At 65.2% G+C, this 113,775-nt stretch carries 103 protein-coding genes and 1 pseudogene (2 of these 104 running past the window's edge); 49 read left to right on the forward strand and 55 right to left on the reverse strand.

All coding sequences use genetic code 11. From position 1 onward, the window contains the following. On the forward strand, positions 1–1,326 hold the 3' portion of the coding sequence (locus JNK84_RS22815; RefSeq protein WP_293428517.1) for a hypothetical protein. It extends 216 nt beyond the left edge of the window; only the last 1,326 of its 1,542 coding nucleotides appear in the window; its start codon lies off the left edge, out of view; it ends in the stop codon at positions 1,324–1,326. Positions 1,327–1,332: 6 nt separating this feature from the next. Here the strand turns inward: JNK84_RS22815 and JNK84_RS22820 are convergent, their stop codons facing one another. From JNK84_RS22820 to JNK84_RS22830, 3 genes are all read right to left on the reverse strand, one after another. Beyond that, positions 1,333–2,793 (reverse strand): hypothetical protein, encoded by a 1,461-nt coding sequence (locus JNK84_RS22820; RefSeq protein ID WP_293428518.1) that lies wholly within the window; start codon positions 2,791–2,793, stop codon positions 1,333–1,335. A 6-nt stretch (positions 2,794–2,799) separates the two neighbouring features. Further along, entirely contained in the window at positions 2,800–4,764 is a 1,965-nt protein-coding gene (locus JNK84_RS22825) for a potassium transporter Kup (protein WP_293428519.1), read from the reverse strand. 205 nt (positions 4,765–4,969) lie between these two features. Then, the gene (locus JNK84_RS22830; RefSeq protein WP_293428520.1) at positions 4,970–5,893 is read right to left on the reverse strand and encodes a DUF2865 domain-containing protein; all 924 of its coding nucleotides are present in this window, start codon (positions 5,891–5,893) and stop codon (positions 4,970–4,972) included. A gap of 624 nt (positions 5,894–6,517) precedes the next feature. Here JNK84_RS22830 and JNK84_RS22835 point away from each other — a divergent pair. Further along, positions 6,518–7,189, forward strand: coding sequence for a TetR/AcrR family transcriptional regulator (locus JNK84_RS22835; RefSeq protein WP_293428521.1), 672 nt, complete (start codon positions 6,518–6,520; stop codon positions 7,187–7,189). Positions 7,190–7,403: 214 nt separating this feature from the next. Further along, entirely contained in the window at positions 7,404–7,736 is a 333-nt protein-coding gene (locus JNK84_RS22840; RefSeq protein ID WP_293428522.1) for a DUF2852 domain-containing protein, read from the forward strand. 53 nt (positions 7,737–7,789) lie between these two features. Here the strand turns inward: JNK84_RS22840 and JNK84_RS22845 are convergent, their stop codons facing one another. The 5 genes from JNK84_RS22845 to JNK84_RS22865 form a co-directional block, all read right to left on the reverse strand. Beyond that, a complete protein-coding gene (locus JNK84_RS22845) occupies positions 7,790–8,344 on the reverse strand; it encodes a hypothetical protein (protein WP_293428523.1) in 555 nt (184 codons plus the stop codon). A gap of 2 nt (positions 8,345–8,346) precedes the next feature. Then, entirely contained in the window at positions 8,347–8,583 is a 237-nt protein-coding gene (locus JNK84_RS22850; protein ID WP_293428524.1) for a DUF2798 domain-containing protein, read from the reverse strand. Between the two features lie 78 nt (positions 8,584–8,661). Next, entirely contained in the window at positions 8,662–9,021 is a 360-nt protein-coding gene (locus JNK84_RS22855) for a PilZ domain-containing protein (protein WP_293428525.1), read from the reverse strand. A 51-nt stretch (positions 9,022–9,072) separates the two neighbouring features. Then, entirely contained in the window at positions 9,073–9,810 is a 738-nt protein-coding gene (locus tag JNK84_RS22860) for an aspartate/glutamate racemase family protein (protein ID WP_293428526.1), read from the reverse strand. A 32-nt stretch (positions 9,811–9,842) separates the two neighbouring features. After that, the gene (locus JNK84_RS22865; protein WP_293428527.1) at positions 9,843–10,319 is read right to left on the reverse strand and encodes a DUF2867 domain-containing protein; all 477 of its coding nucleotides are present in this window, start codon (positions 10,317–10,319) and stop codon (positions 9,843–9,845) included. A 184-nt stretch (positions 10,320–10,503) separates the two neighbouring features. Between JNK84_RS22865 and JNK84_RS22870 the strand changes: the two genes are divergently transcribed. Then, positions 10,504–11,223 carry a hypothetical protein gene (locus JNK84_RS22870; RefSeq protein ID WP_293428528.1) on the forward strand — a complete coding sequence of 240 codons (720 nt, stop codon included), beginning with the start codon at positions 10,504–10,506 and terminating at the stop codon, positions 11,221–11,223. Between the two features lie 4 nt (positions 11,224–11,227). On the opposite strand, the gene JNK84_RS22875 is transcribed toward JNK84_RS22870, so the two are convergent. From JNK84_RS22875 to JNK84_RS22915, 9 genes are all read right to left on the reverse strand, one after another. Continuing rightward, positions 11,228–12,232 carry an ABC transporter ATP-binding protein gene (locus JNK84_RS22875; RefSeq protein WP_293428529.1) on the reverse strand — a complete coding sequence of 335 codons (1,005 nt, stop codon included), beginning with the start codon at positions 12,230–12,232 and terminating at the stop codon, positions 11,228–11,230. A 10-nt stretch (positions 12,233–12,242) separates the two neighbouring features. Continuing rightward, a complete protein-coding gene (locus tag JNK84_RS22880; RefSeq protein ID WP_293428530.1) occupies positions 12,243–13,250 on the reverse strand; it encodes an ABC transporter ATP-binding protein in 1,008 nt (335 codons plus the stop codon). After that, entirely contained in the window at positions 13,247–14,149 is a 903-nt protein-coding gene (locus JNK84_RS22885) for an ABC transporter permease (protein ID WP_293428531.1), read from the reverse strand. The genes JNK84_RS22880 and JNK84_RS22885 overlap by 4 nt, the downstream gene beginning before the upstream one ends. Positions 14,150–14,153: 4 nt before the next feature. Next, positions 14,154–15,107: an ABC transporter permease gene (locus JNK84_RS22890; protein WP_293428532.1), complete on the reverse strand. Its 954-nt coding sequence runs from the start codon at positions 15,105–15,107 to the stop codon at positions 14,154–14,156. 136 nt (positions 15,108–15,243) lie between these two features. Then, positions 15,244–16,911, reverse strand: coding sequence for an ABC transporter substrate-binding protein (locus JNK84_RS22895; RefSeq protein ID WP_293428533.1), 1,668 nt, complete (start codon positions 16,909–16,911; stop codon positions 15,244–15,246). Between the two features lie 400 nt (positions 16,912–17,311). Continuing rightward, positions 17,312–18,715 (reverse strand): amidase, encoded by a 1,404-nt coding sequence (locus JNK84_RS22900; RefSeq protein WP_293428534.1) that lies wholly within the window; start codon positions 18,713–18,715, stop codon positions 17,312–17,314. Continuing rightward, positions 18,715–19,845: an NAD(P)/FAD-dependent oxidoreductase gene (locus tag JNK84_RS22905; RefSeq protein WP_293428535.1), complete on the reverse strand. Its 1,131-nt coding sequence runs from the start codon at positions 19,843–19,845 to the stop codon at positions 18,715–18,717. Before JNK84_RS22905 ends, JNK84_RS22900 begins: the two co-directional genes overlap by 1 nt. A 128-nt stretch (positions 19,846–19,973) precedes the next feature. Beyond that, entirely contained in the window at positions 19,974–21,020 is a 1,047-nt protein-coding gene (locus JNK84_RS22910) for a pilus assembly protein TadG-related protein (protein ID WP_293428536.1), read from the reverse strand. A gap of 149 nt (positions 21,021–21,169) precedes the next feature. Beyond that, positions 21,170–21,322, reverse strand: a complete 153-nt coding sequence (locus JNK84_RS22915; RefSeq protein WP_293428537.1) for a hypothetical protein — start codon at positions 21,320–21,322, stop codon at positions 21,170–21,172. A gap of 224 nt (positions 21,323–21,546) precedes the next feature. Between JNK84_RS22915 and JNK84_RS22920 the strand changes: the two genes are divergently transcribed. Then, positions 21,547–23,178, forward strand: coding sequence for a hypothetical protein (locus JNK84_RS22920; protein WP_293428538.1), 1,632 nt, complete (start codon positions 21,547–21,549; stop codon positions 23,176–23,178). A gap of 7 nt (positions 23,179–23,185) precedes the next feature. Here JNK84_RS22920 and JNK84_RS22925 read toward each other — a convergent pair whose 3' ends face one another. After that, entirely contained in the window at positions 23,186–24,100 is a 915-nt protein-coding gene (locus JNK84_RS22925; protein WP_293428539.1) for a lipid A biosynthesis lauroyl acyltransferase, read from the reverse strand. Positions 24,101–24,111: 11 nt separating this feature from the next. Continuing rightward, positions 24,112–25,134: a zinc-binding dehydrogenase gene (locus tag JNK84_RS22930; RefSeq protein ID WP_293428540.1), complete on the reverse strand. Its 1,023-nt coding sequence runs from the start codon at positions 25,132–25,134 to the stop codon at positions 24,112–24,114. 203 nt (positions 25,135–25,337) lie between these two features. Between JNK84_RS22930 and JNK84_RS22935 the strand changes: the two genes are divergently transcribed. The 8 genes from JNK84_RS22935 (at position 25,338) to JNK84_RS22970 (ending at position 33,602) form a co-directional block, all read left to right on the forward strand. Continuing rightward, on the forward strand, positions 25,338–26,201 hold the full coding sequence (locus JNK84_RS22935) for a hypothetical protein (protein WP_293428541.1): 864 nt from the start codon (positions 25,338–25,340) through the stop codon (positions 26,199–26,201). A 153-nt stretch (positions 26,202–26,354) separates the two neighbouring features. Then, a complete protein-coding gene (locus JNK84_RS22940; RefSeq protein WP_293428542.1) occupies positions 26,355–26,639 on the forward strand; it encodes an acyl carrier protein in 285 nt (94 codons plus the stop codon). Between the two features lie 122 nt (positions 26,640–26,761). Then, positions 26,762–27,235 carry a 3-hydroxyacyl-ACP dehydratase FabZ family protein gene (locus JNK84_RS22945; RefSeq protein WP_293428543.1) on the forward strand — a complete coding sequence of 158 codons (474 nt, stop codon included), beginning with the start codon at positions 26,762–26,764 and terminating at the stop codon, positions 27,233–27,235. A gap of 204 nt (positions 27,236–27,439) precedes the next feature. After that, a complete protein-coding gene (locus tag JNK84_RS22950; protein ID WP_293428544.1) occupies positions 27,440–28,651 on the forward strand; it encodes a beta-ketoacyl-ACP synthase in 1,212 nt (403 codons plus the stop codon). A gap of 20 nt (positions 28,652–28,671) precedes the next feature. Beyond that, positions 28,672–29,937, forward strand: a complete 1,266-nt coding sequence (locus JNK84_RS22955) for a beta-ketoacyl-ACP synthase (RefSeq protein WP_293428642.1) — start codon at positions 28,672–28,674, stop codon at positions 29,935–29,937. Continuing rightward, positions 29,937–30,686, forward strand: a complete 750-nt coding sequence (locus JNK84_RS22960) for an SDR family oxidoreductase (protein ID WP_293428545.1) — start codon at positions 29,937–29,939, stop codon at positions 30,684–30,686. The genes JNK84_RS22955 and JNK84_RS22960 overlap by 1 nt, the downstream gene beginning before the upstream one ends. 20 nt (positions 30,687–30,706) lie before the next feature. Beyond that, a complete protein-coding gene (locus JNK84_RS22965) occupies positions 30,707–32,053 on the forward strand; it encodes an O-antigen ligase family protein (protein ID WP_293428546.1) in 1,347 nt (448 codons plus the stop codon). Positions 32,054–32,165: 112 nt separating this feature from the next. Continuing rightward, positions 32,166–33,602 (forward strand): mannose-1-phosphate guanylyltransferase/mannose-6-phosphate isomerase, encoded by a 1,437-nt coding sequence (locus JNK84_RS22970; RefSeq protein WP_293428547.1) that lies wholly within the window; start codon positions 32,166–32,168, stop codon positions 33,600–33,602. Between the two features lie 62 nt (positions 33,603–33,664). Here JNK84_RS22970 and JNK84_RS22975 read toward each other — a convergent pair whose 3' ends face one another. The 7 genes from JNK84_RS22975 to rfbB form a co-directional block, all read right to left on the reverse strand. Further along, on the reverse strand, positions 33,665–34,564 hold the full coding sequence (locus JNK84_RS22975) for an NAD-dependent epimerase/dehydratase family protein (protein ID WP_293428548.1): 900 nt from the start codon (positions 34,562–34,564) through the stop codon (positions 33,665–33,667). After that, positions 34,561–35,496, reverse strand: coding sequence for a glycosyl transferase (locus tag JNK84_RS22980; protein WP_293428549.1), 936 nt, complete (start codon positions 35,494–35,496; stop codon positions 34,561–34,563). Before JNK84_RS22980 ends, JNK84_RS22975 begins: the two co-directional genes overlap by 4 nt. A 133-nt stretch (positions 35,497–35,629) precedes the next feature. After that, positions 35,630–36,778 carry a DegT/DnrJ/EryC1/StrS family aminotransferase gene (locus JNK84_RS22985; protein WP_293428550.1) on the reverse strand — a complete coding sequence of 383 codons (1,149 nt, stop codon included), beginning with the start codon at positions 36,776–36,778 and terminating at the stop codon, positions 35,630–35,632. Between the two features lie 150 nt (positions 36,779–36,928). After that, complete coding sequence (gene rfbC / locus JNK84_RS22990; RefSeq protein ID WP_293428551.1) at positions 36,929–37,483, reverse strand: dTDP-4-dehydrorhamnose 3,5-epimerase; 555 nt, start codon at positions 37,481–37,483, stop codon at positions 36,929–36,931. Beyond that, positions 37,480–38,382: a glucose-1-phosphate thymidylyltransferase RfbA gene (rfbA, locus tag JNK84_RS22995; RefSeq protein WP_293428552.1), complete on the reverse strand. Its 903-nt coding sequence runs from the start codon at positions 38,380–38,382 to the stop codon at positions 37,480–37,482. The genes rfbC and rfbA overlap by 4 nt, the downstream gene beginning before the upstream one ends. Continuing rightward, complete coding sequence (gene rfbD / locus JNK84_RS23000) at positions 38,379–39,281, reverse strand: dTDP-4-dehydrorhamnose reductase (RefSeq protein ID WP_293428553.1); 903 nt, start codon at positions 39,279–39,281, stop codon at positions 38,379–38,381. Before rfbD ends, rfbA begins: the two co-directional genes overlap by 4 nt. Position 39,282: 1 nt before the next feature. Further along, positions 39,283–40,371, reverse strand: a complete 1,089-nt coding sequence (rfbB, locus tag JNK84_RS23005; protein WP_293428554.1) for a dTDP-glucose 4,6-dehydratase — start codon at positions 40,369–40,371, stop codon at positions 39,283–39,285. A 355-nt stretch (positions 40,372–40,726) separates the two neighbouring features. On the opposite strand from rfbB, the gene JNK84_RS23010 reads away from it, so the two are divergent. The 5 genes and pseudogenes from JNK84_RS23010 (at position 40,727) to JNK84_RS23030 (ending at position 45,562) form a co-directional block, all read left to right on the forward strand. Then, positions 40,727–42,064, forward strand: coding sequence for an O-antigen ligase family protein (locus tag JNK84_RS23010; protein ID WP_293428555.1), 1,338 nt, complete (start codon positions 40,727–40,729; stop codon positions 42,062–42,064). 115 nt (positions 42,065–42,179) lie between these two features. Continuing rightward, positions 42,180–42,401, forward strand: a pseudogene (locus JNK84_RS23015) (sugar phosphate nucleotidyltransferase); the annotation flags it as partial. Between the two features lie 147 nt (positions 42,402–42,548). Continuing rightward, complete coding sequence (gmd, locus tag JNK84_RS23020) at positions 42,549–43,625, forward strand: GDP-mannose 4,6-dehydratase (protein ID WP_293428556.1); 1,077 nt, start codon at positions 42,549–42,551, stop codon at positions 43,623–43,625. Further along, the gene (fcl, locus tag JNK84_RS23025; RefSeq protein WP_293428557.1) at positions 43,615–44,577 is read left to right on the forward strand and encodes a GDP-L-fucose synthase; all 963 of its coding nucleotides are present in this window, start codon (positions 43,615–43,617) and stop codon (positions 44,575–44,577) included. Before gmd ends, fcl begins: the two co-directional genes overlap by 11 nt. A 112-nt stretch (positions 44,578–44,689) precedes the next feature. Further along, positions 44,690–45,562: a glycosyltransferase family 2 protein gene (locus JNK84_RS23030; RefSeq protein ID WP_293428558.1), complete on the forward strand. Its 873-nt coding sequence runs from the start codon at positions 44,690–44,692 to the stop codon at positions 45,560–45,562. On the opposite strand, the gene JNK84_RS23035 is transcribed toward JNK84_RS23030, so the two are convergent. Beyond that, positions 45,559–46,419 carry a glycosyltransferase gene (locus JNK84_RS23035; RefSeq protein WP_293428559.1) on the reverse strand — a complete coding sequence of 287 codons (861 nt, stop codon included), beginning with the start codon at positions 46,417–46,419 and terminating at the stop codon, positions 45,559–45,561. The two genes, JNK84_RS23030 and JNK84_RS23035, sit on opposite strands and share 4 nt — an antisense overlap. A gap of 243 nt (positions 46,420–46,662) precedes the next feature. Here JNK84_RS23035 and JNK84_RS23040 point away from each other — a divergent pair, with 243 nt between their 5' ends. Then, positions 46,663–47,754: an IS3 family transposase gene (locus JNK84_RS23040; protein ID WP_293428560.1), complete on the forward strand. Its 1,092-nt coding sequence runs from the start codon at positions 46,663–46,665 to the stop codon at positions 47,752–47,754. A 522-nt stretch (positions 47,755–48,276) separates the two neighbouring features. Here JNK84_RS23040 and JNK84_RS23045 read toward each other — a convergent pair. Continuing rightward, the gene (locus JNK84_RS23045; protein ID WP_293428561.1) at positions 48,277–48,960 is read right to left on the reverse strand and encodes an FkbM family methyltransferase; all 684 of its coding nucleotides are present in this window, start codon (positions 48,958–48,960) and stop codon (positions 48,277–48,279) included. Positions 48,961–49,846: 886 nt separating this feature from the next. Here JNK84_RS23045 and JNK84_RS23050 point away from each other — a divergent pair. The 8 genes from JNK84_RS23050 (at position 49,847) to JNK84_RS23085 (ending at position 62,211) form a co-directional block, all read left to right on the forward strand. Continuing rightward, on the forward strand, positions 49,847–50,710 hold the full coding sequence (locus JNK84_RS23050) for an ABC transporter permease (protein ID WP_293428562.1): 864 nt from the start codon (positions 49,847–49,849) through the stop codon (positions 50,708–50,710). A 534-nt stretch (positions 50,711–51,244) separates the two neighbouring features. Then, positions 51,245–52,648, forward strand: coding sequence for an ABC transporter ATP-binding protein (locus JNK84_RS23055; protein ID WP_293428563.1), 1,404 nt, complete (start codon positions 51,245–51,247; stop codon positions 52,646–52,648). Then, positions 52,641–54,782 carry a polysaccharide pyruvyl transferase family protein gene (locus tag JNK84_RS23060; RefSeq protein ID WP_293428564.1) on the forward strand — a complete coding sequence of 714 codons (2,142 nt, stop codon included), beginning with the start codon at positions 52,641–52,643 and terminating at the stop codon, positions 54,780–54,782. Before JNK84_RS23055 ends, JNK84_RS23060 begins: the two co-directional genes overlap by 8 nt. Before the next feature lies 1 nt (position 54,783). Further along, positions 54,784–57,033, forward strand: coding sequence for a glycosyltransferase (locus JNK84_RS23065; RefSeq protein ID WP_293428565.1), 2,250 nt, complete (start codon positions 54,784–54,786; stop codon positions 57,031–57,033). Then, the gene (locus JNK84_RS23070; protein ID WP_293428566.1) at positions 57,014–57,958 is read left to right on the forward strand and encodes a glycosyltransferase; all 945 of its coding nucleotides are present in this window, start codon (positions 57,014–57,016) and stop codon (positions 57,956–57,958) included. The genes JNK84_RS23065 and JNK84_RS23070 overlap by 20 nt, the downstream gene beginning before the upstream one ends. Then, on the forward strand, positions 57,955–58,854 hold the full coding sequence (locus JNK84_RS23075) for a glycosyltransferase family 2 protein (RefSeq protein WP_293428567.1): 900 nt from the start codon (positions 57,955–57,957) through the stop codon (positions 58,852–58,854). Before JNK84_RS23070 ends, JNK84_RS23075 begins: the two co-directional genes overlap by 4 nt. A 636-nt stretch (positions 58,855–59,490) precedes the next feature. Beyond that, entirely contained in the window at positions 59,491–60,375 is an 885-nt protein-coding gene (locus JNK84_RS23080) for a glycosyltransferase family 2 protein (RefSeq protein ID WP_293428568.1), read from the forward strand. A 708-nt stretch (positions 60,376–61,083) separates the two neighbouring features. Next, the gene (locus JNK84_RS23085) at positions 61,084–62,211 is read left to right on the forward strand and encodes a glycosyltransferase (RefSeq protein WP_293428569.1); all 1,128 of its coding nucleotides are present in this window, start codon (positions 61,084–61,086) and stop codon (positions 62,209–62,211) included. 27 nt (positions 62,212–62,238) lie between these two features. Here JNK84_RS23085 and JNK84_RS23090 read toward each other — a convergent pair whose 3' ends face one another. From JNK84_RS23090 to JNK84_RS23105, 5 genes are all read right to left on the reverse strand, one after another. After that, positions 62,239–64,206 carry a polysaccharide biosynthesis protein gene (locus JNK84_RS23090; RefSeq protein ID WP_293428570.1) on the reverse strand — a complete coding sequence of 656 codons (1,968 nt, stop codon included), beginning with the start codon at positions 64,204–64,206 and terminating at the stop codon, positions 62,239–62,241. Between the two features lie 170 nt (positions 64,207–64,376). Continuing rightward, complete coding sequence (locus JNK84_RS23535; protein ID WP_367272390.1) at positions 64,377–64,784, reverse strand: HNH endonuclease; 408 nt, start codon at positions 64,782–64,784, stop codon at positions 64,377–64,379. Continuing rightward, positions 64,784–65,800 carry an ERF family protein gene (locus tag JNK84_RS23095; protein ID WP_293428571.1) on the reverse strand — a complete coding sequence of 339 codons (1,017 nt, stop codon included), beginning with the start codon at positions 65,798–65,800 and terminating at the stop codon, positions 64,784–64,786. Before JNK84_RS23095 ends, JNK84_RS23535 begins: the two co-directional genes overlap by 1 nt. 10 nt (positions 65,801–65,810) lie before the next feature. Further along, a complete protein-coding gene (locus JNK84_RS23100) occupies positions 65,811–66,662 on the reverse strand; it encodes a YqaJ viral recombinase family protein (RefSeq protein WP_293428572.1) in 852 nt (283 codons plus the stop codon). 709 nt (positions 66,663–67,371) lie between these two features. Further along, entirely contained in the window at positions 67,372–67,659 is a 288-nt protein-coding gene (locus tag JNK84_RS23105) for a helix-turn-helix domain-containing protein (RefSeq protein ID WP_293428573.1), read from the reverse strand. 122 nt (positions 67,660–67,781) lie between these two features. On the opposite strand from JNK84_RS23105, the gene JNK84_RS23110 reads away from it, so the two are divergent. The 3 genes from JNK84_RS23110 (at position 67,782) to JNK84_RS23120 (ending at position 69,424) form a co-directional block, all read left to right on the forward strand. Beyond that, positions 67,782–68,423, forward strand: coding sequence for a hypothetical protein (locus JNK84_RS23110; RefSeq protein ID WP_293428574.1), 642 nt, complete (start codon positions 67,782–67,784; stop codon positions 68,421–68,423). Positions 68,424–68,495: 72 nt separating this feature from the next. Then, on the forward strand, positions 68,496–68,912 hold the full coding sequence (locus JNK84_RS23115; protein WP_293428575.1) for a hypothetical protein: 417 nt from the start codon (positions 68,496–68,498) through the stop codon (positions 68,910–68,912). Continuing rightward, a complete protein-coding gene (locus tag JNK84_RS23120) occupies positions 68,909–69,424 on the forward strand; it encodes a hypothetical protein (RefSeq protein WP_293428576.1) in 516 nt (171 codons plus the stop codon). Before JNK84_RS23115 ends, JNK84_RS23120 begins: the two co-directional genes overlap by 4 nt. 569 nt (positions 69,425–69,993) lie before the next feature. Here JNK84_RS23120 and JNK84_RS23125 read toward each other — a convergent pair. From JNK84_RS23125 to JNK84_RS23135, 3 genes are read right to left on the reverse strand one after another with little or no spacing between them, the layout of a single operon-like run. Beyond that, positions 69,994–72,069, reverse strand: coding sequence for a hypothetical protein (locus JNK84_RS23125; RefSeq protein WP_293428577.1), 2,076 nt, complete (start codon positions 72,067–72,069; stop codon positions 69,994–69,996). Further along, positions 72,066–73,007, reverse strand: a complete 942-nt coding sequence (locus JNK84_RS23130; protein ID WP_293428578.1) for a hypothetical protein — start codon at positions 73,005–73,007, stop codon at positions 72,066–72,068. Before JNK84_RS23130 ends, JNK84_RS23125 begins: the two co-directional genes overlap by 4 nt. After that, positions 73,004–73,846 (reverse strand): hypothetical protein, encoded by an 843-nt coding sequence (locus JNK84_RS23135; RefSeq protein ID WP_293428579.1) that lies wholly within the window; start codon positions 73,844–73,846, stop codon positions 73,004–73,006. The genes JNK84_RS23130 and JNK84_RS23135 overlap by 4 nt, the downstream gene beginning before the upstream one ends. A gap of 796 nt (positions 73,847–74,642) precedes the next feature. Here JNK84_RS23135 and JNK84_RS23140 point away from each other — a divergent pair. Both JNK84_RS23140 and JNK84_RS23145 read left to right on the forward strand, forming a co-directional pair. Further along, positions 74,643–75,113, forward strand: coding sequence for a hypothetical protein (locus JNK84_RS23140; protein ID WP_293428580.1), 471 nt, complete (start codon positions 74,643–74,645; stop codon positions 75,111–75,113). Positions 75,114–75,428: 315 nt separating this feature from the next. Further along, positions 75,429–75,950, forward strand: a complete 522-nt coding sequence (locus JNK84_RS23145) for a helix-turn-helix domain-containing protein (protein WP_293428581.1) — start codon at positions 75,429–75,431, stop codon at positions 75,948–75,950. Positions 75,951–76,920: 970 nt separating this feature from the next. Here JNK84_RS23145 and terL read toward each other — a convergent pair. The 7 genes from terL to cobD all read right to left on the reverse strand — a co-directional run bounded on the left by terL (position 76,921) and on the right by cobD (position 86,298). Next, entirely contained in the window at positions 76,921–78,393 is a 1,473-nt protein-coding gene (terL, locus tag JNK84_RS23150) for a phage terminase large subunit (RefSeq protein WP_293428582.1), read from the reverse strand. Beyond that, positions 78,390–79,127: a DUF5681 domain-containing protein gene (locus tag JNK84_RS23155; RefSeq protein ID WP_293428583.1), complete on the reverse strand. Its 738-nt coding sequence runs from the start codon at positions 79,125–79,127 to the stop codon at positions 78,390–78,392. Before JNK84_RS23155 ends, terL begins: the two co-directional genes overlap by 4 nt. A 41-nt stretch (positions 79,128–79,168) precedes the next feature. After that, a complete protein-coding gene (locus tag JNK84_RS23160) occupies positions 79,169–80,701 on the reverse strand; it encodes a site-specific DNA-methyltransferase (protein WP_293428584.1) in 1,533 nt (510 codons plus the stop codon). Positions 80,702–81,243: 542 nt separating this feature from the next. Continuing rightward, the gene (locus tag JNK84_RS23165) at positions 81,244–82,527 is read right to left on the reverse strand and encodes a cystathionine gamma-synthase family protein (RefSeq protein WP_293428585.1); all 1,284 of its coding nucleotides are present in this window, start codon (positions 82,525–82,527) and stop codon (positions 81,244–81,246) included. A 118-nt stretch (positions 82,528–82,645) separates the two neighbouring features. Next, the gene (locus tag JNK84_RS23170; RefSeq protein ID WP_293428586.1) at positions 82,646–83,890 is read right to left on the reverse strand and encodes an aminotransferase-like domain-containing protein; all 1,245 of its coding nucleotides are present in this window, start codon (positions 83,888–83,890) and stop codon (positions 82,646–82,648) included. 143 nt (positions 83,891–84,033) lie between these two features. Further along, positions 84,034–85,134, reverse strand: coding sequence for an alkene reductase (locus tag JNK84_RS23175; RefSeq protein WP_293428587.1), 1,101 nt, complete (start codon positions 85,132–85,134; stop codon positions 84,034–84,036). Positions 85,135–85,284: 150 nt separating this feature from the next. Further along, positions 85,285–86,298 (reverse strand): threonine-phosphate decarboxylase CobD, encoded by a 1,014-nt coding sequence (gene cobD / locus JNK84_RS23180; protein WP_293428588.1) that lies wholly within the window; start codon positions 86,296–86,298, stop codon positions 85,285–85,287. 2 nt (positions 86,299–86,300) lie between these two features. On the opposite strand from cobD, the gene cbiB reads away from it, so the two are divergent. From cbiB to JNK84_RS23225, 9 genes are all read left to right on the forward strand, one after another. After that, positions 86,301–87,281 (forward strand): adenosylcobinamide-phosphate synthase CbiB, encoded by a 981-nt coding sequence (cbiB, locus tag JNK84_RS23185; protein WP_293428589.1) that lies wholly within the window; start codon positions 86,301–86,303, stop codon positions 87,279–87,281. A 130-nt stretch (positions 87,282–87,411) separates the two neighbouring features. Continuing rightward, positions 87,412–88,227: an ABC transporter permease gene (locus tag JNK84_RS23190; RefSeq protein ID WP_293428590.1), complete on the forward strand. Its 816-nt coding sequence runs from the start codon at positions 87,412–87,414 to the stop codon at positions 88,225–88,227. A 49-nt stretch (positions 88,228–88,276) separates the two neighbouring features. After that, on the forward strand, positions 88,277–89,278 hold the full coding sequence (locus JNK84_RS23195) for an ABC transporter substrate-binding protein (RefSeq protein ID WP_293428591.1): 1,002 nt from the start codon (positions 88,277–88,279) through the stop codon (positions 89,276–89,278). A 71-nt stretch (positions 89,279–89,349) separates the two neighbouring features. Then, complete coding sequence (locus tag JNK84_RS23200; protein WP_293428592.1) at positions 89,350–90,177, forward strand: ABC transporter ATP-binding protein; 828 nt, start codon at positions 89,350–89,352, stop codon at positions 90,175–90,177. Then, positions 90,177–91,583 (forward strand): hypothetical protein, encoded by a 1,407-nt coding sequence (locus JNK84_RS23205; RefSeq protein WP_293428593.1) that lies wholly within the window; start codon positions 90,177–90,179, stop codon positions 91,581–91,583. The genes JNK84_RS23200 and JNK84_RS23205 overlap by 1 nt, the downstream gene beginning before the upstream one ends. After that, positions 91,580–92,731, forward strand: a complete 1,152-nt coding sequence (locus JNK84_RS23210) for a Gfo/Idh/MocA family protein (protein WP_293428594.1) — start codon at positions 91,580–91,582, stop codon at positions 92,729–92,731. Before JNK84_RS23205 ends, JNK84_RS23210 begins: the two co-directional genes overlap by 4 nt. Positions 92,732–92,741: 10 nt before the next feature. Next, on the forward strand, positions 92,742–93,083 hold the full coding sequence (locus tag JNK84_RS23215) for a cupin domain-containing protein (protein WP_293428595.1): 342 nt from the start codon (positions 92,742–92,744) through the stop codon (positions 93,081–93,083). A 25-nt stretch (positions 93,084–93,108) separates the two neighbouring features. Next, on the forward strand, positions 93,109–94,296 hold the full coding sequence (locus JNK84_RS23220; RefSeq protein ID WP_293428596.1) for a dihydrodipicolinate synthase family protein: 1,188 nt from the start codon (positions 93,109–93,111) through the stop codon (positions 94,294–94,296). Positions 94,297–94,463: 167 nt separating this feature from the next. Next, positions 94,464–95,330: a sugar phosphate isomerase/epimerase family protein gene (locus JNK84_RS23225; RefSeq protein WP_293428597.1), complete on the forward strand. Its 867-nt coding sequence runs from the start codon at positions 94,464–94,466 to the stop codon at positions 95,328–95,330. Positions 95,331–95,376: 46 nt separating this feature from the next. On the opposite strand, the gene JNK84_RS23230 is transcribed toward JNK84_RS23225, so the two are convergent. From JNK84_RS23230 to JNK84_RS23240, 3 genes are all read right to left on the reverse strand, one after another. Continuing rightward, positions 95,377–96,021, reverse strand: coding sequence for a TetR/AcrR family transcriptional regulator (locus JNK84_RS23230; protein WP_293428598.1), 645 nt, complete (start codon positions 96,019–96,021; stop codon positions 95,377–95,379). A 73-nt stretch (positions 96,022–96,094) separates the two neighbouring features. Next, positions 96,095–96,940: a sugar phosphate isomerase/epimerase family protein gene (locus JNK84_RS23235; RefSeq protein WP_293428599.1), complete on the reverse strand. Its 846-nt coding sequence runs from the start codon at positions 96,938–96,940 to the stop codon at positions 96,095–96,097. A 60-nt stretch (positions 96,941–97,000) separates the two neighbouring features. Further along, on the reverse strand, positions 97,001–97,978 hold the full coding sequence (locus JNK84_RS23240) for a Bug family tripartite tricarboxylate transporter substrate binding protein (protein ID WP_293428600.1): 978 nt from the start codon (positions 97,976–97,978) through the stop codon (positions 97,001–97,003). Between the two features lie 241 nt (positions 97,979–98,219). Between JNK84_RS23240 and JNK84_RS23245 the strand changes: the two genes are divergently transcribed. Beyond that, the gene (locus JNK84_RS23245) at positions 98,220–98,519 is read left to right on the forward strand and encodes a GlsB/YeaQ/YmgE family stress response membrane protein (protein WP_293428601.1); all 300 of its coding nucleotides are present in this window, start codon (positions 98,220–98,222) and stop codon (positions 98,517–98,519) included. Positions 98,520–98,546: 27 nt separating this feature from the next. On the opposite strand, the gene galE is transcribed toward JNK84_RS23245, so the two are convergent. Both galE and JNK84_RS23255 read right to left on the reverse strand, forming a co-directional pair. After that, positions 98,547–99,539: a UDP-glucose 4-epimerase GalE gene (gene galE / locus JNK84_RS23250; RefSeq protein WP_293428602.1), complete on the reverse strand. Its 993-nt coding sequence runs from the start codon at positions 99,537–99,539 to the stop codon at positions 98,547–98,549. A 173-nt stretch (positions 99,540–99,712) separates the two neighbouring features. After that, complete coding sequence (locus JNK84_RS23255) at positions 99,713–101,092, reverse strand: UDP-glucose dehydrogenase family protein (protein WP_293428603.1); 1,380 nt, start codon at positions 101,090–101,092, stop codon at positions 99,713–99,715. A 117-nt stretch (positions 101,093–101,209) separates the two neighbouring features. Between JNK84_RS23255 and JNK84_RS23260 the strand changes: the two genes are divergently transcribed. Then, on the forward strand, positions 101,210–101,527 hold the full coding sequence (locus JNK84_RS23260) for a helix-turn-helix domain-containing protein (RefSeq protein WP_293428604.1): 318 nt from the start codon (positions 101,210–101,212) through the stop codon (positions 101,525–101,527). A 73-nt stretch (positions 101,528–101,600) separates the two neighbouring features. Here JNK84_RS23260 and JNK84_RS23265 read toward each other — a convergent pair whose 3' ends face one another. The 3 genes from JNK84_RS23265 to JNK84_RS23275 all read right to left on the reverse strand — a co-directional run bounded on the left by JNK84_RS23265 (position 101,601) and on the right by JNK84_RS23275 (position 104,471). Further along, entirely contained in the window at positions 101,601–102,626 is a 1,026-nt protein-coding gene (locus JNK84_RS23265) for an aldo/keto reductase (RefSeq protein WP_293428605.1), read from the reverse strand. A 115-nt stretch (positions 102,627–102,741) separates the two neighbouring features. After that, positions 102,742–103,731, reverse strand: coding sequence for a Gfo/Idh/MocA family protein (locus tag JNK84_RS23270; RefSeq protein ID WP_293428606.1), 990 nt, complete (start codon positions 103,729–103,731; stop codon positions 102,742–102,744). Between the two features lie 116 nt (positions 103,732–103,847). Beyond that, positions 103,848–104,471, reverse strand: coding sequence for a YccF domain-containing protein (locus JNK84_RS23275; RefSeq protein ID WP_293428607.1), 624 nt, complete (start codon positions 104,469–104,471; stop codon positions 103,848–103,850). Between JNK84_RS23275 and JNK84_RS23280 the strand changes: the two genes are divergently transcribed. The 3 genes from JNK84_RS23280 (at position 104,461) to murJ (ending at position 107,411) form a co-directional block, all read left to right on the forward strand. Continuing rightward, positions 104,461–105,183 carry a transaldolase gene (locus JNK84_RS23280; RefSeq protein WP_293428608.1) on the forward strand — a complete coding sequence of 241 codons (723 nt, stop codon included), beginning with the start codon at positions 104,461–104,463 and terminating at the stop codon, positions 105,181–105,183. The two genes, JNK84_RS23275 and JNK84_RS23280, sit on opposite strands and share 11 nt — an antisense overlap. Before the next feature lie 75 nt (positions 105,184–105,258). Further along, the gene (locus tag JNK84_RS23285; RefSeq protein WP_293428609.1) at positions 105,259–105,732 is read left to right on the forward strand and encodes a PaaI family thioesterase; all 474 of its coding nucleotides are present in this window, start codon (positions 105,259–105,261) and stop codon (positions 105,730–105,732) included. Positions 105,733–105,872: 140 nt separating this feature from the next. After that, on the forward strand, positions 105,873–107,411 hold the full coding sequence (gene murJ, locus JNK84_RS23290) for a murein biosynthesis integral membrane protein MurJ (protein WP_293428610.1): 1,539 nt from the start codon (positions 105,873–105,875) through the stop codon (positions 107,409–107,411). Positions 107,412–107,447: 36 nt separating this feature from the next. Here the strand turns inward: murJ and JNK84_RS23295 are convergent, their stop codons facing one another. The 3 genes from JNK84_RS23295 to JNK84_RS23305 all read right to left on the reverse strand — a co-directional run bounded on the left by JNK84_RS23295 (position 107,448) and on the right by JNK84_RS23305 (position 109,349). Further along, positions 107,448–107,726 carry a hypothetical protein gene (locus tag JNK84_RS23295; protein ID WP_293428611.1) on the reverse strand — a complete coding sequence of 93 codons (279 nt, stop codon included), beginning with the start codon at positions 107,724–107,726 and terminating at the stop codon, positions 107,448–107,450. A gap of 131 nt (positions 107,727–107,857) precedes the next feature. Then, positions 107,858–108,895 (reverse strand): S1C family serine protease, encoded by a 1,038-nt coding sequence (locus JNK84_RS23300; protein ID WP_293428612.1) that lies wholly within the window; start codon positions 108,893–108,895, stop codon positions 107,858–107,860. A 172-nt stretch (positions 108,896–109,067) separates the two neighbouring features. Next, the gene (locus tag JNK84_RS23305) at positions 109,068–109,349 is read right to left on the reverse strand and encodes a hypothetical protein (RefSeq protein WP_293428613.1); all 282 of its coding nucleotides are present in this window, start codon (positions 109,347–109,349) and stop codon (positions 109,068–109,070) included. A gap of 175 nt (positions 109,350–109,524) precedes the next feature. Between JNK84_RS23305 and JNK84_RS23310 the strand changes: the two genes are divergently transcribed. Beyond that, positions 109,525–109,728 (forward strand): hypothetical protein, encoded by a 204-nt coding sequence (locus JNK84_RS23310; RefSeq protein ID WP_293428614.1) that lies wholly within the window; start codon positions 109,525–109,527, stop codon positions 109,726–109,728. Positions 109,729–109,825: 97 nt separating this feature from the next. Then, positions 109,826–112,135: a xanthine dehydrogenase family protein molybdopterin-binding subunit gene (locus JNK84_RS23315; protein WP_293428615.1), complete on the forward strand. Its 2,310-nt coding sequence runs from the start codon at positions 109,826–109,828 to the stop codon at positions 112,133–112,135. Between the two features lie 361 nt (positions 112,136–112,496). Here the strand turns inward: JNK84_RS23315 and JNK84_RS23320 are convergent, their stop codons facing one another. Beyond that, positions 112,497–112,901, reverse strand: a complete 405-nt coding sequence (locus JNK84_RS23320) for a DoxX family protein (protein WP_293428616.1) — start codon at positions 112,899–112,901, stop codon at positions 112,497–112,499. Positions 112,902–113,183: 282 nt separating this feature from the next. Here JNK84_RS23320 and JNK84_RS23325 point away from each other — a divergent pair, with 282 nt between their 5' ends. Beyond that, positions 113,184–113,775 carry the 5' portion of a DMT family transporter gene (locus tag JNK84_RS23325; RefSeq protein WP_293428617.1) on the forward strand. It continues 365 nt past the right edge of the window, so only the first 592 of its 957 coding nucleotides appear in the window; it begins with the start codon at positions 113,184–113,186; the stop codon falls past the right edge of the window.

The following is a 113,775-nucleotide window of genomic DNA, read 5'->3' on the forward strand; positions in this document are numbered from 1 at the left end:
GGCTTCATCGCGGGGCTCATGCGGGCGAGCCGCTTCCTGGGCGAGGGGCCGCAGATCTATCTGCCGGTCGTCGGCTCCGCTCTGGGGGCGATCGGGGCCACGGCCGTCACCTGCGTCTTCCTCTGGGCCCACCGGCTGTTCGGCCTGCGTCTCGCGCTGGCGGCGGCAGCTGTGCCGGCCTTCGCGCCGGAACTGGTCTTCTTCGGCGGCAAGGCGCTGACGGAAGTCGTCGGTGGCCACCTGCTCGTCATCGCGCTCTACCTCGCCTTTCCGGGCAGGGTGGTCGAGAATCGCGGGCGGCTTGTGCTGGCCGGAATCCTTGCGGCGCTGGCGGTGGCCGTCCGCCTGCAGATCGCCCCCGCCGTCGCTCTTGTCGGGCTGTTCGCCCTGATCCGCTGGCCGCTGCACAGGGCGATCTGGCTGGCTGTCGGCGCGGCGCTGGCGGTGGCCTTTGCCGGCGCGCTCGACTGGGTGACGTGGGGCACGCCGTTCCTCTCCTACTGGCACAACTTCACCTACAACCTGACCTATGGGGTCTCCTCGCATTTCGGCGAGCATCCCTGGTTCGACTATCCCGCCCAGTTGCTGGTCGTCTGGGGCGGCGCGCTCGTCGCCATCCTTGTTTTCGCTGCCATCGGCGCGCGCTTCCTGCCGTTGGCGGCCGGCATTGCTCTCGTGGTTCTGGCGACCCATCTGCCCATCGCCCACAAGGAGCTCCGCTTCCTCTACCCGCTGATGTTCATCGTGCAGGCGCTGGTCGGGCTGGGGATCGCGGCCTCGGCGCATTGGTTCGTCCGCTCCGGCATTCTTGCCAGCTTGCCTTCGAGGGCGTCTGCCCCGCTGTGGCAGGCGGCGGCCGGAACGGCGCTGCTCGCGCTGTTCATCGTCGGTCGACTGCCGGGATTCATGATGACGCCGGCAGCGGGCTCGGCGTGGATCGAGAAGAAGGACGATGTCGAGGCCTCGCTCGCCATTTCCCGGCTTGGCGCTGTCTGCGGGATCGGCGGCTATGGCGTGCGGTGGGCGCAAACCGGCGGCTACTCGCAGATGCATCAGCCGGCGCCGTTCTTCGAGATTGCCGGACCTGACGATTTCGCGGCCAGGCTCCCGGCATTCAACACCGTCATATTCGACCGGGTGCTGCTGCCTCACGTCGGCCTCCCCGACGCCCGCTGTTTCGGTTCGCGCTGCGTGGCGCAGCGACCGGGGGTCTGCGAGGCGCGCCCGGCCGATCCGCTGCCATTGCCGCCGCAGTTGCAGGGCGTCCGGCGCGTCAGGGAGCTATGGCCGCCGCCCGCCGGCCAGTGGCGCGCCGCCCGGCCTTGACGCCGTTCAGGGGGCCCGGGAAGCCGTGGTCCGGGCCGCCGCCTCGATGCGGCAGATGTTCCGCCTCAGCAAATCCACCCGCGCGCGGGGCGCGAGGCTGCGTTCGGCATCCATGGCGCCGATGGTGGCGCACGTGATCGGCGTGAAGCCTGCCGCCGGCATCACCACGATGAAGTCGCGCCCGGCCTCGCCGAGATTGACCGCCGACTGATAGGGCAGCGACCAGTCCCAGGCGACGGGCCAGCCCCGCTGCGGGGCAATGGCGGTTCCGTCCGTGCGCGAACCATCCGAAAAGACCAGCGACACACCCTTCGGCAGCGCTGCGGCCGGGGGCGCAGGTCCGGCGACCACAGCCTCGAGAGCCTGCCAGTGAAAGAGGAAGCGGGCGGCCTCGAACGCATGGCCGAAGGCCGACACGGCGACGACGATGGCGAGGTTGAGCGCCAGCGTTTTCTGGTGGCGGCGGAACAGGGCCCCGGCCCTTCCGGCGAGTTCGGGCCGCAATGTCTCGGCGAGGCGGAACAGCAGCATCAGCCCGAGAAAGGCGGCGAGACCACAAAAGACGATGGTTCGCGCGATGTAGCGGCGCAGCACATGCGGCTCGCCCGGCCAGACGACCATGATCACGGCTGCGACGGCCACGATCGAAGCGACCATGACGAGCGTCGCCGCACGCGTCTTCGGCGTCCTGAACAGCAGCAGGGCCTGCAGCAGGACGAGGCCGATCACCACGGTCAGCGAGATGTTGTTGAGCAGATTGTCGGGGCTGAGGAAGTTCAGCGCGTTCTCGTGGACGGTCCGCTGGATTTCAGCGTTGGGGATGCGGACTGCCACCTTGACGATGAGCGCCGGCAGGACCGTGGCCGTCAGCACGGCGAGAAAGCGTGGCTCGCGGTTCACCAGATAGCCGTTGAGCAGCACCAGTGCGACCAGCGGCGCTGCCGCCTCGTGGACGAAGGCTGTGACCAGCGCAAAGATCGCCAGCGGAAGCGTGCGGACATTGGCCCTGCGCGTCGCATAGGCGAGCAGTGGCCAGACCAGCGCATGGGCAAGCCACATCTCGGTCGGAAAGAAGGCGACGCTGAGGGCCAGTACGATGGTGGAAACCGCACACCAGAACGACAGGCTGGAACCCCTGTCCTCGAGCAGGCGCGTCGCGAGCAGGCCGGCGAGCGGCAGGGACGCCATGATCACGCCGTAGAGGCCGACCGCGAACGACGCGCTGCCGGTGAGGCGTCCAGCCAGGAAGGGCGGCAGGATGGTGAGGACGAATGCGCTGAGGCGGTTCGGGTAGCTCGCCCAGGCCAGCGTCCAGGGGTCCGGTGACAGGATCGACAGGACGAAGAAGCTGCCGTCGGCAAAGCTGACGACGCCGAACAACGGGTAGATGACGATGAGGGCTGCCGACAGTCCGGCCGCGACGACGAACGTCGCCGACCGGAACAGGCGGAGGTCAGCTTCGCTCATGCCGGATCAGATCGTCACCTGCGTACCGACCTCGACCACGCGGCCGGTCGGCAGGTGGAAATAGTCCGAGGCCGCATTGGCGTTCACCGCCATGCCGATGAAGATGTAGTCCTGCCAGAGCGGCATGCCGAGCTTGCCGGAGGCTTTCAGGTGCCGCCGCGACAGGAAGAACGAGGTCGACATCATGTCGAACTTCAGCCCCACCTTCTTGCAGGCGATCAGCGACTTGGGGATGTTCGGCGTCTCCATGTAGCCGAACCGGATGATCAGCTTCGAGAAGCGGTCGTTGATCTTCTCGTAGGTGATCCGCTCGCCCTCCGGCACGCGCGGCGTGTCGGCGCTCTTCACCGCCAGGAACACGTTGTGCTCGTGCAGCACCTTGTTGTGCTTGAGGTTGTGGAGCAGCGAGGCCGGCGCATAGCCGTGGTCGGAGGTCAGGAAGATGGCCGTGCCGGGAACCTGATGCGGCGGACGCTTCTCGAAGCTCTTGAGCAGATCGACGAGCGGCACCTCGATGCGGCGCGTCTTGTCGGCGAGAATCCGCGTGCCGGTCCGCCAGGTGATCATCAGGAACAGGATGACCGCGCCGATCGCCAGCGGCACCCAGCCGCCATCGACCAGCTTCAGCAGATTGGCGCCGAAGAAGATGAAGTGGATGACGATCAGCGGCACCATGACGATCAGCGACACGGCGAGGTTCCACTGCCACAGGCGGCGGACGACGAAATAGGCGAGGACCGCGGTGATCAGCATGGTCGCGGTGACCGCGATGCCATAGGCGGAGGCGAGGTTCGAAGACGACCGGAACATGAGCACGAGCGCCAGGACGGCGACAAGCAGTCCCCAGTTGACGGCCGGCAGGTAGATCTGGCCGGAATGCTCCTCGGAGGTGTGGCGGATCGCCATGCGCGGCAGCAGGCCGAGCTGGATCGCCTGCCGCGACAGCGAGAAGGCGCCGGTGATCACTGCCTGGCTCGCGATGATGGTCGCCAGTGTCGCCAGGATCACCATCGGCAGCAGCGCCCAGGACGGCGCGAGCAGGAAGAACGGATTGGACAGCGTCTCCGGATGCGCGAGGACCATGGCGCCCTGACCGAGATAGTTCAGCGTCAGCGCCGGGAACACCAGCATGAACCACGCCCACTGGATCGGCTTGCGGCCGAAATGGCCGAGATCGGTATAGAGCGCCTCGCCACCGGTGACCGCCAGGAAGACGGCGCCGAGCGCCAGCAGGCCGACGGTGCCGTTGTTCGCCACGAACACCAGCCCGTAATAGGGGTTGAAGGCATAGAAGATGGTCAGGTCGTCCCAGATGTGCAGCAGGCCGGCAATGCCCATCGCCAGGAACCAGACAATGCAGATCGGGCCGAAGAAGCGGGCCACCCGCGCCGTGCCGTGGCTCTGCACGGCGAACAGGCCGACGATGATGACCACGGTGATCGGCACGATGTAGGGCTCGAAGACCGGGGTCACGAGCTTCAGACCTTCGACGGCCGACAGGACCGAGATGGCCGGCGTGATCGCCGCGTCACCGTAGAACAGCGCCGCGCCCGCCATGCCGAGGAGCGCCACGACATAGCTCGGCTTGCCGAGCGCGCGGTTCGCGAGAGCGACCAGCGTGAGGATGCCGCCTTCGCCCTTGTCGTCGGCGCGCAGCAGCAGCAGCACATATTTGCCGGTGATGATCAGGATCAGCGACCAGAGGATCAGCGAGATGACGCCCAGCACGAGGTCGCGGCTGGGCACGACGCCGGGGACATGGCCGGTCGCCGCCGCGACCGCCTCGCGAAACGCGTAGAGCGGACTGGTTCCGATATCGCCGTAGACGACGCCGATGGAGCCGATCAGGAGACCCCAGAAGCTCGCCTGCGAGTGCCCGGCGCCGGTGGTGGCGTCGTGCGGAAGCTCGCTGGCCGCGGCGCTTGCTTCGGAAGGCGCGGCGGCAGCTGCCGCAGCGGGTTCATTGGTCATCTGTTCGGAACCTTCGGCTCGCCCGGACGTGTCAGCCTCTAGGGACGCAAGCTCATGCCATTCCGGCATTGCCGCCGGACCGCCGGCGGCGGGCAGGATGGCTCGCCATGTCCGATCGTGGCGCGCCTCATAGCGCAACCGGGCATCGCTGATCAACCGTCGCGCAAATCGGCGCGGGCCGCGTCGCCCGCGCCGGACGCTTCATTTACTGGAGGACGGAAGCCGCCGGCCGGCGCGTGATGTCCAGAACGCGAACGGTTGCGTTGGCAGTCGAGGCAGCGACGGGCGCGGGCTGCTGCGCGGGCGTGATCGCGCCCAGCCGGCCAGTGCGGGCGACGGGAGCGGCCGTGCCGCTGTCGCGGGCCTGAATGCCGGCCTGGATCTCCGCGACGCGGCGCTGGATGTCGGCCGGCAGCCGGCCATAGGCGCGGGCCTCGACGAAATCCTGGTTGCGGTAGGGGAACCGCGCGGCGCCCCGGAACACCCGCACGCCCTGCTCCGTCACGACGACGTCGCCCGCGCGCAGGGTGAAATCCCGGTTGATCGGCAGCCGTGCGAGACCGTTGGTCGCGACACTCTGGCAGGTGCATGCGCGATCCATGGTCTGGCGGAAGCGGAAGGCGGTGCGCAGCGCCGAATAGGTCTGGCCGCGCGGCCCGACCGCGTCCTCGATGCTGCCCTGGCGCGCAACGGTGTAGAGCGTGACTTCGGCGCCCGGGCACATGCTGCTGCAACTGGTCTGCTGGGCCGCCCGGCCCTCGCCCGACATGGCGGGGCCGGCCGGGAAGAAGAAGCCGTCGCAGGTGCGCACGCAGAAGGCGCGCGGACCGCCGACATTCTCGCCGGATGCGGTGCGGCCCTGGCTCTCGTTCGACCGCGGCGGGCCGTTCGGGCGGACGGTGACCTCCGGCAGTTCGCGCCGGTTGCCGCCGAACAGGGGGAGGCCGGGAAAGCTGAAGCCGCGGCTCTGCTGGGAAGCGGCCGGGCGCCGGCCGTAATCGCCGCGCGCGATCGCATAGAATTCGTCGGAATCCTGCGCTGCGGCCGTTCCGATACCGGATCCGAGAAGCGCAAGGGCGACGACGAGCGCGCGGCCGTGGATCGGCCTTCTCATGATCAGTTTGGTCATGGCTGCCCTGCCGGACTGGAGACGCGGAACGTGATGCTCGGAACGAGGCGGGAGGCGGATGGAAGGCGGCCCTTGTCGCAGGGCAATGTTGCGGCGAGATGTCGGAGGATGCCGCGCCGGGAGCGAGGAGCCCACGCCCGCGCAACAAACCGCGCCGGGACAGCGCATGCGACAGGGTAGAAGCGGCCCCCGGAAAAGACAACGCCGGACCTCGGGTCCGGCGTCGTTAGCGTTAAGGGCGAGACGTTGATCGTCTCCGCATTCGATCGATTGCGCCGGAGCCGCAGGCCCGGCCGTCCGCGGCGGGGATGGCTTAGAACGCGCCGAACAGGATGGCCCCCAGGAACGCGAAGGCCGCACAGGCGGCAACCACGTTGGTGTGTCGCACAAGCTCCACGGCTGACCTCCCTTTTCAGGAACCGGGCTCGCAAAGCTAAGGCGGCTTGGCGAAGCCCGCAAAGCGGATTCTGGCAATCCACAGGGGGAAACGGACATTGTCGTCGAACCCTCCCGGCGCCTTCATTGACATGATTGGGGAATTTCGACGCGTTCAACGCGTGGCGATAGGTGAGGGTTCCTGTCCCATGCGATGTTTTATCGAGCGACGTCGCATGGAGCCGGCGCTTGACCTCCGTTGCCGGCGATGTCAATGCTCTTAACTTCATGGTGAAGCTACCCGATTCCGAACTGGCCGAGCGACGCGGCTACCATCACGGCAACCTGCGTGGCTCGCTGGTCGAGGCGGCGCGCCGGCTGATTGCCGAACGTGGGCCGGCGGGCTTCACACTGTCGGACGCGGCCAAGCTGGCCGGTGTCTCGCCCGCCGCACCCTACCGGCATTTCAAGGACCGGCAGGCGCTGTTGCGCGAGGTGGCGCGCCAGGGTTTCGAGGAGCTTGGTGGGCGGCTCGGCGCGGCTGCGCGCGGTGGTGGAGAAGACGGCTTCCTCTCCATGGGGCGCGCCTATCTCGCCTTTGCGCGCGAGGAGCCGGCCTTCTACGCGGCGATGTTCAATACCGGCTCCGCCGACGGTCCGGCGCGGCCGGATGACGATCCCGGCCTCGCGCTGCTGCGCGAGGCGGTCGGCCGAAAACTCGGCACGTCCGATCCGGAAACGACGCGGCTTGCCGCGCTGCTGGTGTTCGGCCTGACGCACGGTCTCGCGTCGCTGGCCGCGCCCGGATCCGTGGCCATGCCGGAGGGTCTCGTCGATCCGGAAAGGGCGCTGGAGATCGGCGTCGAGGCCCTGCTGCGCGGCCTCATGCCCGCCCTGAAGGACCGCGGCCAGCCGGTCTGAACGCATCGGACTGTCAGGAGCGAGGCTTCTCGCCTTGACATCTCGCATCGAAATGATAATGTAATTTACATTCTCAATATGCAGCGCGTGTGAGGAGAATGTCATGACCCAGATGCAGCTTGAGATGAACAGATGGTCCGGCATGGCGCGTAGCGGCCGGCTTCCGCCCTTTGCGGGCTCGTGGCGCGGCGCCGCCGCCCGCCGCTAGCATCCGTTGGAACTGGTTGCGATGATCGTCGGCTTCGCGCTGTTCTGGCCGGTCGGCCTTGCCGTTCTGGCGTGGAAAAAATGGAGCGGCGCGACGCGGGGCGAGCCCTCGGCTCAGGAGCCGATGCGCCTCGGCGGCGGCCTCGATCACGATACCGGCAACAGCGCTTTCGAGGACTTCAAACGCGCCGAGCTGGCCCGGCTGGAGGACGAGCGGCGCAAGCTGGTCGATGCGCAGGCCGAGTTCGGCGACTTCCTCGATCGCCTGAAGCGGGCGCGCGACCGCGAGGAGTTCGAGCGGTTCATGGCTGATCGCAACGCGCCCAGGCCCGCCGTCTGACCGGGGCGGCACTCGAAGACACTGCGGGCGCCTTCGGGGGCGCCCGTTGCCGTTCAGTTCTGGACGGCGCGGGCCAGCCCGAGAACGATGCTCAGCAGCGCGCTCGCGACCAGCAGGCCGAATTTCAGCGCCGATATCCAGGGCAGGACCCCGGCCGGGTCGGCGAGGGCGGAATAGGCGGCCGCGAGCAGGATATCCTCGGCAAGGTCGGTGGCCGCGAAGGCCAGAGGCAGCAGGATGAGGATGCGGCTGTTGCGGTCCGAAAGCGGCAGGCCGCGTGTCGCAAGCCCGGCGGCCGTCAGGAGCGCCGTGGTGATGGCGGCGATCAGCGGCAGATCGGCGACGAGCGCCCACAGCGCCTGCCGACGCAACGGGCCGATGGCCGCGAGGAACTCACGGAACTCGGCCGCGGAGTAGCCGGCATGGCGGGCCTCGGGACGCTGCGGCCGGAGGCAGTCGAGCAACTGGCAGTCGCCGGTGCGCAGGGCCTGTTCGACCGGCAGGTTGGCATAGGCATTGAGCAGGAAGGCGGCGGCGACCGCGCCCAGCGCGAGGGCGAGGCGCGCTGGCGTCGCCGCGCCCGCAAGGCGCTCGGCCGCCGTCGGCACCGTCAGTATCCCTTGGCTTCGAGCCAGCCGACGATGCGGCCGGTGGCGCGCCGGGCAACGGGGATGGCGATATAGGCCGCGATCGCCGCGGCCGGCCAGGCAATGACGAAGGCCTTCATCCAGCGTGCGAGATAATCCGGGGGAACCCCGAGATTGAGATAGGTGATCAGCGCGGTCATCAGGAAGGCCATGACGCCGGCCATGAGGATGGGCTGGATGATGGCGGCTTTCGGGGGCATGCGGGCTCCGGGTCGCGATGCCCGATAGCCGCCAGATTATGCTGCGCCGCGCAAGAGGGCTGGCGCGCGTCAGTCCTGTCAGCTCTCGCGTTCGTGAATGCGGCGCATCAGCCGGCGGTTCTGGTCGGCCAGTTCCCTGACCTGGCGCGTCAGCGCGTCTTCGGACTGGGCTTCGGCGGCAGCGAAGCTCACGCCGATCTCGGGGGCGCGGCGCCAGATGACCCGGCAGGCGAAGGTCTCGCCCTTCTGCGGGATCTTGAGGTCGAAATGATCGGGAATGTCGATGACGCCGCCGCAGTCGAGGCGCGCGCCCTTCGCCGTGAAGTTCCGCACCGTGCATTCGCTCGAGCGCAGGCCCCCGGGGAACAGGATCGTTCCCTTCCAGAAAGTGCGGTTGCGCGGCAGGGTACGGCGCTCGGCGACGGGTTCGGCGGACACGGGATGCCTGACCTGATACAAAATCTGCGAAATTGTCCTATCAGAGCTTCTTTAATCTTCCGTTGAGACGGCGGCCGAGGCGAAGACGCCTGAATAGGTCTTCGGTCGCGGCGGGGCGTAGCCGCCGACCTTGGACGTCCTCAGCCCGAGGCCGTGCAGGCTTTCCGCGAGTTTCACCGCGGCGGCGACCCCGTCGATGACCGGCAGGCCGTGCTCGGCCGACAGCGCCGCCGCGAGGTCCGCCATGCCGGCGCAGCCGAGCACGACGGCCTCGGCGCGGTCATCGGCCTTGGCGCGGGCGATTTCGGCGGAGATGCGGGAGCGCGCGTCGGAGGCCGGGTTTTCCAGTTCGAGCACGGGCACCTCGCAGGCGCGCACGCGCGCGCAGTGGTGTGCGAACCCGTATTTGTGGACGTTGTGCTCCAGCGCCGGCACCGAGACTGCGAGCGTCGTGACGACCGAGAATTTCGTCGCGAGCAGCGTCGCCATGTGCATCGCGGCTTCGCCGATGCCGATGACGGGCACTTTCACCAGCGAGCGCGCGGCGTCGAGGCCGGTATCGTCGAAACAGGCGATGACGAAGGCGTCTGCGTGCGGGCGCGCGCGCATTTCGGCGAGCATGCCCGGAATCGAGAAAACCTCGTCGTAATAACCCTCGATCGAGGCGGGGCCGCTGTCGGGATTGACCGCCTCGATCCGCGTGCCCGGCGCGGCGACGGCGCGGGCGGCCTCGCCGATGGCGCGGGTCATGGAGGCCGTGGTGTTCGGATTGACGATGGTCAGATGCATGACTGTCCGGATCGGCTGAGGGGGCCGCGGTTTCAGGGGCGAGCGACCCGTCGCAGCATGGCAGGGACGATCATCCGATGGAACGGCAATACCGCCTTGAGGTAGCCGCGGCCGAACAGATTGTGGGTGCGCACCAGTGTCGTTGCCATGACGCGGCGGGTCGCGCCGTCGCCCATCACGTCGACGACCACGCGGAAGTCGAGATGGCGGTCGTCGAAGCCGAGCACGACGCGTTCGGGCGTCTGCGAGATCACCGGAAAGAAGCCCATCCGCTCGGGCGTGGAGGTGCGCTCCGGCGGGGCGCCCCTGAGGCCGAAAGGTGCGACGGCGAGGTTGCGGACGACGAGGAGCCCCGCCACCCAGCGCGGCGTGCGCGCCATCATGTGGCGTGCAGCCGCGATGGCGTCCAGATCAGGCTCCTCGACCGCGATCCCATAGGTGTCCGAGAAGTCAGCGCCCTCAAGGAGATGACCGGTATCGGATGCCGGTCCGGTTGCCTGAGCCTGCATGGCTGTTTCCTGCTGCAATTCCCGCCCCCCGCAGATGGCGGCGCGGGCGGCGTTACGAAAGCCGTCGCGGCGCTCTGCCGCAGCTTGGCCGGGCCGCACTCTCGCGGGTCCGGCTTCGCGACGCAATGAAGCGGAAACGCAGCGGCGGGAAGACTGGGATGACCGATCTTCCGGAGTGCATGTCATGAAGCGCTTGGCGACAGTTCTGGCCGCCGCCGTCGCACTGGCAGCGGGCGAGGCCGCCGCCGGGCCGGGGGACTGCTACGGCGACAGTTTCCGCGCCAGCGCCGAATTGCGCGCGGCGGTGGTCCGGAATGATGCGCCACGGGTCAATTTCGTGAAGAACGTCACGGCCCGCACCGGCTGCCCGGCCGCGACGGAAGCCTGTCGCGAGCGCGCCTATCTCATTCCCGGCAACGGCGTAGTGGTCGGCGAGGAGGTCGGCGGCTTCCGCTGTGCGGTCTATCTCGCCGGCAACGGGCAGGCGCGCGCGGGGTGGCTGCCGGCGGCGGCGCTGATGCTCATCCCGCCGGCCAATACGCCCGACTGGACCGGGCGATGGACGGCAGGTCCCGAACAGACCATCACGATCACGCAGAACGACAATCGCGAGTGGGTTCTGGAAGGCGAGGCCACCTACGGCGCGAGCGATCCCGAGCGTGTCCGGCGCGGCGGCGTCAACATGGGCAATTTCAACGCGGCGGTGCCGCGCGGCGATGTGCAGGCCGGCACGTTCATGGCCTTCGCCGAAGGTCCGAACGGGACGCTGGCCTTCGACACGGGCGGCGAGGGGCTCTGCCGTGTCTCCCTCAGGCTGGTGGGACCGTGGATGATCGTCACCGACAATGGCGGCTGCGGCGGCCATAATGTCAGCTTTTCCGGGATTTATCGGCAGTCGCGCTGACCCATCAGGCAGCAGCCGTCTCGTCCGTGCGGAAGCACCGCGCCTCGTGGCCGGCGCCGACGGCGACCGGTTCCGGCACCGCCTCGGTGCAAGCGGGCGTTCCGAGCTTGCAGCGCGGCGCGAACGAGCATCCCGGCGGCAGGTTGGCAAGATCGGGCGGCGAACCGGGAATGGCGTCGAGGCGAGTGCCCTTGGCCATCGCGGACGTCTTGTGATCCCCTTGGGCGCGGCTCCTGAGGAGGCCGATCGTGTAGGGGTGGCGCGGCCTGCGGATGATGTCGCGGATCGGCCCGGTTTCGACGATGCGGCCGCCATACATGACCGCGACCCGGTCGGCGACCTCAACCGCGACGCCGATATCGTGGGTGACGAAGATGACGGCGATGCCGAACTCGCGCTGCAACTCGCGGATCAGCAGCAGGATCTGGATCTGCACGGTCGCGTCGAGGGCGGTGGTCGGTTCGTCGGCCAGCAGGACCTTGGGATTGCAGGCGAGCGCCAGCGCGATCATGGCTCGCTGGCGCATGCCGCCGGACATTTCGTGGGGGTAGTTTTCCAGCCGCCGCTCGGGCGAGGGGATGCGCACGCGCTCGAACAGGTCCAGCGCCTTGGCCTTGGCGTCGGCGTAGGAGCCGCCATTGTGCTTGACGATGGTCTCGGCGATCTGGTGGCCGAGCGTATAGACCGGGTCCAGTGCCAGCGCCGGCTCCTGGAAGATCATCGACACCGTGCGGCCCCGGAATGCCTGGAGTTCGCGGGACTTCAGCGCCAGCACGTCCTCGCCGCCGACCGCGATGCGGCCATCGACCTTCGTGCGCTTCTCCGGGTTGAGGCGCAGCAGTGCGCGCAGCGTCACCGACTTGCCGGAGCCGGATTCGCCGAGGATCGCCAGCGTCTCGCCGCGCTCCAGCGCGAGGTCGACGCCATTGACGGCGCAGATCGGCTTCGGCCCGCCGGTGAAGGTGACCTTGAGGTTCTGGACGTCGACAAGGGGAGGCGCGGTCAGCATGGTCTCGTCCTCACGCCGCGATTGCCGCAGACGGCGCCATCGTGTGACCGGAACCCGGTTCGGAGCGCAGGCACGCGACGTGGTGGAAGGCTCCGCCCGCCGTCAGCACGGGTTCGCGCTGCGAGCAGACCCCTTCGGCGAAGGAGCAGCGGGTGTGGAACCGGCATCCCGGTGGCGGGTCGATGGGGTTCGGGGGATCGCCGGACAACGGCGCGGCCGTGGTGCGGTTATCCGGGTCCATGGTCGGCATCGAGCGCGTCAGCGCGGCCGAATAGGGGTGAAGCGGGGCGTCGAAGATCGCCTCCGACGGGCCGATCTCGGCGACCTTGCCGAGATACATGACCATCACCCGGTCCGACATGTAGCGGACGACGTGCAGGTCATGGGAAATGAAGATGTAGGTCAGCTTGAACTCGTCCTTCAGGTCCATCAGCAGGTTCAGAACCTGCGCCTCGACCGACTTGTCGAGGGCCGAGACGGCCTCGTCGAGGATGACGATGCGCGGCCTCAGCGCCAGCGCGCGCGCGATGTTGATGCGCTGCCTCTGCCCGCCGGAGAGCTCGTGCGGATAGCGGCCGGCGAAACGCGAGGGCTCCAGCCCGACCTTGGCGAGCAGGTCGCGGGCGCGCTCGATGGCCTCGCGCTGCGGCACGCCGTGAACCTGCGGGCCGAAGGCGATGGAACTCTCGATGGTCAGGCGCGGATTGAGCGAGGCATAGCTGTCCTGGAACACCATCTGCACCTGCCGCCGGTAGTCGGATAGCGACAAGTCGGGCGAGCCGACCTTCGCCGCATCGAACAGGATCTCGCCCGAGGTCTGCGGCATCAGGTGCATCAGGAGGCGCGCGGTGGTCGACTTGCCGCAGCCGCTCTCACCGACGATGCCGAGGGTCTCGCCGTCCAGCACGTCGAAACCGACGCCGTCGACCGCGCGCACCACTTTCTTCGGGCCGAACAGGCCGCCGGCAATGGGGAAATGCTTGACGAGGCCGCGGACGGTGAGGAGGGGCTGGCTCATACCTTGACGTCCATGGCGTTGCGCAGGCCGTCGGCCAGCACGTTGAACGAGATCGAGGTGATGAAGATCATCGCGCCCGGCAGCGCCGCCACATAGGGCTGGGTATAGATCGCCGTGCGCAGCGTGTTCAGCATCAGGCCCCATTCGGGTTCGGGCGGGCGGACGCCGAGGCCGAGGAAGGAGAGGCCCGAGGCGAGGATCATCGACACCGAGATGAGGCCGGTCGCATAGACGAAGATGGGACCGAGAACGTTGCCGAGCACATGGACGCGGATGATGGTCAGCGCATTGGCCCCCGATGCGCGGGCGGCCTCGACATAGTCGCGGTTGCGGACCTGCGTGGTGACAGCCTCGGCGACGCGCGCGATCGGCGGGATGAACACGACGGTCAACGAAACGAGGGCGTTCTGGATGCCAGCGCCCAGCGCGCCGGAGAGGGCGACCGCCAGCAGCACCGAGGGGAAGGCGTAGAACACGTCGATGGTGCGCATCATCACCGTGTTGGTGGCCCCGCCGACATAGCCGGCGACGATGCCGATGAGGCTGCCGATGCCGAAGGCCATGATGACCGGGGTCACGCCCATCATCAGCGAGAAGCGCGCGCCGTAGATCAGCCGCGAGAGCATGTCGCGGCCGAGTTCGTCCGTGCCGAGCGGGAAGCCCGTCGTGCCGATGGGCCTGAGGCGCCGGATGGTCCGGCCGGCATAGGGGTCCATCGGCGCGACCAGCGGCGCGAGGATCGCCATGAGGATGAGCAGCAGCACGATGACGCCGGCGGCGATGGCGAGCTTGTCGCGGCTGAAACGCTGGAACACCCCGGCCCAGTAGCCCGGCGACTTCTCGATTGGCGCGACCCTCTTGGCCGGGTCTTGCGGAATGAACGAGGTGACGGAGGTCATCGGTTCAGCTCCGCTGGATCCGCGGGTCGATGGCGGTCTGAACCACGTCGACGATCAGGTTGAGCATGACAAAGAACAGGGCGAGGACGAGGATCGTGCCCTGGAGCAGCGGCAGGTCGCGCTGGAAGATCGCGGCGTTCAGGAGGAAGCCGGTGCCGGGCCAGGAGAACACCGTTTCGATCAGGATGGAGCCGCCGAGCAGGTAGCCGAGCTGGAGGCCCATGACGGCGAGGGCGGTCGGGGCGGCGTTCTTCACGACATGGCCGAAAATGCCGAGCTCGGAGAGGCCCTTGGCCCGCAGGGCGGGGACGAAGTCCTGCGAGAGAATGTCGGCGACGAGCGCCCGGATGGTGCGCGCCACGATGCCCATGGGGATGACGCTCATGGTCACCGCGGGCAGGATCAGATGGCGGATATGGGCCCAGTCGGGACGCCATTCCGACGAGCCGCCGGGGCCGGCGCCGGTGGGCGGCAGCCAGTTGAGCTGGGCCGCGAAGACGATCACCAGCACCATGCCGAGCCAGTAGTGCGGCACCGAGACGCCGATGACCGACAGGATCGAGGCGATCTTGTCGACGGCGCTGTTGCGGAAATAGCCGGCGACGAAGCCGAACAACAGGCCGAAGAAGAAGCCGATGAAGGTTGCGACCACCGCCAGAAGCAGGGTGTTGCGCACGGCGTTCAGCACCTCTCCCGTCACCGAGCGACCGGAGGCGATGGAGGTGCCAAGATCGCCCTGGAGGGCGCGCAGGCACCATTTGAAGAACTGCTCGTAATAGGGCCGGTCGAAGCCGTAGGCCTGCATCATCTGGATCTTGAGCTGCTCGGAGGCATCCGGCGGCAGCACGGAGACCAGCGGGTCGCCCGGCGCGATATGGACCAGCATGAAGCAGACGATCGAGACGCCGATGACGATCGGGATCGTGTAGACGAGCCGCTTGCCGAGATAGACGAGCATGTAACTTCAGGCCTCGCGATGCAGCCGTCGGGGAGCCGCCGCTTCGGGCGAGCGGCAAGCTACGCCGGTAGAGTCCGACGCAGCCGAGAGGTCCGGCAAGGCCGGCGCGGTTTCCGCGCGCCGGCCTGAAGGGGCGTTACGAGCCCGGGCGGATGTCCATCGGCGCGATGTCGATGAACCAGGAGCGCGGCTGCACCACGCCTGAGACGCGCGCGGACATGGCGCGCGGGCCGACGTCGTGTGCGACCCAGAGGAACGGGGCTTCCTCGACGAGCCGCTTGTGGAGCGCGGCAAGCGCCCGGTCGCGGCCGGCATTGTCGAAGGTGGAGCGGGCCGTCGCGGCGAGCTGGTCGAACTCGTCGGAGTTGAAGAAGCCCCAGTTGTTCGAGGCCGGCGGGTTGGTCTGCCGCGTCACGAAGCGGATCATGCCGAAGAACGGGTCCATGGCCGAGAAGGTGACGTTGGTGGCGTTGGCGCCGCGCGCGCCGGCCGAGCCTGCGCCCTCGCGCCAGTTGGTAAAGACCTGATTCCATTCGCCGACTTCGAGCTCGACGTTGAAGAAGCACTCCTTCAGCGCCTGCTGGAGCCACTCGTTCATGACGATCGGCTGCATCTGGCCGGAGCCCGAGGCCGACGTCAGGATCTTCACCGTGATCGGCCGGGACGCGGAGAAGCCCGCCTCGGTCATCAGGCGCTTGGCGGCCGCGAGGTCGTATTTGATCTCGAAGCTCGGATTGCCCCACCAGGGATGGCCCGGCGGGTAGGTGCCGCGCGGCACTTCCATCTGGCCGTTGAGGAGCTGCTTCAGCTCGTCGCGGTTGATGCAGAGGTTCGCGGCATGGCGGACGCGGCGGTCGAGCCAGGGCGAGCCCTCGCGGAACGAGAACTGCCAGGGCCAGACGTGCGGCTGGGCGTTCTGGTACATCTTGAAGCCGCGCGAGGTGATCTGCTGCACGGCGTCCGGGGCGGGAGCCTCGATCCAGTCGACCTGACCGGCGAGGAGGGCGGCCGTGCGGGCATTCGCCTCCGGTAGCGGCAGCAGCACGACGCGATCGATCTTCGGCGTGCGGGCCGGGTCCCAGTAGCCCTTGTTGGCGACCATCTCGAACCGCTCGCGCGGCACGAGGCGCACGCCGCGGAACGGGCCGGTGCCCGAGGGATTGGCCGCAAACGCGGTCCATGCCGCCGCCGCCCGGGCCTTCGGATCGGCGACCGAGGCCGGCACCTCGCCCAGCAGCTTCTGCCAGTGGGCGGGCGAGGCCATGAACAGGTTGGTCAGGTTGATCGGGATGAACGAGTCCGGCGCGCGCGTCGTCAGCTCGACCGTGAGGTCGTCGATCTTGCGGGCCGAGACGAGGTTCGGCATGCGCGAAACGGTGACGCCGACCTGGCTCTGGTCGAAATGCGATGCGGCCTGATCGAGAACCTTCTGGACGTTCCAGACCACGGCATCGGCGTTGAAGGCCGAGCCGTCGTGGAATTTCACGCCCGGGCGCAGTTTGAAAATCCACTTGGTCGGGTCGGTGGGGCTGACCGCCCATTCGGTGGCGAGGCCGGGGATGATCACCGACGCCGCGTCGCCCTTCGACAGATCCCAGTGGACGAGCGCGTCGTACATGGGAATGCCGGTGAAGCGGTTGCCCTCGAAGCCCTGATCGGGCTGGCCATGGGTGCGTGGAATGTCGGCAGCCGTCATGCCGATTCGCAGAACCTTCTCCTGAGCGATGACCGAGCCGGATGCCAATAGCGTCCCGGCGATGGCGATGGCGCCGGCAAGAACGGCCGGGCGAAAGCGAAACCACATGCAGACGTCTCCCTAAAGCTGCTCGGATCAGGCTCGCAAGCCACATGCCATCAGCTCCGAAGCGCCGGTTTTTCCCGGCTTGTCCTCTCCGGATCGATCCAAAGTCCGGCCCCATGCCGGACCGGATGGCAAGAAGCCCAATCCTTATGCAGATCGATTCACGCCGCAAGGGTGCTGCGCGATGTGACGCAGGGAGAAGATTGTATTCGTGGGGTCAGAATGCCTGCGAGGCGGGCACGGGGTCTGGCGTTGCCGCATTGTTCCGCAAATGCCGCGACGGCATCATCCGGATGGCGGCCCGCTGTCCGGGCGGCACGTCGCCGCGCCGGCCGATGGTCTGGAACGCCGGGGCGCGCAGCGAGCCGGCCCCCGAAACGAGGCTGGACAGGCCGATCAGGCCTCACATCGGCAGGGGCAGGGGGCCCCCGGACGCCGTCTCGACAGCCTGCGCAACCCGCAGCGCCAGTGCGTCGTCGAACTGGGCGGCTACGATCTGGAAGCCGATGGGCAGGCCGCCGGCCGTCTTCGCCACGGGCACGGAGATGCCGCACCATTCCAGATAGTTGGCGAAGCGGGTGAGGATGCCCGGCGCTGCCGTCTCATCCACCTGCGCGAGCGGCACGGCCGGGGCCGGTGTCGTCGGCAGGACCAGCACGTCGATGCCGCGGTCGTGCAGGAATGCGTTGGCTGCGCGGATGCGCGCGCGCCGCGACTCGACGGCGGCGAAATAGTCCGTGGCGGTGATCTTGAAGCCACCGCCGATGCGCCTGGCCGCCCACTCGCCGAGCCGGCACGGGGTTTCGGTGACGAGATGGCCATGGTTATGGGCACCCTCGACCATCATCAGGTCGCCGCAGGCCGCGGTGTAGCGGCCGAGCGCCTCCGGCAGCGTCACGGCAACGAGCCGCGCGCCGGCCGCCTCGAGCGCCTTGACCGTCCGGTCGAAGGCGGACGCCACCTCCCGGTCGATGGCGATGTCGGAATCGAGCGTGAGGACACCGACCGTCAGCCCCTTCACGCCGCCAGCGAGCCCCGAGACGAGATCGAGGCCCGGCGCGTTCCAGGTGGAGGCATCGGCAGGGTCGGAGCCAAGCATCGCCTGGCTCATGACGGCGGCGTCGCGCACCGTGCGCGCCAGCGGGCCGATCGTGTCGAAGCCCAGCGCCAGCGGCACGACGCCCGCCCGGCTGATCAGGCCCATCGAGGTCTTGTGGCCGACCGTGCCGCACCACGAGGCCGGCAGGCGCACCGAGCCGCCCGTATCGGTGCCGAAACCGATGGGCACGAGGCCGGCGCCGACCGCGACGCCCGTGCCGGAGGAGGAGCCGCCGGGATTGCGCGGGGTGGCCGCGTCGTGCGGGTTCACCGGCGTCCCGGCGATCGGGTTGGTGCCCCAGCCGCCGAATGCATATTCGACCGTGTGGCTCTTGCCGACGACCACGGCGCCGGCCGCGCGCAGGCGCGAGACGACGAAGGCATCGGCTGGGGCCGCCGGCAGGTGATCGCGCGTGAGCGAGCCGGCGCGGGTCTTCTGCCCCGCGACGTCGATGATGTCCTTGACCGCGACCGGCACGCCGTGGAACGGTCCGCGACGGACGCCCCGCTTCACCAGCGCGTCCAGAAGGTCGGCTTCGGCGCGCGCCTCCTCCGCCGTCACGGCAATGAAGGCGTGCAGGCGGTCGTTGGTCTTCGCGATCCGGTCCAGCGAGGCGTCGACGACGGCGCGGGCGCTCGTCCGACCGGCGGCGATGGCCTCGGCGGTGGCGACGGCGCCCTTGGCGAGAAACGATGCGGCATCGGACATCAGACGGTCTCCAGATGGGGCAGGCCGAGCCGGTCGGCGACGATATCGGCGAGAGCGAGCGAAGCGGTGAGGCCCGGGCTTTCGATGCCGAGCAGGTTCACGAGACCGGCGACGCCATGCGCCTCGGGGCCGTCGATGCGAAAATCGGGCATGGGCGTCGTCGCGTCGTGCAGCTTCGGCCGGATGCCGGCATAGTCGGGCTGGAGCGCGTTGTCCGGCAGGCCCGGCCAGTAGGCGCGGATGGCGGCGTAGAACTGGTCGGCGCGCCTGATATCGACGATGAGATCGTCTTCGCTTGCGACCCATTCGACATCCGGGCCGAAACGGCATCGACCCTGAAGATCGACGGTCGCATGGACGCCGAGCCCCGCAGCGTCCGGCATGGGGTAGACGAGCCGCGAAAAGGGCTGGCGGCCGACCAGCGAGAAGTAATTGCCCTTGGCATACCACTGGCGGGGAATGTGCCCGGCCGGAAAGCCCGCGAGCCGCGACAGGAATTTCGGCGCGAAATGGCCGGCGGCATTGACCACGATGCGGGCGCTGACCGAAGCCGCCTCGGCGCCGCCCGTCTCGATCAGGATGCCGCCCGGCGTGACGGTGGCGGCGGTCACCGGCGTCTCGAAGGCGACCATGCCGCCGGCATTCTCAAGATCGCCCTGCAGCGCCAGCATCAGGCCGTGGCTGTCGACGATGCCGGTGGAAGTCGAGAAGAAGCCCTTGATCGCCGCGACTTCGGGCTCGAGGGCGCGGATCTCGTCGGCGCTGGTCCATGACAGGCCCTCGACGCCATTGGCGTGAGCCTGGTCCCAGATGGCCTGCAGCTTCGGGAGCTGGCTTTCGGAGGTTGCGACCATCAGCTTGCCGCAGCTGATGGCCTTCACGCCGCGGTCCGCGCAATAGCGGTAGAGCAGGCGCTTGCCGGCGAGGCAGGCCTTCGCCTTGATCGAGCCGGTCGGGTAGTAGAGCGCCGCGTGAATGACTTCGCTGTTGCGCGAGGACGTGCCGGTGCCGATGGCATCGGCGGCTTCGAGGACGAGCGTCTCGAGGCCCGAGAGAGCGAGGCGGCGCGCGCAGGCGAGCCCCACAACGCCCGCGCCGATTACCACGGCATCGATCGAATAATCTGTCATGTCTGCGGCAGGGTGCTTTGGCCGGAGGCGGGCATTACCCCTTCATAGGGCGCAACCGGGACCCCGGAAAGCGCGACGCCCGCGAAGCTGGTCTTCGCGGGCGTCAGGGATAGCGGGAGATCGCCGGCCTACTCGATGAGACGGAGGACCGTGGTGCTCGTCGTGGTGCTGGAAGGGCATTCGACGATGACGCGGATGTCGTCGTAGTCCGAGTCCGTCCAGCCATAGCCGGGCGGCCGGTCTTCCCAGCCGAAATAGATATACTTGCCGGGCGAGCAGGCCTTGGTCGCCTGCTGCGGCGTGCGGTTGGTGCCGCTCGGCAGGATGCCACCATTGCCCTTGTTCTTGCACTGGCCGAGGTTGTCGCAGATGACCGTCTCGAGGATCGGCACGTTGTTGGCGAACTGGTGCGTGGGCACGCCGGCGACCATGCGCGTGTCGGAATAGTAGTTGTAGGAACGGTTGTTGGACCACGGATCGGCCCAGTCCGCCGCGTTGTTCGCGATCAGCGTGCCCGGCTGCGCCGTATCCCACAGGGCCGGCTGCGTCCGCGCATTGCGCACATTGTAGAGGCGATACGAGAAGGTCTCGTTCGGTTTGCAGGCCGGCATGTTGAAATTGTACGTCGTGCCGGCATTGTCGGCGATCGCCGTCATCTGCGAGCGGCCCTGGCTCGGTTCGTTCCGCCGCGCATCGTCATAGCAATAGACGTACATGCGGTTGTAATCGCCGGCATTGGGATCGAGCTGGGCGACGACGGGCTTCTTTTGCGTGATGGTCTGGATCGTGGTGGCCGTGGCGGTCGACTTGGCGACGACGTTCATCGTCTTCATGCCTAGCACGCCGAGAAAGGTCGTCTCCATCGTGCCATCGACGCTGATCCGGACGGTCTTGCCGCCATCGGAGACCGCGACGGAGATGGGATAGGCCTTCAGGCGGGCCGGGAGGTTGCCGTCGAGGTGGTTCTGCGCCGCCAGCGTCACCGCGGCCACGCCGAGGGCGGCCTGCTTGACGCCGGCGATGGAGGCCGCGTCGAAGGCTGACTGGAGCCCGGCCATGTCGCGCGTCGCCTGATGCAGGTCGACGGCGCCGCCGGCGAGCCCCATCACCGGAATGACGGAAAAGCCGAAGATGACGGCCACGTTGCCGCCGCGGTCGCGGCGGAAGCTGGCCAAGCTATCGCGGATGAGTCCCAACATTGTCTTCTTGCCCTCTGATCGGGTTTGCCAGAGGTTATTCGATACCTATTGACGCAATCTGATCGGTATTTGCCTCAAAGTGTGTAATTGAGGTCAACCTTAACAATGTGCTGAAGCGACGTGTTTCAGCCGGCGACGGCGGCGCCGACCAGCGCGGCGATGGCGCCCCAAAGCGCGAGGCTCGCCAGCAGCGCGATCCGCCAGGAGCCGGAGAGGCGTCGCGTGCGCTCGGCAAGGACCGGCATCTGGCTCGATTGCTGGATCAGCGGAACATGCATCGGGGCTGCTCATCGCGATTCGACGAGACAGGTTAGCGGAGCGAGTGCCGGACAAGCCAGATAGCGCTCCGCAAAACCCACAGGTCATGTCGGGAAATATCCGCGCCTGCATTGACTGCGCTAGCATTGCGTAAGGAGCATGGGCGATGCTACGCGCATCGCGGTATCTCTTTCATTCCTCTACGGCCGGTGGGTCGTGAAGCGGTCGTCATCGGTGCACATTCATGAATTCGCCGGACGTGCATGAATCCGATGATCGCGTAATTCCGGCGATCCTCGGCCTCGCCGCGATGGCGGTCCTGACGCCTGTCTTCCTGGTCCAGATTCCAACTCTCTGGGACTACCCCAACCATCTGGTGCGTCTGTGGATTCTGGCCGGCGGCGCCGAAGGGACGCCCGTGGCGGCCATGTATCAGGCGGACTGGTCGCTCGCGCGCACCAATATCGGGATCGATCTTCTGGGCAGCCTTCTTGGCCGCCTGATGCCGGTCGAGCAGGCCGGCAAGGTTCTGGTCTGCCTGGGGCTGACGGTTGCGCCGTTCGGCGCGATCGCGCTGAACCGGTCGATCTTCGGGGGCCGGCACTGGTGGATGATCGCCATCATGATGTTTGCGTGGAATTTCGTCGTCGTCGGCGGGCTTCTGAGCTTCCAGATCGGGCTGGGCCTCGCGCTTTTCGCCGCGTCCACGGAGACTCTGCTGGCGCGCCGGTCGATGCTGGTAGCCGCGCTGGTTCGCATTGCGTTCGGCGCGGTCATCCTGACCGTCCACGTGTTTGGCCTTCTCTTCTATCTGGCGCTCGTCGTCGGAATCGCTTTCGGCTCGGACTGGCTGGCCCTGCGCGATGCCCAGAGGTTCAGGCGCTTCCTCCGCGGGGCGATTCTTGGCGGGCTTGCCTGCGTCGTTCCGCTCGTGGCCATGCTGGCGCTGGCGAGCAAACTGCCCGGAGCGCATGTCGAGGCATCGGCCGGCGGGGGCGCGCGCCAGATGTGGGAGGGCATGAGGTTCCCGCCGCTGGAACTGCTGGAGCGGCTGTCGATCACGCTCACCTCGTTGAAGACCTACGCGCTGGCTCCGGACCTGCTGGCCCTTGCCGCGGTTGTCACCCTGCCGCTCTACGCGCTGCTTACGCGGCGCCTGGCCATGCACGCGGGTCTGTTCGCGGCCAGCATCCTCTTGTTCGTGCTCAGCCAGTTCATGCCGGCCTCGGCACTGGGCACAGGATATATCGACGTGCGGCTGCCCGCCATGGCCGGCCTCATGATGGCCGCCTCGGTGCGCCCCGATTTTCGCGAGTCGATGCGGGTTCGGCGGGCCCTCGCACTGCTGATGCTGATCGCGGTGTCCGCGCGCGCGGCATGGATATGGTCAGTCTGGTCCGAGCGGCAGGGGGACGTGAGGTCCATCGCCGCCGTGTCGGCCGATATCCCCGCAAACGCGGCGGTTCTTCTTGCGCGGCATTACACCGGAGACGTTTCCGACCCGCGTCTTCCCGCCGGTCGCTATGCCCATGGGCAACCGATCTTCTGGCACATGCCGACACTGATCACGATCTGGCGCCACGCCTTCGTGCCGACGATCTTCACCGCCGCGGGCAAGCAGCCGCTGCGCGTGCTGCCGTCCTGGATCGACAAGGCCGTACCGGAAGGCGGGATTCCCATGGTGGACGAGCTCGACCAGCCGGCGTCCCTGCGTGAGTATCATTACCTGCGCGACTGGCGGCGGCGGTTCGACTATGTGCTGCTGGTGAACGCGGACATGCCCAACCGGGAGCCGGGGGCGGAAGCCGTGCCGGGCCTTCGCCTCGTGTCGGATGGAGGGTTCGCGCGTCTCTATCGGATCGAGCGAGCGCCCTGATCTGACCTCAGCGCCAGCGCCGGTGCAGCCAGAGCCACTGTTCGGGATGCTCGCGCACCCAACCCTCGACGATGTCGGTCATCATCTGCATCGAGGCCTTCACGTCGATGCGGCCTTCGCCGTCGCGCGGCAGGTTCAGTTCTTCCGTCGCCTCCAGCCGGAAGCGGTTGCCGGGCAGGCGGATGACGCGCGCGCCGTGGACCGGGCAGTCGAACTCGCGGGCGAGGCGCGCGGCGGTCGGGTTGGCCTTGGCCGGGCGGCCGAAGAAGGTGACGTCGACGCCGCGATGGAGATGCTGGTCGATCAGCATGCCGACATGGGCGGATTTTTCGAGTTCGCGGGCAAGCTGGAGAACGCCTGCGCCGCCTGACGCCACCATCTTGCCCATGGTTTTGCCGCGGATGCGCTGGATGGCGCGGGCGACGAAGCGGTTGTTGGGCATGCGGTAGAGCGCCGTCATGTCGAGGCCGTGGGCGGCGGCGGCAACCGCCGGCATCTCCCAGTTGGCGAGATGGGCGGCGAAGAAGATGGCCGGCTTGCCGTCGTCGCGCAGACGCTCGAACAGCGGCACGTCCTCGGTGATGATGCGGCCCTCGTTCGGACGGGCGGGGTCGTAGTCCCAGAGATCGTCCATACAGGCATATTCGAAGGCCGTGCGGCCGAGATTCTCCCACACGCCCTTCAGAATCGCGCGGATCTCCTCCTCGGATTTCTCCGGGAAGGCCGCCTTCAGGTTGTTGTAGCCGGTCCGGTTGGCCGAGATCAGCGGTGCGATGGCGGGCAGGATGCGGCCGCCGAGGTCGCTGGCGCGGTCGGGGCCGAGCGAGCGGATCGCCTTCATGGCGCCAAGCACGAGCATGCCGACAAGCCAGTCGAGCGGCAGCATCGCCCAGGGGATGTTGTGGCGGATCCAGCGGACCAAGGCGGTCGCCCTCAGATATGAACGAGGATCTTGCCGAAGACCTTGCGGCTTTCCAGCCTGTCGAGAGCCTCGGAAAAGCGGGCGAGCGGCAGCTCGGTGTCGATGACCGGGGCGACGCCCGCCTCGATCCGCTTCAGGCCGTCGGCGATCGCGCGGATCGGCGCGCCGAACGAGCCGAAGATCTTGTACTGCTGCTGGAACAGCTGCATCAGGTTGAAGGTGATGGTCGCGCCTGAGGTCGCGCCGCAGGTGGCGAGGCGGCCACCGCGCCGGAGGCAGAACAGCGACTGGTTGAACGTGTCCGCGCCGGTATGCTCGAAGGCGACGTCGACGCCCTTCTTCTTCGTGATCTTGCGCACGACGCCCTCGAACCGCTCGGTGCGGTAATTGATGGCGTGATCGGCGCCGATGGCGAGGGCCTTTGCCGCCTTGTCGTCGTCGCCGACCGTGGTGATGACGGTGCAGCCGAGCGACTTCGCCAGCTTGATGGCGATGGTGCCGATGCCCGAGCCGCCGGCCTGCACCAGCACGGTCTCGCCGGGCTGGAGGCGGCAATTGTCGATCAGCATGTGCTCGACGGTGGAGAAGGTGATCGGGGCGGTGGCGGCGTCGCGTAGCGAGACGGAAGCCGGGACGGGGACGACGTGGCGCGCCTCCATGGTCACATATTCGCAGGCGAATCCGTCGATGTGGAAGCCCATAATGCCCTGCACGTCGGTGCAGAGGTTGTCCTGCCCCGCCTTGCAGAACTGGCAGGTTCCGCAGGTCTTGGCGCCGAACATCGCCACCTTGTCGCCGGCCTTGAACGCAGTGACATCAGCGCCGACGCTCTCGATCGTGCCCGAGGCCTCGGCCCCGACGACCAGCGGCATCTTGCGCTTGGCGAAGGCCATGCCGCGATAGCCCCACACGTCGATGTGGTTCAGCGCGACGGCGGCGATCCTGATCCGGACCTCGCCGGCACCGGGGGCGGGGGCATCCTCGATCTCCTCGATGCGGAGGTCACGGTCGCCGTGGAGGCGGAGAGCGCGCATGGAACGGTCCTTTCGGGGCGACGGAGCCCGAACAAGGGCAGCAGGCGCCCGTATGACATGGAGTGGCGCTGCCTAAAGCGCGGCGCGCGCAACGTCAACCGAAGCGGGCCGGCGTTTGACCGCCTTTCCGGTGCGGGCGTAACCTTTGGCCCGGTGGATCGGGCAGGGAGCTCGGCTTGCGACGGCTGGCGCGCAGAATGCAGGTGGCCGGGATCGCCCTCGCGGCGCTGCTGCCGGTCGCGCCCGTCTGGGCCATGGGCAGCGCGCCCGCCATTCCGCCCTTCCGCGAGATCGACAGCGATCCGTCATGGCCGCCGAAGCCGCCGCGCCTGCAGGCCGCTTTCGCCGTTGTCCCGTCGCTATCGACAGGCGTGCATTCGCTGGTCCTGATCCCGAGCCTGTCGGCGCGTGGCTCGTTCGGACCCGTCTTCGACTACGGGCTGGCCCTGCAGGCGCGCAGCGAGCGTTACGGGCGAGGCGCGGAGCAGGGCGACAATACCGACGTGGTCTGGGCGACCGTTGGAATCGCGCGCAGCGTCGGCCCGGTCACATTCACGGCTTTCGCCAGCAGGGGCACCGGCTTCTACGCGACTTTCGGCCCATTGATCGGCCATGCGCAGGAATATGGCGGCAGCGCCGGCGTCGACTTCGCCGGTTTCTCGCTCGGCGCGGACCGCTGGTGGGTCAGCCCGTCGGTCGAGCTGTTCCGGCGGGTCTCCGCGCTGCCGGAGCTGCGGTTCCAGCAGGTTTCGCCGGGTGTCGATCTGAGCGGGCGGATCGGCGACCTGCCGGGATGGTTCCGCCTCGGTGCCTACGTCGACTTTCGCAGCTACGAGGACGGCCGGCGCGACCGGATTGTCACCCTCAATGCCAGCTGGGCGCGGCTCGTGGCGCGCAATCTCGCGGTCGGCCTGCGCGCCGAATATAGCCGCAACACGGCGATGCCGCGCGACAACGGCTACGCCTCCTTCGAGTTCGGCCCGTTCCTGGTCCTGCTGTTCTCGACCGCCCCGCCATCGCCGCGCGAGGAGGAGGACGTGCTTCGGGGCCGCCGCCGCCGGTTCTAGTTCCGGCCCCGGAAGGGTTGAAGCGGCAGGCCTCGTCCTCTATAGCAGCAGCAACTATACCGGACGCCCCTTGCGGGCGAACGTGCCCCTTTGCGCTACGCGAGTTTGCACGGCGCGACATAGTCGCGCCGCCCGCACGGAGACTTCAGAGCCATGTCGTCCACTTTCGAAACCGTCTCGAAGATCATCTCCGAGACCTGCGACATTCCGCTGGAGAAGATCACGCCCGAGAGCCACGCGATCGACGATCTCGGCATCGATTCGCTCGACTTCCTCGACATCGCCTTCGCCATCGACAAGGCGTTCGGCATCAAGCTGCCGCTGGAGAAGTGGACGCAGGAGGTCAACGAGGGCAAGGCGAAGACCGAGGACTATTTCGTGCTCGGCGCGCTCTGCGCGAAGATCGACGAGCTGGTCGCCGCCAAGGGCGCCGCCTAATTTGGGGCGCCGCCTGATTTTGGGCGCCGCCTGATTTTGGGCGCAACCTGATCCCTGTCGCGGGCCGGCCGAGCGCGGGCCCGCCATCCTCTCCGATCTCCAGCGCGGGAGACCCGCCTCCCATGCGGCTCGAATATTTCCAGATGATCACCCGCGTCATTTCCTTCGACGCGGAGGCGAAGACCCTGACGGCCGCCGCCGACGTGCCGGCGGAAAGCCCGGTCTTCGAGGGCCATTTTCCCGGCTACCCGCTGCTGCCGGGCGTCCTGATGATCGAGGCCATGGCGCAGACCTCCGGCTGGCTGATCCTCGGCCTGAACGGGCTCACCGCCATGCCGTTCCTCACCGGGGCCAATTCGGCGAAGATGCGTGATTTCGTGCCGCCCTCGACCCCGCTCCAGGTCCATGCGCATCTGATCGGCGACGGCTCGGGCTATGCCGTCACCAAGGCGCACATCACCCGCGAGGGCAAGAAGGTGGCCGAGGCGGAGATCCGCTTCGCCGTGAAGACCTTCCCGGACCCGAAATTCGCGCAGATGATCCGCGAATGGGGCGAGCGCCTGGAATTCCCCTTCGAGAAGCTGGCCGCGGCCTGAGCCGGCGTGCAGGGCGCGGAGGCGCTCCCTTGTTGTCATGGCTGGGACAAGCCCGGGCAAGACGAAAGCGGCATCTCAAACCATTGTGGGTTAGTCTTTGAGGCGGCGCGGCCTTGCGGTTCACCCGGCCGATCTTGCCCTTCCGCCGGTCGGTCGTTATGTCCGGGCTCCCGCCGCCTTTAAGAATCCGCAGGAACAATCCCGATGGCGCACGAAAAGCCCCGCCCCGAGAGGGAAGCCTGGATCACGGGGATCGGCCTCGTCTCCGCGCTTGGCGAGGGGCTGGACGCCCATTGGGCCGCGTTCAATGGCGGCCGTGAGGACTGGCTGAAGCTCGATACCGCGACCTATTCGCCCTATCAGCTCCACCCGGCCGTCGCCATCGACGTGGCGAAGCAGATTCCCGACCGCGGTGACCGCCGGCAGATGGAGGCCTGGCAGCGCCTCGGCACCTATGCGGCCGGCCTCGCCCTCGACGATGCCGGCGTGAAGGGCAACGACGACGTCCTGAAGAGCATGCACATGATCGTCGCGGCGGGCGGCGGCGAGCGCGACTATGTGGTGGACGGTCAGCTCCTGTCGGGGCTCGAGGCCTCCAACGAGCCGGCCAAGTTCCTCAACGAGCGGCTGATGAACGACCTCCGGCCGACGCTGTTCCTCGCCCAGCTCTCCAATCTGCTCGCCGGCAACATTTCCATCGTCCACGGCGTCGTCGGTTCCTCGCGCACCTTCATGGGCGAGGAAATGGCAGGCGTCGACGCGGTGCGCGTCGCGCTCGCCCGCTGCCACGCGTCTCAGGGCGACATCTTCCTCGTCGGCGGCGCCTATTCGGCGGAGCGGCCCGACACGATCCTGCATTTCGAGCTCGGCCATATGAACTGGACGAAGGAATGGGCACCGGTCTGGGAGCGCGCCAAGGACGGCGGCGGCGCAATTCTCGGTTCCGTCGGCGCCTTCCTCGTCATCGAGGCGCGCGAGCACGCCGAAAAGCGCGGCGCGAAGCCCATCGCGAAGCTGGCCAAGGTTTCCTCCGACCGCACCATCCGCAAGGACGGCAAGGCCGAGCACACCATGGCGGTGCAGTGGAACGAGATTTCGCCGAGCCTCATTCCCGGCGCGACGGTGGTCGTTTCCGGGGCGACGGGTGTCACGGATGCGGTCGCCATCGAGCGCGACCTGCTCGACCAGCGCCGCGTGCCGACGCGCGCGACCGGTTCGGTCATCGGCCACAGCGTCGAGGCGGCTTTCCCGGCCAATGTCGCGTTGGCTGCGATGATGGTCCAGCGTGGCGCGGCCATCCCGCCGGTCGGCGGTTCTGGCGCCGAAGCGGCGATGACCCGCAAGGTCAAGCAGGCGGTGGTCACCTCGGTCGGCCACTGGCGCGGCGAGGGCATGGGCCTCGTGGAAGCGATCTGAGGGAGGACGTGGTGGCTTCGATGAAGGACAGGCACGGCCGGCCCGTTGTGGTCGTCACCGGCATGGGCGTCGTGACCTCTCTCGGTCAGGGCAAGGACGAGAACTGGGCGAAGCTCACCGCCGGCCAGTCCGGCATCCACACGATTTCGCGTTTCCCCATCGATGGCCTGCGCACGACCATTGCCGGAACGGTCGATTTCGTGCCCTTCGACAATGCGCCCGACCTGACCACCAAGATGGCGGCGCTGGCGGGCGACGAGGCCGTGGCCGAGGCCGGCATCGGCGAGGCTGGCGGCTTCCCCGGTCCCCTGTTCCTCGGCATGCCGCCGGTGGAGCTCGAATGGCCGCAGCGGCAGGATCTTGCCCGCGCTTCGGGCAAGGCCGCCGACATCACCTATGCCGACATCCTGAAGGGCGCGGCCGCCAGGGATTTCGGCGCCATGCAGAAGCGCTTCCTGTTCGGCTCGGTCGGCGACGAACTGTCCGACCGCTTCGGCACCAGGGGCGCGCCGATCTCGATCTCCACCGCCTGCGCCACCGGCGCCACCGCCATCCAGCTCGCCGTCGAGGCGATCCGGCGCGGCGAGACCGATGCGGCGCTCGTCATCGGCGCGGACGGCTCGGCCAACCAGGAATCGCTGGTGCGGTTCTCGCTGCTCTCGGCGCTGTCGACGCGCAACGGCGACCCGACCGCCGCCGCGCGGCCCTTCTCCAAGGACCGCGACGGTTTCGTCATGGCGGAAGGGGCGGGGGCGCTGGTGCTCGAATCCTACGACCACGCCAAGGCGCGCGGCGCGACCATTCTCGGCGTTGTCGAGGGCTGCGGCGAGATGGCGGATTCATTCCACCGCACGCGGTCCAGCCCGGACGGCGCGCCGATCATCGGCTGCATCCGGAACGCGCTTGACGATGCCGGCGTGACGCCCGCCGATGTTCAGTACGTCAACGCCCACGGCACCTCGACGCCCGAGAACGACAAGATGGAATATGTCGGGCTCGCCGCCGTGTTCGGCGATCATCTCGCCAATGTCGCGGTGTCCTCCAACAAGTCGATGATCGGCCATACGCTGTCGGCGGCCGGCGCCATCGAGGCAGTGTTCACGCTGATGACCATTGGCCGCGGCGTCATTCCGCCGACGATCAACCACACCGAAGCCGATCCGGCGATCAAGATGGATCTGGTGCCGAACAAGGCCCGCGAGGCCAAGGTGACCCGCGCCATCTCCAATTCCTTCGGTTTCGGCGGCCAGAACGTCTGCCTCGTGCTCGCGGCGGAGCCGGCCTGATGGGACGCGTTCTCGTCACCGCCGGCGCCAAGGGCATGGGCGCGGCCATCGTCCGCGCGCTGGTCGAGGCCGGCCACGACGTCACCTTCACGGTGCGCTCCTCCGGCGAAGCGGCGGAAGCGCTGGCGACCGAGCTGAAGGCCGCCCATCCCGGCCGGGATGTCGCGGTCGCGACGCTCGACCTCGCCGACAAGGCGGCCGTGGACGCCTTCTGCGCCGAGCTGGAGCAGGGCGAGGCGCTCTATGGCCTCGTCCACAATGCCGGACAGCCCTACGACCAGCTGGCCGCTGTGATGGATCAGGCCAAGGCCGAAGCCGTCATGCAGGTGAACTTCTTCGCCTTTACCCGCCTCGTGAACGCCGCCGTGCGGCCGATGATGCGGGCGCGAACCGGGCGTATCGTCGCCATCGGCTCGGTGACCGCCGAGCGCTCCAATCAGGGCAATGCCGCCTATGGCGCGTCCAAGGCGGCGCTCGCCGCCTACTGCCGGACGCTCGCCATCGAGAGCGCCAAGCGCGGCGTGGCCGTCAACGTCGTCGCTCCCGGCTTCGTCGATACCGACATGATGGCGAAATATGCCGACTATCGCGACAAGATGGAGAGCCAGATTCCGGCGGGCCGCTTCGCGCGACCCGAGGAGATCGGCGCGCTCGTCGCCTATCTGATGTCGCCGCTGGCGGGCTATCTGACCGGCGCGACCATTGCCATGGACGGCGGACTCACGGCATCGATGGGCCTGCAACGTTAGGTTGGGGACTGCGGGACGCCATGACGGCCGCCGATCTGCCGGCTCCCGACGCTCCGCCCCCCGGTCGCTCGCCGCTCGGTGCGGCATGGGCGTGGCTGTGGGCCACCATCGACGACCCGAACCGCGCCGCCTGGCTCTATCTGCCGGTGCTTGCCTTCCTGCCGCTGACCTTCGGCAGCGTCGCGACCTTCTTCTATTTCGGCGCCTGCATCTATGTCGGGCTGATCTTTCTCGGGCGGCGTCTGACATGGGTCTGGCCGCCGACGACGGCCTTTGGCTGTCTCGCGACGCTCGGCTATTTCGCGGTGACCATCGTCTCTCCGCTGTTCTTTCCCGACAAGGTCGATGGCTGGCGCGACGTCGGCACGGCGTTCCACTACCTGGCGCTGACCATGCTGGTCGGCGCACTGGTCCAGACGCCGAAGGTCGATGTCTTTGATCTGTTCCTCAACGGCCTGCGTGCCGGCGCCATCGTCTCGTTCGGCCATGCGCTCATCCAGGTCTTCGTCTTCGGCCATCCGCGCGCGACGGCCGGCATGGCCAACGCCATCCCCTTCGGCGACACGGCGATCCTTGCCGCCGGCCTGTCGATGGTCGGTTTCGCGCGGCTGTCGCCACGCATGCGGACCTTCGCCTTTCTCGCCGCGCTTTCCGGCATCGGAGGCTGCCTGTTGTCGCAGACGCGCGGCGCTCTGCTCGCCCTGCCGCTGATCGTCGTGGTCGTCGGCGTGCATCTGTGGCCGCTGATCCGCAGGCGGGCGGCGCGCGCCGCGCTGGCGCTCGGGCTCGTCATGATGGCGCTCGGCCTGTTCGGTACCCTCGCCAAGATTCCCGATCGGATCGCACAGGTGCGACAGGGGATCGAGACCGCCGAGCCGGCGCGCCACCGCGACCCGGCGACGGCGCATCGCGTGATCCTCTGGACCTACGGCCTCGACGCCTTCCTCGACCGGCCACTGCTGGGCTACGGCAGTCAGAACTCCGTCGACGAGGTGCGCGAGCGCGCGGCCCGCGCCGGCTTCCCCCTCCCGGCCTACAGTCACCTTCACAACGAATACGTGACCACGGCGGTCGGGCGCGGCCTCGTCGGCCTTCTCGCCCTGCTGCTGCTGCTGGCCGCCCCTGTCATCATCGCTCTCGGCTCGCCGCCGGACGAGCGGCAGCGCGATCGTATCGCCTTCGCCGTGATCCTGTCGGGCAGCTACGGCCTGTTCGGCCTCACCAACCTGCTGTTCAGCCACGACCAGACCAACACGGTCTATGCGTCGGCCTATCTGGTTCTGCTGGTGGCCTCGCATCAGGCCGCGGTTGGGCTGACGACGTTCCGGCGGCCCTTTCTCGGCGTGCCGCCGGCCCGCGGGGTGTGACGCTGGCAACCATTCCCGTTGACCATGCAGGGCGAAGTCAGTGGCGCGCTGCAATGCGAGGAGCTAGGGCTTGCCGAGGCATGCCGAACGAAGCGTGAAGGGTTTGGTTACAATGGCCGAGAAGTCGCGGATCGTCCCTGTGATCCTGTCGGGCGGCGCCGGAACGAGGCTCTGGCCCGCCTCGCGCGAGGCTTATCCGAAGCAGTTCCTGCCGCTGCTCGGCGAGCGCTCGACCTTCGAGGAGACGCTCAGGCGTGTCGCCGATCCGGACGTCTTCGCCGATCCGGTGGTGGTGACGGGCGAGGATTTCCGCTTCCTCGTCGCCGACCAGCTCGCGCGCGCGGGCACGGCCGGCCGGATCGTGCTGGAGCCGATGCGCCGCGATTCCGGACCCGCCATCGCGGTTGCCGCCGAATTGATCGCCGCCGCCGATCCGGACGCGGTGATGCTGGTGCTCGCCGCCGACCATCTTGTCTCCGATGCCGCCGCCTTCGCGGCGACCGCGCAGGCGGGCCTTGCCGCTGCCGAAGCCGGCGCGCTGGTCACGTTCGGCATCAGGCCGACCCACCCCGCCACCGGCTACGGCTACATCCGCCCGGGCGACATGATGGACGGGCGCGTGCGCATGGTTGCCGCCTTCGTCGAGAAGCCGGACGAGGACCGTGCCAGGGCCTTCCTCGGCGAAGGCTATCTCTGGAATTCCGGAAACTTCCTGTTCCGCGCCGACGTGTTCCTCGCCGAACTCGCCCGTTTCGAGCCGGCAATCGCCGCCGCCGCCAAGGCCGTGGCGGGCTCGATCGCCGTCGACAAGGCCGGCAACGTCACTTTCGAACGCATCGACCGCGAGGCTTTCGCGGCATCCCCGGCGAAATCGGTCGACTATGCGGTCATGGAGCGCACCGACCGCGCCGCCGTGATCGAGGCCGACTATGCCTGGTCGGACCTCGGTTCCTGGGAAGCACTCTGGGACATGGCGGACAAGGATGAGGCTGGCAATGCCGTGCGCGGCGCCGTGTCGCTCTCCGGCACCCGCAATTCCTATGTCGCGAGCGACGACATCCATACCGCCGTGATCGGCCTCGACGATGTCGCTGTCGTCGCCACCAAGGATGCCGTGCTCGTGGCGAAGCGCTCTGTCGCAGCCGAGCTGAAGGGCCTCGTCGCCGACCTGCGCAGCCTGCCCGAGACGCGCCGCCTCGCCGACGAGCACCGGCAGGTGCTGCGTCCCTGGGGCTCCTACGAGAGCGTCGATCGCGGCGAGCGCTTCCAGGTGAAGCGCATCGTGGTCAAGCCGGGCGCGCGCCTGTCGCTGCAGAAGCATTTCCACCGCGCCGAACACTGGATCGTCGTCAAGGGCACGGCGACCGTCGAGGTCGATGGCAAGGCGACGATCGTGCGCGAGAACGAGAGCGCCTATATCCCGCTCGGCGCCTGGCACCGTCTCACCAACGAGGGCAAGATCCAGCTCGAGCTGATCGAGGTGCAGTCCGGCAGCTATCTCGGCGAGGACGACATCGTGCGCTCCGAGGACGACTACAAGCGAGTCTAGCTTTCGCCGGGGAGCGGGACCATCTCGTCCTGACCGGACGACAGGCGGCTGGCTGCTGCCGTCTAGTTGCGGGCGAGGCGGGCGAGGCCCGCCGCGGAGGTTTCCGGCGGCACCCAGCCACGGGCGCGCAGGCGATCGGACGACACCGACAGTCCGTCACGAATCTGCGCCGCGCGCGCGCCGGCCAGCGCGGCCTGCAACAGGCGCGGCGCGGCGACGATCCGGGGATCGCGGCCGAGCGCCACGCGCATGGCGCCGACAATGTCGGCGAGGCTCAGCGGGGTGCCGTCATCGACGTGAAACGTGCCGCCGGCCGCGCCCGCATCCTCGGCGAGATGTGCGACCGCGGAAGCGAGATTGACGTCGGAGACAAGGGAGTGGCGGCCCGTGAGGCCACGGAGCGGCAAGGGCAGGCCGGATCTCGCGAGGGCGGCGAGCCGCCCGAGATTGCCGCGCGCTCCCGCGCCATGCACGGCTGGCGGCCGAAGGATGATCGCCTCGGGAAGGGCCGCGCGGACGGCCCGTTCGCCGGCGAGTTTCGAGCGACCATAGGCGTCCGTCGGCGCGGCAGGCGCATCCTCGGCCAGCGGCGCGGCCGATGACGGCCCGGATATCGCGCGGATCGACGAGACCAGGATGAAGGTCCGCACGCCCGCCGACACGGCGGCGCGCGCCAGTTCGCCGGTCGCCAGCGCATTGACGCGCATCAGCATGGGCTCGTCGTGGCCGCGAGGCTGATGGGCGAGGCCCGCCGCGTGGACGACGGCCTCGATGCCGTTCATGAGCGCGCCCGCATCGAAGGCATGGGCGAGCTCCGGCAGCCGCACGGCTTCGACAGGGCCGCTCGCGGCCAGCCGCGCGGGATCGCGGGCCGCGCCGCGAACCTGATGTCCGGCGCTGGCGAGATAGCGCGCCACGGCCGCGCCGACGAAGCCGCTCGCTCCCGTCACCAGCACTTTCATGGCCGCGCCCTCTCGCGCCGCAGCCAGACGAGGATCGGGATGAGGGTCCAGGCCGCGCCGAGGGTCAGCGCGCCGATGCCGCCCGCGCGGCTGGCCCAAAGGACCGTCGCCAGGGCCAGCAGGGCATTGCCCGTCGAGATCAGGCCGACGGTGATCGCCACCCGCCGCATCGGCACGCCTGTATCGACGGCCCGCTGGTAGGCATGGTCGCGGTGAGGGCGGGCGAGGTTCTCGCCGCGCATCAGGCGGCGGATGAGCGTCAGGCCGCCATCGACGAGCGGATAGAGCAGGATCAGAACGGCCGCCGCCGCGTGGCCTGCCGCCGCCAGCGCCAGCGCCAGCCAGCCGAGCAGCAGGCCGAGCGGCAGGCTGCCGGAATCGCCGAGAAAGACCCTGGCGGGATGCCGGTTCCACAGCCAGAAGCCGAGGGTCGCGCCGAGGCCGGCGGCGGCGAGCGGCCCCGCCGCCAGCGCCAACCCCCCGGCCGATGCGACGGCGGTGGCCGCCGCGAAGGCGGGCGCCGCATGGGCGACGGTGATCTCGTCGATGCCGTCGATGAAATTGACGAGATTGACCGTCACCAGCAGGACCATCGCCGACAGGACCCATGCGACGGGAGCGGGGAGCGGCGCGAAGGCGCCGGGCGGCATGAACGCCGCGACAGCTGCCGCCGTGAGAGCCTGCGCAACCAGTTTCGAGCGCCAGCCGAGCGGGCGGCGGTCATCGGCAAAGCCCAGCGCGCAGAGCGCGGCAAGGCCCGCGCAGCAGGCGAGGGGCGGAAGGCTGAAGGCGCCCGACAGGTAAAGCGCCGGCAGGCCCGTTGCCAGCATTGCCGCCACGGCTCCGATGCCGCCGCCTTGAGGGGTCGGGCTTGCATGCGAGGAACGGGCGTCGGGAACGGCCGCGGCGACCCGGCCGAGCCAGGGCAGCATCCGTCCGATCAGTCCCCATGCGAGCAGGGCCGCGACGACGGCGATGGCGGAAGAGGCGGGGATGGCGACGCTCCCGATTGAGGCCGATCATCCGCCACTAGCCGGGCGCCGGCGCGCCCGCAAGCGTCCTGCCTCAGGAAAGGCTCGCGCGGACGCTGTCGATGATCCGGTCCTGCAGCGTCTCGTCGATATAGGGATGCATCGGCAGGCTGATGACCTCCTCCGCGAGGCGGTCGGAAACCGGCAACCCGTTGCCGGCGATCGGATAGTCCCGGTAGGCCGTCTGCCGGTTCAGCGGGCGCGGATAGTAGATGGCGGTCGGGACGCCCTTGGCCTTCAGGCGGTTGGCGAATTCGGTACGGTCGCGGCCGCGCAGCAGGATCGTGTACTGAGCCCAGGCGGAGACGAGGCCGTCCCGCACCACCGGCACGTCGACAAGGTCGCCCAGCGCCTCGTTGTAGCGCGCGGCGACGCGGTTGCGGGCGGCGATCTCGTCCTCGAAGATCTTCAGCTTCTCCAGCAGCACCGCCGCCTGGATCGTGTCGAGCCGGCCGGTGAGCCCGACGCGCTGGTTGTCGTATTTGTCCTCGACGTTCTGGCCGTGGATGCGCAGCGAGCGGAGGACGGCGGCGAGTTCGGCGTCCTCGGTGAAGATCGCGCCGCCGTCGCCGTAGCAGCCGAGCGGCTTGGCGGGGAAGAACGATGTCGCAGTCGCCATGCCGATGGTGCCGATCTTGCGGTCCTTGTAACTGCCGCCGAAGGACTGGGCGGCATCCGACAGCACCCAGAGGCCGTTGGCGGCCGCGATCGGCTCGATGGCGTCGTAGTCGGCGGCCTGGCCGAACAGGTCGACCGGAATGACGCCCGCGGGCTTCAAGCCGAGTTCGCGCGCCTTGGCGACGGCAAGCTCCAGCGAGCGCGGATCAGTGTTGAAGGTCTCGGCATGAACGTCGAAGAAGACCGGCGTCGCGCCGAGCCGGACGATGACAGAGGCGGTCGCCGCAAAGGTGAAGGCCGGGCAGAACACGGCATCGCCCGCCTTGACGCCCTTGGCCATGAGGATCAGCAGCAGCGCGTCGGTGCCGCTGGCGCAGGTGACGACATGGCTCGCGCCGCAGAATGCGCCGAGCGCCTTTTCCAGTGCCGGCACTTCGGGACCCATGACATAGGCGCCGTGGTCGACGACGCGCAGCACGGCCTCGTCCATGGCCGCGCCGATCCGGCGGCGCTGGGCGCCAAGGTCGATGAACGGGATCGGGGCGAGCGGGGCGGATTGGGTCATCGAGCGGGTCTGCCTTGGGGCCTGGCCGGCAACGGTAGGTGCCGCGAATCATCGGCGCGCCGGCAAAAATCTAGGGCGAACCCATAGGCAGTTCGGCCCGGCGGCTTAAATCACTTTGTCTTTCCGTCGGTTACCGCGGCGGGCCGCGGCCTATCCCGCCTCCGCGGCGATCTCACGGAGCAGCGGGGCGGTGCGATCCTTGTCAGAGAGCGTCGCCTCTAACTCCGCCACAGGCCATTCCACGCCGATGTCCGGGTCGTTCCAGCGCACGCCGGCATCGTGCTCGCGACTGTAATAGTCGGTGACCTTGTAGATGACCTCGGTGTTATCGCGGAGCGTGCAGAAGCCGTGCAAGAAGCCGGGCGGCACCCAGATCTGGCGCCAGTTCTCGGCCGAGAGCTCCATCGCAACGTGCTTGCCGAAGGTCGGCGAGCCCTGGCGGATATCGACGGCGACGTCGAGGATCGCGCCGCGGACGACGCGGATCAGCTTGCCCTGCGCCCGCGGCGCTTTCTGGTAGTGCAGTCCGCGGATCGTGCCGCGGGCGGCCGAGAGCGATTGGTTGTCTTGCACGAAAGCGAAGGGGCCGGCCGTTGCCTCGAAGCGGTCGGTGCGGAAGATCTCGGAGAAAAAGCCACGTCCGTCCGGGATGCGTGCCGGCTCGATCACAAGGAGACCGTCGATCGCCAGCGGTTCGATTTTCATCTGACCTCGTCTCCCGACATGGAGGCGTGGAGGCCCTCCTCGAGCACGCGCTCCAGATAGGCGCCATAGCGGCTCTTGCCCAGCGATCCGGCGAGATCACGCAGCTGCGCCGCGTCGATGAACCCCTTTTTGAATGCGATTTCCTCGGGGCAGCAAATGCTGAGCCCCTGCCGCCGCTCGACCGTGCGCACAAAATTGGAAGCATCGGCGAGAGAATCTGGTGTTCCCGTGTCAAGCCAAGCATAACCCCGGCCTAGTCGTTGCACGTCCAATTCTCCGCGCTCCAGATAAGCGCGGTTCACGTCGGTAATCTCCAGCTCGCCACGTTTAGAGGGCTTAAGAGCCTTCGCGATGGAAACGACATCGTTATCGTACATATACAGACCCGTCACCGCCCAGTTGGATCGCGGTCTTGGGGGCTTTTCCTCGATCGAGACGGCCCGGTTGGCTCGGTCAAATGCGATAACGCCGTAGCGCTGGGGATCCTCGACCTGATAGGCAAAAACAGTCGCTCCTTTTCGCCGCGCGATCCTGCTCATGAGCAGCTCGCCTAGGCCGGCGCCGTAGTAGATGTTGTCGCCGAGGATCAATGTCGCAGGCTCATTTTCGATGAAGTCTTCGCCGATGATGAAGGCTTGTGCCAGTCCATCGGGTCTTTGCTGTTCGGCAAATTCAAAGCGCAGACCCCATTGTCGCCCGTCCTTGAGCAGTCGCCGAAACATCGGCAGATCGCCGGGTGTCGAGATAATGAGGATGTCTCGTATCCCTGCCAGCATCAGGGCAGACAGGGGATAGTAAATCATGGGTTTGTCGTAGACCGGCACGAGCTGCTTTGACACGGCGAGGGTGATTGGATGCAGCCGAGTGCCGCTGCCTCCGGCGAGGATGATCCCCTTCATCGGGTCAAGGCTCCCTGTTCCTTCAGCCTGTCCATGCAACGGGCGAGCGCCTCGCGCCACTCGGGCAGGGCGACGGCGTGGGCCGCCTTCAGTTTTGTACAATCCAGCCGGGAATTGGCCGGCCTTGCCGCGGGGGTTGGATAATCGGCCGTGGAGATCGGCCTGACCGTGGCCGTAGGGCCGCCGCGCGCCGCCGACTGGCGGAATATCTCCTCGGCGAAGCCGGCCCAGGTCGTCTCGCCGCCGCCGCTCATGTGAAAGACGCCGCGCAGGTTGTGGCGTGTCGACTCAGCAAGTAAGTTCCGCGCGACCTGCACCACCGCCACGGCGATATCAGGCGCATAGCTCGGCGCGCCCTGCTGGTCGGCGACCACCGAGACCTCGGGGCGGTCGGCCGCGAGCCGCAGCATGGTCCGGAGGAAATTCTTGCCCTCGGCGGCATAGACCCACGAGGTCCGGAGGATCGCATGGTCCGGGTGGGCGGCGGCCATGGCCCGTTCCCCGGCGAGCTTGGAGCGGCCATAGGCGCTCATCGGCGCCACCGGATCGGTCTCGACATAGGGCGCGGGGTTGGCGCCGTCGAAGACGTAGTCGGTCGACAGATGCAGGACCGGCACGCCGAGCGCTGCGGCGGTCGCGGCGACCGCGCCCGCACCCGTACCGTTGACCTGCATGGCGAGATCGCTCTCGGTCTCGGCCCTATCGACGGCGGTATAGGCGGCGGCGCTGACCACGGCGTCGGGCCTCAGGCCGCGCAGCACGCCCTCAACGTCGGTAGGTTCCGCCAGATCGAGCTGCGGCCGGCCCACCGGCAGCACCACGAGATCGGCGCAGTCCGCGCCCAGTTCCACCAGCGCGGAGACGACCTGTCCGGTCAATCCGGTCACGACCAGCCGCATGTCAGCTCACCGTCGCCACGGGCAGGCCCAGCCGCTCGCCGGCATAGACCTTGTCGCGCAGGGGCCGCCACCACCATTCATTGTCGAGATACCAGCGCACCGTCTTCTCGATGCCGGTCTCGAAGGTCTCCTCGGCGCGCCAGCCGAGCTCGGTTTCCAGCTTGGTCGCGTCGATCGCGTAGCGCAGGTCGTGGCCGGGACGGTCGGTGACGAAAGTGATCAGCTGCTCGTGCGGGGCCGCTTGCGGCCTCAGCCGGTCGAGAATGGCGCAGATGGTGCGCACCACGTCGATGTTGCGCCGCTCGCTGCGGCCGCCGACATTGTATTTCTCGCCGATCCGCCCGTTCGCCGCGATCATGTCGAGAGCGCGGGCGTGGTCGTCGACGTAGAGCCAGTCCCGGACGTTCTCACCCTTACCATAGACCGGCAGCGGTTTGCCGTGCAGCGCGTTGAGGATGACCAGCGGGACCAGCTTCTCGGGGAAATGGAACGGCCCGTAATTGTTCGAGCAATTCGAGATCAGCCCCGGAAAGCCGTAGGTGCGCGCCCAGGCCGAGACGAGATGGTCGGCCGCCGCCTTGGAGGACGAATAGGGCGATGACGGGTCGTAGGCCGTCTCCTCGGTGAACAGGCCGTTCGGCCCAAGCGAGCCATAGACCTCGTCGGTGGAGACATGCAGGAAGCGGAAGGCTTCCATGCGTTCCGTCGCAATAGAGGACCAATAGGTGCGCGCCGCCTCCAGCATGACGAAGGTGCCGACGATATTTGTGTCGATGAAGTCGCTGGCCGCACTGATCGAGCGGTCGACATGGCTCTCCGCCGCGAGATGGATGACCCGGTCGGGCCGAAAGCCGTCGAAAGCCTCGGCCACCGCGGCGCGGTCACAGATGTCGACCTGCGCGAACCAATAGTGGCGTGAATTTTCGATCGGGCGTAGCGAGTTGAGGTTGCCGGCATAGGTTAGTTTGTCGAGGTTCAGCACCGCTCCGCCTGCGCCGATGAGGTATCGACAAACCGCCGAACCAATGAAGCCAGCTCCGCCCGTGACAAGGATGCGGCTCCCTTCAGACGAGCTCCTGGGTGGAGTCATTGTCATGCTCTCGGCGTTGCTGTTGAGGATGCCAGATCATTCTCTCGGTCGCGGCGGTTCTCCCCGGTCAGTCCAACGTGTTGCACCATTGCGTCAGCGTGATGGCGTTCGACGGGAGTGTCGGTGCTCGCAGCTGCTGCCCCTTCGAGCTAATCAGTCCTCCGCTGGGGGGGGCACAGTGAGTTGAATCGCTTGGGCTCACGCGTTTTGGGGTCTCGGTGGCGGCGGCTGCTCTCCCCGAAAAATCGCTCTCTTACCCGATCGGAGTTGCCGGCAGCGGCCGGCTGGACATGGTTATTGCTATCGGGCAGGGAGGTAGTCATCGATCTTGCGCAACTTAAGATTTGCTTATCTTATGTCCCCTGGACCCCCAATTGCCGACGCTCAGCCGCCCGGACGCTCGCCTTTCGCTGCGGCCTGGGCATGGCTTCTCGCCACCATCGACGATCCGAACCGCGCGGCCTGGCTCTACCTGCCGGTGCTCGGTTTCCTGCCGCTCACCTTCGGCAGCGTCGCGACCTTCTTCTATTTCGGGGCCTGCATCTATGTTGGGCTGATCTTCCTGATCGGCCGCCTCACATGGGTCTGGCCGCCGACCACGGCCTTCGGCTGCCTCGCGACGCTCGGCTATTTCGCGGTGACCGTCGTCTCGCCGCTGTTCTTCCCCGACAAGCTGGAGGGATGGCGGGATGTCGGTACGGCGCTCCACTATCTGGTGCTGACCATGCTGGTCGGCGCGCTGGTACAGACGCCGAAGGTCGATGTCCTCGACCTGTTCCTCAATGGCCTGCGCGCCGGTGCCATCGTCTCCTTCGGTCATGCCCTTATCCAGATGTTCGTTTTCGGACATTGGCGGGCGACGGCGGGCATGTCGAACGCCATCCCCTTCGGCGATACGGCGATCCTCGCGGCCGGCTTGTCGATGGTCGGCTTCGCGCGCCTGTCGCCACGGATGCGGGCGTTCGCCTTCCTCGCTGCGCTCTCAGGCATCGGCGGCTGCCTCCTGTCGCAGACGCGCGGCGCGCTGCTCGCCCTGCCGCTGATCGTCGTGGTGATCGGCGTCCACCTGTGGCCGCTGATCCGCAGGCGCGCGGCGCGGGCGGTGCTGGCGCTGGGATTGGTCATGATGGCGCTCGGCCTGTTCGGGACGCTGGCGAAAATCCCCGACCGGATCGCGCAGGTCCGGCAGGGTTTCGAGACGGCCGAGCCGGCCCGCCATGTCGATCCGGCGACGGCGCATCGGGTGATCCTGTGGACCTATGGGCTGGAAGCCTTCCTCGAACGGCCGCTACTCGGCTACGGCAGCCAGAATTCCGTGGACGAGGTTCGCGCACGGGCAGGGCAGGCCGGCTTCACCCTGCCGGCCTACAGCCACCTGCACAACGAATACATGACCACGGCGGTGGGGCGCGGCCTCGTCGGCCTGCTCGCGCTCCTCCTGCTGCTGGTCGCGCCGATCATCATCGCGCTCATGTCGCCACCGGACGAGCGGCAGCGCGACCGGATCGCCTTCGCGGTGATCCTGTCGGGCAGCTACGGTCTTTTCGGCCTGACCAACCTGCTGTTCAGCCACGACCAGACCAATACGGTCTACGCTTCCGCCTATCTGGTGCTGCTGGCGGCGTCGCATCAGGCGGCAGTCGGCCTGAAAGCCTTCAGCCGGCCTTTTCTCGGCGTGCCGCCGGCGCGTTGAGCACCCCGGCAACCATTCCCGTTGACCATGGATCGCGAAGATTGTGGCGCCTGGCCGGGCGAGCGGATAGGGCTTGCCGGGACATGCCGAACGAAGCGTGAAGGGTTTGGTTACAATGGCCGAGAAGTCGCGGATCGTCCCTGTCATCCTGTCGGGTGGCGCTGGAACGAGGCTCTGTCCCGCCTCGCGCGAGGCCTATCCCAAGCAGTTCCTGCCGCTGCTCGGCGAGCGCTCGACCTTCGAGGAGACGCTCCGGCGCGTCGCTGACGCCGCCGTCTTCGCCGATCCGGTGGTGGTGACCGGCGAGGACTTCCGCTTCCTCGTGGCTGACCAACTTGTCCGGGGCATTCCTCAACCTCGCTCTCCCTTGCCCTAGTCCGAGCGAGCCGAATAGCATACTCCAAAACACCCGCGGCGGATCATCAATTCCGGACGGGTCAACCCCGCGGCGTTGGCGTCGTCGGGACAGCGACTGAGGAGCAGCATGATCAGTTCAGGTTCTGGAAAAGTTGCGCTGATCACAGGCGTGACAGGGCAGGATGGTGCTTTCCTCGCCGACCTTTTGCTCAACGAAGGCTATACTGTACACGGCATCAAACGCCGCTCGTCATCTTTTAATACGAGCCGGATCGAGCACCTCTATCAAGACCCTCATGCGAAAGATCAGCGTTTCATCCTGCACTATGGCGACATGACGGATGCCACAAATTTGATCCGCATCGTCCAAGAGGTTCAGCCCGACGAAATATACAATCTAGCGGCCCAGAGCCATGTGCAGGTTTCGTTCGAGACGTCAGAATACACAGCCAATGCGGACGCGATGGGTACCTTGCGCCTGCTAGAGGCGATTCGTCTGCTCGGCTTGACCAAGAAAACGCGTTTCTACCAAGCCTCGACCTCTGAACTCTATGGCAAGGTTCAGGAGGTTCCCCAGCGAGAGGGCACGCCCTTCTATCCCCGCAGTCCATATGCGGCGGCCAAACTGTATGCTTACTGGATCGTTGTGAACTACCGCGAGGCCTATGGCATACATGCCTCGAACGGCATTTTATTCAACCATGAGAGCCCACTGCGTGGCGAGACCTTTGTCACTCGCAAGATCACGCGCGCGATCGCGGCGATCCATCTCGGCTATCAGGAGAGGCTGTATCTCGGCAATCTCGACGCCAGGCGCGACTGGGGACACGCACGCGAGTATGTTCGCGGTATGTGGCTGATGCTACAGCAGGAGGAGCCTGACGACTATGTTCTGGCCACCGGTGAGACCACGATGGTAAGGGACTTCGTCACGCACGGTTTCAGGCAGGTCGGGATCGATATCGTCTGGCATGGCAACGGCATCGGCGAGAAAGGCGTGGACTCCAGAACGGGCAATGTGTTGGTCGAGGTCGATCCACGCTATTTCCGACCGACCGAGGTCGATCTGCTCATCGGCGATCCCACAAAGGCTTTGACCAAGCTCGGCTGGAAGCACCAGACGAAATGGCATCAGCTGTGCGAAGAGATGGTTGCATCGGACCTCAAGCTCGCCGAGCGGGAGGGCCACCGGCATGCACGCTGAAACTATGGTGCCAAGGGCTGCCTTTGGTCTCGCGGGGAGGCGGGTGTGGATCGCGGGCCACAGCGGCATGGTGGGATCGGCATTGGTGCGCAGGCTGCGCAGCGAGGCCTGCGAGATTTTGACCGCCGTGCGTAGTGAGGTAGATCTCGTGCGCCAGGACCACACCGAACGCTGGCTCGCCCGCAACAAGCCCGACGTCGTGATCGTTGCGGCAGCAAAAGTTGGTGGCATCCTCGCCAACGACACCTATCCCGCCGATTTCCTCTATCAGAACCTGATGATCGAGGCGAATATTGTCGAAGCGGCGCGTCAGGTGGGCGTAGGCAAGCTCCTCTTCCTCGGCTCGAGCTGCATTTATCCAAAATTCGCGCCCCAGCCGATCCAAGAGGCTTCCCTGATGACCGGTCCTCTCGAGTCGACTAACGAGTGGTACGCGATCGCAAAGATTGCAGGCCTCAAGCTCGCCCAGTCCTATCGCAAGCAGTATGGTTGCGATTTCATCTCAGCGATGCCCACCAACCTTTATGGTCCAGAAGATAATTTCGACCTTCAATCCAGTCATGTGATGCCGGCCCTGCTGCGCAAGGCGCATGAGGCCAAGCAGCGCGACGATAAGCAGATTACCATCTGGGGCACGGGAACGCCGCGCCGCGAGTTTCTTCATGTCGACGATTGTGCCGATGGGCTGGTGCACTTGCTCAAAACCTATTCGGGGCATGAGCATGTCAACATCGGCTCCGGCGAGGATGTGACCATTCGAGAATTAGCCGAAACCGTCTGTGAAGTCGTAGGCTTCAAAGGAGAGATTATCAACGACACCAGCAAGCCGGACGGAACGCCGCGCAAGCTGATGAGCGCGGACCGGCTGCGGGCGCTGGGGTGGGCGCCGAGGATGGGGCTGAAGAAGGGCATCGCACATACGTACCAGTGGTTCCTCGCAAATCGCGCATGAGCGTCGTTTTGTTGGCCGAAAAGCCTGCAGCGGTCTCGACGGTCCTTGATCGTGGTACCGACGGAGAAGGCTCTCTGGCCCGGGATTCGAGGGTTCGTTAAGACATCCATCGATGGACAAACAAGTCTCGATCGTCATTCCTGTTTTTCAACGCCAAGCTGTTTGTGAGGCAGCGATTGCCTCTGCGTTGGCCCAGACCGGCGTCGACTTTGAGCTGATTGTGGTAGATGACGGCTCGCCTGATCCCTTCACGCTGTCTGAAGCGATGGCGGCGGAGTCACGAATCAGGCTCATACGGCAAGAGTGGAACGCAGGCGCCGCAGCTGCTCGAAACCGTGGCGTTCATGAAGCCAAGGCCCCCTGGATCGCTTTCCTCGATTCCGACGATGTTTGGTTGTCCGGTAAGCTCGCGCCTCAGCTAGCGCTTGCGCAGAAGGCAGTCCGTCAGAATCCTTTAACCTGCGTGATGACGGGCTTCAAGCAGGTCGATATGGCAACGGGCGAAAGTAAGGATCGGGTCCCGATCGAGAGCACCGATCCTGCCGATTTCGCCTCCGCTTGCTGGTTTGCACCAGGCTCGACCGCCCTCGTTCCAAGGGAAGCGTTCGAGCGTATCGGGTTCTTCGACGAATCGCTGGAACGCTTGGAAGACCTGGACTGGTTTCTTAGGTTGGCGCTCGCCGGGGGGAGTATCCGTGTGTTGCCGCGAATCGCGTCGCGAGTTCACATAGGGAGGCGCCCCTCGCCGGAGAAACTGGATCGAACCATCGGAAAGCTGGAAGCCAAATGGGTGGTCTCGGACGCCCCTGGCAAGCTAATGCCTGTCCTGCGCCGTAACCTCGCTGCGTATCTAGCCGTCGAAAAAGCTTCGACACGCTATTCCTCGGGTCGATATATCGATTTTTGTTTGGCTCTGGCGAAGTCCCTCTTTCTCAAACCTCGCCTGCGTGTGCATCTGCGCGACTGGTGGGCCAGCCCGACTTAAAAGCCTGAGAGCTTCCCGCGCCACCGATAGGCGAGCATAAGTCCCCGGCTCAGGTCGAGTAGGGAGATGTCACTGAAGCGGGCGGCTGAAGCATCCTTCCATTGCAGCCTCAGCAACGCGAAAGCGCGGTTGGCGTGCGCCAGCTTTCTTAGATTGGTCTCTGTCGGCTCCCTTCCGATGAGCGCTTCTGCGAGCTCAAGTTCCGCTCGATAGACGCGCAGCTTTCCAGTCTGGTCGCCGGAAATCGTGTGCGAGCCGACATGGATTCGATAGAGATAAAGCGGAGCGAAGAGCGCGCACCCGCGCCTTCCGTTGCGGACCCAGCGCGCCATCCACTCCCTGTCGGCGGCCAGTCCGAGATCGGTGCGAATCGGACCGAGTTCGCGCAGGGCGTCAACGCGAAAGATTCTGGCATTGATCGCGGGAATACCGAACATCGCGCCTTCTAGAGACAAGGCGCCGGCATGCGACCGCACGGTGGCGTTGCTTGCATCTCTGCCGAATAGCGCTTGGCCGCTAACAAAGCTGCAATCCGGTGCCTGCTCGATCACGTCCAAAGCATCTGCGATGGCCGAAGGCAACAGCAGGTCATCACTGTTAAGGATTATGGCATAGTCGCCCCTTGCAGCCGCCAAGGCTCGGTTCATGCCGCAATAGATGCCACTGTCCTCCCGCGAAATGATTCGCAGTCCTGGATAGCTGGCTGCGATTGTGAGTGTCTCGTCGGATGAGCCGCCGTCGGCTAGCAGGACTTCGGTTTCAATATTTGCTCCACACGAAGGCCCGATGCTGGCGAGCGCCTCCGAGAGATAGCGAGCTGAGTTGCGTGTCGCCATTATGATGCTGAGCCGAATCATGCGGCACTCGATCTGGACGGGGAAGTCGCGAACCGTCTATAGCCCGGGGCCAGCCGTTCCCGGCAGGTGGGTCGGCTGGTCGACGGTGATCGTCCTTAGCATTTTTTGGACACGGATTTAGCCTGCATTGCACTCGACCTGCTCGGGATGAGGTACTCGAGCTGACGTGCTCCCCGCGATCTAGGCCAGTTTGAACTGGAATTTTCCACTTATGATCCCCGGGTTGGGGACGAGGAGAGTTCCATGAAGACGTCGAAGTTCACGGAGGCGCAAATTGCCTTCGTGCTGAAGCAGGCGGAGGACGGTGCGCCGGTCGCCGAGGTCTGCCGGAAGGCGGGCATCTCGGACGCGACCTTCTACAACTGGCGGAAGAAGTATGCGGGGTTGATGCCCTCGGAGATGAGGCGGCTACGGCAGCTCGAGGAGGAGAACGCCAAGCTGAAGCGGATCGTGGCCGACCTGTCGCTCGACAAGGCCATGCGTTCTGGCAAAAAAGCTCTAAGGCCTGCGCGCAAACGGGAGCTTGTCGACAAGGTTCGCGGTGATTGGAAGGTGTCGGCCAGGCGAGCCTGCGCCGCCCTTCGGATCGATCGGGCTCTCTACGTCTACAAGTCGAAGCGTGGCACGCAGGCAGAGCTGAAGCAGCGCATCAAGGAGATCTGCGAGACGCGGGTACGGTACGGCTATCGCCGCGTCCACGTCTTGCTGCGCAGGGATGGCTGGGCGGTCAATCCGAAGCGGATCTATCGTCTTTACAAGGATTTAGGGCTGCAATTGCGCAACAAGGTACCCAAGCGCCGGGTAAAGGCAAAGCTGCGGGACGACCGCCGTGAGGCCACCCGAACGAACGAGACCTGGGCGATGGACTTTGTCCACGACCAGCTCGCCACAGGACGCAAGATCAGGGTGCTGACGGTTGTCGATACCTTCTCGCGGTTCTCGCCGGCGGTGGATGCGCGGTTCAGCTACCGGGGCGAGGATGTAGTGCTGACCCTTGAGCGGGTCTGTGCATCAGTGGGCTATCCCGCGACGATCCGGGTTGATCAGGGGTCGGAGTTCGTCAGCCGCGACCTCGATCTCTGGGCCTATCAGAAGGGCGTCATCCTCGACTTCTCACGGCCCGGCAAGCCGACCGACAACAGCTTCATTGAGTCGTTCAACGGCAAGTTCCGGGCGGAGTGCCTGAACACGCAATGGTTCATGAGCCTTGACGACGCCCGCTCGAAAATGGAGGCTTGGCGTAGAGACTACAACGAGTTCCGGCCACACAGCGCCATCGGCAATAAGCCACCGATCGCGCTGATGAATGGCTCTCCGGTGCCCCTGCCGGCATGAGCCTTAACCCCGGAAAATCCCAGCGCCGGCTGGCCTAGAAACGGGTAGCGCTTCAAAACCCCGGAAAATCCCAGCGCCGGCTGGCCTAGAAACGGGTAGCGCTTCACCAACCGCCGGAACGAACTCATCGCTGGATAAAAACTGGGGGCAACGTCAGAGCGCTGAGTGGACACTGGTTAAATTATAGTAGCCCATATATAGACGAAAGGCCTCGAGGCTTTGGCGTCGGACTGTCGAGTGCCGACGGTTGTGAGCATAAGGCGGTCTGCCGATCATGTTTGCGAGCTGCGCGAAGCCAGCCTCGCCCCTTTTCGGCCGCCGCGTTTTAGCAGCCGCGCTGAAGCGGAGCAGCCGGATGTTCGCCACCTCGCGGAGCGTCAGAGGTGATGGCAGCCTTCGGAGGCATGCGGTCTTGCGGTCAAAGGGACGCTGCTGAGGCGGTCTATCGGCTGCGAAATCGCATTGGGCGCTGCTTCACTACGCTCGAAAAACGCTCACGGTTCGAGCTTCTCCAATGTGGCGCTAAGCAATCCACCGCAGATCGGACACAAGCGCGTGCCCTTGTCTTACAAATAAGATATCGCATTGCCCCATCGCACCGTCGAGCGGCCGCCGGAGCAGATCTACGAACTCATAAGGAATGAAACCCAGCGACGACATGTGGGCGATGGTCTGGTCCAACGTCCTCATGTCGGCGCAAAAGGGCAAAAATTGGCATTCCAACAGCACGAGATCTGCACAGCAAATGAGGTCGACCCCGCCGTCGATCACGCGCTTCTCGAACCCTTGCACATCGACCTTAACGAAATTCGCATCAGGAATCCGGCCCTGCGCACGCAGAGTGTCGAGCCGGTACACCGGCACACTGATCGATGACTTACCGCCGTACGCAAAGCTGCTGTCGAACAAAGAGTCGGTCACGCCGATGCTGAGGCTGGAATCGGAATCGGACACGCCGCATGCGAGCACCTGAACCCGCCCCGGGAAGTCGTATTGAAGAGCGTCCAGTGCCGCCATTCGCTGTGGTAGTGGTTCAAAACACACCACCTTGCTGTGGGGCCAGGTCTGAAGAGCCGTGCGGGACCATTGGCCGTCGGCCGCGCCAATGTCGAATATTACGGCAGGCGCGTAACCACGCTGCACAAGGCCCCGGAGAGCGACGTTCATGCCGAAATCTTGATCCGCGATTGACATGCTGTTGCTCATATCGAACTTTCTGGGGGAATTTCCCGAAGCAATTGAACGTAGCGGCTGAACGTTGAGACTCTTCGATCGCTGCTGTAGTGGGAGGTGAGCTACTCCGCAACGTTGCTCAACGCATAAAAGCAATTTTCAATGTCGTGATCGTACGGTCCATGTTACGGACAGTGTTGAGATCCCGCCTGTCCTGATGCGAACGGTCGCAGGCGAGATTGGCGCAGCCGCGCTGGACACAACGAGCCATCGGCGGATTTGTTCGATGTTGCTCAGCGATGGTTTACCCTACGAGAAAAAGCGTGGTGTATTCCGCCCGTCTAAGATGGGCAGGCGCTGAGTTTTGGCGGCGCTGGTAACAGCTGGTAGACATTCAATCCTCGGTGAACTTTGGGACCTGTGTCGAGGCGAGTATGACGTTCGTGGATTCGCTTAATTCGCTGTCCGTGGAACGGGCAGCGGGCCATGGTCCGGGCGGGCGCCGATTAAGGTGGAGTTGAAGTGGTAGCGGTGCGGCTTCGCCTAAGGAACGTGGTGTTCCACAATATCCAACCGGATAGCGCTTCCTTCGCTTTGTCGCACTTCCGTCGCGTTTGCGCAGTCAGGCGTTTAGCGTATCGTTGCAAAAGGAGCAGTTCGCAGAAAAGTGATCATTTCGAGCGAGATTGGCACCGATGGCAGCTTTGTGATAATAGCTAGTTTGGCAGCCTGATTCTGCTGAACTCCTTGTAGATTTTCTGCTGAGGCATGTCGACTGGCCGGGGACGATGTTGTACGAGCGAATGGGATGAGATGCTCTTTTTATTTAGTTGTCTAAGCAGATCAGATGTACACGTAATGCTTGTTTTTCTATTGGAATGCCGCTAATGCGCCGAGCGTTCGCGCCGTTGGCCAGTCAATGTACCTGCGTTCTATGAGCTTTGACTCCCGTCTTCCTACTTCGCAGGCGCCGGGTTCTTCTGTGGTTTCGCGCGAGCCCTTCATTGTCCTTGTGCGTCACATAGCATTGGCTCTTGCATTGGTACGGCGGGACGTTGAATCCCGCTATCGCGGCAGCCTTGGCGGCTGTCTTTGGATTCTGTTGACACCGCTTCTGCTGCTCGGCGTCTACGCGACCGTGTTCGGCCTCATCTTGCGAGCAAAGTGGGCTCGCACCGACACAGCGGCCGAGTTCGCGCTGGTCCTTTACGTTGGTCTGTTGATGTTCGGTGTGCTCCAGGACTGCCTATCGCGCGCTGCAACGTCGATATCTTCTCAACCGAACCTCGTTCGAAAGGTGGTGTTTCCGCTCGAGATCTTGTCGTGGGTGAACGTGCTGGGTTCGCTCGTAACGTTCAGCAGTGGGCTGGTCGTGTGGACCGTATTCTGCTTGGCAGTGAAAGGTTCGCTCTCCCCCACGATGTTAGCACTGCCTCTCATTCTGTTTCCGGTTGTCATGCTGGCGTTGGGGGTCGGTTGGCTGTTCGGTGCACTCGGCGTCTACCTTCGAGATTTGCAACAGACGGTTGGTCCTATTTCTATGGCGCTCCTCTTTCTCACGCCAATCTTCTACGATCTTTCACTCGTGCCTGCGGAGTATCAGTGGTTGTTCATCCTTAACCCGCTGACATTCGTCGTTGCGCAGGCAAGGGCGGTGATGCTTGAAGGACTGTGGCCGGATGTGGCCGGCTTGGCGATCGCGAGCGCCGCGACCTACTCCTTCGCGTGGACTGCCCTCTCGTTCTTCCATCGGGCGCGCGGTGACTTCTCCGATGCACTCTGAGACGCCGGCTTGGAGCTCGAGCATTGGCGTCCGCGACTTGCTTGGCTGCAGATGGATCTGGACGACGGCGAGGCGGCCGCGATCAACGCTGGCATCGCGCGGGCCACGGGGGCTTTTTTGTCGCCTGGCCGAACGCCGGCGGCCTGTACTTGCCGGGTACACCGGGCAAGCTATATGAGCTGCTCTCGAACGATCAGTCTGTTCCTGCAGCGTTCGCTCATGCCAACGTGATCGCCAGGGCACGGCACATCAGCCGCTATGTTACGGAACGATTCGACCATGACCACCTTGCCAGGCATTGTTTCATATCGCTGCCGGCGGGGCTTATTTGTCGCGAGTGCTGGTAAGTCAGATTGTTGCCACGCCCCGTGCTCACTTGGCGACCAAGACCGTCCGGGTACCTGTTTGCGTACGATCATGAAGCATTCGCCATACTGCGCGGTCATTACGGACGTGTTCCCTTCCACTGGTTCTCCAAGGCGCCGATGTCGATCAGCTTTCGTCTTGTCGTCGGTCTACTCGACCGTGTGAGAAATGACCCCACCCGTCATTGAAGTCAGTGGCGTGTCAAAGGCCTACCGGGTCTTCGACCGACGAGAAGACCGGCTCAAGGAGCTTCTGCTGGGACGGTTCAAACAATGGCATCGCGAGTTCTGGGCGCTGCGCGACATCAGCCTCGAGATCAGAGCTGGGGAAACGGTTGGGATCGTCGGGCGCAACGGCAGCGGCAAAAGCACACTCCTGCAGATCATTACAGGGACGATGCGGCCGACGACTGGCAGCGTGCAGGTGCGCGGGAGGATCGCCGCGCTGTTGGAGCTCGGGTCCGGGTTCAATCCGGAGTTCTCTGGGATCGAAAACTGTTATCTCAATGGCGCGATCCTCGGTATGTCGCGCGCCGAGGTCGACGCAAAGCTGCCATCGATCCTCGCATTCGCAGACATCGGCGAGTTCGCCGAGCAGCCCGTTAAGACGTACTCAAGCGGCATGTTCATGCGCCTAGCATTTGCGGTGCAGACTCATGTGGATGCGTCAATCATCATCGTGGACGAGGCCCTTGCAGTGGGAGACGTGTTCTTCCGGCAGAAGTGCTATCGACGACTCGAAGAGCTGCGGGAGCAGGGGGCATCGGTGCTCATCGTTACTCACAGTATGGGCGACATCGAGGAACACTGTGACCGTGCCCTGGTGCTTGATCATGGTCGTTGCACGTTCAGCGGTCTGCCCTCGCAGGCGATCAAGCACTATCATATTAGCGTTCAGGGCCAGCCAAGTCGGCAAGAGGTCATTGCCGACATCGAGAACTCGCTCGCGTCGACGCAACGTCCTGCGTTGCCCGACGGAGCGGAGTTCCGAGTCGCCGGCCTCCCTCAGTTCAACAACGGCTCGGCTCGCTGTGTCCGCGTCGGGCTACTCAGCGGCAGTGGTGAGGCCGCGCGCGTCTTTCGGGCCGGCGAGTCTGCGGTCTTCGTTCATGAGTACGTAGTCGACAGTGATATAGAGGTACCCTTTGCCGGTGTTGTTTTACACTCGGAGAAGGGCACGATTGTTCACGGCCGCAATACCCTTCAACTCGATGCACCGGCGCCTAGCAGGCTCTCCGCGGGAAGCTTCGTGCGTATTGTGCAGACGATTCGGCTTGACCTGTCGCCTGGCGAGTACACGTTTGAAGTAGGGCTCGGCGAGTTGCCCCGCGACGCGTTTGCCCGAGCTGGGGCGCTGACATGGGCCGAAATCGATGAGAATCGAACACGCGTTGTGCAGGTACCGGATGTCGGATCCTTCAGCGTCATTTGGCCCTCGACACGGGGCATTGGTGCTTTGCCGCATCACGGACTCGTCAATCTGCAGGGCGCTGCCTCGATCGTCGCATTCGGTCCAGACGGATTGCCTATTGACCTAGACGCCGGTCGATTGCGAGCGACATCACATGAGTAGCGTTGGTCTGTCCGTCGAGTGGTCGGCGCAAGTGGATGCTGTGCGGCGTCCTAAAGTGTTGAACTACCAAGTCAACGACATCTGCAATGCCCGCTGCGTGATGTGCATGATTTGGAAGAAGCGGCGCGATGTGGAACTGTCACCGGAACAGTTCGGTGCGATGCTGCGCGACCCGTTCTTCAGCGAAGTCGAACACATCGGTATCACGGGCGGCGAACCCACACTGCGGCCTGATCTTGACCGCTTCTACACCGCTGCGCTTGATGCCGTTCCGTCTTTGAAGGGCGGATACTTCATCACGAATGGATTCAGCACGGCGCGATGTCTTGACGTCTACGGCAAAGCGGGCGCCGCTTACGGAAGCGCCGGTCGTGTGTTTGCCGGCATGGTTTCCATCGACGGCGTCGGACAGGTCCATGATCGGGTGCGCGGCAGGCTGGGTTCATTCAGTCGAGCGGAGCGCTCGCTGTTGGGGCTGCGGGAAGCCGGAATCGATGCGACAGCCTGCTGCACGATCGTCAAGTCCAATGTCTATGGTCTGGAAGACCTCCTTGAATGGGCCCTGCGGCATGGGGTTTATGTGAGGTTCCGAGTGGGTGAGTTCATTCGCCGCCTGTACAACACCGGCGCGGTGGATGAAATCAGGGCGTTCGAACCGGCGCAGATCAAGCACCTTGTCTCGTTCTTCTATCGGCTGCTGCTGGAGTACGAACCGGCCGATCACGTCAAGCGCACCTATAAATCCATCTTGTCGCTCCTTACGGGCGGCGAGCGTCTTGTCTGCTGCCCTTACCAGCGCCCAGACGCGTTGAGTGTCGATTGTCTCGGCAGGATCGCCGTCTGCGCCCCGCAAGGCGAACTACACGCAATGACAGTTTCGCCCATCGAAGTCGTCGAGCACTTGCGGACGGACCGCGAACGGATCATTCGGGACCAGTGCCGCAGTTGCATCCACGACTACCACGACGAATGGTCCGAGGAGACCGTGTCGAAGATGCAGGTTGGCGCTGGCGAGTCCGACGACTTGTTCGCGCGCCCAACAGGGTCGGACACTGACTGGGAAGCCGCGGCCTTCGACGCGAAACGGTGCAAGCACCTGATGCTCGTCGGCTGGTACGGCACCGAGACGGCAGGCGACATTGCGATCCTGGCCGGAATTCTGGCAGAGCTTCTACAGGCGAATCCACAACTGTCTTTCACCTTGGTCAGCCTATTCCCGGAGTACACGCGGGTGACCTTGCCCGATCTGCCGGCTCGCCTGACATCTCGGCTCCAACTCATCGGCCGGGACGAACCCGGCATCGCGCTGGCCGCCGAGAAGGCCGACGCAATCGTCATGGCCGGCGGACCGTTGATGGACATCGACGAGACCCGCCTCATCGCATCGGCCTTCCTGCGGTTTCGCGCAGCGGGCAAGGCTGCGGTCGTCTACGGTTGCGGATTGGGACCATTGCGTGATGAGCGGTATCGTGGTGAGGTCGCAACGATCCTTCGTCGGGCGTCGGCGATCTCAGTTCGGGATCAAGCCTCGGCTGACCTGGCTCGCCGCTTAGGCGTCGACAAGCCAATTGTGGTCCGCGAGGATCCAGCGGTCAGGTACGTCCGCGAAACAGGACGAAAGGCGAGCGGACGCCGGTCGCATATCATCCGCTGCTTCCTGCGGGAGCTCACATGGCACTACCGGCAGGAGACGACGCCCGAGGAAGCAGAGGAGAAGCTGGCGAACCTCATCAGGCGATTGCTCGACGCAAACCCGACGCACAGCATTGAGCTTTGGTCGATGCACTACTTCCATGTGGGGCACGATGACCGACTATTTGCCCGGCGCCTTGCCGCGCGGTTGGACGACTGCAGGCTTTCCGTCGTGCTGGAGCCTAAGTCGCCCGACGACATCATCCAGGCGATGGCTGAGGCCGATCTGTGCGTCTGCATGCGGTTCCACTCGGTCGTGTTCGCACATGTGATTGGCGCACCGTTTGTTGCAATCGACTATACCGACGGAGGGAAGATCCGCAGCTACCTGCAGGACGCTGGCATCTCGGAGCGGTGCTTCGCGCTGTCCAACCTGGGTGCCGTCCCAGTTCAGCTGGACGGGCCGATCTGCGCCGGATCGGCGTCAGTGGCGGGGCGGTGACGTGAAAGTGCTGCACCTGAGCACTTCGGACGCCGGTGGCGGCGCTGCGATTGCTGCGTCGCGCCTGTGTCACGCGCTGCGAGGAGCTGGTGCCGAAGCTCTCATGTTGAGCCGCTGGTCCGCCGCGCCGAGCACACTCTCGTTGAACTCGGTATCTGATGTCGACGACGCCATCGCGCTTGGCGAGGCATTGCAGGACGGCTATATCGACAGTCGGCGAAGCGATCTGAGCGACACCTTGTTTTCGCTCGAGACATTCCGGCTTCCCTTGCGGGCAGCAGTGGAGCGCCATCAGCCGGACGTCATCCATCTTCATTGGGTGGCGAGGTTCCTGTCCTCGGCGGACTTGATTGCGCTCGGCGAACTCGGGCGACCTATCGTCTGGACGCTTCACGATATGTGGCCGTTCACGGGGGGGTGCCACTATTCTGCTGGATGCCGCGGCTTTGCCACGGACTGTGACGCTTGTCCTCAGCTGCAGGCCGATCCAGCCAGAGCCGTGTCGATACAACTGGCCTCCCGGGCTGAGGCAGTCGCTGCGTTGGGTTCGCGTCTTGTGTGTGTCTGTCCCAGCCGTTGGCTTGCGCAGACGGCACGATCGAGCCTGCCGCTGCGAACGACAGCAATCGAAGTTATCGCCAACGGCGTCGACACGGCGGTCTTTAGTCCCGAGCAGCAGGCGCGAGTTCGGCGACGTCTTGGACTCGACCTAAGTGGCGGATACATCGGCTTCGGCGCGGCTGACCTGCGCGAACGACGGAAGGGCTTCGGCGAACTCAAGGCAGCGCTCGAGCAGGCTTCCGCTAACCGGCCCCAAGGCCGATCACCGATCGGCATGGTGTGCTTCGGTCACTTCGCAGACGATATCCAGGTCGATGGGGTTCAGGTCATTCGGCTCGGTGCGCTGACGAGTGAAGCGCAGCTCGCCGATGCCTACCGTGCAGTCGACGCTTTTGCGCTGACCTCGTTGGAAGACAACCAACCGAACACAGGGATCGAGGCCGCGGCCTGTGGCACCCCATTGATCGGTTATCGCGCGGGGGGTATCCCGGAGATCGTCATCGATGGCAGCACCGGATTGCTCGTCGATGTAGGTGATCGGATGGGGCTTGCTGATATAATTGCTCGTGTGGCGGACGACGAAGCGCTTCGCGTAAAGCTTGGTATCGCCGCTCGCGACGATGCGTATCGACGTTTCTCTCTGCCGCGTCTTGCCGACGATCACTTAGCTCTCTACGAACGCCTGCTCCGTCGCGGGTCGAGCATGCCAAAGAAGGTGGCCGTTGCACTTCCGGGCCTTGCACCGGGTGTCGCGGAAGTTGCCTTGCCAGCCGCCTTTGTGCGAACCTCTCGAGAGTTGCGCCGTACGACCACCGAGCTCGCGGCGGCTATCGAGTGGGGTCGAAGCTCGGACAAGCTTACCGCAGCGGAGCGCAAACGCGCTGGCGATGCTGAAGCATGGGCAAATCAGGCCGAGGCCACGCTGGAGCAGCAGCGTGCGCTGGAGCATTCGCTTCGGCACTGGATTCAGCAGTCCGAAGAAACGGTGGCTAAAGCTCGTGCCGAAGCGTTGGAATTCAAGAGCTGGGCAGAACGGACGGAGGCCCTGCTCGCCGAAGCTAGGCGTGAAGCGCAGCAGGCTTACGAGTGGGCCAGAAGGTCCGATGAGCAGCACGGGCGCGATCAGGCCCTTCTAGCGGAACTGCGACAATGGAACGAAGATGCAGAACGGCGTGTCGCCGCTGTTCAAGCGGTGGCGGGTGAAAACTGCGCCTGGGCGGAAAGGACTGAAGCGCTGTTGCAGCAGTCTCGAGTGGACACGGAACAGGCTCGGGAGTGGGCGCGCCAAGCCGACGAGGAGCGCGAACGTGGCAAGGAACTGCACGCGCAGCTTGTGCTCTGGGCTGAGAACGCCGAGAAGAAGGCAACTGCTGCTCAGCGTTTAGCGGCCGAGAATCAGGGATGGGCAGAGCGCACGGAAGCGATGCTTACAAGCGCGCGTGCTGAGGCGGAAGCCAATCTAGCCTGGGCTCGGCGTGCGGATGCCGTATGCGAACGGCTTGGCGCGATGGCTGATAGTCTGGAACGCAATGTGGCCACCGTCTCGGCCGGGCTGGAAAACGTCGAGCGCCAGTTGGCGCAAGCTAGGGATCGCATGGCGCGCCTGGAGGCCGAGATTGAGCCGTTGCGACGATTCGCGAAAACATATCGATGGGTCTACGTGCTGCATCATGGAAAAGACAAAGCTTGACGTCTGCATCTGTACTCACAACCCCCGTGCTGACGTCCTTCGATTGACGTTGGAGTCGCTGGCAGCACAATCGGTTGCCCCATCGACCTTTCGAGTCCTGCTAATCGACAACGCCTCCTCACTCCCGCTGACGGCTGCGGACCTTGCGCCACTTGCCCGACGTGGCATAGAGCATGAAATCGTCGTCGAATCTCGTCTTGGCTTATCTCGGGCGCGTATCCGCGCGATCGACGAAACGCGCGGCGGTTGGATCTTGTTTGTAGACGACGACAACGAATTGCAGTCGGATTTCATTGAGATCGGACTTGCGCTGATCGACCGCCATCCTGAGTACGGTTGCTTCGGAGGCAAGCTGGTTCTCCCAGAGCACTTGCGCCCCGTCGCCTGGGTCAACCCGTTCTTGCCGTATCTTGGCATCAAGGACTATGGTGACGATGTCATCGTCGGAGATAAGGATGAATGGGGTCCTTGGGAGCCTGCCGGCGCTGGCGCTTGGGTGCACCGCCGAGTACTGGATGCCTATAAGGCGCAGTCGTTGCAAAACGAAAACTTCTTCAAGCTCGGCAGGACTGGCCATAATAATCTAGCCTCGTGCGATGATTCCATTCTGATGCGAGGTGCTGTCCGCATTGGCATGAAGAGTGCCTATGAGCCAAGCTTGGTGCTCCATCATCACCTGAGTCCGCATCGATTCCGCTTTAAGTATTTGATGAAGCTGATGCATGCGTATGGGGGTAGCCATGTAGTGCTTGAGACCCTGCTAAAAGGGCGACAGACGCTTCCCGACTATTACAGAACTGACGGTGCCTTCTACAAGTTGCTTAGATGGGCCTTCTATGGAGAGAAGAAGAAGTCCCTGGCGTTTGCAGTGGCGCAGGTTGCCTACCATTTTGGCGCGCGTGCGCAGCATCGCAAAATGAAATGAGCTTTGGCATGAGTTTGCGCTTAAGTGTTGTGACGGCGTCGTTCAATGCGGTGGGGACGGTAAGGCGGACGTTGGATTCGATTCGGACGCAGGGGTGGCCAGATGTGCAGATGATTTGCATTGATGGCGGCAGCACGGACGGGACGGTGCAGGCAATCCGAAGCTACGGCGGGTTCGTGAACTACTTTGTCAGTGAGCCGGACCGCGGAGTGGCCGATGCGATCAACAAGGGGTTCCGCGTTGCCGATGGCGATGTGCTGTGCTGGCTGAATGCGGATGACGAGTTCACGCCCGGCGCAATCGCGCACGTGATGCAACTGTTCGAGCAGCATTCGGAGACTGACGTGGTGACCGGGGGCTGCCGGCGGGTGTTCGTCGACGATAGCGAGGCAGTGACGCAGGTGCCGACCGGCTTCGAGCGCCGGATGGCGCTGAAGAATGAGATCGAGCAGCCGAGCACGTTCTGGCGTGCGCGGGTGCACCGGCAGGCGGGGGAACTGGACGAAAGCTATCGCCTGGCCTTTGATTGGGAGTGGTGGAACCGGATAAGCCGGGTGGGCGCGCGTTGGCTGACAACCCGCCAGGTGCTGTCAGTATACTACTTCACCGAAAACAACCTGACGAGCACGGCCGGCCAACGTGTGATTGACGAGATGTACCGCGTCACAAAAAGCTACGCCGCCCCACATGTCGCTGACATGTACCGTTTTCTATTCCAGTCGTTTGACATGCGCGGCTTCTACGATGTGCCTTTCTCGCAGCTGCCACCCGAGCGTCAGCAAACGTTGGGCGAAACGCTCAACTTCCTGTACGGTGTATTTGGCGAGGATGTTGTCAACAGCTATAACTGGAACTGGGCGGCGAAGCAAATTCGCGGCGTGACATGGTTCAGCTAACGGTCAGGATGACTGGCGTGACTACGCTGTCGGTGGGGCATCTGCACGCACAATCCTCGTCTCGAGATCCTCCAGCGCGTGCTGGCAGCGATGGCGCAATGTGCTTTCACGGACAGCGCTCTTCTCGTTGACAATGCATCGATGTCGCCGATTCCGGGGATGCTGTCGGACCGCTGGGGGCTTTGGGAGTCGACCAGCGCTGCCGAGTGATGTGCTTGAGCCTCGAAATGGGGGCAGGCCGCCGACATCGGCCGGTTGGTCGTCAGGGCCGCGCGGTGCTGACCTCATACAAGGCTCGCTGCAGCTGATGATGTCGGCTGGACAGGTTGGTCTCAAGAATGCGTACGTGTCCTCGCTGGTGCTTTTACCACCATTTCGTTCCGCAGCGCTTCCATGCTGGGCACTTACTACGACTGGTGCGCGCGAACGACGCGGGCGATGCGCTAGTCAAGCACGTCACGAGAGGTGATCGGACCTACCCGCGATTTCTGATTCCACGGTGGGGGCGTTGGTCGTGACACCGCATCACAGTGCCAAAGGTGCGGGGCGTTTGCTGTGGTTCGCCCTCGGCCGCCGGATGTACCATCTCGGCGTCCGTGAAGAGGTTCGGCACCTGGCACACGGGGGAACCTCGGCATGACCTTGCGCTTAAGTGTTGTGACGCCGACGTTCAATGCGGCGGCAACGATCGGTCGGACGCTTCAATCGATTCGAGTGCAAGGGTGGCCAGATTTGCAGATGATCTGCGTTGATGGCGGCAGCACCGACGAGACAGTCGAAGTGATTAGGAGCAACGGCGGGTTCGTGAACCATTTCTTCGGCGAGCCAGATCGCGGGGTGGCTGATGCGCTCAACAAGGGGTTTCGGGTCGCCGATGGAGACATATTGTGCTGGCTGAATGCGGACGACGAGTTCGCGCCGGGCGCGGTGTCGCACGTGATGGAGTTGTTCGGACGGCACCCTCAGATCGACGTCGTGACGGGCGGCTGTCGGCGGGTGTTCGCCGATGGGAGTGAGGCAGTGACCCAGGTACCTGAGGGGTTCGAGCGGCGTATGGCGCTGAAGAACGAGATCGAACAGCCAAGCACGTTCTGGCGCGCTAGATTGCACCGGCAGGCCGGGGAGTTGGATGTTAGCTATCGACTAGCTTTTGACTGGGAGTGGTGGAATCGGCTGAGCTGTGCGGGCGCCCGTTGGCTGAGGACCCCTCAGGTGCTGTCGGTGTACCACTTCACAGAGAACAACCTGACGAGCAAGGCCGGCCAACGTGTGATCGATGAGATGTACCGTATCACGAAAAGCTACGCCGCTCCGCATGTGGCCGACATGTACCGTTTCCTATTCCAATTTTTCGATATGCGCGGCTTCTATGACGTGCCGTTTCATCAGCTGCCAAGAAGGCGCCAGATCATCTTTGGTATTGCCCGCGTTGGGCTTAATACGCTATTTGATCGTGAATTGATTGAGAGCTACAACTGGAACTGGGCGAGCAAACAAATCCGTGGGATGAAGTGGTATTGACCCGCGGCGATTTGCGGGATCAAATCGGCTTGAGTTTCCTAGTCATGGAGAGGAAGCTTCGTTCAGGAGGACGAAGGCCGGTCACAAAGGAGAGCTCAGTTCGGCTGGCAGCTACTTGATCGAGGCGAACCAAGCCTTCGGTTCGGGTCATGCCCAAAGGTTCTGTGTTATCCACCGCTCGCGGCGGCCAGCAGCCCATCAATCGTTTGCGGAAGAGCTAGTCGGTTGTGACACAATCTCCGGGCTAAGGACTCCTCTAAGGGAGCGTGCTAGGGTGGCGGCTACCTGTGCCTCCGAAGCCCTCTGGGCGAAGTCTCGCAAGAGCTGCGGCGGCAGTCGCGGTGCAAGCGCCGACACCAAGTTAACAAGCTCCTTAAGCGCTATCTCGAAATGCAATTTGAGTTCTTTTGCAACCGAGAAGGGCAGGCGCCCATGAAGTTCCCTGGCTACCTCGATCGCCGCTTCATCCAACCGCGCTCCGCTCGCGACGACGCCGTTGACGCAAAGGCGAATAAAATAGGGTAGGCAGCGTTCGACTTCTTCCGAGACCGATTGCATGAGTTTCCGTTATTAGTGGCGCTGTTCCTGCCGACCCGATTCCGCTACGGTCGGCAGAATTGGCGCTGTTGTCTCACTGTGGGCGGCCAAAGGCAAGAATTCGATGACGGATCGACCGCAGGAGGCAGACGGGCTGTCCAAAGGTATCTAATGACCAAGCCACTGGTGGTCTGCGTCATCAACGAAGCCTGGTTCTTCCGTTCGCATTTTCTGCCTTGGGCAAAGGCGGCTGTGGCAGCCGACTTCGAAGTCATCGTCGCGGCGGCTTCAGGTGATGCGGATCGCGAGATTACTGCTGCTGGCATCGGCTTCGTGCCGAGCCCGGCCGAGCGCCGAGGCCTTGTACCGCGTGGTCTGTGGGCGGCCGCCCGGCAGGTGGCGCGCCTCGTTAACCCGTCGCGGCCGACCATCATACATGCCTTCGGCCTGCATGGCATGGCCATCGCTGCGCTCGCCCGCCGCTTGGCGCGGCCTGCCGGAACTGTCGTCAGCGTTACCGGCCTCGGCTTCCTCGCCATTAGCACAGGCATTGGCTGCGGCGTAGCCAAGGTGGTGGCGAAAGGCCTCGCCCGCTCGCTGGATGGGTCGGCAACGATCTGGCTGACGGAGAATGCCGAGGACAGCGTGGCGCTTGGACTCGATGGTGCCGCGCGCGCCGGCCGCCTGGTACAACTTGTCGGGGTCGGTGTCGACCTCGCCGCCTTCAAACCGCAGCCTTTTCCGCCCCTCCAGCCGCTGCGGCTGATAATGGTGGCCCGCATGATCCGATCGAAGGGTGCTGATCTGGCCGTGGCGGCGTTGGTGGAGGCCCGCGCCCAGGGGATCGATGCGACTTTGTCGATTGCAGGCGACCCCGATACCGCCAATCCGCGATCTTACGGTACTACCGAGCTTGCCGCCTTCGCCGAGACCCCCGGCGTCTATATTTTGGGAGCGAGGAACGACGTTCCGGCTCTCCTCGCCGGCGCCCACGTTTTTCTCTTGCCATCGCGCGGTGGGGAGGGGCTGCCGAAGGCTCTGCTGGAGGCAGCCGCTGCCGGCCGCCCGGCCATCGTCACCGATGTCCCCGGTTGCCGCGATTTCGTCACGGCTGGCAAAACCGGCTGGGTCGTCCCCGCTGGTGATGCGGGAGCTCTCGCTTCGGCCATAGCCGAGGCCGCTTGCGCCGATCTCGCAGCCATGGGCACCGCAGCGCGAGCCGAGGTTGAGGCGTCCGCCGTTGACGGCGAAATCGCCGCTCGGGTTGTTTCAGTCTACCGACGCGCGGTCAGAGCCTGAATCATCCCCGCTGGTGCGGGTCGTTTGTTAGGAAACGCTTCTCGATATCGGGAGCGATACGACTTTTCCGGGCGTACCGATCTGTGGGATAAGGCTGCTGATGATCTGTCGCGCCTTCTGATCGTCACCGGCGTCGGAGGCGGCGAGCAAGTCGGCGAGCGTTGGTTGGAGCATGGGCCAGGGCAGGGTTTGGGCCTCAGCGGCCACGATGCCATGGATGCCGATATCGAACTGAGATTCCCGTTCCTCGAAAAGAATCTCCGACATGCGCTCCCCAGGGCGGGATCCGACATAGGTGATATCGATCCCATTGCCAGGTACGAAGCCTGCGAGGCGGATCATCCGCCGAGCCAGATCGTCGATCCTGACAGGCTGGCCCATATTAAGTACGAGGATCGCTGACGGAGCGCTGGCGGCCTCTGCTGTGGTCACTTGGGCCGCGGTCAGCAACAGGTCGGTTGCCTCTCGCTTGGTCATGAAAAAGCGGACCATGTCCTGGTGTGTGACTGTGACCGGGCCGCCGGCCTCGATCTGCGCTCGGAATCGCGGCACGACGGACCCTGCGGTGCCAAGCACGTTTCCGAAACGAACCGCCACAAGTCGCGTGCGGCGGCTCGGGCTCTGCGAAAAACCGGGGCGCGACCCAACCGATTGCGTATAGAGCTCGGCAATACGCTTGGTGGCGCCGAGGATGGAAGCAGGTTTGGTCGCCTTGTCTGTCGACACGAGGACGAAGGCCGCTGCGCCGGCGGCAATCGCGGCATCGGCCGCGTTGACCGTCCCCGCCACATTGGTCCGGACGGCATCCGATACCTCACGTTCGAGATGAGGCAGATGCTTGAGCGCGGCCGCGTGGAACACGACGTCGGGAGCAAACGCTTCGGTGATTTCAATGAGCCGGGCGCGATCGCGCACGTCGCATAGCCGGCCCTCAATGGCGGTCATGCCGTCCAGGCCATTCAATTCGGTGCGCTGAAGCAAGGCATGGAGCGCAACTTCCGAATGATCCAGCACGAGGACACGCTCAGCCCCGAATTCAGCGCTTCGCAAGGCAAGTTCTGCGCCGATCGAGCCGCCGCCGCCTGTAACTATTATGCGCTTTCCTCGTACGAACTCGCGCAGCGGCGCATCGTCGACATGAACCAACGGCCGCAGAAGCAGGTCGTCGTCGATGATCGCGTGAAGGCGCGCTTGGGGCGCCAAGCCTGTGGCTTCCGTCGTATCGAGACGGATGGCAGGAATACCAAGCCGTCTCAACGAGCCGATCACATTCTCGATTAGGGGCACATTGCGCATCGCCTGCGGAGCAATAATTGCTCGTTGAAGCGTAATTCCGCGCTCAACCGCCGCTTGCACCGCAGCCTCCAAGTTTTCGATTGTTCCCCAGACCGGCACACCTCGGACACCTTGATGGGTTTCCCGAACGAGTGGCGATACAATTCCATAGACGCGAATAGGGCCGGCCAAGCCTGCCTCGACGGCGCGGATAACGGAGTCTGCGTCAGACGCTCGGCCAATTACAATCGCAGCCAATGGGTCACGCCGGACCAAGTCGCTTTGCCGCCAGCCTCGATAAGCTCGATAGGCAACACGGGGTCCCCCCAGCAGAATGATTTGCAAGCACCAATAGATAGCTAAGGTCCGGCCCCCAAGCAGCTTGGTCCCCTCGTAGAGGCGAGGAGAAATCATGTAGTCGGCGGTGAGTAGAACCACGGTCAGGATGGTCACCGCCTTGACGATGCCAAACAAATCGAAAAGCGACGCAAACCGCCAGCGCGCAGCATAGAGCGAGCAAGAGTGATAGACCACCAAGGCGAAAATACCGAAAGCAGTGGCCGGTATCAGAAGATTGACAGAGCCTAAATTTGGCTCCCCGCGCAAATGGACCGCCAAGAGCAACGCGGCAATTGTGACCGCGTAGTCGTGTAAAACAACCGAACCGACCTTCAGTGCGGGTTCAGTGGCGTTTCGTGTGAAGGGAATAATTCGTCGCACGTAAAATGCCGTTTGTTGTTCAGGCCGCCATTCTAGTGCGGAAATTCAAGTTAACGCAGTTTCCTGGGCCCTTTTCCATTGCTGCAAGGACGAAGGCTCCAGTACGCAGGCCAATAGGCCTGAAGCCTCCTACCACAACTGAATGCGCTTATGCACTTAGGTGAAGTCACTCAGCGTTCTTTCTGGCAACGGAGCCGCCATCGCCGCACGGAAGCCGGAGGCCGCGGACGGCCAGGCACCTTGAGGGCAATGAGGGCCCTATGCTTCTCTTCGAGAATTGCCTGACGCTTGGCCTTCGCGATCTGACGCAAGTCTCGTGCTGTTTTTTGTTCATGGCATACCGAGCACAAAGCCTGAAGCCCTGCGGGATCGTGAGGAGCGTCCCGATCTAAGCGCAAAGCTAGCGGCGGGTGATGGTCAATTTCCGTGAAGTCGGGCCCGAGAAGACACCCACAGCATGCGCATTGGCCATTCTGGCGTTCGATGACAGCAACGCGCAAACGTGTTGGCAAACGATCTCGCGTTCTGGCGAACGGATGTTTTGGGCACTGAATGAACCACGGTTTCTTGCGCTTCATCACAAGTTACCCCGCGTTGTCAGAGAGTCCGGTGTCGACCGGCCAGCGTTCTGCGCCACCGCCGCGTCGACCGCGGGCCCCGCTGCCGGCGGTTGAGAGCCGGCGCGCCGGTTCCGGTCAAGCTCGCCCATGGCTGTGGCGGGCTTCATCCGTCGTGCGGTCACCGGCCCTTGATCTGCCGGGCATTGTGCTGTCGATGGCTCGCCTTTCTTGCCTGAATGGGATGTGCAGGCTCGATAGTGTTCGTTCAAACGCGCGCGATCCTCGGGAAGCAGAGACTTCAAGCGCTTGATGTTCGCTATTGCCCACTGTCGACGCTCAGAATCATCCGCGGCCTGTGAGATTTCCGCGATGAGCACGTCAGCGCGTAGAGCGGATGTCCGCGGATCAGCGCAACTACCCATGTCGCGGCGCCCTACGTTCGTCTGATCGGGCGTTCGCGGTCGAGCAGGCGTCGATTGCGTCCGGCTATGTTCTTCTTCCTGATTCGCTTCTGCGGCTGGAGATTTGGAGAGTTGCACCTCCTGGAGACCAACTTGGCCATCCAACGCGGTGCTCGGCGTGTCGCCGGTTGTCGTGGGGAGAACGCCGTCGGTGTCAGCCTGCCCGGTAATGCCGATGAGTGCAAAGAGTGACTGGCGACGTGCATATGTCAGCGCAGCGCCGGTCTGCCTGGGATCGTCAGACCCTACACCGTCAAGGCGCGTGACCGGATAGTCGGACGATAGCCATTCACCGGACTCGTGGATGAGACGTGTTTCAAGGATCAGGAGGCCCGACGCCTTGTCTGCCCGAGTGACTTGGATGACCGACAGGCCATGTCGGCCAAGCACCGGACGGATTAGCGCCAATCCATCGCCGAGACTGGCATAGCGATAGGGTTCAAGAAGCGACGAGCCCGACGCTAACGATCGTCGGATTTGGCCTTCGTGCCGTGCTGCAGGGTTCTGAAGCTCAAGCTGCGCACGCGACAGGGCGCGGGCAATGTGCTGTTGAGCGCGAGAATGGTTCGCCATGATGCGCTCCTCACCGCAACAGTTCGAACGAAAGAGCGCCAGTCTTCGATCGCTTGGCCCTTAGACCCGCGCCAATCGCCTCGACCGCATCGCGGGGAACCAGCCCTTTCAAGTCTTCCTTTGTCTGCAGGTGTTCATCGTGCGCCTGCTTCGTTGCGCGGTAGCGCCCGGCGAGCGAGCACCATTCTGTATGCGAATTCATATCGGCGATGCGGACGACCTCTGCTTTTGGTAGGGGCGGGGGAGCATCGATCAGCGAGGGAGCGCGACCGGTTTTCACACAGTCCCAGAACCTGACCTCAGCCTCTCTGAGCGCGGCCTGATAAATGGCATCCGCTTCGGCCTCGATCAGGACCCACCGCCCACCGCCGGTAATAATAGAGAGCTGCGCACCATTCGCCCCAGACACAGCCATGTTGTGCTGGAGTTGCGGCATATGTTTCTCAGCCGCGGCTTCTTCGCTGAAGGACCATGGCAGCATGAATTTCGCTTCAAAGACGTGGCCTGAACCTCCTACCAGCCCGTCGAGGGTCGCGGCCAGGTAGGGAAAATCCCGGTCAAAAATTCGCTGCTGAACATGGCTCACGCTTTGCCGTGTTTGCCGTTCGAACCAGCGTCGGTTGAGATCTTCCGTGCAGATACCGAGTTGTACGGGTAGACTTCCCGATAAGTCGTCGCCGTCTCGCAGCCCGCGTTTGAAAAGCCAGAGGTCGCGAAGGGCTTTTTCATCGGAGCCCATGATAACGCGCGCATCCGAGCCGCCGATCATGGAACGGCGTACGTCGTCACTATTGGACGGCAAGTGCCCCGTTTGATCGACGATCGATAGCACTGGTCGGGCAGAGACGTTTAGTTGGGACATCGGGCTCTTGTACTCCTCTGAGGTAGCGCCTGGCCTCGGGGGCCGGCACTGCCTTGAGCCCGCCGAACGCTATCGTCGGGCGGCTAGGGGAGACTGAGAGAAGGAGGGTCGACTATAGTGGTGGCGCGGCGCCCTTTAACGTTCGATACATTCGGGTCGCGGCATTCAAGAGGTGCTGCGTCTCGAAAAGTCGCGGTTCGACATCCAATACTCGGTCCAAGGCAAGTTTAGTCTTTCCCTTCACCGCTAGGTCGTCGGCGTGACGCAGGAGCATCACGCATTCCTCGATATCCGCCCGGGCGATGGAAATCGCGGTTGAAATAGCCGGGGCAATGTTCGCCTCCAGCGGTCGCTCGATTCTCGCGCAGTCAGCGACGACTGGATTCCCCAAGTGCGGATTTCGAGGTCCGCGGCTCCGACGTCTTCTGCCGCGCTTTGTGCTGGAGGTACCGGAGGTGCTCATCTGTTCCTTAGTCGCCGTGGCCATTGCCTTGTGACACACAGACGCTCCGTTCCCCGGCGCAGTCCAGTCCTATTTGACGGTTCTGAGTTATGCTCGGCCCCGCGGCGCCATGACGGGCAAGCGAAACCTTTGGCCGTTGAATACCTTGCCAGGTGAGCAACTCTATCGGTGCGGAGGAGTTTGTCGGAAGACGGTGGTGAACCGCGCCGCATGCGCGCGCGAGTAATGTGCCGATCCGTGGCCCGTTCACCTAGCACGCGGCGAAGAGGGGGCGGTCGTCCCGACGTCGTGGCCCTGCCATAGCTTCAGTATGCGTTTGAACAGGACAATCGGCGCTACCTCGATCGCCTCGGCATATTCGGTGAACTCGACCACGTCCAAACGCCGCTCACCGTTTTCGACTTTCGCGACGAAGGATTGGGGCCGGTTCAATTTGGACGCTAGCTGAGCTTGCGTCAGCCCAGCGCCCTTGCGAGCTGCGATCAGCGTGGCGCGGAACGTCTCGTAGTGATCCTGAAGGTGGGCGCTTCGCATGACCGACCGAAAGCGGGAGAGCGCCGGTCAAGCTGATCCCAAATTCGGTTTATCCCAAAACTGGATATTCTCCATGCACCATGGTTATGTGGTCGGCGCGACGCATACGCAGGGGGCAGGGCATGAAGGATGGGCGGATGCCTGGCGGGGCCAACCGGGGCGCTTGGGCACGTGATGTACCGCTGCGCTTCCAGGTTCGTAATGGCCAGGTCATCCACACGATTCCGGAAGCAGTCGCCGTTCATGGCGGAGCTGCGCCGGGCAAATTCAAGGATGATCGGCAGGCGGTAGACGGGGCAACAAATAGAACTGGCCCACGGTCCGCTCGGGCCGATATTCAGCCGCCGCAACCCGCGCACCTGCAAGTCAAGCTACGCGGCAACGGGCGCGAATATCTTGCAGCTACGGTATTTTTTACCTGTGTTTTGGCGGTCGTAGGGCTTTGCGGCTATGGGCTAGTCGTTGCGGTCCGATCCGCTCTCCACACACCGTCTTCAACGGTTCAGCGGCCAGCAGCGAAGCTCGATTTCGACACAAGTGCGCTCTACGAGGCCTGCGAGCGAGTGGTGCGCTCCCGGCTGCATTATCCCACCTCTTTCTCGGTCAAGCTGTTCACGACAAGCTATGGCCGCTCGACCACGACCAATGAGCCCCTCGTCCGCTTCGACTTCGACGCTTTGAACGGCTTTGGCCTTCGCGTCCCGCAGGTCGCCCGCTGCATTCAGCGCGCCACCGGTCTGGAGGTCTACGTCGATGTGGAATAGCGCCGCCGCCGCGCCTGACGGGGCTATGCGCCGCTCTCGCCACCGATTGTCCATTAGCAGGAACTAGGAACGATGATGAACCGCTCTTCGGGTGTCGTGGCAGCTATGGTGCTGCTCCTTGGCGTCTCGGTCGCCGAAGCCACGCCCTCTTTCACGCTCGATCGAACCCAATCTCGCGTCTTGCGATTGGCCAACCTCTACCCTGATCGCGAATGTCATCCCTCATCGATCACGGGCCGTGTTGTTGCGCGCCGCTTCGAGGCGGGCGGGACCAGCCCTACCACGGTCATCTTGGAGGACAGGGCTGGTCGCAGGACCGCCCTCAACGTTCACGTCGAAACGCGTGACCTTGGACGCTATCAGATCGATTGGATCGTCGAGGGCCTCCAAACGCTGCTCCGAGAAGGAAGTCGCGTGAAGGTCGGCATAAAGCTGTGCGGTGCCTCCGGTCGCGTCATCATGGTCGACGCAGTCGAACTCGCACGATGATCAGGTTCTTTCATCATCCCGCATGCGCTGGCAGTGAGCTGAATGAGGCGGCCACGAAGCGCGACTCTCGAGCCGGACGCCGGACGATGGGGCTCTGCGCCGGTCTAGCGGTCGCTGCGCTGACCGGTGGATGCGATGTCTTCGAACCGAAGATCGTGAGCATCTGCGAGGAGGCGCTGCATAGCCGCTTGCGATCGCCTGCCGGGTACAAGCGACTGAAATATGCTCACTACGAAACGCCGCTGACCCGAGAACAATTTGAGCAGAAGCTCGCGGGAGCGTCTCCGAGCAACCGAACTATGGAACTTTGGGCATTCGACAATGGGAAGACAAAGCCCATGAAAATACAGGTATTCCTAACCTATGACGCGCCTAATGCCTACGGCACTGCGGTCCGTGGGATTGTCATGTGCGAACACACCAACATGAATGGAATTCTTCCCCGTCCCGACGATGTGTTGCTGAACGGGAAGACCAATTTTCAATGGGTCATGGAGGGATTGCGCGAGTAGCTCGGCACGGAGGTCTGCACTGGGCATGTTACGCCATCGTGGAAATGGGAGCTTCCGTAGCCTGCTACCGGAGGTGGCGGCGCCGACATGTTGCTACTGTTCTGACCTTCCAATCCTCTTGCGCACCGCCGAGTGATTACCTTGCAGACTCGTTCAAACGATGTTTCCGAGGCCCTTTCAGCGTGCCGTGGAGCGCTGATCGTCGCGGGAGTTTTTCAGGGCTTGTGAGCTTGCTGATGCTGGGTGGGGCGATCTACATGCGACAGGTGTACGATTGCGTCCTGACCAGCCGCAGCTTGCAGACCCTCGTCGATCTGACCCTGCTCCTGACGGTCGTGCTCCTCGTGCAAGGCGTCCTCGATGTCAAGCGCGCGCGCCAACAGCTGCGTTCCGCAGCAGTTGGTCGATCTGATCAACCGGCTCCGCCCATACGGGTGCGGAGCCAATCTCCTAGCCTTCCGTAGTAGCGGCAATACCGCGGGGATCCCTCCGAGCCTCGACAAGCAGGGTCGTTTCGGTCGCATGGACGTGATTGCACCGGGAAGCCGTGAGGCGGCCAAACCAGGTGCCTAGTCCGGAATGGGGACGCCAAGGCGCGCAGCCAGCACCCGGTATGCAAGCGCAATGGGTCGGCGCCAGTCTTCGGGTTCGGTCAGATAGCTCGATGCGAGGGCCTTGACCTGTACGGGGTCGGCGGTACCCGTTTGGCGAAGGGCTGTGACCTCGCGGCCGAACAATTCCAGTCCTTCGCGCAGCCTGGCGCGTCGGTCCGCTTCGTAACCCAGCAGTGCCGCCGCCACGACCGGCACCGACCGGTAGGGCGCAAAAGCCTGCTCTAATCTTCTCCGTTCCTCGCCGTTCAGACGCAGCCCTTCGGCGGATCCCCTTGGTGTCTGTTCGAGCCTTTGCAGATAGGGCCGAACCTCGCGTCCTATCGCATCTGCCTTCCATGCATCGGTTGCCGCCACTAGCTCCTTTCGCACCGGTTCCGCCAGCTGAGGAAGGAGAGGCTGCAGGGAAGTCAGCTCCTGCTCGAGCCGGCGCAGCCCTTCCAGGCTACGTTGGGTGGCGGCCATCGTTTGTTCAAACGGGCCGATGGCCGCTCGCGAAGCCGTCTCATGCTCTTGCCGGAGGGCAGGAATGGCCTGCGAGCGCAAGGTGGGCGAGGCACGTGAGAACCATTGCGCCCGTCCCCCAGTCACCTCGGCGAGAGCGCGCAGGCGCGACGTCGGGTCGGGTTCGGCGCGGATGCGAGCAAGCTCGATGTTTGCGGCATGGTCGAACAGACGTCCCTCGATCGCGGCGATGCGACGGTCGGCCTCGCGTGCCTCGGAAGGCCAGAGCATGGCCTTGTGGGCCTCCAGGAGGCGCTTGCTGCGCTCCAAGACGCCCAGACTTTCGGTGGGCGCGGGAATCTGTCCGCTTTCGACCACTGCGGTGAGCCGGGCAAGGCGCTCCAATTCGTGGCGCACTTCCCGCTGTGTTTCGACGACATAGGTGATGGAGATCTGCCCGAAGCTGGTCAGGTGCCCAGGGCTTAACCCTCGGATCAACGACATTAGGTCGCGCAATTCCTGGGCGAGCAGCGGGTCTCGCCGACATTCCTGGATGAGGTGATGAGAGGCCTCGGTCTTCTGGGCGTCACTCATCTTGTCGAAGGTGACCGCAAAAGCCGGGACAAAGACGTCGTCGCCGAAGGCAAGGACAATGCGGGAACCCACATTGCTCATGCGATCAAAGGCAACGCCTGGAAACTCCCGCCGCAAGCGTTCCGGCCAGGCCCCCAATGCCTCGCATCGGGCGCGCAGACTGGTTCCCCGCAAGATTGCCCCGTCCGAGGGGCCGGCCGTTCGGGTTGGCCGCTGGCGATCTGGCGAGATCCGCAGGGCCTCGAACGGAGTGCAGGTACTCCCCTCAAGAGCGATAGTGAGGCGATTGTTCGCAAGTTTCGCGCGGGCGCCGCTTACTTGCATTCCGGCTCTGTACTGCCGTTCTGTTGGGGCAAAACGTAGATCGCGCTGTCGCGCGTCCCACTCGCCAACGAGAGGGACTACAATGGGTCCACTTTCGAAGTGACGAGGCCCAAAGCTCACGAGGGTTGCAGCAACACGACCTGCAGCCCCTGAGCTTACGGTCAAGAACGTGTCATTGCCGCTTGCCGCCTGCCCGCATTGAAGTATGCCGCGCCACCCGCCGATGACGCCGGCAGCTTCCGCCGGCAAGCGCGGTTCAGCTTCTTCTGCCCGCGCCATGGTCCGACGCGAGCAATCGCCCGGGAAGGCGTATTCACCTTCCATCCTGCGCTCATCAATGGCCCGCATCGAGAACTGGAGGCTACGCCAGACAGATCGCGGAATATCCGCAGCCGATAGAGGCACGAACGTTACTGAGCCATCCGGCGACGTCCTGATGGCATAGGTGATGCTTCCGGTGCTGGAATCCGCTCGCCAAGTTTCAACTGCCGTCAGGCGTCGGCCTTCTTCACGGATTTCAAGATCGAACGTGATGGGCGCGGACCCTGCACATGTCGCCTGGCCCGCCCATCTGCCAACCAGGTTCGTTTGGGCTTCGGCCGTGCCGAACCAGAGCGGGGGCGCAGCGGCTGCGACCAGGAGGGCTGTTACGCAGGAGCGATAGGCGATCATGGCCTTGGTCTCCCACCCAGGCGCTCACAGGCAAGGATGCGTTCCTCCAGAAAGGCGAGGTCGATGGGAAGGCTGACGATCCGGTCAAAGGACGGGGAAAGGGCGCGCAAGGTCTGGTTGTCACTCAAGCCTCGCACCGAATCCACGACACATCGACAGAAGGCTTGCTGCGCATAGCGCGCCACGCACGCCGCTTCTGCCTCGCCCGTGGCGTCGGCGGTCAGGCGATCGCGCTGGAGGCGGTCTGGGTCCGGGATGTTGTTGCGCGCTCGAAATGCCGGACTCATCAAGGCTGCAAACTTGACTGGATCCTGAGGGCTCGCCGCCCGTGGGGCGCGCGATTGGATGAGCCGGGTGTAGTTTCCGATGAAAGTGTTGAAGGGATTGCCGACACAGCCGATGCGGGAGATCAGATAGCGCGCATCGGCGAACCCCTCGGCGCGGAACATGACGTTAAAGCCGCCCCGGAATTCGTTCGATGCGTAGCGAAACATCGCAAGGGCAAGGTCGACCGCTTGCTCGCCGCAGGCCTCGTTGATGATCCTGAGATAGGAGCTGACGAGCGCGCGGGTATCGAGATCATCCGGCAAGGCGTTGAAGTCGCCGCGCAGGATTGCGGCTGGAATTCCGGGAAGATTGAAGTTGTTGTCTGTTGACAGCACCTGGGCGAGATCGCGAACGCCTGTTGGATCTGCTGCCTGCTGGGGAGGCCTTTGCTCGGGCGCGATGATACCGCGAAGGCCCCGCTGCGGTTCCGCGGGTGCAGGGGGCGCAGTGGCTGGCCGTCCGGGCAGATGAGGCGGCACAGGTTGCGCGCCTGGAAGGACGGGCGCAGGCTCATTGAACGATGGCGAGGCGGGAGCGCCAGGCAATTGAAGCTGGGCATGAGCCGATAGTGCGATCACGACTAGCCCGATGCCCAGCACGAGGCCCATCATCTCGAAGGCTCCCCTCGCAGATATTCGACGATACCGGCAAAGATCTGCTTGGAGGTGGGGCCCTCACAGCCGTGGCGGCGCACGAAGGTGTTTCCATCATAGTCGCCCACCGACGCATAGACGGTCATGCCAACTCTTGCTTCCGCCTCGCCGGACCACCCAGAGCCGAAGCGCAGATTGTAAAGGCGCAGCATGGCGTCGGGGGTCAGGATGCGTCCGCATTCGGAGACAAGCTTTTGAGCGAGCGAGAAGAAGTAGGCCCGTTCGGGCCAGCGCTCCGATTCAGGGCCGCTCGTCATCCGGGTGCGCAGCGCTGCATGGCGGGAGTTGAACAGATCGTCGAGGACGGAACTGGCAAAAAGAGAGCGGTCGAAGTTCAGTTGATCGAGCAGAGACTGAGCGCGGGTGAAGCCACCGGCAAGAGCCTTTCCGTAGGCGGCAAACGCCTCGGGGGGACTTGGGGCCGCCCCTTGGCCAAGCTGGTGAGCATCGCCGATATAGGCCCAGGCTGCCGCATGGCCTGCCTCAGCCGCGACCCTGAACTGTTTGACGGCGTCCTCTGCTCGGCCAGCTGCCAGGAGCGCTCGCCCGAGTTGAAACGCAAAGCGCGGATCCTGAGGTGTCTCCTTATGCGCGGCCTCGCATTCCCTGATGGCAAGGCGCGGGATGATGCGGTCGTCGGCCACCCCTTCGGCCATACGCTGGGGGTCAAAGGGATGGGCGGCGAGCAGGTCACATTCATGCACAGTCGCACCGCGGCCGACCTGCGCAATTGCGGCGCCTGACGTAAGGGTCGCTACAGTCGATGAAAGGACGAGCAGAAGACGCGCTATGAACATGAGCGCTTTCCTCGTGACCATTCACAAATAATCAAGCATATTTATTGGATTGCGGAAAGGGGGAGAACATGGCCCGTCTCATCCTTGTCGGCGCCCTTGTCGGATTGGCGCAGCCGCTCATTGCGCTGCCAGCGATGGCTGCGGCCGCAATCCCGGTTCCTCTCCTTGAACGCGATACCGCGGATCAGCCAGCGCCCCGGCTCTTGCTGGTCCAGCGCCGGGGAGGGTTTGGCGGCGGAGGTGGGTTCGGTGGCGGGGGGGAGGGGGCTTCCGAGGCGGCGGCGGTGGCTACCGCAGCCCACCCATGGATTATGGCCGGGGGGGAGGTATGCGGCAGGGCGGTCCATTCAGTGGACCTCGTCGCCCCTCGAATGACAATGTTCCGCTCGGGCGGTCATCTCCTCCTCCTCAGCCGAGGCTTGTTCCGCCTCAGCCTCGCCCACCCCAGCTCGGTATTCCCGGTCTGCCCGGCGCTCAAGATCCGCCTGTGGTCCTGACCCGGCCGCTACCCGGTGCCGTCGCTCCACAAACAAGCCTCTTGCGCCCTCGCGGTGGACTGGATCAGGGAGGGCTTTTGACGGGCGCCTTCAATCGCGCAAGCGGAGCTACATCCCTGTCCAGGGGCGGCAGGGGCGGTCTCCCAGGGCAGCCACCAGGCGGGAGCGGTTCGTCGCCTCCCGCGGGGGCACCGCCGTTCAGCCTCACACGCGTGTTCAATCAAGCTGCCGCGCCACCTCGCTTGCCGAGCGGGGTAGCTTCCAGCGCCTTTAACAGGGCTGCGGTCGGCGCCGCCGTCGTGGTGTCTGGTGTCGTGATCGCGTCGCCGCTCAAGGCTCAGGTTCTGGCGCGGCCCGCAAACGACAGCATAGCGTCGCCTCCAATAGCACGGCAGGCAACGGATCTGCACCGCAATTCCCTGACCCTGGCGTTCGAAGCGGTTCGCTGGCAGCCCTCAAAGCCCTCCATACATCGCATCGCTGCACGACCCGAGGCGAGCGATCCTGCCTTGCGCAACACGATTTCCCACCTGTACCGGGGGCGACTTGGATCGGGAAGCACGGCCGATGCGATCCGGTATGAGCGTGAGACCGGCCGCCGGTTCATTCGGGAAGGCGGCGTCTCCGCCAATCATCTCGACAAGGCCCGAAACCGTATTCGCAATCTGGAGAACTGGCTGCGACAGAATACAAATGCCTCGCTGAGCGACAGGAGTGTTGCGCAGGCGATCATCCGCGACCTTCAGGATGCCTGTGGGGGCCTTTGCTAAAATCGCGCTTTGCTTCAAGGGGCCGGACCATAGATGTTTGATGCTAGGTCTTCTGGGCGCGATGTGCATGTCTCCAGCCCGACCTCGCCATGCCATCGCGTTTGCGCTCCTACCGTCGTCGGCTGCTACAGCAAGCATGCGTAGCCGGGATCCGGCGGCTACAGCCAGACCATCACGATTCTCGCGCGTGAGAGGACTTTCGTTCTGCCGGCCGCCCCTGGCGCCTCCGTCTTTATCGTGGGCGTCCACGATGGGAGGCTGGCATTAGAGCGCGCTGCTTTTTGTTGGAATCGGGATTCGCAAATCGGTTGGCACGTGATTCAAGATGTCTGTCGGGAGAAGGTGGTCGGCAGGGATGACACGACCTTCGATTTGCGGGAACGGGCGCTGGCGCGGTTCGAGGCGGGCGAGACGATCCGTTCGATCGGAGCGGCGCTGAAGATCAGCCCCTCCTGCGTTTCGAAGTGGCGTAAGCTGAAGACGCGGACAGGATCGTTCGATCACGGCAAGATCGGCGGGCACAAGAGACCGCGCCTGTCGGGTGAAGTGGCGGACTGGCTGCGCGAGCGCTGCCGCTTGGGGGGGGGCGTTCACGACGCGTGGTCTGACGGCGGGAACTGCTGGTGCGGGGGAGCAAGAGCGGCCGGCATATGGTGGTGCCTCTTCCTGCATGCCGAGGGGCTGAGCTTCAAAACCGTGCTGCCGGCCGAGCAAACCCGGCCCGACATCGCCCGCAGGCGCGAGCGCTGGAAGGCGCATGAGGCCAGGATTGATCCGCGCCGTCTGGTCTTCGACGAGACCTGGATCAAGACCAACATGGTGCCGTTGCGCGGCTAAGGAAATTTGTCAGCTCAGAGAGCGTTTTCGTTCATACAGAAAGCGTTCAGCCTTCGGAATTCGCGATCGTCCTTACAATGTCTTTGGCCTTCGCTATCAGGAGATCTTGATCAACTTCTCTGGAAATAGCTTCATAATTCATGTCACGAAAGCTAATCGTAACGCTATCATCTAAATTCGAAGTTCCAGAGAAACGCACCGATACGTCGCGGATCCCCTGACCCACTTCAAGTACGGAAACGCTTATGCTCGTCACTGTGCTGCCCCTCAACGCGCCCACCAGCAAATACGTTACCTTCTAAACGCTACATTACGCAAGGTATGCCTTTGCGCGGCACCAATTGCGGCGCATTCAAGGGACCAAGGCCCGCATGCATGAGGTTGCCCCGCCCACGACCATGCCCGATTACATCAGATCACGGCAGTTGACGCTTGCTCTGAGCCCCCGATAGAGGCGCTTGGGAAGGGATTGGTGGAACTCGAAGTGTGTGCCGCGAGGCTGCGGAGGGTATCGTGTAAAGCAGCATGATCAATAAGCGTGGATCGAATCGAGTGTTACCGTTATATTCTCGGCTATTCAAGTAATTCGATGTGGTTTCATTATTGCAGTTTACCTATTGTTGCCGTTCGTTTCTCATGCTTTCGCCGTTGCGGTCACGGTTGCAAGTGCTGATGTGCAGGCGATATTCTTGTTATTCAGGGTGATCGGTTCGAGCAACTACCTGCGGCTTCTTTGTCGCTGAACTGCTGCTCAGTGTTCTTGGCGATAGCGACTCGCAACTAACGATCGCCGGCTGTATGCTATGGGAGTTCTGTTGGCTCTTCCGTGGTCGCTGACGCCGCGAGTATTCCCGAGCTGAACGCGTCTTGTGTGTCGCGGACGGGCATCGGCGCGAACTGGACAAAGGCCCACGTCACGTCAGGATTGCACGTCGCCCTGAGATGCCCTCCGTACGGGCCGCTTGTCGCATCATTCGACATTCCTCCTGTATCCCTTCGGTCTCGCCATTCTTGCCGGCCGCTCGCGCGCAGGTCTTGTCTGAGCGATCTCGGCCCGCTTGAGGTGAGCGGTTTGCACAGTCAGGTAGTGCAGTGCCTGGCTGGTTGAATCGACTTGGTCATCGTGGCGGCCATTCGGGAAAGCGAGGAGCTCGGAGAGCCATTCTGCGAGCCATGTCGCTTCGCTTGGAACGTGGACCTGGCCTGACTCGAAGCGCGCCGATTGGGCGAGGATGCGCGCCTCCTTATCGAAACGCGGCGGTCGCAGGATGCAGCGCAACTGGTCCGTGATTCTGAGTTCCTGCACGATCGCTCGGCCGATATCGGTTTCTTCGACCAGCGTTGCGTTGGCCGACCACTGCGTCGAGAGCGCCACCAAACGGCGTCGTAGATCCGGAACCTCGAAGCGGCCGCGAACGAGATCGAGGAGATAGTAATCGAGGCCCTTGGCGCCCCAGACCGTCCCAACCGAATAATCTGACGTCTCTCCGATGGTCGACGCTGTATCCCAGCTGGCAACAACCAGATCGAAGGTCTCCGGGCGGGTCTCGTAGCGGCGGAGCCAATCGCGCTTGACGATATTCCCCTCTGGCGGCACCGGCGCCTGTTGATACTGCGCCGAGAAGATCAGCGATCCCATCGAGCGGCGGAGGGCTTCAAGGATTTCCCGGGGCTCGCGCTCGGCGTGGAGGACCTCGCCGGCGGCGCGGTGATAGATATCGCTAGGATCGTCTGACAATCGGTGCACAGTCGGCTCGGTGGCGATAGCGGGGAGTGAGATCACCTCCCAGTCCTCGTTCTGGGTTACATGGGCGACGAGGTCGTCCTCGTGCAGGCGCTGCATGACGATGACGATGGCGCCCTCGCGCTTGTTGTTGAGGCGCGACTGCAGAGTGCCGTCGTAGTACTCGATGGCCCGCCGTCGCATGGCTTTGGAAAGGGCATCCGCTGGCTTTATCGGATCGTCGATCAGGATGATGTCGGCGCCACGCCCCGTAATCGCACCGCCCATGCCGGCAGCGAAGCGATACCCATTGAGGGTGGTGCCGAAGTCTAAATCACGCGCTCGGCCGCGCGGGATCTCGAAATCGCGAAAAATCTCCCGATACCAGGCCTCGTCGACAATCTTGCGCGTATCCAAGGCGTGCTTGCGCGCCAGATCTTCGGCGTAAGAAATGCACATGATTCGTTTGCGCGGATCGCGGCCTAGCACCCACGCGGAGAAGGCGACCGATACGAGGATCGATTTGAGCGAACGCGGCGGCACGTTGATGATCAGCCGTTTTAGCTCACCGCGTTCTACCCGCGCGAGAGCCTCGGCGATATGGTCGAGGTGCCAGTTGTGCAGATAGGGTTGTCCGGGCTCGAGAGCCCGGAACACTTTCTCGGTGAAGGCTCCAAGGTCGTGGAGCAGCAGGGCCTGGAGGAGGAGACGATCGCTCATCCCAGGCGACCGGCATGCGAGACGATGACCGTGCCATCAGCCTTAGTGAGGATGCTGGTCACGGCTTCTGCGATCGCCAGCCGGTGCGGCTCGCGTACCGGCGCGCGCTTTGCCAGGCGGTTCCGGATCCATTCTCGGATGAAGCGGATCAGATCATCAATGTGATAACCCTCGACCTGACGCTCCATCCACGCCTCGGTCGCCTCGAGAAGCTGGGCTGTGAGCGTTTCGTCGAAGGACATGAGGTCGATCGTGAGCGCGCCGTCGGGCGTTATCACGCACCGGAACTCACCTTCGGTCGAGGGCTCGCTCCAGTCATCGATCTGCGAGCGTTCTTCCCGCGCCCACCCGCGTTTGGCCATCCCTCGCCTGAGGATAGCGAGATCATCGGCCGGCATGGCATTTTCGCCTTCTGCCGGTTCGGGCTCGCTAAGGTTCGACCTGTCGATTGCGAACGCAAGTTCCGTTGCCTTTTGATCTCCCTTCATTGCCCGGTTCAGCAGGTTCTTGACGACCACGACGATCTTCGGCGCCGTCTTGATCTTATCGCCATCCTTATAGCTTACCTGCTCGTGGCCTTCTTCCCGGAGCACTGTGGCGAATGTCTTGCGGCCCTTCGGGCGGCCATTGGGATTGCCCGAACGGCCGGGCTTGAACTGATGCTCGAGCGGGGGGTCGCAATAGCCACCTTTGCCGGTTTTCGGGCGCTTGGATTTTTTGCCATCGTCAGACATAGCTGTTCCTTTCTGCAGGGTCGGGGACGGGAAGAGAAAAATCAGTTCCGGCTCGGCCTGATCCGGCGGCGCACGGGCGCCGCGTCGGCGGGGACATCCTGATTGTCGTTGTCGGCATCCGCGGGCGCCTCGGCGGTGCGCCTAGCCGCTACCACCGCGAAGGTCTCGGGAGCCTCCGCGTGTACCGCCTCGGTGCCGGTTAGCGTCTCGAAGCGGCGGATGGCGACATCGACGTAGGCGGGGTCGAGTTCGATTGCCCGCGCAACGCGGCCGGTCTTCTCGGCCGCGATCAGCGTCGTGCCGCTGCCGGAGAAGGCATCGAGAACGATGTCGCCGCGGTTCGATGCATCCCGGATCGCATCGACCACCAGTGCAACCGGTTTGACAGTCGGGTGCATGGCAAGCTCGTCGAGCCGCCCGGATTTGAAGGTGTTAACGCCGGGATACTCCCAAACATTGGTCCGGTTGCGCCCGAAGCGGCCGAGCTGCACGTTGTTGAGGATCGGCCCGTTGCCTGCCTTCCACACCGTTACCAGCTCGTGGCGCGAGCGATAGAACGAGCCCATGCCGCCATTGTCCTTGACCCAGACGGCGAGGTTGACGAGCTCGCTATAGGCCTTCCGTCCCGCCGTCAGCAGCTCGTGCATGTGCCGCCAGTCCATGCAGACGTAGTTGAGGGCGCCGTCCATTGAGTGCTCGGCTAGCCGCGTGAGCACCGCCTTCAGGAAGGCGATGAATTCGTCGACGCTCATCTCACCGGAGGCCATCGCGAACTCGCCATGCCGCACCTTGCCGAGGCCCGAGACGTTCCCGCCGATCGGCACGTTGTAGGGCGGATCGGTGAAGACCAGGCGCGCCTTCTCACCCGAGAGGAGGCGGCGATAGCTCTCCCCATCCAGCGCGTTGTCGCAATAGATAAGGTGATTGCCGCAGCGCCAGAGATCGCCGGGCCGCGAGACCACTACCTTGGCCGGCTCCGACGCTGCATCAGCGGGATCTTGATCAACGGCACCGCCCTTACCGTCGATCAGCACCTCAATCTCTGGCGGATCGAAGCCGATGGCGTCGATGACCTCCAGCTCGTCGAGCGAAACGAGATTGGTCAGTTCCAGAACCAGTTCCGGCTCATCCCATTCGCTCTCATCGGCGATCCGCTTCAGGCCGATGGCGAGCGCGCGCCGCTCGTCCTCGCTCAGGTGCGCCACGACGACGACCGGGGCCTCGGCATAGCCGAGCCGGCGCGCCGCCTCGAGGCGTGCGTGCCCGGAGATGAGCCGGAAGTCCTCACCAACCAGCAACGGCACGACCATGCCGAAGCGCATGATTGAGGCCATGAGCTTCTGGATCTGGCGTTCGGTGTGCTTACGCGTGCGCCGCTTCGCCTGCAGGAGGCCGTCGATCGGCTCGTAGCGGATCAGCATGGCTACCGCGGCGTGCCGCGACTTCACGTCGGCAAGGCGAGAGGCCGAGTCGGTCGGACGCGGCGCGCCTGTGCCGGCTTTGTCGGTGTCGGCGGGTTTGTGATTCTTGTGCGGCTCCTGAGGAGCTATCGAACCGGTCGGCTCGTCGGTCATGGGAACTTCCTTGTGGTTGGACAAAGCACGACCGACCATGCGCACGGTGATGCGCGCGGGGATCCGCTTGGATGAGGATTTTAGTCATTCTCTTTTGGCCCCGAGGCAATAACAGAGGGCACACAAGATATCGGCGCCGCTCCGAATCGATATCGGGCGGACTAAATCTTATCGGGCCTGCGTATGACGGCGATCGGTTCGGCCATGTCAGCGCGTATGGCTTGACAAAGACAGTGTACTTTCTTAGATGTGCATCTCCATCAGGGTTGAAGTGTCCTGATGAGAGATATCTATTGTTAAGTTGGTGTCAATGGGAGGCGCCCGCGCGCGTCGTGACTACGAAGTCACTCCGCTGCGGTCGCCATTACCGATTGCATTCCGTGCATTTGGCATATTCGAGGTGCGCCAATCGCACTGGAGTCGGACCGTCCGATCTTAGCCCGGAAGGTGCTTAGACTTCGACGCCTCAGTTCCCCGGTTTCCTGCTTAGTTTCCTGTTCACCGGGAAACGTCGCCTTCGCGGCGACCTTCAGACTTAATCTTCAGCGTGCCGCAAGCGCTTGTGCGACGTCCGCAACAAGGTCGTCTGGATGCTCTACCCCGATCGACAATCGTATTGTCGTATCCAGCACCCCGATCCGCTGCCGGACGGCCTCGGGCACGCCGGAATGAGTCGTGGAGGCCGGATGGCTCGCCAGTGACTCGGTGCCGCCGAGGCTGACCGCCAGCTTGAAGATCTGCAGCGCGTTGAGGAAGGCGAAGGCGGCGGCCTCTCCGCCGGCTATGTCGAAGGAAAAGGTGGAGCCCGCACCCTCGCTCTGCGCCCGGAAGACACGGCCGGCAAGCGTTTCGGCGTCGAGGAAGGGGAGATAGTGGACCTTCGAGACCTTCGGATGGCCGCGCAGGAATTCGGCGACGATGCGGGCATTGTCGTTGGCCCGCTCCATGCGCAGGCCCAGCGTCTCCAGCGAGCGGCCCAGCATCCAGCAGGAATGCGGGTCGAGCTGCGTGCCGATGGCGCCGCGCAGCGCCTTGATCGGTTTCGTCATCGCCACCGTGCCGAGCGCCGCCCCCGCGATCAGGTCGGAATGACCGCCGACATATTTCGTCAGCGAATAGACCGAGACGTCGGCGCCGTGTTCGATCGGCCGCTGGAAGACGGGCCCGAGCAGCGTGTTGTCGCAGACGATCACCGGGCGGTGGCCCTGTCTGGCGCCGATCTCGTCGGCAAGCCGCTTCATCAGGGCGATGTCGGTCTGCGTGTTGATCGGGTTGGAGGGCGTCTCGATCAGGATCACGGCGACGCGGCCCTTGGCTATCGCCTCGGCGGCGGCCGCGCGGACGCTCGCCTCGTCGACGCCGTCCGAGAAGCCGACCGCGCCGATCTGGAGCGCCGAGAAGGTCTTCGTCAGCAGTGTCTCGGTGCCGCCGTAGAGCGGTTGGGAGTGCAGGATCACGTCACCCGGTCGGGCGAAGGTGAGCAGGGTCGTCGAGATCGCCGACATGCCCGAAGAGAAAAGGATGCAGGCTTCCGTGCGCTCGTAGACGGCGAGGCGGTCCTCGACGATCTCGCTGTTCGGGTGGTTGAAGCGCGAATAGACGAGACCCGCGCCGGTGCCCTTGGGCGGCTCGCGCCGGCCGGAGACGAAATCGAAGAAGTCGCGGCCTTCCTCGGCCGACTTGAACACGAAGGTGGAGGTGAGGAAAACCGGCGGCTTCACTGCTCCCTCGGAGAGCTGCGGATCGAAGCCGTAGCTCAGCATCAGGGTTTCGGGATGCAGCGGATGGTTGCCGACATGGGTCTTGGACGGGCGCGGCGCGGTCAAGGCGTTCCTCCCTCGGGGATGCCGACCGCGAGCAGCGGGCCGACAGTCAGCGAGGAGCGTGCGGCTTTGCGGCCGCGAAGTCCATGACGGGCTTTTTGCGGGCTGGACGCCGCGCCGGTCAGGCCCGGTGGCGGTTGGCACCGTGCTCGGGAATGCCGGTATTCTCGAAGCAGATGCGCGCGAGCTCGCCGACGCCCCTGCGGATCGTCTCGATGTCGGGAAGCGCGAAGCAGAGGCGCATGTGGCTCTTGGCCGCCTCGGGGTCGCAGGACCATTCGGGACCGGGGTTGAAGGCGAGTCCTTGCGCCAGCGCTGCCTGGGTGAAGGTCCGGACATCGACCTGATCGGGCAGTTTCAGCCAGAGGAAGATGCCGCCGTCCGGTATGAACAGCTCCGCCGAGGTGCCGAACTCTTCGTGCAGCGCTTCGACCATGGCGTCGAGCTTGAGCTTGAGGGCGGATGTCAGCGCCGGCACATGAGCGTCGAAGCGCGTCTCGACATATTCGGCGACGACCATCTGCTCCAGCGCGCCGGAGCCGGCATCCGACTTGGTCGCGACGATGCGCGACAGCACGTCCCAGTTGGCGACGATGTAGCCGATGCGCAGCGCGGGGGCCAAAGACTTCGAGAACGAGCCGACATGGATCACGCGGGAGGGATCAAGCGCGTAGAGCGCCGGGGGACGCGTGCCGGCCCAGACGAGGTCGGCGTAGCATTCGTCTTCGAAGATCGGTACGCCGAATTCGCGCGACAGCGCCAGCAGTTCGTGCCGGCGCTCCAGGCTCATGATGCTGCCGGTCGGATTCTGCACGGTGGGGATCGTGTAGATGTATTTCGGCCGGACGCCCTTCGCCTTCAGGTCTTCGAGGATCGCGCGGAGCGCGTCCATGCGGATGCCGCCGGCATCCAGCGGCGCGCCGATCACCTTTGCGCCGAGCTTCTGCACCTTGGTGATCGCCCCGCCGTAAGTGAACTCCTCGAGGATCACCGTGTCACTGGGGGCGATGAGCAGGTTGTTGACGAGGTCCATGCCCTGCAGCGACCCGGAGGTCAGCAGCACGTCATCGGCGGTGCAGGCAATGCCGCTGCGCTTCGCCAGCTTGTCGGCGACGAAGGTCCGCAGGCGCTCGTGGCCGAGCGGCGAGCCGCCGAGCGAATAGACGCCGAGCAGGTGGCCATGCTCGCGCAGCACCTTGGCCGCGGCTTCGGCGAGGGCTTCCGCGGGCACCTGCGAGGGATCGTTATGGCCGCCGACGAAATTGTAGGCGGGATGGCCGCTGAAGCGCGGAGAGGGCGCAGGCAGCCCGGCCCGGAACATGTCCGGCAGGGCGAAGCGGCTTTCGCCGGGGTTCTGGCCATCCATGCGTCGTCTCCCTCGCGGGCCGACGTTCGTGCAGCCCTTCGCCTCCTGTTTGAAGGCGCTGGCGGTTCTGAGCAAGGCTGGACAAAGCAAGGCCGCCGGTCGCATGGCGCAACCGGCGGCCCGGATCAAGGCGAAGTCGAGCCTTATTCGGCAGCTTGAGCCAGCGTCGGATAGTCGGTGTAGCCCTTCTCGGTGCCGCCGTAGAAGGTCGCGCGATCGGGTTCGTTCAGCGGCGCACCGAGGCGCAGGCGCTCGACAAGGTCCGGGTTGGCGATGAAGGCCTTGCCGAAGGCGACAAGGTCGGCCTTGCCGTCGCGGACCGCCTCGATGGCGAGATCGCGCGTATAGCCGTTATTGGCGATATAGGCGCCCGAGAAGGCCTTGCGCAGCGCGCCGTAGTCGAAGGCGACATTGTCGCGCGGGCCGCCCGTCGCGCCCTCGACGACGTGGATGAAGGCGATGCCGCGCTTCGACAGTTCCGAGACGAAATAGCCGAAGACCTCGGCCGGGTCGCTGGTCACCGCGTCGTTGGCCGGGCTCACCGGCGAGAGGCGGATGCCGAGGCGGGTCTTCGGGAAGACCTTGAGAATGGCATCGACCACTTCGAGGCCGAAGCGGGCACGGTTCTCGACCGAGCCGCCATAGCCGTCGCGGCGCTGGTTGGCGCCGTCCTTGAGGAACTGGTCGACGAGATAGCCGTTGGCGCCGTGGATCTCGATGCCGTCGAAGCCCGCCTTCTGCGAGTTCTGCGCGGCCTGCGCATATTCGGCGACGACGCCGGGGATTTCAGCAGCCTCAAGAGCGCGCGGCATGGAGACGTCGGCGAAACCCGATTCCACGTAGGTCTTGGACTTGGCCTGAACCGCGGACGGGGCAACCGGAGCGGCGCCGTCCTTCAAGAGCGAAGAATGCGAGATGCGGCCGACATGCCAGATCTGCGCGAAAATGCGCCCGCTGGCGGCGTGAACGGCGTCCGTGACGGTCTTCCAGCCTGCGATCTGAGCGTCGCTGTAGAGGCCGGGCGTCCAGATATAGCCCTGGCCCTGCCGGGAAATCTGCGTGCCTTCCGAGATGAGCAGGCCGGCGCTGGCGCGCTGGGTGTAGTACGCCGCGTTCAGCGCATGGGGAGCGTCCGTGCCCGGCGTCGCGCGATTGCGCGTCAGCGGCGCCATGGCGATGCGGTTGGGCAGGACAAGGTCGCCCAGCGTGAAGGGCTGGAACAGCGGGCTTGCGTCTTCGCTCATGAGTAGCTCCGTCAAGGGGAGGGCGCGGAAGGCGCCGGCATCGGCCGAGGACATGGGGCCCATGGCGCGCTGCAGCAAGACGGCAAATGCATGGCAAGTCCGCGCCGTTCGGTGGATAACGCCGACGTGTCCGCGCGCGAGGCGGCGTGATCAGCCGGCCATGGCTGTCGCGAGCCGCCGCCATGCGGCTTCGTCCTCTGGCAGGCCGAAGCGCAGCCGGCGCGAATGGGCGGCGAAGCGGCGAACGTGGATGCCGTGCCGCCCAAGACGTGCGAACAAGGCCGGGGCTTCAGGTGTTTCGAGCAGCCGGAACAATGCCGTTCCGCCGGCAACTCGACCGGCCGGGGCGAGCAGGGCATCGAGACGGGCGGCATCCTTCTCGCGCTCCGCGCGGGCGGCAGCGAGCCAGTCCGTATCGGCCAGCGCCGCTCGCCCGACATGGAGAGCCGGCCCCGGAACGACCCACGGCCCGAGCCGGCCGGCGAGGCGGGCGGCGAGATCAGCAGGTCCGATGGCGAAGCCGAGACGCAGACCAGCGAGCCCGTAGGTCTTGCCGAACGAGCGCAGGACCACGGTCGCCGGCGGCAGGTCGGGGACGATGCTGGCCTCGGGGGTGAAATCTGCGAAGGCCTCGTCGACCACCAGCAATCCGCCCATGGCCGCGAGACGGGTGGCGGTCCGCTTCAGCTCCGCCTGCGGGACGATGCGGCCATCCGGGTTGTTCGGATTGACGATGACGACGATGGCGGCCGCGCCTGCCTCGTCCGGACCGGCCACCTCACGAACCGCGAAGCCCGCCTTGCACCAGGCGTGGGCATGCTCGCCATAGGTCGGCCCGAGCACGGCGACTTCGGCGCCGGCAGGCGCCAGCGCGGGAAGCATCTCGATCAGGATCTGCGTGCCCGGCGCCGCGACGATCCCGGCAGCATCAGGCACCCGATAGGCCGTCCGGGCGGCCGCCAGCAGCGCCGTCTCGTCGTCGCGCGCGGGCAGCCGCTGCCATGCTGCGGCAGGAATGCAGGGCAGGGGATATGGAACGGGGTTGATTCCGGTCGAAAGGTCGATCCACGGTTCAGGCGCGGCCGGAAACTGGCGGCGGGCTTCGCCAAGATCGCCGCCATGCTCCAGTCTGGCTCCGCTGCCGGCTTCCAGGGTCTCGCCCACGCATGTCCCCCTTCTCGCCTCTGGTGATCCTCGCCGCCGCGCTCGTGATCGAGGCGCTGGCCGGCTACCCACCCTGGCTGTTTCGCGCCATCGGCCACCCGGTGACGTGGATCGGCGCGCTTATTGGCACACTCGACCGGCTGATGAACAGGGAGGAGCACAGCCACCAGGATCGCCGTCGGGCCGGCGTCATGGCGCTGGTCGCCGTGCTGGCGGCGACCGGAGGCGTGACGCTCGCCATCGTCGCGCTCTGCGAGAGCCTCGATGTGTTCGGCCTCGTGCCGCTGGCTTTCGCGGCCTCCACGCTGATCGCGCAGCGCAGCCTGCACGACCATGTCGCGGCGGTGGCCGCCGGGCTTGAGCGGGAGGGACTCGCCGGCGGCCGGGCGGCAGTGTCGATGATCGTCGGGCGCAATCCCGCGAGCCTCGACGAGGCCGGCGTGTCGCGGGCGGCCATCGAGAGTCTCGCCGAGAACTTCTCGGACGGCGTCACCGCGCCCGCCCTCTGGCTCGGCGTCGCGGGCCTGCCGGGCATTGCGCTCTACAAGGCGATCAACACCGCCGATTCCATGATCGGCCATCGCAATCCGCGCCATGAATCCTTCGGCTGGGCGGCGGCGCGGCTGGACGACCTCGTCAATCTGCCGGCCTCGCGCCTCACCGCCGGGCTGATCATCGGCGCGGCGGCGCTCGATGGACTGAAGCCGGCTCGCGCCTCCCTGGATGCGGTGCGCCGCTATGCGCGCCACCACCGCTCACCCAATGCCGGCTGGCCCGAGGCCGCCATGGCCGGGGCGCTCGGCATCAGGCTCGCCGGCCCCCGCACCTATGGCGACGTCGTGGTGGAGGATCGCTGGATGGGGCAGGGCCGGGCGGAGGCGAATGCCGCGGACATTCGCGCCGCGCTCCGGCTCTACCGGCGCGCGGTCGGCCTTGGCTGGGCGCTGGTCGCCGGGCTGATCGCGCTCGTGGCAGCGATCTGACTGAGGGTCGCGCCCCGTCCACACGCACCGAGGCGTTGCCGATATTGACTCGCCGCCACTGCTTTAGGTAAGTAACTGGTGAGTTATATAGAGCCGACACGCAGAGGTCGGATGCATGGGAGCGAGACGGATGGCGGAGCGCGCGCAGAGCGGCTGGTCGACGGTTGCCCGGTGGCTCGACGCGCCCTGGCTCAAGCCCTTCGCGATGCTGGCTCTGATGATCGTCCTGTGGGACGTTGCGATCTGGCTGTTCAACGTGCCGCCCTACCTGATCCCGCGCCCCTGGGACGTGGTGAAGGCGTTCGGCACGGACGGGCCGCTGCTGCTGCGCGAGTCCGTTCCGACGACGGTCGCGACGCTCGGCGGCTTCCTGCTCTCGGCGCTGTTCGGCATCCCCATCGCCATGCTGATCGCGGGTTCGCGCACCGTGGAATCCTATTTCTACCCGCTGCTGGTCTTCTCCCAGTCCATCCCGAAGGTCGCCATCGCGCCGCTCTTCGTCGTCTGGTTCGGCTTCGGCCTCGCGCCGAAGGTGATCACCGCCTTCCTGCTCGGCTTCTTCCCCGTGGTCGTCGCCGGCGTTCAGGGCTTCAAGGCGCTCGACACCGACATGCGCGACCTCGCCCGCTCGATGAAGTGTTCGCGCTGGCAGATGTTCACGATGGTCAGCCTGCCGAACGCACTGCCGGCCATCTTCTCCGGCCTGAAAGTGTCGGTGACGCTGGCCGTGGTCGGCGCGGTGGTCGGCGAGTTCGTCGGCTCCAATTCCGGCATCGGCTTCGTGCTGCAGCGTTCGATCGGCAATTTCGAGCTGCCGACCATGTTCGCGGCGCTCGTCCTGCTCGCGCTGATCGGCGTCGTGCTGTTCTGGATCGTCGATATCGTCGAGCGCTTCGCCCTGCCGTGGCACACCAGCCGCCGGCATGAATTCGTCGCAACCACCTGAAAACAATCGGCCCGAGCCAACGGGCTCCCAACCTCGAAGGGAGGACAATATGGATCGCCGCACATTCGTCATCGCCACCGGTGCCGGCCTCGTTGCCGCGCCGGCGCTCATCCGGTCGGCGCATTCGGCCGACAAGGTTCAGCTGCTGCTGAACTGGTACCTCTATGGCGAGCATGCACCGTTCTTCTACGGCAAGAAGCTCGGCCTGTTCGAGAAGGAGGGCATCGACCTCACCATCATGGAAGGTCGCGGCTCCGGCGTGACCCTGCAGGCGGTCGGCGCGAAATCCACCCAGTTCGGCCATGTCGACATGTCGGCCGTGGTGCGCGCCGGCATTCGCGGCGCTCCGGTCGTCTCGACCGGCGTGCTGCTGCAGAAGAACCCGGCCTCGGCCATGGGCTTCGCGGAGAAGAACATCCGCACCGCCAACGACCTGAAGGGCAAGACGGTCGCCACCACGCCGGGCGATGCGCTCTCGCAGGTCTGGCCGGCCTTCCTCAAGAAGGCGAACCTTCGCGACAGCGACGTGCGCCTGGTGCAGGGCGACGCCCAGACCAAGCTGAACGCGGTGATTTCGGGCCAGGCCGACGTGCTGCTCGGCTTCTCCCATGACCAGTCGATGAAGATCAAGGACGCGACCGGCAAGGCCGTGTTTCCGATCATGTTCTCCGACTACGGGCTGAACGCGGTCGCCACCGGCATCGTCGCTCATCGCGATACGCTTTCCGGCAGCCCGGACCTCGTGCGCCGCTTCATGCGCGCCGCGACGCTGTCGGCCGAAGCCGCCGAGAAGAACGCCGGCGCTGCCGCTGACGCCATGCTGGAGGCCGATTCCAAGGCCGGCAAGAAGGAGACGCTGACCGAGGGCTTCGAGATTTCGACGAAGCTCTACCGCGTCACCGCCGACCAGCGGCCGTTCCACACCAACGCCAATGCGGTGAAGGAAACCGTGGACCTGCTGGTCGAATATGGCGGCGTCGACCCCTCGGCGAAGGAGAAGCTCGCGACCTTCTTCACCACCGACTTCCTGCCGGGCAAGGCGACGAACTGAGCCCCGACAACGGCGGGCCGGCGCATGGCGCCGGTCCGCCGGCCGGCCTGTGCCATGACGAAGCGGACACCATGACCAGACCCAATCTCCGCCTGATCGAGACGCCCGAGGTGCCCGCCGCGCGTGCGGGCGAGCCGGCCATCGGCATCAAGGCGCTGACCAAGACCTATCGCACGCGCGACGGCGACGTGCCGACGCTGCGCCCCATCGACCTCGACATCGCCGATGGCGAATTCGTCGCGGTGGTCGGTCCCTCGGGCTGCGGCAAGTCCACGCTACTCAAGCTGATCGCGGGCCTGATCGAACCCACCTCCGGCTCCATCGAGGTCGGCGGCAAGGAGGTCGTCGAGCCGCCCGACGATGTCGGTATCGTGTTCCAGAGCCCGGTTCTGCTGGCATGGCGCTCAGTGCTCGCCAACATCATGATGCCGGTCGAGGTGCGGAAACTCGACTATGCCTCGCATCTGGAACGCGCGAAGGCGCTGATCAAGACGGCGCGGCTCGAAGGCTTCGAGAACAAATATCCCTGGCAGCTTTCGGGCGGCATGCAGCAGCGCGCCGCCATCTGCCGGGCGCTGGTCCACGACCCGAAGATCGTGCTGATGGACGAGCCTTTCGGCGCGCTCGATGCGCTGACCCGCGAGCGCATGAACCTTGAACTCCAGCGCATCCATTTCGAGACGAAGAAAACCATCGTCCTGATCACCCATTCCATCCCGGAATCGGTGTTCCTCGCCGACCGCGTCGTCGTCATGAGCGACCGGCCAGGCACGATCGAGGCGATCTACGAGGTACCGCTGCCGCGCCCGCGCAGCCTGGAAATGATGGGCACGCCGGAATTCTCGGCTCTCGCCAAGCAGGTACGCTCACATTTCTACGCCGAGGGAGGCATCGACTGATGTCCGCGCCCCTCATCCGCCTGCACGATGTGGAAGCCTTCGAGCGCTGGACGCCGTTCGTGCGGCCGTTCCGTTTCGGCGCGGTGACGGTGGAGGGCGCTTTCCAGGCGTTCGTGCGGGTGGTCGTGGAGGTCGAGGGCCATGGCCGGGCGACCGGCATGGCGGCCGAACTGATGCCGCCGAAATGGTTCGACAAGCGCGCCGAGCGTTCGGCCGACGATACCGTGCGCGACCTGAAACGCAGCCTGAGCCATGCGGTGGCGGAGGCGAATGCTCTCGGCCGGACCGATACGGCCTTCGGGCTGCATGCCGAGCTGAACGGCCGCCAGCTCGCCTTCGCGCGTGCCAAGGACATCACGCCGCTGTCGGCGAATTTTGGCGTCGCCGAGATCGACAAGGCGGTGCTGGACGGCCTGTCCAAGGCGCTTGGCGCGAGCTTCGTGTCGGTGCTGAACGGCAATGCGGTCGGGCTCGACAACAGGCTGACGCCCGACCTGACGCAGGCGGCGATCAACAGCCGCCTTGGCCTCTTGAAACCTGCTTCCTCTATCGCCATCCGCCACACGGTCGGGCTCAACGACCGGATTGAGGGCGAGGACAGCCTCGCGAGCGAACTCGATGCCGCAGCGCTGCGCTATTTCAAGATCAAGGTCGGCGGCGATCCGGCGGCGGATATCATCCGGCTGAAGGCGATTGCGGCCGTGCTCGACGCGCGCGGTATCGATTATCGCGCGACGCTGGACGCCAACGAGCAATATGCGCCCGAGGATCTCGTGAGGCTCTATGCCCTCGCCGAGGGCGACCCGACACTTGCCAACCTGTTCTCGCGGCTCATGTTCATCGAGCAGCCGCTCGACCGGCGCGTCACTTTCGTCCGCGAGCTTGACCCGCGCATCGCCGCCAAGGGCGTCATCATCGACGAGGCCGATGACGGCTACGACGCCTTCCCGCGCGCCAAGGCGCTCGGCTATCGTGGTGTCTCGTCCAAGTGCTGCAAGGGCCTCTACAAGTCGCTGCTGAATGCGGCGCGCGTGGCGCTGTGGAATGCCGAGAAGACCGGCGGCCCCGACTTCATCATCTCGGCGGAGGATCTGACCTGCCAGCCGGGCCTTGCCGTGCAGCAGGATACGGCGCTGGTCGCGGCCCTCGGCCTCACCCATGTCGAGCGCAACGGTCACCATTACGTCGATGGCTTCGGCCTCGCGCCGGCCGGGGAGGCGCAGCGGTTCCACGATGCCCACCCCGCCCTCTACGCGGGTGCAGGCGGTGCTGTTCGCCTGAACGTCGCCTCCGGCGATCTTGATACGACTTCGCTCTATGGCTCCGGCTTCGCCTCTGGCGCCGAACCCGACTGGGCCTCGCTCGAACCTCTTTCGCTCTCCGTTTCCGAAGGACTGCCCGCATGACCACCAAGAGACTCGGCCTTGTGATGAACGGCGTGACCGGCCGCATGGGCACGAACCAGCATCTCGTGCGCTCGGTCGCGGCCATCCGCGCGCAGGGCGGCGTGAAGCTGTCCGACGGCACGCGCGTTCAGCTCGACCCGATCCTGATCGGCCGCAATGCCGACAAGGTGGCGGCGCTGGCCAAGGCCAATGGCGTCGAGCGCTGGGGCACCGACCTTGATGCCGCCATCGCCGATCCGAACAACCAGATCTTCTTCGACGCGGCGACGACGCAGATGCGCCCGACCCTGCTCGAAAAGGCGATCCATGCCGGCAAGCACATCTATTGCGAGAAGCCGATCGCCACGAATCTGCCCGAGGCGCTGAAGATCGTGAAGCTCGCCAAGGACAAGGGCGTGAAGAACGGCACCGTGCAGGACAAGCTGTTCCTGCCGGGCCTGATGAAGCTGAAGTCGCTGCGCGACAGCGGTTTCTTCGGCCGCATGCTCTCGGTGCGCGGCGAGTTCGGTTACTGGGTGTTCGAGGGCGACTGGCAGGAGGCGCAGCGTCCGTCGTGGAACTACCGCAACGAGGACGGCGGCGGCATGATCCTCGATATGGTCTGCCACTGGCGCTACGTGCTGGACAACCTGTTCGGCGAGGTGAAGTCGGTCTCCTGCCTCGGCGCGACGCATATCCCCGAGCGTTGGGACGAGAACGGCAAGCCCTACAAGGCGACGGCCGACGATGCCGCCTATGCCACGTTCGAACTCGACGGCGGCGTCATCGCCCACATGAACATGAGCTGGGTGACGCGCGTCTATCGCGACGACCTCGTGACCTTCAACGTCGACGGCACGCTCGGTTCTGCGGTCGCCGGCCTGCATGACTGCGTGATCCAGCCGCGCAACGCCACGCCGCGCCCGGTCTGGAACCCCGACCAGAAGCAGACCATCAACTTCCGCGACACCTGGCAGAAGATGCCGGACAACGCGACCTACGATAACGGCTTCAAGGTGCAGTGGGAGATGTTCATCCGCCACGTCGTGGAGGACGCTCCCTACAAGTACGGGCTGATCGAGGGCGCCAAGGGCGTGCAGCTCGTCGAATGCGCGCTGCAGAGCTGGAAGGAGCGCCGCTGGGTCGACGTTCCCAATCTGACCGTCTGAGGAGGCCGGCGTGGCGAATTACCAGATCGCCCAGCTCGACGAGATTCCCGGCGTTCCGTGCCCCTGCGGCACCGCGCGCCGGGCCTTCGCCGAGTTCGGGGAGGGGCTCGCCACCGTCCACATGACGACGATCAGCGCCGAGGCGCAGACCCACTACCACAAGAGGATGACCGAGATTTACGTCATCCTCGAAGGCGAAGGGTTCATGGAACTTGACGGGGAGCGCATTCCCGTCAGGCCGCGCTCGTCGATTTTCATCAAGCCCGGCTGCCGCCACCGCGCGGTCGGCAATCTCCAGTGCCTGATCGTCCCCATTCCGGCCTTCGATGCCGCCGATGAGTGGTTCGACTGACCCCAACAGCCAAGGAGCCAAGGCCATGCTCGACAAACCCCGCACCTCGGCGACTGTTCTCCTGCCGACCGCCGACCGTTCGCTGGAGCGCTACCAGCTCTCCGTGCCGAAGAATTTCCCGGACAAGATCACGCGGCCGCTGAACCGCGTGGCGCTGGCGGCGGCGCACATGGTCGCAGACCCTTTCGTCGACAATGATCCCTGGCTGTCGAACGCGATCGACTGGGACCGGACCATGGCCTATCGCGACTACCTCTGGGGCCTCGGCCTCGGCGTCGCGGAGGCGATGGACACGGCGCAGCGCGGCATGGGCCTCGACTGGGCCGGTGCGCTGGACCTGATCAAGCGCTCGGTGAAACAGGCCAAGGCCACGCCCGGCGCGGTGGTGTTCTCCGGCGCCGGCACGGATCATCTCGACCCGGCCGAGGCGAAATCCGTCGATGACGTCATCCGCGCCTACGAGATGCAGTTCGAGGCCATCGAGGCGGTCGGCGGGCGCATCATCCTGATGGCCTCGCGCGCGCTGGCGAAGGTGGCCAGGAGCCCCGACGATTACGGCCGCGTCTACGACCGCATCCTGTCGCAGTCGGCTCAGCCGGTGATCATCCACTGGCTCGGCGACATGTTCGACCCCGCGCTCGCCGGCTACTGGGGCTCGGCCAATGTCGACGCCGCCATGGACACGGCGGTCGATGCCATCAACCGCAATGCCGCCAAGGTGGACGGCGTGAAGATCTCGCTCCTCGACAAGGACAAGGAGATCGCCATGCGCCGCCGCCTGAACAAGGCGGTGAAAATGTACACCGGCGACGACTTCAACTATGCTGAGCTGATCGCGGGCGACGAGCAGGGCTATTCGCACGCGCTGCTCGGCATTTTCGACGCCATCGCGCCGGCTGCGGCGGGCGCGCTCTCGGCACTCGCCGACAACGATCTGAAGACGTTCCACGACATCTTCGCGCCGACGGTTCCGCTGTCGCGGCACATCTTCAAGGCGCCGACGCGCTTCTACAAGACGGGCGTCGTCTTCGTCGCCTATCTCAACGGCCACCAGGACCATTTCACCATGGTCGGCGGCCAGGAGAGCACGCGCTCGACCCAGCACCTCGCCGAGTTGTTCCGCCTTGCCGACAAGGCCGGCATCCTGCGCGATCCCGAGCAGGCGGCGTCGCGCATGGCGACGGTGATGGCCAGCCGCGGCATCGGGGTGTGACGATCGGCGATGGATTGCCTTGTCGTGGAAAGGCTCCGGCCGCAACGTCATGGCCGGGCTTGTCCCGGCCATCCACGCCTTCCTTCATACAGCGAGTTCAAGTCGTGGATGCCCGCCACAAGGGCGGGCATGACGGCTTGGGATCTGCCCTTCTGCCGATGGTTCCCATGCGCGATTTCTCGTCCGACCATTCCCTCCTCTCGATCAATACCGCGACGGTGCGGAAGCAGGGGAACCTTCTCGAGATCATCGAGGCCTGCGCGCGCCATGGCATCCGCGCTATCTCGCCCTGGCGCGACCAGGTCGCGACGGTCGGGCTCGACGCAGCCGTCAAGGCGGTGAAGACACACGGCTTCCAGCTTTCCGGCTATTGCCGGGGCGGCATGTTCCCCGCCGACGCCGCCCACGCCCAGGAGGCTCGCGACGACAACCGTCGCGCCGTGGACGAGGCCAAGGCGCTGGGCGCCGTCTGTCTCGTGCTCGTCGTGGGCGGACTGCCGCACACGTCGCGGCCGGGCTCGGCGGTGTCGCACGATCTCGCCGGCGCGCGGCAACAGGTCGAGGACGGCATCGCGGAACTGCTCGAATACGCCAAGACCGCGAACATGCCGCTCGCGATCGAGCCGCTGCATCCGATGTATGCCGCCGACCGGGCCTGTGTGAACACGCTGGAACAGGCGCTCGACATCTGCGACCGGCTCGATCCGGCCAAGTCCGGCGTGCTGGGCGTCGCGGCGGACGTCTATCACATCTGGTGGGACCCGAACCTCTACCGCGACATCAGGAGGGCAGGGCGGGAGCGGCTGCTGGCCTATCACGTCTGCGACTGGCTGGTGCCGACGCGCGACATGCTCACCGACCGGGGCATGATGGGCGATGGCGTGATCGAACTGAAGAAGATCCGGCAAGCGGTGGAGGCCGAGGGCTTCGCCGGCTTCTCGGAAGTGGAGATTTTCTCGGAGCTCGACTGGTGGACGCGTCCGATGGACGAGGTGCTCAAGACCTGCATCGAGCGCCACAAAAGCGTGGTGTGACGGCCTCGTGAACCCTCTCCCCATGGGAGAGGGTTTGGGGGCGCCCCTACGCCCTGACGCCCCTGACCACGAACTCCACGACATGCGCCCGCCGTTCCGCGATGGAGGCGGGCGCTTCCATGTCGGCGTCGAAGATCACCGACAGCGTATAGATGTTCGAGAAGAAGAAGTAGCAGGCACCGGTAATGGTGATCCACACGTGCCGCGCGTCGAGCCCTTCGCGGATCGTGCCGTCGGCATTGCCGCGCGCGATGATGCGGCCGATGGCGTCGATGACCGGCGAGTTCATCGTATTCACCTTGGCGGACTTCTTCAGCACCTTGGCGCGCTGGCGGTTCTCGGTGGCCAGCAGGTTGATGAAGGTGCGGTCGCGCACGAAACTGTCGAAGGTGAACTCGACGAACCGCGTGAGGGCATCGAGCGGCGCGAGCCGGTCGAGGTCGAGCTTGGTTTCAGCCGAGCGGGCGCGGTCGTAGGCGGCTTCGAGGACCGCCAGATAGAGCTGCTCCTTCGAGGAAAAGTAGTGGTAGATCATGCGCTTGTTGATGCGCGCGCGATCCGCGATATCGTCGGTCTTCGCTCCCTCGTAGCCCTTGTTGGCGAATTCGCGGGTGGCGACGTTGAGGATGCGCGCGCGCGTGCCGGCGCTGTCGCGCTTCCGGACGACTTTCTCCGGTGCAGGTTCGGTCATGCCTTCGCCCTCAGGCATGGTAACCCCTTCCACGATTCGCGCGCGCCCAGAGTGGCACGGGGCAGGACGGGCGTCATGACGGCGCGCTGGCCGACAGCGCCTCCATGAGGCCGCGCACATATCCGGCGGCACGCGCCGCGCAGGCCTGGCCGTCGGGCTGGTAGATGAAGGGTTCGATGGCGATGTCGCCGGCATAGCCGGTCTCGCGCAACGCGCGGATAACGGGGGCGAAAAGGTCAGTGCCTTCGCCGGGGCCTCGACGGTTGCGGTCGTTCAGCTGCACATGGCCGATCAGGCCGGTCGGGACCCATCGGCGGATCGCGTCGGCGACGGATTCGGGCTCCTCGACGCCCGCAGCCGAGGCATCGATCATGGTCCGGAAAGCGGGCGCGCCGATCTCCTCGACCATCCGGGCGGCTTCCGCGACGGTCGTGACGAAGACGTTGTCGGGCCGGGCGAGCGGTTCGAGGCAGTAGGTGAGGCCGCGCGCGGCCGCCTCCGGCGCGATGGAGGCGAAGATGTCGCGGGCCTTTGTCCAGGCGTCGTCATAGGCCTGTCCCTCCGCCGGCCGGCGCTGGGCGGGCGAGCCGTGGACGAGGACGCGCGCGCCGAGGCCCGCCGCGAGGTCCATGAGGCCGAGGATGGCATCGCGGGTCCGGCTGCGGACCGCGTCGTCGGGCGAGGTGATGGAGAGCCCCTTCGGGGCCATCAGCAACCAGTGAAGGCCGGTCACCGCGAGGCCGCTGTCCTCGACGGTCCGGCGGAGGGCAGCGATCTCGCCCGGGCTCAGGCGGTGAGGTTCGTCGGACAGCGTGAAGGGTGCGATCTCCAGCCCGTCATAACCAACAGCCTTCGCGAAGGCGCATTGCCGGGCGATGTCCCAGGGCTGGAGCACTTCGTTGCAGAGGGAAAGACGCATGCTCTTGGACTTTCCCGAAGAAGGCGCGCCGGGACGGCAGCGCCACCCGGCACCCCGTTATCACTGCACGCGGATATTGGCGCCGCGGATCACATCGCCCCACTTCTGCACGTCGGCGGCGTGAATGGCGCGCAGCGCCTCCGGCGAACGCTGGGCCTCGGCGGGAGCCTCGGCGCCGAGCTGGAGGAAACGCTCGCGCGCCATCGGATCGTCGATCGCCTTGCGCAGCGCCGCATTGAGGGCCGCGATGACCGGGGCCGGCGTGCCCTTTGGCGCAAAGACAGCGTTCCAGACGACCATGTCGACGCCCTGCATGCCGGCTTCCGTCGCGGTCGGCACGTTGGGCAGGACCGGCGAGCGCGTCGGCGCGAGCACGGCGAGCGGGGTCACCGCGCCGGCCTGCACCTGACCCATCAGGCTCGTCACCTGATCGCACATGTAGCCGACATTGCCGGCGACGAGATCCTGCAGGGCCGGGCCGGTGCCGCGATAGGGCACGAGGGTCGGGTTCGCGCCGATGCGGTTGTTGAGCAGCGTGCAGGCGAGATGCGAGGTGGAGCCGACGCCGGCATTGCCGTTATTGATCGAGGCCGCATTGGCCTTCAGGTGCGCCGAGAATTCGGCGAGCGTCTTGCCCGGCAGGTTCTTCGAGGCGACCAGCATGATCGGCGCGGAAGCGGCGATGCCGATCGGCTCGAAATCGGTCAGCACGTTGAAGGCGACGTTCGGATAGAGAGCCGGCGAGAAGCTCATCGTGCTCATCGGCCCCATCAGGATGGTGTGGCCATCGGCCTCAGCGCGCGCGACGCGCGCCGCGCCCGTCGTGCCGGCGGCACCGGCGACATTCTCGACCACGACCTGCTGGCCGAGAGTCGTCGACATGCGCTCGGCCACGAGGCGCGCGACGATGTCGGTGGGGCCGCCCGCCGCGAAGGGCACGACCATGGTGATCGGACGCTGCGGGAATGTCTGCGCACCGGCCGTGGCGGCCGCGAGCACGGAGAAAACGGCGCCGAGCGCCAGCCTTTTGCTGATCAAGAATGCCTCCCGGATGATCGACGCTGCGCGCCTTGTTCGGTCGCGGTACGGCCCATCAGGGCTGCGCATCCGCATTGCGCGGAACGATAGGCAAGCGCTCCGGCAGCGTCAATCAAGTAAGTAACCGGTGAGGTGGTTAGCCGCAGCCGGACGACCGATGGTTGCCGGTTTTCCGGTTGCCGGAATAAGCTTGCCCGGCCTGCGCGCGGCGCGGGCCGGCAGCCAGAGAATGGAGACGGGCATGCCCTCCATCGACCAAGCCATCGTCTGGATCATCGTGGGACTGCTGGGTGGCGGCCTCGCTGGCCTGGTGATCACCCGGGATCGGCAAGGATTCGGCCTCTTGCGCAATCTGGTTGTCGGGCTGGGCGGGGCGCTGCTGGGTGGCCTGCTGTTCCGCGCCTTCGGGCTCGCGCCGGGCCTCGACCGGATTTCGGTATCGCTGCGCGATGTCGTCGCCGCCTTTGCCGGTTCGCTTCTGGTTCTGGGCCTGCTCTGGCTCTGGCGGCGCTATTCCGGCACGCCGACGGCCGGTTCCTGATCCAACCGCGAGCCGGATCGCGCCCGCTCAGACCGCGGGCGACCCGTTGGCGAGGCGGCGCTCCCAGGCATAGGCTGCCTCGACGATCTCCTCGAGGTCGTCATGCGCCGGCTGCCAGCCGAAGGTCGTCTTGGCGCGGGTCGGATCGGCGACGACTGCGGCGGCGTCACCCGGCCGGCGCGGAGCGTAGTCGGCGCGGAAATCGACCTTCGTGACGCTGCGCACCGTGTCGATGACCTCCTGTACGGAATAGCCGCGACCATAGCCGCAATTGGCGACCATGCTCCCCCCGCCCGCGCGCAGGTGTGCGAGGGCGGCGAGGTGCGCGCGCACCAGATCTGTGACGTGGATGTAGTCGCGCACGCACGTCCCGTCCGGCGTCGGATAGTCGGTGCCGAACACGTCCATCTTCGCCCGCAGGCCGAGCGCGGTCTGGACCGCGACCTTGATGAGGTGCGTGGCATTGGGCGTCGATTGTCCGGTGCGGCCCTTGGGATCGGCGCCGGCGACATTGAAATAGCGCAGCACGACGTAGGAGAGCTCGTGCGCGGCCGCCGCGTCGCGCAGCATCCATTCGGTGATCAGCTTCGACGTGCCATAGGGGCTCTCGGGCCGTGTCGGTGCCTCCTCGCTGACCGGCATGACCTCGGGCGTGCCATAGACGGCGGCCGTGGACGAGAAGATGAAGTGCTTCACGCCGGTCGCAACAGCGGCGGCCATGACCGCGCGGGTCTTCACGGTGTTGGAAAGATAGTAACCGAGCGGGTCCGACACCGATTCCGGCACGACGATCTTGGCGGCGAAATGGATGACCGCATCGATGCGGTGCATGCGCATGACGGTCTCGACCAGCGGCTGGTCGCCCATGTCGCCGACGATCAGTGTCGCGCGCGGATCGACCGCCCAGCGAAAGCCGGTGGACAGGTTGTCGAGGACCACGACGCTTTCGCCGGCGTCGAGCAGTTCGAGCACCATGTGGCTGCCGATATAGCCGGCGCCGCCGGTCACGAGAACGGTCATGAAAGCTCCCTGCAATTCTGTTCCGGCAATGCGGACAAGGCGTCGGAACAGGCGTCGCTGAAGATTAGGGAAAAGACGTCAAGAAAGTGCCAAGCGGCTCGCTCCGATCGCGCTGCGTGGCAGGGGCAGTTGCAATCGGATGCGCCAGTGCTCTGACGATGTGGAGCTTTTGCCTATTCCGCTGCCTGCCGCATAGCGGAATGCGACGCGGTGTCGACGAGCGCAGCCTGCCGGCCGATGCGGTGATAGGCGAGCCCGGCCCGGATGGCGGCGAGAGGATCCATGAGATTCCGCAGATCCACCAGAACGGGGCGGCGCAGAAGCGTTGCCACGCGCTCCAGGTCGAGCGTGGCAAAGTCGGGCCATTCGGTGAGGATCACGGCGAGATCGGCGCCTGCCAGCGCGCCTTCAGCGCTCGCCGCCATGATGACGCCGGGCAGAAGCGGCGCGGCATTGGCCATGGCGGCGGGGTCGTGGGCGACGATCCGTGCGCCGTGACGCTGAAGTTGCGGGAGGATCACCAGCGAGGGCGCCGAGCGCATGTCGTCGGTGCCCGCCTTGAAGGCGAGGCCGAGGACCGCGATGGTTCTGCCGGCGACAGAGCCGCCGGCCGCACGGATGATCTTGCGGACCATCTCGCCCTTGCGCGCGTCGTTGACAGCGACGGCTGTCTCGACCGTGCGCATGGGCATGCCGTGATCCTGCGCGGTCTTCATCAGCGCCAGCATGTCCTTCGGGAAGCAGGAGCCGCCGAAACCGGGTCCGGCCTTCAGGAATTTGCCGCCGATCCGGGTATCGAGGCCGATGCCGCAGGCGACATGCTCGACATCGGCGCCGATCTCCTCGCAGAGGCTGGCAATCTCGTTGATGTAGGTGATCTTCAGCGCGAGGAACGAGTTGGCAGCATATTTGATCAGTTCGGAAGCCCGGCGGCTGGTCGCGAGCAGCGTCGCGCCTGTCTCCGTCAGCGGTGCGTAGATGGCTGCCATGACGGCGTGTGCACGGGCGTCGTCCGTGCCGACGACGATGCGGTCGGGACGCATGAAGTCGCCGATGGCGTCGCCCTCGCGCAGGAATTCCGGGTTGGAGACCACCGCGACGTCGGCATCGGGGCGGCGGGCGCGGATCAGCGCCTCGACCTCGTCGCCGGTGCCGACCGGGACGGTCGATTTCAGGACGACGATGGCATGGCGGTCGAGCCCGCCGGCAATGTCGGCCGCCGCCGCCATGACATTCGCCATGTCGGCATGCCCGTCGGAGGGGCGGGGCGGGGTGCCGACGCAGATGAAGACGGCGGCGGATCCAGGGACGGCGGCTGCAAGATCGGTCGAGAAGGCGAGGCGGCTGGCCGCGACCTGTTCGGCGACCAGAGCATCGAGGCCCGGTTCGTAGATGGGCATGATGCTGGCTTGCAGGCCGGCGATCCGCGCGGCGTCGCGGTCGATCACCGCGACGTCATGGCCCATAGCGGCGAGGCAGGCCCCGCTGACGAGGCCGACATAGCCGGCGCCGACAATGACGATTCGGACCGGAGCCCTGCGCGCGCGTTCCATGCGTCATGGCAAAGCACCGGACGATGACATCAGCACGACAACCTGGGTTTCAAATTTGAATTGATAGTCGTTGATTTTTGTGAAAAACAACAACTGTTCAAAACAAAGGAGTTGAACATGTCGCTGGCATCTCGCATCAAGGAAACCCGCGAAGCGCGGGGCATGAGCATGACTGATCTGGCAGGAATCGTTGATGTTACCACGTCTGCGGTCTCGACCTGGGAAAGCGGACGGTCCGCCCCGCGCCCTGCAATGTTGGCCAAGATCGCCAAAGCCCTCGGCGTCAAAGTTGAGTTTCTCAATGAGGAGATCGACGAGGAAGACGGGCCTATGGATGGCGTGGAGGAGATACTGCAGAAGGCCAAGGAGGATATCGCCAATGTTCTTGGCGCATCACTCGATCGCGTTAAGCTGGACCTCCATTTCTCGGTTTGATCTGGAGGCCAACGTATCGGCCGGGCTTTGTCTAAGCTCGGCCCGTCCGTCATGAGCGTCAAATGACCGGAAATCACATCACTGGCGGCGGGGTGCGGGTCATCATGGTGCGGCGCTGGTGCCAGTAGGGGTAGGGCGGCGGCGCCGCGCTAGCCTTGTCGAGCGTCGCGATCTGGGCAGCCGTCAGCTTCAGCTCGGCGGCCGCGAGATTGTCGCGGAGCTGCGCCTCGTTGCGGGCGCCGATGACGATGGACGAGATAGTCGGACGCGTCAGCAGCCAGGCGAGCGCGACCTGCGGGATCGAACGGCCGACCTCGGCCGAGACCAGTTCAAGCGCGTCGGTGACCTTGTAGAGCTGCTCCTCCGGCACCGGCCAGCTGGCATCGGTCGCCACCCGGCTGTCGTCCGGCGGGCGCTTGTTGCGGCCGATCTTGCCGGTCAGTTTCGCGCCCGACAGCGGCGACCAGACCAGCGTCCCGACATTCTGGTCGAGGCCGAGCGGCATCAGCTCCCATTCGAAGTCGCGGGCGGCCAGCGTGTAATAGGCCTGATGGGTCACGGGCTTCGGCCAGCCGTGACGTTCGGCGAGCGCCAGCATCTTCATCAGGTGCCAGCCGGAATAGTTGGAGACGCCGAAATAGCGGATCTTGCCGGCGCGAATGAGGGCGTCGAGGGCCTGGAGCATCTCCTCGATGGGGGTCAGTCCGTCGAAGGCGTGCAGCTGGTAGAGGTCGACATAGTCGGTGCCGAGGCGCTTCAGGCTGGCCTCGCAGGAAGCAATGATCTTCGCGCGCGAGGTGCCGATATCGTTGGGGCCGGGGCCCATCGGCATGCCGGTCTTGGTGGCGATCAGCACCTTGTCGCGGCGGTCCCTGACGGCCTCACCGAGGATTTCCTCGGACAGGCCGGTGGAATAGCCATCGGCCGTGTCGAACATGTTGCAGCCGAGATCGAGTGCGACATCGACGAGCGCGGTCGCTTCGGCGACGTCGGTCGTGCCCCATTTCTTCAGGAAGTCGCTGCCGCCGCCGAACGTGGCCGTGCCGAGCGTCAGGGCCGGAATCTTGAGGCCCGAGCCTCCGAGCGTGCGGTATTCCATCGTTGCGTCCCGTCTCCGTCGAACCAAGGCGCGAGTGTTCGACGGGAGGGATGCCGGCACAAGCGCACCGCCGGCGCGGGAGTTATGCGCGACTGGTCGCCAACTGGCCTTGTGGTCAGTTTCGCCCACCCGCGGCGAGTTTCGGCTGGGCTGCCGGCGCCTGGCGGTCGCCGAGGCAGCGCATGGCGATGTCGAGGCTGGCAAGGCCGTCGGCGCCGCCGGTAACCGGGGCGGTGCCGGTGCGGACGGCGTCGACGAAGGCGACGAGCTCGGCGCGCAGCGGCTCGGCATAGGCGACCGAGAGATGGCGCATCGAATAGGAGCCGTCCGGCTTGTAGTCGAAGCACTCGGTCACCTGCCGGGTGATCAGGTCGCCGGTGATGTATTTGTTGCGCGTCGCGACATGGACGGTGCGCGCCTTGAACGGCGTCAGCCAGTTCGTGTTGATATGTGCGAGAACGCCCGACTGGGTGCGGAACTGCAGGAGCGCGATGTCCTCGCGCTCGGCATGGACCGAATTGGTCTGCGGCTGGATCTCGGCGATTTCCGAGCCGGTAAACCAGCGGATCAGATCGATGTCGTGGACCGCGAGGTCGATGACCACGCCGATATCGGACATGCGCGGCGGGAACGGGCCGACGCGGGTGATCTGGATCGACAGGATGTCGTCGCCGGCAATCGCCTGCCGGATCGACTGGACCGCCGGATTGAAGCGCTCGACATGGCCGATCATCAGCGTGACGCCGGCCTTGGCGGCGGCGTCGATGATGCGGCGGCCTTCCTCGACCGACTGGGCGATGGGTTTCTCGACCAGCACGTGGATGCCACGGGCGATGGCCGCCAGCGCGATGGGCGTATGGAGCTGGGTGGGCGCGGCGATGGTGAGCGCGTCGATGCCGGCATCCATCAGCTCGTCCAGCGAGGCGAAGCCGGGGCAGGCGAGGCGGGAGGTGACGAACTCGACCTGCGCCGCATCGGGATCGGCGACGCCCGCGAGCACGACACCCGGCAGTTCGGCCAGCACGCGCGCATGGTTCTTGCCCATCACGCCGAGGCCGACGACGCCGACGCGCAGGAGTTTCGCCGCGGGCTCAGAGGTGGTCATGGACGTGCCTTGGTGTCGAAGCAGCGGCGTCGAAGCGCCTGCCGGAGGCGCGACCTATACGATTTCGCGGGGGCGGAGCGCAAATCCGGGCCGATCACGTTGAGTGACGCCGGGTGTCAACGACCGCGATGGGTAGCTAGCTGCGCACTCGCGTTCCGTTCGCGGGCCAGCCGTGCGACTTCAATGGGAACAATGCGCTGGCCGAGCGGGAATACCGAAGCTGCCGCAAGCTTCAGATGTGCCCATCCGAATGGAATGCCGATTATCGTGATGAAGCAGGCCATTGCAGCCACGACGTGGATGATCATCAGCGAAAGGCCGATAGGGATGAACCAGATGACATTCCCGATCAGGCGCAGCACGCCCATCGCGCCCTGAGGCTCGTCGGACAACTCACTCTTCCAGACGATCTCGCGGCCGAACGGAAAGAACGTGTAGGTGCCGATTCGGAAGCATGCTCGCGCCCAAGGCAATCCGATGATGGTGACTGCGGCGACCATGCCGGCAAGATACCAGCCGAGCCCCGCGACAACGCCGCCGAGCACGAACCACAGCACATTTCCCAAGAAGCGAATGCCATCCATGGTCGATATTCCTGTCGTCGCAACTTTTCCGCGATTTGCGCCGGGCGTGACCACAGATAGCGCATCGCGGGTAGCAGCCAAAGCAGTTGGACACCCGCCCCCCGCCGCCTTAAACACCTCGGCAACGACATCCGGGAGCGAAAACATGCCGGCCATCGCAGACCTCAAGGTCAAGCTGTATACCGACGGCGCCGAGAAGGCCTCCATCGTCGAGATGGCGAAGAAGCCGTGGATTCAGGGCTTTACGACCAATCCCTCGCTGCTGAAGAAGGCCGGCGTCTCCGACTATGCGGCCTATGCGAAGGACCTCGTCGCCGCCGTGCCAGACCATCACATCTCCTTCGAGGTGTTCTCTGATGAGCTGAAGGAAATGGAGGCGCAGGCGCGCGTCATCGCGACCTGGGGCAAGAACGTCTACGTCAAGCTGCCGGTGACGAACTCCAAGGGCGAGCCGCTCTACGACCTCATCCACAAGCTCTCCCGCGAGGGCGTGAAGATCAATTTCACGGCGCTCTACACCGAGGCGCAGATCAAGGCCTCCGTCGATGCCCTACGGGGCGGCGCCCCTTCCATCGTCTCGGTCTTCGCGGGGCGCCTCGGCGATGCCGGCCACGACTATATGCCGGTGATGAAATACGCCGTCGGCCTTGCCCGGGGCACCGACACGATCGAGGTGATCTGGGCCTCGACCCGCGAGGTGTGGAATGTCATCGAGGCGGACCGGATCGGCTGCCACATCATCACCGCGCCGGCCGATATCCTGAAGAAGCTGGAAGGCCTCGGCCGGGCGCCGGAGGATATCTCGCTCGACACGGTGAAGGGCTTCGTCGCGGACGCGCAGGCGGCGGGCCTGACGCTTCAGGTCTGAGCGGCTGCCGCGCATCAGCCTGCCGAACGGCGGGGCTTGAGAAATGTCGCAAGGAGATGCGACATTCGCCGCATCATGGATCAGTTGAATGTGACGGCGGGCGCGCCGCCCGCGGGTTTCCGGCCGTTCGAGGATCGGGAGGGCTTCATCGGCCTGACCGGGCCCTATTACTGGCGCGAGAACGGCGACGGGACCGTCGAATACGGCTTCCGCGCGGATGAGCGCCACGGCAACCCGAACGGTGTGCTGCATGGCGGCTGTTTCACCACCTTCATGGACACGGTGCTCGGCTACGAGATCATCCGCACCACGGGGCGGCGCTGCGCCACCATCGCGCTCGACACGAAGTTCATGTCGAACGGCAAGGTCGGCGACTGGATTCTCGGCCGGGTGAAGATCCGGCGCCTCACCAAGTCGATGGCCTTCATCGACGGCGAGGTCTTCGCGGAAGACAATCTCGTGGTGATCGTCTCAGCGGTGTTCCGGGTGTTTTCGCCGGATGCCGATATCGTGCGTCCGCCGGGCGGTCCCGCCGCGCGGATCGCCTGACTCTCCGCCCGCCGAATCGCTCGCGCCGAATCGCGCGACCTCGTAAGCCTTCGTTTCGTCAGAAACGCCGGTTACCCGCCGCGTTACTTCCGCTGCGGGCCTAGCCTGCCACCATCGACGCCCGAAGGATCCGGCCGACCGTGATCAGGAACATCTTCTCGGTCTCGGCCCTGACGCTGGTGAGCCGTCTCTTCGGCTTCGTCCGCGACCTGATGTTCGCGGCGGTGCTGGGGGCAGGGGCGCTCGCCGACGCCTTCTTCGTCGCCTTCCGCATTCCCAATCAGTTCCGCGCCATTTTCGGCGAGGGCGCCTTCAATGCCGCCTTCGTGCCGGCCTTCGCGCGCGCCACCGCCGAGCGCGGGCAGAACGTCGCGCTGGTCTTCGCCGATCACGTCTTCGCCCTGCTGCTGTTCGCGCAGCTCGTGCTGCTGGCGGCGGCGATGGTGTTCATGCCGGCGGTGGTGATGCTTCTGGCGCCGGGCTTCTCCGACGATCCCGTCCGCTTCCCGGCGGCGGTGGAACTGACGCGCATCACCTTTCCCTATCTCGCTTTCATCTCGTTGACCGTGCTGGTCGGCGGCGTGCTCAACGCGGTCGGCCGGTTCGCCGCCTATGCCGCCGCGCAGATCCTGCTCAGCGTCAGCATCATCGCGGCGCTGCTGCTGGCCGGGCGGTTCGAGTCGCCGGGCCATGCGGCCGCCTGGGGCGTGGTCGTGGCCGGCCTGCTGCAGTTCCTGGTGGTCACCGGCGACGCGCTCAAGGCCAATGTCATGGTGGAACTGCGCCGCCCGCGCGTCACGTCCGACGTGAAGCTGTTCTGGCGCAATTTCGTGCCGGCGACGGTCGGGTCGGCCGGCAGCCAGATCGCTGTGCTCGCCGACACGATCATCGCCAGCTATCTCGTGGTCGGCGCGGTGTCGTGGCTCTACTATGCCGACCGGCTGAACCAGCTGCCGATCGGCGTCATCGCGGTGGCTGTCGGAACGGTGCTGCTGTCGGAAATGAGCCGGAGGATCGCCGCCGGCGACGAGGCTGGCGCGCGCCATGCCCAGCTTCGCGCCATCGAACTGACGCTGGTCTTCTCGCTGCCGGCGGTCGCTGCCTTCGTGCTGGTGCCGGACGTGATCATGAAGGCGCTGTTCATGCGTGGCGCTTTCACCGAGGAGGATGCGCTGAAATCCGCCGCGGCGCTGGCCGCCTACGGGCTTGGCCTGACGGCGCTGGTGCTGGTGCGCCCGTTCACCATCAGCTTCCATTCGCGCGGCGACACGCGCACGCCGGTCATCGCGGTGGGCGTGTCGGTGGTGATCAACGTGGCGCTGAAAGTGGCGCTGATGCGCCCGCTCGGCCATGTCGCGCTGGCGCTCGGCACCAGCGCCGGCGTCTGGGTGAACGTCATGATGCTCGCCTGGTTCGCGCGCCGGCAGGGGCTGATCGGCCTCGACGACCGGGCGAAGCGCGTGCTGCCGCGGCTGTTCCTGTCGTTCGGCATTCTCTGCGCGACGCTGGTGCTCGTCGGGTTGGGGATACGCACGGCAGCTCCGCGCCTCGATGCCAAGCTGATGCTCGTGGCGCTGATGGGCGCGGGCGGCCTCGCCTATGGCGCGGCTCTGGTGATCCTGTTCGGCAAGGATTTCATTGCCGATCTGAAGCGGCTGCGGCGCGGCGTCGCCGGATAGGGCGGAAGCGCCGCGCGCCCCCGCCCATAACCGTTCTTACTGCGCGGCGGGCCGCGCGACGCTTTGCGGACAGATATCCTGGCCGCCACGGATGATGATCCGGTCCCCGCACTGGTAGGAGCAGCGCATCATGCCCTGCGCGGTGATGCGGGTGGACGAGTAGAGCAGGCAGCGCGGCAGCGGGCTTTGGGCGAGGCGCTGCGTGACGTCGCCCTGCGGGTCAGCCGAGGCCGCCGGTGCCGCCCATGCGGCAGGGGATGCGAGGCCGAACATCAGGGCCGCCGCCGGGATCGTGAGAACAGATCTCGATTTCAAGAGGTCTCTCCATGCTCATGGTCCGCCGCTGGCCGATTGGCCTTTGGCGGCGGGCACAGGTGTCGGGGGGCAATGTTGCCCGCCGATGCCGGAGAGGACCCTTGCCTGCTTCGTGGCGGCGTTCGGACGCGTCAGCGCCGCTCGCGCTCGATCGGCGTGACGCCGGCCTTTTCCAGCTTACCGCGCCGGATGTAGCTGACCTCGACAGGCAGGCCGATCCGCGCGCCGACCATCAGCCGCACCACGTCGTCGGCCCCGGTCACCGGCTGGCCGTCGATGTAGAGGAGTATGTCGCCCTCGCGCAGGCCGGCCTTGTCGGCGGGGCTGCCGGTCTCGACCGAGGCGATCATGGCGGCTGAATCGCCGGCGAGGCCAAGGGCGAGCGCGGCACGGCGCGGCACGGCCACCTGATGCGCGCCGATGCCGAGATAGGCGCGCCTGACGCGGCCGTGCCGGATCAGTTCGGACAGCACCACCGAGGCGGTGTTCGAGGCGACCGCGAAGCAGATGCCCTGCGCGCCCATGATGACGGCGGTGTTGACGCCGACGACCTCGCCGGTGGAGGCGACCAGGGGCCCGCCGGAATTGCCGGGATTGAGCGCGGCGTCGGTCTGGATGACGTCGTCGATCAGCCTGCCGGTCTGCGATCGCAACGACCGGCCGAGCGCCGAGATGACGCCTGCCGTGACCGTCGATTCGAAGCCAAGCGGATTGCCTATGGCGACGACGAGCTGGCCGCGCCGGAGCGCCTTGGAATCGCCGAGCCGGGCCGCCGGCAGCAAAGCGGGATCGTCGACCCGCACGAGGGCGAGATCGGTGTCGGGGTCGTCGCCGACGAGGCGCGCGGACAGATCGCGGCCGTCCTGGGTGGCGACGCGGATGCTGGTCTTCTCGCCCTTCCGGCCGCCCGCCACGTGGCTGTTGGTCAGCAGAAGGCCGTCCGGCGAGATGATGACGCCGGAGCCGGTGCCGGCGCGACGGGCATCGGCGCCGGAGACGGTCAGGCGCACGACGGCCGGGCCGACCTCGTCGACGATGCCGGTCACGGCGTTGGAATAGGCGTCGAGCAGCGGCCTGTCATCGACGGGCAGGACAGGGGCGGTGGACGGGGTGGCCGACGTGGCGGTCGCCGCGTCGTCACTGACGAAACGGGGGCTGAGGTCCAGCATGGGGGAGCTCCGGGGGTGTTTCGCCGGAGATGGTGATTTCACCATCGCAATGCGAGGGGTCGGACCGTTCGCGGAGCCCGCAGCCTTCGCTGCCAGCGCCGCCATTGCCTCCGCCGCGGTCACCCTGCGGAACCTGTCGCGCACCGACCGATCGCGACGGCGCTGACGCCGCCTATTTTCGGCGCTGCTGCCAGGTCTGGTAGAGGCCGACGGCGAAGGCGAGCATGCCGGCGTACCAGAAGGCTGGCACGTAGCGCGGCACAGGCCCGCGGATCTGCTGCTGGAAGAAGTAGCATTCCTTGGTGGGCCAGGAGATGCAGGCCAGCTTCAGGTCCATCAGGCCGAAGGCGCCGCCATATTGCGCGTAGTAGGCAAACCACCACACAAGCGAGATCACCCACAGGCCGAAGCCGAGTTTGGTGGCGAGCGGTGTCTGGGGTCTGTTTTCCGGCATGGATTGCGAGGGCGTCCCTGAGCGCGCGCACGACGACGCGGCGCTGATTCCATTTAGACGCGTGCATCGCGGCCGTCCAACTCGTCCGCTTTCGCGGCTTTTAATTGCTCACTGGCGCATTAACCTGATTTCAGCGATCATGGCGCGGTTTTCTGAACGGGGACGGAGAGACGCCATGATCGGCCCGCTGATCGAAGCCCTGATGCCTCTGTTTTCCGGGCCGCGCTTCGTCGCCAGCCTCGTCTTCGCCATCGGCGCGACCTTTCTGGGGGCCTGGCTCGGCGGCGAGACCGGGGCGGCGATCGCCTTCTTCGTTACCTTCGTGCTGATCTACGCACTGATCCTGTTTGCCGAGCGGACGGAGGGCAAGGAGCTCTGACCGGCCCCGCAGGCCGCATCGCGCATCTGCCCCGGCAAGGGTTGCGCGGCAGGCTGGAAAGGTTCCATGCTGGTGCTTCGCACCCCGGAGCACTGTCATGACGCCGATGAAGTTCGGAATGGGCCAAGCCTTGACCCGGATCGAGGACGATCCGCTGATCCAGGGCAAGGGCCGCTACGTGTCCGATCTGGTGCCGGAAGGGACGCTGGTCGGCTATGTCGTGCGCTCGCCCTATGCCCATGCCGACTTCAGGATCACGGACACCTCCGCGGCGCGGGCGATGAAGGGCGTGAAGGCGATCTACACGGCCGAGGACGTCACCGAGCTCGGCTCGCTGCCGTGCCTCTCGCAGGTGCCGAGCAAGGCGCCGATCGCCCACCCGACCTGGGAAATCCTCTGCTCGAAGACCGTTCGCCACGTCGGCGACGGTGTCGCCTTCGTGGTGGCCGACACGGTGGAGCGGGCGAAGGACGCAGCCGAGGCGATCATCATCGAGTGGGACTCGCGCGATCCGGTCATCGATGCGGTCGATGCGCTGAAGCCGGGCGCGGTGCAGGTCTGGCCGGAGGCGCCCGGCAATCTCTGCGCCGAAGTCGAGCTGGGCGATGCCGCGGCCACCGACAAGGCTTTCGCCAAGGCGCATCGGACGGTGAGCCTGACCATCGTCAACAACCGTCTGGTCACCAACTACATGGAGACGCGCGGCTGCCTTGCCGAATATGACGCCAAGGCGAAGAGCTTCACGCTGACGCTTGGCAGCCAGGGCGCGCATGGCGTCCAGCAGATTCTGGCGTCCAAGATCTTCAACATGCCGAAGGAGAAGATCCGCGTCGTGACGCCGGATGTCGGCGGCGGCTTCGGCACCAAGACCTTCATGTTCCGCGAATACCCGCTCTGCCTCGTCGCGGCGCAGCGGCTGAAGAAGAAGGTCGCCTGGATTCAGGAGCGCGGCGATCACTTCGTCAATTGCAGCCAGGGCCGCGACAATGTCTCGACGGCCACTGCCGCCCTCGACCGGCGCGGCAAGGTGCTGGCGGTGAAGGTCGAGACGGTCGCCGACATGGGCGCCTACCTGTCGCAGTACTCGACCATCATCCCCTATGTAGGCGCGCTGATGCTGGCGGGCGTCTATGCCTTCCCGGCCATGCACGTGCACCTGAAATACGTCTACACCAACACCGTGCCGGTGGACGCCTATCGTGGGGCGGGGCGGCCGGAGGCTGCCTATCTCGTCGAGCGGCTCATGGACCGCATCGCCATCGAGACCGGCATGACGCCGGCCGAGGTGCGCCGCCGCAACTTCATCCAGCCCGGCCAGTTTCCGTGGAAGACGCCGGTCGGCCGCACCTACGATTCCGGCGAGTTCGACGGCCACATGACCCGGGCCATGGATGTTGCCGGCTGGGAGACGTTCAAGGATCGGCTCAAGACGGCGCGGAAGGCCGGCAAGATCCGTGGCATCGGCATGGCGACCTATATCGAGGCTTGCGGCGGCGGCTCTCCGGAGAATGCCTGGATGAGCCTCGAGAAGGACGGCACGGTGACGATCCGGATCGGCACCCAGTCGAACGGGCAGGGCCACAAGACCGCCTATGCCCAGCTCGCCTCGCAATATCTCGACATCCCCATCGAGCGGATCAACGTCGTCCAGGGCGATACCGCGACGATCCCCTCCGGTGGCGGCACGGGCGGTTCGCGCTCGCTGCCCGTTGGCGGGGCGGCCGTTGATGTCGGCGCACGGGCGCTGGCCGACGTCATCAAGGATATGGCGGCCGCCGAGATGGAAGTCGGCATCGGCGATGTCGAGATCCGCGATGGCACGGTGCGCGTCGTCGGCACGGACAAGTCGATTTCCTACGAGAAGATCGCCAGCCTTCCCGGCGCCGAGGAAAAGCTGAAGAGCCACGGCACCTGGCGCCCGCCGGAGCCGACCTTTCCAAACGGGACGCATATCTGCGAGGTGGAAATCGATCCGGATACCGGCGCGACAGAGATCGTCGCCTATACGGTGGTCGATGATTTCGGTGTCACCATCAACCCGGTTCTGCTCGCGGGGCAGGTGCATGGCGGCATCGTCCAGGGCATCGGGCAGGCGCTGCTGGAGCGAACGATCTACGACAAGGAGAGCGGCCAGCTGCTGACGGCCTCCTTCATGGACTACGCCATGCCGCGGGCCGATCACATCCCGAACTTCCACTTCGAAACGCGCAACGTGCCCTGCGTCACCAACCTGCTCGGCATCAAGGGCGCGGGTGAGGCGGGGACGATTGGCGCGTGCCCCTCGGTGATGAACGCCATGGTGGACGCGCTCTGGCGCGCCTACGGCATCCGCGAGATCGACATGCCGGCAACGCCGGCTCTGGTCTGGCAGGCCATCCAGGACGCAAAGGCGGCCAAGGCTGCGTGAGTTGGCTCGGCGCGTGCGTGGATGTGATCTTGCGCACGTTCGATGTCCAAGACGACCTCGGGTCGTGGAAGGCGCTTGCCTCGATGGCTGGCCCTTTCGGAGCGATCCCGCGAAATCGGTAGAATGGAATCGCGACGCCCATCTCGTGGGCGGGGCCGGCCATTGTGTCGCGCGGCCCCGCGCGAGCCGGGGGCTGCTGCGTCGGTGCTGCCGGGCGCTCACGCGGTCGTGAACGGAAGACGTGATTTTGTGTCCGGGAAACAGCGGTTTCCCGCAGGTAACTATCTGAATTCCGAAACGAAAACGGCCGCGGGACCCAAGGTCGCCGCGGCCGGTGATTCTGGCGTGAACCGTATTGATCTCAGGGGTTGGACGAGCGCTGCGCGTCGATGCTCCACGGGCCGGGGCCGGCGAAAACCAGATAGAGGAAGACGAAGCAGTACATGATCGCGAGGTTACCGCCATTCGCAATCGGGAAGAAATTGCGCGGTGCATGACCGATGAAATAGGCCGCGGCCATGGTTCCGGCGAGAAGAAAAGCGGCTGGACGCGTGAACAGGCCGGCAATGATCAGTATGCCGGTGACGATTTCGATCAGCGCGGCGAACCAGAACATCGAGAACGAAGCGACCGGCATCGGGAATGCAATCGGGAAACCGAACATCTTCACGAGGCCGTGCTGCAGAAGAACGAGGCCGGCGACGATGCGCAGGAGCGAGAGCACGCGCGGCGCCCAGGCGTTGAGGGTCGAATTGAGGCTGTCCATTGTCGGTTCCGTCAGTGCAGGGATCGGGGGGATCGTCGCCCATTCCGGGCGGCATCACGACCTTATCGATGGCAGGGTGACGCACAACCGGGGGGCAGTCGGTCCAGCGTCTCCGATCACACGCCGTCACGACCGCGTGTGAGGCGATAGCGAGGGACCGCCTGCGCTGGGCCGAGAGGGAAGGACTACCTGCCGCAGGTCCCCCGTGCAGCAACGAGCCTCCCCAATTCTGCATGGATGTGGTTCAAGAAGGTCCGCCCACCGCCCGGCTTTCCCTCATCCATGCCCGTCCTCTCCTGCGCCGTCACGGGAATCATCCTCAAGCTCCTGTCGACCATGGCCTTCACCTGCATGTCGACGCTGGTGCGCGTGGCAGGACAGGACGTGCCAGTCGGCGAAGTGGTGTTCTGCCGGTCGTTCTTCGCGCTGATCCCGCTGTTCCTCATGCTCGCGTGGCGGCACGAGATCATGGACGCATTCCGCTACACGAGCTTCGCGTCGCACATGAAGCGCGGCGTCATCGGCGCCACCGGCATGTTCTCCGGCTTCGTCGGCCTGACCATGCTGCCGCTCGCGGATTCCACCGCCATCAGCTACGCCGCGCCACTCATGGTCGTGCCGCTCGCCTACTTCCTGCTCGGCGAGCAGGTCAGGATCTATCGCTGGTCGGCAGTGGCCATCGGCTTCGTCGGCGTCGTTGTCATCCTCTGGCCGCATCTCGACATCACCGCCTTCGCCGGTCGCGACCGCCAGTCGACCGGCGCGCTGTTCGCGCTGGGCGGTGCGGTCTGCGCGGCCTTTGCGACGATCCAGGTGCGCAAGCTGGTCAATGTCGAGACGACCGCGTCGATCGTCTTCACCTTCATGATGCTCT

This window comes from Phreatobacter sp. (assembly GCF_016793595.1).
In the GTDB taxonomy this organism is placed as follows: domain Bacteria; phylum Pseudomonadota; class Alphaproteobacteria; order Rhizobiales; family Phreatobacteraceae; genus Phreatobacter.

Excerpts from the sequence above, each read along its gene's own strand:
- JNK84_RS22820 (WP_293428518.1), bottom strand. The coding sequence starts at position 2,793 with ATGAGCGAAGCTGACCTCCGCCTGTTCCGGTCGGCGACGTTCGTCGTC.
- JNK84_RS22825 (WP_293428519.1), bottom strand. The coding sequence starts at position 4,764 with ATGACCAATGAACCCGCTGCGGCAGCTGCCGCCGCGCCTTCCGAAGCA.
- JNK84_RS22830 (WP_293428520.1), bottom strand. The coding sequence starts at position 5,893 with ATGACCAAACTGATCATGAGAAGGCCGATCCACGGCCGCGCGCTCGTC.
- JNK84_RS22850 (WP_293428524.1), bottom strand. The coding sequence starts at position 8,583 with ATGCCCCCGAAAGCCGCCATCATCCAGCCCATCCTCATGGCCGGCGTC.
- JNK84_RS22860 (WP_293428526.1), bottom strand. The coding sequence starts at position 9,810 with ATGCATCTGACCATCGTCAATCCGAACACCACGGCCTCCATGACCCGC.
- JNK84_RS22865 (WP_293428527.1), bottom strand. The coding sequence starts at position 10,319 with ATGCAGGCTCAGGCAACCGGACCGGCATCCGATACCGGTCATCTCCTT.
- JNK84_RS22870 (WP_293428528.1), top strand. The coding sequence starts at position 10,504 with ATGAAGCGCTTGGCGACAGTTCTGGCCGCCGCCGTCGCACTGGCAGCG.
- JNK84_RS22875 (WP_293428529.1), bottom strand. The coding sequence starts at position 12,232 with ATGCTGACCGCGCCTCCCCTTGTCGACGTCCAGAACCTCAAGGTCACC.
- JNK84_RS22880 (WP_293428530.1), bottom strand. The coding sequence starts at position 13,250 with ATGAGCCAGCCCCTCCTCACCGTCCGCGGCCTCGTCAAGCATTTCCCC.
- JNK84_RS22885 (WP_293428531.1), bottom strand. The coding sequence starts at position 14,149 with ATGACCTCCGTCACCTCGTTCATTCCGCAAGACCCGGCCAAGAGGGTC.
- JNK84_RS22890 (WP_293428532.1), bottom strand. The coding sequence starts at position 15,107 with ATGCTCGTCTATCTCGGCAAGCGGCTCGTCTACACGATCCCGATCGTC.
- JNK84_RS22895 (WP_293428533.1), bottom strand. The coding sequence starts at position 16,911 with ATGTGGTTTCGCTTTCGCCCGGCCGTTCTTGCCGGCGCCATCGCCATC.
- JNK84_RS22900 (WP_293428534.1), bottom strand. The coding sequence starts at position 18,715 with ATGTCCGATGCCGCATCGTTTCTCGCCAAGGGCGCCGTCGCCACCGCC.
- JNK84_RS22905 (WP_293428535.1), bottom strand. The coding sequence starts at position 19,845 with ATGACAGATTATTCGATCGATGCCGTGGTAATCGGCGCGGGCGTTGTG.
- JNK84_RS22915 (WP_293428537.1), bottom strand. The coding sequence starts at position 21,322 with ATGCATGTTCCGCTGATCCAGCAATCGAGCCAGATGCCGGTCCTTGCC.
- JNK84_RS22920 (WP_293428538.1), top strand. The coding sequence starts at position 21,547 with ATGAATTCGCCGGACGTGCATGAATCCGATGATCGCGTAATTCCGGCG.
- JNK84_RS22930 (WP_293428540.1), bottom strand. The coding sequence starts at position 25,134 with ATGCGCGCTCTCCGCCTCCACGGCGACCGTGACCTCCGCATCGAGGAG.
- JNK84_RS22940 (WP_293428542.1), top strand. The coding sequence starts at position 26,355 with ATGTCGTCCACTTTCGAAACCGTCTCGAAGATCATCTCCGAGACCTGC.
- JNK84_RS22945 (WP_293428543.1), top strand. The coding sequence starts at position 26,762 with ATGCGGCTCGAATATTTCCAGATGATCACCCGCGTCATTTCCTTCGAC.
- JNK84_RS22950 (WP_293428544.1), top strand. The coding sequence starts at position 27,440 with ATGGCGCACGAAAAGCCCCGCCCCGAGAGGGAAGCCTGGATCACGGGG.
- JNK84_RS22955 (WP_293428642.1), top strand. The coding sequence starts at position 28,672 with ATGAAGGACAGGCACGGCCGGCCCGTTGTGGTCGTCACCGGCATGGGC.
- JNK84_RS22960 (WP_293428545.1), top strand. The coding sequence starts at position 29,937 with ATGGGACGCGTTCTCGTCACCGCCGGCGCCAAGGGCATGGGCGCGGCC.
- JNK84_RS22965 (WP_293428546.1), top strand. The coding sequence starts at position 30,707 with ATGACGGCCGCCGATCTGCCGGCTCCCGACGCTCCGCCCCCCGGTCGC.
- JNK84_RS22970 (WP_293428547.1), top strand. The coding sequence starts at position 32,166 with ATGGCCGAGAAGTCGCGGATCGTCCCTGTGATCCTGTCGGGCGGCGCC.
- JNK84_RS22975 (WP_293428548.1), bottom strand. The coding sequence starts at position 34,564 with ATGAAAGTGCTGGTGACGGGAGCGAGCGGCTTCGTCGGCGCGGCCGTG.
- JNK84_RS22980 (WP_293428549.1), bottom strand. The coding sequence starts at position 35,496 with ATGCTGCCCTGGCTCGGCCGGGTCGCCGCGGCCGTTCCCGACGCCCGT.
- JNK84_RS22985 (WP_293428550.1), bottom strand. The coding sequence starts at position 36,778 with ATGACCCAATCCGCCCCGCTCGCCCCGATCCCGTTCATCGACCTTGGC.
- rfbC (WP_293428551.1), bottom strand. The coding sequence starts at position 37,483 with ATGAAAATCGAACCGCTGGCGATCGACGGTCTCCTTGTGATCGAGCCG.
- rfbA (WP_293428552.1), bottom strand. The coding sequence starts at position 38,382 with ATGAAGGGGATCATCCTCGCCGGAGGCAGCGGCACTCGGCTGCATCCA.
- rfbD (WP_293428553.1), bottom strand. The coding sequence starts at position 39,281 with ATGCGGCTGGTCGTGACCGGATTGACCGGACAGGTCGTCTCCGCGCTG.
- rfbB (WP_293428554.1), bottom strand. The coding sequence starts at position 40,371 with ATGACTCCACCCAGGAGCTCGTCTGAAGGGAGCCGCATCCTTGTCACG.
- JNK84_RS23010 (WP_293428555.1), top strand. The coding sequence starts at position 40,727 with ATGTCCCCTGGACCCCCAATTGCCGACGCTCAGCCGCCCGGACGCTCG.
- gmd (WP_293428556.1), top strand. The coding sequence starts at position 42,549 with ATGATCAGTTCAGGTTCTGGAAAAGTTGCGCTGATCACAGGCGTGACA.
- fcl (WP_293428557.1), top strand. The coding sequence starts at position 43,615 with ATGCACGCTGAAACTATGGTGCCAAGGGCTGCCTTTGGTCTCGCGGGG.
- JNK84_RS23030 (WP_293428558.1), top strand. The coding sequence starts at position 44,690 with ATGGACAAACAAGTCTCGATCGTCATTCCTGTTTTTCAACGCCAAGCT.
- JNK84_RS23035 (WP_293428559.1), bottom strand. The coding sequence starts at position 46,419 with ATGATTCGGCTCAGCATCATAATGGCGACACGCAACTCAGCTCGCTAT.
- JNK84_RS23040 (WP_293428560.1), top strand. The coding sequence starts at position 46,663 with ATGAAGACGTCGAAGTTCACGGAGGCGCAAATTGCCTTCGTGCTGAAG.
- JNK84_RS23045 (WP_293428561.1), bottom strand. The coding sequence starts at position 48,960 with ATGAGCAACAGCATGTCAATCGCGGATCAAGATTTCGGCATGAACGTC.
- JNK84_RS23050 (WP_293428562.1), top strand. The coding sequence starts at position 49,847 with ATGTACCTGCGTTCTATGAGCTTTGACTCCCGTCTTCCTACTTCGCAG.
- JNK84_RS23055 (WP_293428563.1), top strand. The coding sequence starts at position 51,245 with ATGACCCCACCCGTCATTGAAGTCAGTGGCGTGTCAAAGGCCTACCGG.
- JNK84_RS23060 (WP_293428564.1), top strand. The coding sequence starts at position 52,641 with ATGAGTAGCGTTGGTCTGTCCGTCGAGTGGTCGGCGCAAGTGGATGCT.
- JNK84_RS23070 (WP_293428566.1), top strand. The coding sequence starts at position 57,014 with ATGGAAAAGACAAAGCTTGACGTCTGCATCTGTACTCACAACCCCCGT.
- JNK84_RS23075 (WP_293428567.1), top strand. The coding sequence starts at position 57,955 with ATGAGCTTTGGCATGAGTTTGCGCTTAAGTGTTGTGACGGCGTCGTTC.
- JNK84_RS23080 (WP_293428568.1), top strand. The coding sequence starts at position 59,491 with ATGACCTTGCGCTTAAGTGTTGTGACGCCGACGTTCAATGCGGCGGCA.
- JNK84_RS23085 (WP_293428569.1), top strand. The coding sequence starts at position 61,084 with ATGACCAAGCCACTGGTGGTCTGCGTCATCAACGAAGCCTGGTTCTTC.
- JNK84_RS23535 (WP_367272390.1), bottom strand. The coding sequence starts at position 64,784 with ATGAAGCGCAAGAAACCGTGGTTCATTCAGTGCCCAAAACATCCGTTC.
- JNK84_RS23095 (WP_293428571.1), bottom strand. The coding sequence starts at position 65,800 with ATGGCGAACCATTCTCGCGCTCAACAGCACATTGCCCGCGCCCTGTCG.
- JNK84_RS23100 (WP_293428572.1), bottom strand. The coding sequence starts at position 66,662 with ATGTCCCAACTAAACGTCTCTGCCCGACCAGTGCTATCGATCGTCGAT.
- JNK84_RS23105 (WP_293428573.1), bottom strand. The coding sequence starts at position 67,659 with ATGCGAAGCGCCCACCTTCAGGATCACTACGAGACGTTCCGCGCCACG.
- JNK84_RS23110 (WP_293428574.1), top strand. The coding sequence starts at position 67,782 with ATGAAGGATGGGCGGATGCCTGGCGGGGCCAACCGGGGCGCTTGGGCA.
- JNK84_RS23115 (WP_293428575.1), top strand. The coding sequence starts at position 68,496 with ATGATGAACCGCTCTTCGGGTGTCGTGGCAGCTATGGTGCTGCTCCTT.
- JNK84_RS23120 (WP_293428576.1), top strand. The coding sequence starts at position 68,909 with ATGATCAGGTTCTTTCATCATCCCGCATGCGCTGGCAGTGAGCTGAAT.
- JNK84_RS23125 (WP_293428577.1), bottom strand. The coding sequence starts at position 72,069 with ATGATCGCCTATCGCTCCTGCGTAACAGCCCTCCTGGTCGCAGCCGCT.
- JNK84_RS23130 (WP_293428578.1), bottom strand. The coding sequence starts at position 73,007 with ATGATGGGCCTCGTGCTGGGCATCGGGCTAGTCGTGATCGCACTATCG.
- JNK84_RS23135 (WP_293428579.1), bottom strand. The coding sequence starts at position 73,846 with ATGTTCATAGCGCGTCTTCTGCTCGTCCTTTCATCGACTGTAGCGACC.
- terL (WP_293428582.1), bottom strand. The coding sequence starts at position 78,393 with ATGAGCGATCGTCTCCTCCTCCAGGCCCTGCTGCTCCACGACCTTGGA.
- JNK84_RS23155 (WP_293428583.1), bottom strand. The coding sequence starts at position 79,127 with ATGTCTGACGATGGCAAAAAATCCAAGCGCCCGAAAACCGGCAAAGGT.
- JNK84_RS23160 (WP_293428584.1), bottom strand. The coding sequence starts at position 80,701 with ATGACCGACGAGCCGACCGGTTCGATAGCTCCTCAGGAGCCGCACAAG.
- JNK84_RS23170 (WP_293428586.1), bottom strand. The coding sequence starts at position 83,890 with ATGGATGGCCAGAACCCCGGCGAAAGCCGCTTCGCCCTGCCGGACATG.
- JNK84_RS23175 (WP_293428587.1), bottom strand. The coding sequence starts at position 85,134 with ATGAGCGAAGACGCAAGCCCGCTGTTCCAGCCCTTCACGCTGGGCGAC.
- cbiB (WP_293428589.1), top strand. The coding sequence starts at position 86,301 with ATGTCCCCCTTCTCGCCTCTGGTGATCCTCGCCGCCGCGCTCGTGATC.
- JNK84_RS23190 (WP_293428590.1), top strand. The coding sequence starts at position 87,412 with ATGGCGGAGCGCGCGCAGAGCGGCTGGTCGACGGTTGCCCGGTGGCTC.
- JNK84_RS23195 (WP_293428591.1), top strand. The coding sequence starts at position 88,277 with ATGGATCGCCGCACATTCGTCATCGCCACCGGTGCCGGCCTCGTTGCC.
- JNK84_RS23200 (WP_293428592.1), top strand. The coding sequence starts at position 89,350 with ATGACCAGACCCAATCTCCGCCTGATCGAGACGCCCGAGGTGCCCGCC.
- JNK84_RS23205 (WP_293428593.1), top strand. The coding sequence starts at position 90,177 with ATGTCCGCGCCCCTCATCCGCCTGCACGATGTGGAAGCCTTCGAGCGC.
- JNK84_RS23210 (WP_293428594.1), top strand. The coding sequence starts at position 91,580 with ATGACCACCAAGAGACTCGGCCTTGTGATGAACGGCGTGACCGGCCGC.
- JNK84_RS23220 (WP_293428596.1), top strand. The coding sequence starts at position 93,109 with ATGCTCGACAAACCCCGCACCTCGGCGACTGTTCTCCTGCCGACCGCC.
- JNK84_RS23225 (WP_293428597.1), top strand. The coding sequence starts at position 94,464 with ATGCGCGATTTCTCGTCCGACCATTCCCTCCTCTCGATCAATACCGCG.
- JNK84_RS23230 (WP_293428598.1), bottom strand. The coding sequence starts at position 96,021 with ATGACCGAACCTGCACCGGAGAAAGTCGTCCGGAAGCGCGACAGCGCC.
- JNK84_RS23235 (WP_293428599.1), bottom strand. The coding sequence starts at position 96,940 with ATGCGTCTTTCCCTCTGCAACGAAGTGCTCCAGCCCTGGGACATCGCC.
- JNK84_RS23245 (WP_293428601.1), top strand. The coding sequence starts at position 98,220 with ATGCCCTCCATCGACCAAGCCATCGTCTGGATCATCGTGGGACTGCTG.
- galE (WP_293428602.1), bottom strand. The coding sequence starts at position 99,539 with ATGACCGTTCTCGTGACCGGCGGCGCCGGCTATATCGGCAGCCACATG.
- JNK84_RS23255 (WP_293428603.1), bottom strand. The coding sequence starts at position 101,092 with ATGGAACGCGCGCGCAGGGCTCCGGTCCGAATCGTCATTGTCGGCGCC.
- JNK84_RS23260 (WP_293428604.1), top strand. The coding sequence starts at position 101,210 with ATGTCGCTGGCATCTCGCATCAAGGAAACCCGCGAAGCGCGGGGCATG.
- JNK84_RS23265 (WP_293428605.1), bottom strand. The coding sequence starts at position 102,626 with ATGGAATACCGCACGCTCGGAGGCTCGGGCCTCAAGATTCCGGCCCTG.
- JNK84_RS23270 (WP_293428606.1), bottom strand. The coding sequence starts at position 103,731 with ATGACCACCTCTGAGCCCGCGGCGAAACTCCTGCGCGTCGGCGTCGTC.
- JNK84_RS23280 (WP_293428608.1), top strand. The coding sequence starts at position 104,461 with ATGCCGGCCATCGCAGACCTCAAGGTCAAGCTGTATACCGACGGCGCC.
- JNK84_RS23275 (WP_293428607.1), bottom strand. The coding sequence starts at position 104,471 with ATGGCCGGCATGTTTTCGCTCCCGGATGTCGTTGCCGAGGTGTTTAAG.
- JNK84_RS23285 (WP_293428609.1), top strand. The coding sequence starts at position 105,259 with ATGGATCAGTTGAATGTGACGGCGGGCGCGCCGCCCGCGGGTTTCCGG.
- JNK84_RS23300 (WP_293428612.1), bottom strand. The coding sequence starts at position 108,895 with ATGCTGGACCTCAGCCCCCGTTTCGTCAGTGACGACGCGGCGACCGCC.
- JNK84_RS23305 (WP_293428613.1), bottom strand. The coding sequence starts at position 109,349 with ATGCCGGAAAACAGACCCCAGACACCGCTCGCCACCAAACTCGGCTTC.
- JNK84_RS23310 (WP_293428614.1), top strand. The coding sequence starts at position 109,525 with ATGATCGGCCCGCTGATCGAAGCCCTGATGCCTCTGTTTTCCGGGCCG.
- JNK84_RS23315 (WP_293428615.1), top strand. The coding sequence starts at position 109,826 with ATGACGCCGATGAAGTTCGGAATGGGCCAAGCCTTGACCCGGATCGAG.
- JNK84_RS23320 (WP_293428616.1), bottom strand. The coding sequence starts at position 112,901 with ATGGACAGCCTCAATTCGACCCTCAACGCCTGGGCGCCGCGCGTGCTC.